Raw genomic sequence first — 115,343 nt, forward strand, 5'->3', positions numbered from 1 at the left:
AACCAGGCCGTGTCGATTGCACATGCGGCCGGATTGGCCAACCAGCTGTCCGTTGGCGCCGCCGATGGTCAATACTGTCTGCTTCATGGAGGCCTCCGTTTGCATGTCGCACAATTACTCAAATCGGGACGGCATGGAACATACCCGGACATGGCGATTTTGAATAAGATTTTTTATCTTACGGCATCCGTCGGAAAAAGAAAATGGAAAAACAGTGACGGTCAGCCGGTCAGAAAATGGGCAACCGCAGCGGCCACGCGCTCACCGTCCACAGCGCAGGAGACGATTCCACCGGCATACCCGGCGCCTTCGCCGCAGGGGAACAGCCCCGGCATCCCGATGTGCTGAAAGGTGGAAGAATCCCTTGGGATTCTGATCGGGGAGGATGTCCGTGATTCCACCCCCACCACGATCGCATCGTTGGTTATAAACCCTCTCATCTTTCGGTCAAAGGCCTTAAAACCGGCCTGCAGACGCAGCCGGAGGGAATCGGGCAGCCATTCGTGCAGGGAGGAGGCCACCACACCGGGCGGATAAGAGCATGCCGGCAGGCGGGGGGAAGAACGATTATTGACAAAATCGGCCAGCCGCTGAGCCGGTGCGACGACACCGCCACCGCCGTTTTTACAGGCGATGTGCTCCAGCGTGCGCTGATAGTTCAGGCCCGCCAGAGGCCCCGCCGGATCCCGAACAGGAATATCCCCCGGCCTGATTTCCACCACAATACCGGCATTGGCGTATGGAGAATTCCGCCTGGAGAAAGACATGCCATTGACCACCAGACCGTCACGCCGCGTGGATGCCGGCACGATAAACCCGCCGGGGCACATGCAAAAGCTGTATACCCCGCGTCCATCCACCTGCTGCACAAGGTGGTAGGCTGCTGCCGGCAGATAGTCCCCCCGTGCCTGGCCATGGTATTGAATCCGATCGATGAGGCCTTGAGGATGTTCCACCCGGACCCCCATGGCAAATGATTTGGCATCCAGCGCAATCTTTCGGGCCATCAGCATTTCGTAAACATCCCGGGCGCTGTGGCCGGAAGCCAGAACCACCGCACGCCCCTCGATGCGATGCCCGTCTGCCAGGCGCACACCTGTCGCCCGGCCGCCCGATACGGACAAGTCGACCACTTTTTGCCGGAAATGGATTTCACCGCCATGGGTTTCGATGGTGGTTCGCATGGCGGCGACAATCCCGGGAAGACGATTGGAACCGATGTGGGGATGGGCTTCGCTGAGAATGCGCGGATCGGCGCCGTGCTGGTGGAACCGATGGAGCACACGGCGGTGATCCCCCCGTTTCCTGGATCGCGTGTAGAGCTTGCCGTCGGAAAAGGTACCCGCACCTCCCTCGCCATATGCATAATTGGATTCACCGTCGAGTATTCCCCGCCGATTCAGGGCCGCCACATCCCGACGCCGCTCCTTGACGGGCTTTCCCCGCTCGACGACCACCGGCCGAAACCCCAATTCGACCAACCGTAAGGCGGCAAACAGGCCTGCCGGGCCGGCGCCCACGATGACCACCGGTGGCGCGGACCGAACATCGCGGTAGCTAAATTCCGGCAGCCCCTTCGTCGGCAGTTCCCCGGCGGCATAAACCCGGATGCCTAAATTGACACGGATCGTTCGTTTGCGTGCATCGATGGAGCGGCGGGCAATCACGAACCGGTCAGCATCAATGGGATGCCCCAGCTTTTGGGAAAGAGCGCGTTGGATCGCTTCCGGGTCGGCCGCCATCGGGGGCGGCAGGGTGAGAGAAACGTTTTCAGGCATCGGTGGTGAGCTCTTTTTTTCTCCGGCGGTTGTGCTCATAGCGCATCTGAAGCATCTCCACCATCAAGGCAAACCCCATGGGCAGGTAAATGTAGGCCTTGGGAACATGTTTATGCATACCCTCCATAAAGATGGTGACCCCGATGGTAATCAGAAAGGAAAGCGCCAGGATCTTCAAGGCGGGATGCCGTAGAATAAAATCACCGATGGGGCGGGCAAAAAAGAGGATGCCGACAAAGGAAAGCACCACTGCCGAAACGATGATCCACAGCTGCTGGGTCAGTCCCACGGCGGTAATCACCGAATCGATGGAAAAAACAATATCCAGCAGAATAATCTGGAGGATGATGGCGCCAAAGGCGCCGGCCCCCTTCTCGCCATCCCCATTCTCCTGTTCTCTGAATTCGACGGTGTGATGAATCTCGTGGACGGCTTTGTAAAGCAAGAACATCCCGCCGGCCAGCAGGATCAGGTCCCTGACCGAAAAGTCGGCGACGACGGGCCGGGTCAGGCTGGCCAGGGCCACCACCACGAACAACATGACGATCCGGGCCACCATGGCCAGGCTCAGCCCGATGATACGCGCTTTCTGGCGCTGGTTTTCGGGCAATCGGGCCACAAAGATGGCAATCACCAGGACATTGTCCACCCCCAGCACCAGTTCCAACCCGATCAGCAGGGCCAGCAGGCCCACTGCATCTGCCATCGGCCACCTCCCTTGGTATCTTGCCGCGACGGGATCGCTAAAAGGCCCGTCGGCTATCGGCTTTCCAATATTTCGAGTACGTCGGCACATTTTTGCGCCGCACGCTTCACGATCGCTTCCGCTTCCCCGACAATCCGGGTTCGGAATTCGTCATCCGTGATGTCGGTCATATTGATCATCACGTTTTTGTAGGCGCCCCATATACCGGTCTCCAGCGTCCTGGCACCGACTTCCACATCAGACCGTGATGCCGGGTTGCCATAGCGCGCCACGTCGCAAAGGGCATCCCAGGCACCGTCCCCCAGCTTCATTGTCGTCAGGGGAATGTCAATGGCTTTCTTTAGCCCGGCCTGCATCTGTTCTGCCCGTGCGGTCCGTTCGGCATCTGTCCCCCTGGGCAGGCGAAGGGCCGCCATGAAATCCTTGAACGCCGTTGTGTCCGCATCGATCATGGGGATCAATCGGGCCGCGGCATCGTGCAACGGCGGAATGCATTTTCTCATCTGTGCGTCCACCGACTCAAACTTTCTGACGCCGTAGGTGAGTTTGCCCACCATGGCCCCCAAACCGGCACCCATGGCAACCAGCAAGGCCGATACCGATCCGCCGCCCGGAGCCGACGAACGCGATGCGACCTCTTGGACAAAGTCCCTCAAACGCATGGCTGCCAGGGGTTCGTCAGGTGTCTCCGCCACGCGGTATTCAATGATCTTCTCCTTGGGATCGAAAGGGGCCACACTGTTGAGGCCCAGGCGTTCCACAGCCAGCCGGACCTTCTGGTCTTCGTCGAGAATGAACAGATTCTCTTTTTCCATGTAGTAATCCGCGGCCATCAGGATGGACGCCAGGGGGACCAGACCGACGATTTCCGAACCGGCGACCCCGACGTTCAGTGCAGCCGCTTCCTTTTTAACCTCCTCAAACAAGGTATGAATCGGAGTGACCTGGTAATCATTCAGGTTTACCGTTACCTGGGCCATGTTGTATTCGTCCACGAACCAGCCCATGCCTTTGACCGCCTTCAAGCGGCCGGGGACATCCGGCCCCCGGCCGGCTTCCCGAAGGTTCAGGGCAATGCGGTGGGCCTGGTTGCTGGTGCCCAATATATTGACGTTGTAGGCAATCAGAAAGGACCGGGCGCCGGTGGCGGTGGCCCCCCACTGGGGGACAAACGCTGCCGGTCCGAAATCGGGCGCCCATTCCGGTTCCTCCAGACGGCCGGCCAGGCCTTCGTATTCCCCTTGCCGGACCTGGGGCAGTTTTCGACGATAATCATGGACCGCTGACGCCTCGTAAAGAAAAAAGGGGACCCCCAGTGCTTCTGCGGCCAACCGGCCGAACGTTTTGGAGATCGCCACGCACTCGTCCATGCTGACATTGGCGACCGGTATGAACGGACAGACATCCATGGCGCCCATTCGGGGATGCTCTCCTTTGTGGGTGCGCATGTCGATCCGCGCCCTGGCAACCCTTGCGCTGTTGAGTGCCCCTTGAACCACGGCATCCGGATCGCCGACAAAAGTGTACACGGTCCGGTTGGTCGACTTTCCCGGATCTACATCCAGCAGGGTACAGCCCGGCGTCTCTGTGATGGCCTGTGCAATGGCATCAATGGTTTCACGGTCGTTGCCTTCGGAAAAATTGGGAACACATTCAACGATTTTTCTCATGGGTACCTCGTTTGGTTTGATGGGAATGGGGCATATTTCAGCCTTCCTCCGGCCAGCCCAACTGGTGGAAAGGATGCCGCGGCGGCCGGCAGGCATGCCGTCAATTGCACCCGGGCCGCCGACAATAAACCCTGGAAATGCATTTTTTAGGGTTAAGGTGTCAATATGTTTTTTGGCATTTTATCCGTCAGGAAACCATCGCCTTACAGGTGTGGCTGTATCACCTGCGGCGGTGCGACAGGAAGGGGGCACGGTGGCCGATGCGCTGAAAAAACGCAGACGTCAGTGCCAGTTGTTATGCATCATTCCGGAAAAACAATAGATAGTGGAAAAACCCGGGGATGAAAAATTGGGGCCCGTTTGCTGTTTTCCTGTTCAGTAGGACAATAGATACGCGGCCCCCATCTCGTGGATGGGCCGTCCTTGCCGATGGTTTTCCTTACACCATTTAATTGTTACAAACCCCATGGTTCGTAAATAGCATCCATTATCCGCCGACACGCTCGGACAAATTTCCCCTGATGCACGCACGATGATGGTGGTTCCCGGCTTCAGCGGGTGATGGCTGACAAAGCAGAGCCCCTGATCACTAAAGTTGAGCAACCGCCCTTCTGTTCGCCGCGATCGGTACCCGGTAGAAAATAAAATGACCTGGCCGTCACAGTGATGGCGGGGTGAATTCCGTTTTTCAGTCAACTGAATCATGTTCCAAACCTTCATGATCTCTTGGATACCGCCGGTCGGACAAACCATTATCACCATGATTACCGACATCATTAGGTTAGGCGAAAGAGAGGAAACGTCGTCGAAGCAGAATACGAGCAGAGGCAGGAAGAGGCTGGTGGCAGATGATTGCGGCGACTGACTGTTGGTTCCCTGTGTTCAATCTACACCGCTGCCTGATCATGGGTCAAGTCCTTTTGAAGGGGTTCAGAGAATTGACACTTGTAAAACGGAGCCCTTTTTAGTATACGTGTATCTTATACGAATATTTGCATTATATGGGAGTCTGGTCTTTTCAGGTTCAGGCACCATCAATCGCAGCCGGACCTTTTTATTCCTCTGTTTTGCAATTGTTTCAAGCCATACCAATTAGATCAGGCACTAACGAAGAAACCATGTGCCGACCGTGAAACGGGATTGCACCCCGCTTGAATCATGAATAAAACCATATCAATCGACGAGGCTCGGCAACGTAAACAGTTACCGGACAAACCATCCCGGCCCGCCGAAAAGCCGCCCCCCCTCTCCTCCCCATTTTCCTACATTATCCTGCTGGACGAAAACGATCCGCCGGCTGAACCGCAGCCACCCCCGGGGGACTGCAAAGCCACCCATCGCCATCCTCGCGGGTGACACGATCATCCTACAGAGAAGCGGCGTTACCGGTTGCAACAGGCTTCAACGGCAGGGACCGTCTTTGGTATGGGCGGCCCCAATACCGCTGCACCGTCGGAGGTGACCCGCACATCATCTTCGATTCGCACCCCCCCAAAGTCGAGAAAAGGCTCCAGGCGACGGTAGTCGATATGATCGCCAAACCGGTTTTCGGCACGCCACTGCCGAATCAATGGCGGAATGAAGTAGACGCCGGGTTCAACGGTTACCACAAAACCCGGCTCCAGGGGTTTGGCCAGCCGAAGACGATTGAGGCCAAACCGGGTGTCGCGCCGGATATTTTCCGTGTAGCCCACATGGTTTTCCCCGAGGCTTTCCATATCGTGAACATCCAGGCCCATCATGTGACCCAGGCCATGGGGGAAGAAGAGTGCATACGCCCCGGATTCAACCATCTCCGACACGTCACCGTGCATCAGCCCGAGCTTCTTAAAATCCGAAGACAGCCGTCGGGCGGCCAACAGGTGGATATCCCGGAAGGGAACACCGGGTTTCATGGCGGCCAGAGCATCCATCTGCATCCCCAGAACAACCTCGTATATATCCTTTTGCCGGCCGGTAAACCGGCCACCGACCGGAATGGTGCGGGTAGTGTCGCTGGCATACCCCATGGATGATTCTGCGCCACAGTCGCAGATTGCCAGATCGCCGGCCTTCATCTGGTTGTCGTGACAGTGGTTGTGAAGGACCTGTCCATGAATAGAAAAAATAGTGCGGAACGGCAATTTTCTCCCGGACAGACCGTAGGCAAGGCCTTCGATGGCCCCCACCACCTCACGCTCATGGCGCCCCGGCGTGGCCATCCGCATGGCAGTGGTCTGCATGGCCCCATTGATGGTAATCGCCGATTCAATCTGGGCCAGTTCCGCATCGCTTTTCACCGAACGCTGCCGGACCACTGACCGGATTAGTGATTTGGACGCTTTTTGGGCAACAACCTGTCGATTCATGCAGAAAAGATCCGACAATTGCATCATCTGGTCCATTCGGTAAGGCGGGAGAAAATGAACCGGTCGATTCTTTTTCAGGGCCGCCCCAACAATCTCATGCAATTTCGAAAAGGTGGCGGATTGATGGATCCCCAACTCCTTGCATCGTTCCGACAGGGATGGTTGCGGACCGGTCCAGATCATATCGTCCATCGACGGATCATCACCGAATACGGTTTCCGTTTCGGCGTCCACGTCGATGACGGCAGCAAGATTCGGGAGGTCGATTCCCCAGAAATACAAAAAAGAGCTGTCCTGACGGAAAAAGTAGCAGTTATCGGCGGCATTGATGGCACTTTCTCCATTTCCGAGGAACAGGATCAGCCCGGATTCAATATCCGTTTTGAGGCACTGGCGCCTGGTGGTGTAACACTCAGCAGAAAACATGAACGCGTCCTCTCTTATGAAGGTATAGGCATTGCCGGTACCAAGGATAAAACCGTCACGGCCACATGATGGTTGCGGCCATTTCTTCACTTGAACGGAATCGGCAACTATGTCAATATATATCTCAGGTCTTCAGACCTTATGACCTTTTCCTCAAGTCCCCCACTATCTCATGTGGTGGTGGTTTCTCCCGTAACGGCTGTCGGCATGATCGTTTTGACATAATACTTGATTCCAAGATAGAGTCTGATACGGGTTCAAATGGGATTTACCCTCAAGTTGGATTTTTCAAAACTTAGCGATTACCCAATATTGTCTTTACCCTTACGAGTCGCGTGCAACCTAACCATCTGCATTACAGGAGGAGGTAACAATGAGGTATCGTAGAGGATTGACAGCGGTAGGTGTCGCGTTGGCACTGATTTTAGCAGGTGCCAGTGCTTATGCAAAAACCTGTGTCTACTGCTCTGAAGGCAGCCCAGAAGGATTTACCCCGGCACTGTACACGGCCGGCACCACCTTCGACGCTTCTTCCCGAGCCATCTTCGACCGGCTGGTTCTGTTTGAACGGGGCACCACCACAATCATTCCCGGTCTGGCGGAAAAATGGGATGTTTCCGAAGATGGAAAGACCTACACTTTCTATCTGCGGAAAGGGGTTAAGTTCCACACCAAGAAAAATTTCACCCCGTCCCGAGACTTCAACGCCGACGACGTATTGTGGTCGTTTTACCGTCAGTGGGACCCCAAGCATCCGTATCACAAGGTTTCCGGCGGCAGCTACGAGTATTTCACCGGCATGGGCATGGACAAGCTCATCGACCGAATTGAAAAGAAAAACGACTACACGGTCGTCTTTCACCTGACCCGTCCGGAAGCACCCTTTATCGCCAACATGGGGATGGACTTTGCATCCATTCACAGTGCCGAATATGCCGACAAGATGATGGCCGCCGGCACCCCGGACCTTAACGACCAGGATCCGGTGGGTACCGGTCCCTTCGTTCTGGTTCAGTATCAAAAAGACTCCATCATCCGCTATATTGCTCATCCGGACTACTGGGGCGGCAGGGCCGCTATCGACAAACTGGTGTTCTCCATCACCCCGGATGCATCGGTACGCTATGCAAAACTAAAAGCCGGTGAATGCCACGTCATGCCCTACCCCAATCCGGCCGATCTGGCCCAGATGGCCAGGGACAAGGACATCAACCTGCTGGAAAAAGAAGGCCTCAACGTTGGCTACCTTGGCTTTAACACGGAAAAGAAGCCCTTTGACAACGTCGATGTCAGAAGGGCGCTGAGCCTGGCAATCAACAAGCAGGCCATTATCGATGCCGTTTTCCAGGGTGCCGGCAAGATCGCCAAAAACCCCATTCCCCCCACCATCTGGTCTTACAATGATGCGGTCAAAGACTACCCCTACGATCCGGTCAAAGCCAAGAAAATGCTGGCCGATGCAGGGTTTCCCAATGGCTTCGAAACCGACATCTGGGCCATGCCGGTACAGCGGCCTTACAACCCCAACGCCCGCCGCATGGCGGAAATCATTCAGGCCGACTGGGCCAAGGTGGGCGTGAAAGCCAAAATCGTGACCTACGAGTGGGGCGAATACCTCAAGCGCTCCAAAGAGGGTGAACACCAGACCGTACTGCTGGGCTGGACGGGCGACAACGGAGACCCGGACAATTTTCTGTCGGTTCTCCTGGGCTGTGACTCGGTGGGTTCCGCCAACCGGGCGCGCTGGTGCTACCAGCCGTTTGAGGATCTGATCCAGAAAGCCAAGATAACCGCCGATGTGGCCGAACGAACACGGCTGTATGAAGAAGCACAGGTCATTTTCAAGGACCAGGCGCCATGGGCCACCATCGCCCATTCCGTGGTCTTTGTACCGGTAAGAAAAGAGGTCAAGGACTTCAGGATCGATCCCTTTGGTGGTTTTGTATTTTACGGGGTGGACATCCAGTAACCCGCCTGACCCACTGTGCACGGGGGAAGTCTCCTTCCCCCCGTGCACGTTCACCTTTTCGGGCAAACGATTCTTCCCATGATCCGTTTTCTAACCAGACGGTTGGCAATGGTGGTTCCCGCATTTATCGGCGTGACACTGCTCACTTTTGCCCTGATCCACCTGATCCCCGGTGACCCGGTGATGCTCATGGCCGGCGAAAGGGGCATTGATCCCGAGCGCCATGCCATCCTAAAAGCGCAGCTGGGGCTGGACCAGCCCCTTCCGGTCCAGTATCTCAAATACATCAGAGGTATTTTCCACGGCAATCTGGGTAAATCCATCGTCACTAAAAAACCGGTGGTCGATGAATTCATGACCTTGTTTCCCGCCACCGTCGAGCTATCCCTGTTCGCCATGTTTTTTGCCATCCTGGTCGGGTTGCCTGCCGGGGTCATCGCCGGTGTCAAACGGGGGTCGGTGTTCGACCACACGGTTATGGGTGTATCACTCACCGGGTATTCCATGCCCATTTTCTGGTGGGGGCTGCTGCTGATCCTGTTCTTTTCCGTAAACCTGGGATGGACACCGGTATCCGGACGGATCTCGGCTCTCTTCTGGATTGACGCGGATACCGGGTTCATGCTCATCGACTCCCTGAGGTCCGACGAAAAAGGAGCCTTCATTTCGGCCCTTAGCCACCTGATCCTGCCGTCGATTGTCCTGGGTACCATTCCGCTTGCCGTCATCGCGCGCATGACCCGATCCTCGATGCTGGAAGTACTCCAGGAAGATTATGTCCGAACCGCCAGGGCCAAAGGGCTTGCGCCGTGGCGCGTAACCCTGGTCCACGCCCTGCGAAACGCCTTGATTCCGGTGATCACCGTCATCGGCCTCCAGACCGGGGTATTGCTGGCCGGCGCCATACTGACCGAAACCATCTTTGCCTGGCCCGGTGTTGGAAAATGGATCATAGAGTCCATCCGCAGGCGTGACTATCCGGCGGTCCAGGGAGGAATCCTGATGATTTCATCACTGATCATTCTGGTCAACATGCTCGTCGATATGTTGTACGGCGTCATTAATCCGCGCATCCGCCATAACCGATAGGAATTCCATGTCCGCTTCCGCCATAGCTGCCCATTCCGCCCAGGCACCGCCCCACCCGCTGAAAGAATTCTGGCAATACTTCAATGAAAACAAGGGTGCTGTGGTGGGCCTCTATTTCATCCTCTTCATCACGGTCGTCGCCCTGTGTGCCCAGTTCATCGCCCCACACAGCCCCTTCGAGCAGTATCGCGACGCCATCCTGACCCCTCCGGCATGGCAGGAGGGCGGGTCCTGGACCTACCCGCTGGGAACCGATGACGTGGGGCGTGATATCTTGTCCCGGTTAATATACGGCGCCCGTTTGAGCCTCTTCGTCGGCCTGCTGGTGGTCACGATCTCTCTGGCGGCGGGAATTCTCCTCGGTATTTGCTCAGGTTACATCGGCGGATATGCGGACACCATGGTCATGCGGCTCATGGACATCATGCTGGCCCTGCCCAGTTTACTGCTGGCCATGGCCATCGTGACGATCCTGGGTCCGAGCCTTCGAAACGCCATCCTGGCCATCGCCATCGTCGTACTGCCCCACTATGTTCGACTGACGCGGGCGTCGATGCTTTCCGAAAAGGCCAAAGACTATGTGACGGCTTCCCGCGTTTGTGGGGCCGGCCCCCTTCGGTTGATGTTTCTGGTGATCCTGCCAAACTGCATGGCCCCGCTGATTGTCCAGGCCACGTTGGGTTTTTCATCGGCCATCCTCGATGCGGCGGCATTGGGATTTTTAGGAATGGGAGCCCAACCGCCCATACCGGAATGGGGGGCCATGCTGGCCAATGCACTTCAATTTATCCAGCGGGCATGGTGGGTGGTCACCTTTCCCGGACTGGCTATCCTGTTGACCGTGTTGGCCTTCAACCTTGCCGGAGACGGGCTGCGCGATGCCCTTGATCCAAAATTGAAACGATGATGGAACTGCTTGAAATAGAAAGACTATCTGTTGATTTCGCCGGATTCAAGGCGGTTGCGGACTTCGACCTCACAATCACCGGAGGCGAGGTGGTGGGCATCGTAGGCGAATCCGGATCCGGCAAAAGCGTCAGCCAGCTGGCCATGATGGGACTGATCCCCTATCCGGGCATCATCACTGCCAGCCACATGCGCTTTGACGGCAATGACCTGTTGAACATCCATCCAAAAAAACGCCGCCAACTGGTAGGCAAGGATATCGCCATGATTTTCCAGGAGCCCATGACCAGTTTGAACCCGTGCTTCACGGTGGGCTTCCAGATCATGGAGGCACTTAAAACCCACGAGGGAGGGACCCGTGCATCCCGGCGGGACCGTACCATCGATTTACTCGACCAGGTGGGTATTCCGGCGCCGGAGGATCGCCTGGGAAACTTTCCCCATCAAATGTCCGGAGGCATGAACCAGCGGATCATGATCGCCATGGCCATCGCCTGTAACCCCCGCTTGCTGGTGGCTGATGAACCCACCACGGCATTGGATGTAACCATTCAGGCCCAGATCCTGGACCTTTTGCTGGACCTGCAGCGCAGCAAGAACATGGCGATGATCATCATCACCCACGACATGGCCGTCGTGGCCGAAACCGTTGAACGGGTGGTCGTCATGTATGCCGGCCAGGTGGTTGAAAAAAACGCCGTGGACCCATTATTCGACCATCCAAGGCATCCGTATACCGCCGCACTGCTGGATGCGCTTCCGGAAAGGAGTGTCGGACTGCACCGTCTGCCCACCATTCCCGGTGTGGTGCCCGGGCGGTTTGACCATATCAAGGGATGCATCTTTCATCCACGCTGCCGTTTCGCACAGAATCGATGCAGAACCGAATCGCCTGACCTGGTGTCCCATGGCAGTCGTGCCGTTCGCTGCCATTTCCCATTAGATCACGGAGCCCCCTCGACATGAGCAACAGTGAAGTGATTCGAACCATTGGGCTGGCACGTTACTACCAGGTTAAAACCGGTGGGCTGTTCAGCCCATCGCACGCCCTCAAAGCTCTGGATGGTGTATCTTTTTCGATCAACCGGGGAAAAACATTGGCGGTTGTGGGCGAGTCCGGGTGCGGCAAATCGACGCTTGCCCGTGTGGTTACCATGATCGAACCACCAACTGACGGACAGTTAGAAATAGGCGGGATGGATGGAACCATAAAGGACAAATCACTGCGCCGCAAGCTGAGGACACAGGTGCAGATCATCTTTCAGGATCCCTACGGATCGTTGAATCCCCGCAAGAAAGTGGGTGCTATCCTGGAAGAACCGCTCAAGATCAACACCGATCTTTCTGCTTCCCAGCGACAGGAGCAGGCATTGGCCATGATGGCAAAGGTAGGCCTGAGTCAGGAGCAGTACAGCCGGTATCCGCATATGTTCTCAGGTGGTCAGCGACAACGGATTGCCGTGGCAAGGGCGCTGATGCTCAAACCGGCCCTGGTGGTTGCCGATGAACCGGTATCAGCACTGGATGTATCGGTCCAGGCCCAGGCTCTCAATCTGCTCATGGATCTTCAGGAGGAAATGGATTTGGCCTATCTGTTCATTTCCCACGACCTTAGTGTGGTTCGCCTTATCTCCGACGACCTGATGGTCATGTACCTGGGAAGACCGGTTGAACAGGGTGAGAAGGAAACCATCTTCAACAAGCCGCTGCATCCTTATACCCGGGCGCTGATGGCCGCAACCCCCAAGGTGGAGAAAGCCGCCCGCGGAATCCGAACGCCGCTGAAAGGAGAGCTACCGTCCCCCTTGGATCCGCCAACGGGCTGTACTTTTCACAAACGCTGCCCCCACATGACCGACGTCTGCACCCAGGAACGGCCCGCCCTGCGCCTGCTTGAAAACCGGCAGGTCGCCTGCCACCATGCGGAGTCAATTGCCCGGGCAGGCAATTGACACCGGATGCCGGAGTTCTCTCTTTTTCTATTGTCGGACGGTTATTCTTATCGTGCAGCTGCCGCCGCATATACGGGCATGAGGTTTTCAAACAGGGTCGCAATATCGCCGGCTATACTTTGTTTCTTTTCTATGGCATCGCCTTTGGCCAACCGCTTCTCAATGCGCAGGTCCACGGCTGCCGACTTTCCTGCGGCCACTAAAAAGGCACTCAGGGAAACAACAGCGGTCTCTTTTTCATCCTGACCGCGCTGCACCCACTGCCCGTCTTTGGCTTCCAGTGTGCCATTGAAGCCCTGCTTGCTCAGGTCACACAAATAAAGACCATGGGAACTGCACTGCTTATTCAGCCAGGAATCATTTTCGGGCTTATCCAGCCATGCCATCAACGCATGCCAGTCTCCCGCTTCGGTGCCCGATGGGTCGGGGGCGGGCGTTAGAACCCCATAAAAGAAGTCTGCCTCTTCAACACGGGCATAAAATTTGGATTGCAGTTTTATATCGGGCTGTTTCTGACGTGTAACATCCAGCCAACTGACTTCCGGTTTGCGCAACACGGCCCAGGAGTTGAACTTGAACTGTTTGCTTTTTAACCGCAGGGCAACCGCGCCGCCGAGTTGGCCCCGACCGCGCCAGGTGGTTTTGGACACGCTGTTGCTGAAGTCGTTTTCTTCTAAACCCTCAAAATGTTTTCCACCTTTGGAAGCCGACGCCTTCGCTTTTTTGGCTTTCTGGATTTTCTGAGCGGCCTCCAGTTCCTTTTCGAAACGCATTCGTTCGATGATGCGCTGCTGCAGGTCAATGGGAGTGGATATTTCCTCGCCGTCCTCCCACCGGATATCCATGGAATCCCTGCGGATGGCAACCACCTCAAAGATCCCTTTCATATTTTCATATTTTTCACCGACTTCAAATTTGATCTCTTCTGTCATGCAGTTCTCCTTGTGGTCAAATAAATGGAGACCACCTTCGTGCCTAAGCCAACGACTTATTGGTCGTCGGACATTTCAGCAACAAGCAGTTCTCTATCGTCAAAAAAAAGCTCAATGCAACGGTCTTCATTCCCTCTGGACAGGTCAATCACCGACTCGGCGATTTTGGTGGCGTAAGGTTCTATAAAGTACATGTTGGGTGTTCGTAATGCTTCGATCACTTCATTGCAGCCCCCATCGGCGGCACGGGCAATGATCTTGGCATCGTAGTCATGTTCGCATATCAGGTCGAAGTGGTCATCACGAAGCATTGCCGAGTCCACATTTTTGGTGTCTTTTTCCACTACGGCAAACTCTTTGATGTTCAGTGCGTCTTTCTTCCGCAACTGGCAAATGCGGTATTTCTGTCTCATGGTTTCTCTCCAATGGCGTCGCATTGCAAGCATGTTGGTCGTTGCCATCTTCGCGGGGGTCCGGAAAATGCGGCCCTTCAAACAAAAAAATCGGTACAACCGATATGCGGGGCCCTAAAAGGGATCAACAAGGCAAATGGCTGTTTAAAGCCTATATGGAACCTGAGCGTTTGTCAAACGTCCTCTGCCCGGCCTGGCACCGCGGACCGGGTTCAATCCGTTGACCGGACGCGCATATCCATGCATCTCCCGGCAGCGATGGCTGTTCTTTACGGCTCCGGTTTCTATTTGACGACCTTCAGTATGTTTCCGGCCAACAGCCGTTTTTGAAGTTCCTTCAAAAGAATGTAGGAGGCCTGCCCGGGTGTGATGGTTTTGAGGTCTGCAGCGGCCAGGCATGACTTCATCAACAGATCATTGCCCGGAAGACGGAATTCGTTTCTCAGAAAAATGCCATAGGACTGGTGAAACCTGATCAATGCAGCTTCATCCATATTGGCCAGGCGGGTTTTGTCTGCAAATGTCATATCCACCGCGAGACGATCCACGGCTTTCTCCACGGTGGACGGAAATTTATCCAGGAACGTGTTCATGGGCAGAATCCTGCCATCAACCTTCAGCCGTCACAAGTAAAGGGATAAAAGTGAAAATAGCAATATCCGCCGGGGTCACCATACATCACTTCGGTTTCCATCATGCAGGATCCGATCATATTTCTGGATACTTCGGCATATTCGGCCCGTTTTTCTTCCTTTCGTTTGCATGCCAGGCAAATGGGCTGGTGGTCAAATACGGAAAGGATTCGTTGGTCAGAGGCGGACAGCTTGGCGTTGCATCGATAGCAGGCAACGGCACAGGACAATTCTTGCTCCCACGGGTCTTTCATGTTCCCCCCTTGTGATGTCGACAATTTTCAATGAATCGGCTTCATATTATGATAACGCCGGGACGGGTCTTTTTCAAGCCGCCTTCCGTTGATATGCGCCAACGGCAAAAGCCCAATGCAAGCATCAAGGGGCCTGTCGGACCGGAATTGAGGGCATAATCCGCTCCCGTCCGTCCTAATCGTTGGGCCTCTTTCTACTGCCGACCAAACACCGGGATCTACGTAAGAAACCGTCTTAATTTTGAAATTCGCACCCTTACCTTTACTGGCAAGGCCCCGTGCGCCGGCCTTTCATTTCGGTCACCATCACCCTTCCAGCCATATCCATGCTTATCCGTCCCTCGAACCGGTCGCCCTGGTAGGTGATCTTTCCTTTGCCCTTCATCTCGCCGGCCTGTCCGTTGCACGTTATGGTCCAGGAGACGGTATTGCCGACCGTCTTGATGTCGGACACCTTGCAGTTGTCCTGCCCGGAGGCGTTGCCCTGAGGGACGGCATCCGCTTTGGTGATGCACTGGGAGAAAGTCATTGGCGGCATTGTCATGCCCTGCATCTTCACCTGAGAGGTGACCTCCCACATGCCGTCATCCAAATTCAATGCGGAAGCTGCGAATGCGACGTTGCAGGTGACCAAGAGTCCCGTAAGAATAGTAACCAAAAGCCTTTTTGCCATTTTCATGATCTCCTTTTCAGCAGGTAACAGAGGATGATGAGTCCACCAACGCGATTGGAAATTATAAGGCCGGCCCAAGTTCCGACGCGCCTGAACAGGAACCGGCGCCCATGCACCTTTCAACCATGCAAAATAGACCGATCCACAGCATCGGCACTGGCGGTGCCGGTGAGAACCATGGCAGCCTTCAATTCGCCGGCGATACGCGCGATATACTGCGTCACACCTTCCTGAAGACCGCCAACGGCGGCAACGGAAAAGGGCCGGCCGATCAGGACGGCATCGGCGCCAAGGGCCAGCATTTTGAGAAGATCCCCACCCGTCCGAACCCCCCCGTCAGCCAGGATGGTGATCTGGCCCTTCACGGCGTCGGCGATCTCCGGAAGCACGTCGGCAGCTCCGGGGGTATGATCCAGCACCCGCCCCCCATGATTGGACACGACGATGGCGCGTGCACCCGCCGCCACGGCCATCTGGGCATCCGCCACCGTCATCACACCCTTTAAAATGAACGGCACCTTGACCTGCTCGATGATTTCGCCAAGCCGCTGGGGTGATTTCGGAGAGACCGGACGGCCCATCTGCTTCAGGGTAATCAGCCCGGCGGCGTCGATATCCATTCCGATAATGGTGGCTCCGGCGGCCAGGGCCTTGTCCACTTTATCGAAAAACTCGGCATCCTCCCAGGGTTTGATGAACGGAATCCCTTTTCCCCCCAGTGCCTGAATGGCCCCGTAACCGGCCTGGTGTATGAAGTCCGGCACCCCGTCTCCGACACAGCCGAGTATACCGGCCGCAGTACAGCCGCCCAGGACGGCTGATATATAGGCGTCTTCCGTAATTTGCCCCCCCATGTTAAAGGAGACGCCGCCTATGGGCGCCGCCATAAGGGGTAACGCCAGGGATTGCCCCAAAAAATCGATGCCGGTATCCGGTTCCGAGACGTCATGCACCAGGCGCATATCAAACCGCACCGCCGCCAACGATTCCAGATTGGCCGCAAAAGCACTTCCGGTTCCCAACCCGCCCATGCCCGGTACTTCACCGGCACACGCCCGGCCATCACAGACCGGGCACACCCGGCAATATCCTTTCATTCGTTCCCTGGCCGCTTTCCTGATCTCTTTCACGTTGCATTCCTTTCTTCAGCAGTACGGCCTGCCCAACGCTTTTGGCTGTTAAATTGGCCGCTTCGCTTCGTTGACAAGACGGCGATCACCATAGCCCTCATTGTTTTGAACCACAACGAAAAAATAATGATCACCTGTGACCGGATCTGTCACAACCGGGTGCTATTATCAGAACCATCGTAACGATCAACGCCTAACAGGAGGGATGCCATGAGAAAACATGAACTGACCACCAATTATCACGACTACTTCGAGTATTACGGCAATACCGAAATCGAACGAATCAGACAGCGGTCGGGCCGGACCCTGCGACGGGACTGGATCATCTTCGACAGCGTGGAAGAAGCCATGGACTTTTTCAACAGCAAGTGTGGTGAATTCGAGGGGTACTACGCCTGACCGGCAACCGACCGGGCGTTCCGGGGGCGGCAGGCAGCCTCCAAACGGATAAGGCCCCCACTCGACGAAGTCGAGCGGGGGCCGGTCATACCGGTCGTTAAGGGCGCTGCGGCGGTATAGGTTCCCAGGCACGCCCATGGCCTGGGTAAAGGACGAAATTACAACCGCCAGTAGCAGATGCCCTGTTTTTCGGCTTCGACCGGATCGAAGGCACTTTTTACGTCCACGATCACGGCCTGGCCTTCGCCGCACAACCCGGCAAGCTGCGCCAGCCCCATATCCCGGTAGGGTTGATGGGAAACCGCCACCACCAGCGCATCCACCCCTTTGAGATCATCCAGGGTTTTCAGGTCAACATCGTAATAGGCCCTGGCCTCTGCGGGGTCTGCCAACGGATCGTGGACCAGGACCTCGATACCGTAATCCGCAAGCTCATGGATGATGTCAACCACACGGGTGTTGCGCAGGTCCGGCACGTCTTCCTTGAAGGTGATGCCGAGTACGCCGACACGGGTATGGTTGATCTGTTTGCCCTCCTGGATCATCAGTTTCACGAGCCGCTCGGCCACGTATTTTCCCATACCGTCGTTGATGCGCCGTCCGGCAAGGATCATTTCGGGGTGATAGCCGATGGACTCGGCCTTGAACGTCAGGTAGTAGGGGTCGACGCCAATGCAGTGTCCGCCCACCAGACCGGGCCTGAACGGCAGAAAATTCCATTTGGTGCCTGCCGCGTCCAGCACCGCAGCGGTATCGATGCCCATGATATCGAAAATCATGGAAAGCTCGTTCATCAGGGCGATGTTCAGGTCCCGCTGCGTATTCTCGATGACCTTGGCCGCCTCGGCCACCTTGAGGGTGGGTGCCACGTGGATACCTGCTTTTACCACCCTGCCGTAAACCTTTTCCAAAAGCCGGGCCGTGGCTGCGTCGGACCCGGAAACGATTTTCATGATCTTGTCAACGGTGTGCACCTTGTCACCGGGGTTGATCCGTTCCGGAGAATACCCCACGGTAAAATCCCGGCCGAAGACCAGGCCCGATTCCCTTTCGAGGATCGGCACGCACACCTCTTCGGTGGCGCCGGGGTAAACCGTCGACTCGAAGACCACACAGCTGCCTTTGGCCAGGTGCCGGCCCGTGGATTCGGAGGCGCTGCGAAGGGGCGTCAGGTCAGGGATGCGATACGCGTCGATGGGGGTGGGAACGGCAACGATAATCAGCCGGCAGTCATTCAGGGCAGCGGGGTCATCCGTGTAGGCCACGGTAGCGGCAGCCATCTCCTCGTCGGAGACCTCCAGGGTGCGGTCCTTTCCGGAGACCAGCTCGGCAATCCGGCTGGCTTTAAAATCGTAGCCCACCACATCGAAATGGCGGCACAAATGAACGGCCAGTGGCAGCCCGACATAGCCCAGACCGACCACGCCAATCTTCTCATCCCTCTGCATCAGCGATTCAAAGGTCAACATCACCCGTTTACCCCCTCTTTAAATAGTCCTCAAAAATACCGGCAACCATCTGCATTTACATGAAAACGAGCTGAACCGGGCCAACATACACCATATCCGCCCAAGATAAAAGCACCGATGAACTCTCGTCGTCCCCTTTACTGGTCACCGATGAAAAAGGGCCTGAAATCCGTCTCCGGCCGTCTCAGGGCGCGGTCAATCTGCGCCAGCAGACGGTTGCGGCACCCGGGCAGAGTCCCTTCGAGATTGATGTAATTGGTGTAGTGGTCGCTGGTCAGCCGGGACGGGCCGTCCAGCAGCCGGACGATCGTGGCCGCCTCGCCGAGCACCCCGTGGGGCCCCAGCATGGTAAAGGCACCGCTTTGCACCATCCTGAGCATCGGTGTGTTGATTTTGGGCACGAAGGTCCGCAGGCGGATGAAATCCGGGGCGATGCGGTTGAGCACATCGGCCGTCCGGGTGGCATGCGCCAGACTCCTGGCCTCACCGCCGATACCCAGGATCACGTAGAGGCTCAGCTGGATGCCGGCGTCCATGGTCCAGCGCCCGGCCTCGATCTGCTGGCCGGCGGTGGTGCCTTTCTTGATCAGCCTCAGGATCACGTCGTCGCCGGATTCCAAGCCCACGTGAACACGGTTCAGGCCTGCATCGGCCAGCCGCTTCAAGTCATCGGGTCCTTTTTTATGAAGGTACTGGCTGGAGCCGTATACGGTAATGCGCTCCAGATGCGGGAATAAATGGTGGGCATGGGCACAGATGCGGCACAGGGCATCGGTTTCCATGGCAATGGTGTTGCCCGCAGGAAAAAAAAGCCTGCGCACACCACCGCCGTGACGTCTCCTGGCATGGTCCAGGTCGGCAATGATATCGGCCACCGGGCGCTCCCGGTAGGGGGGACCGCTTTTGTATACCATACAGAAGGTGCAACGGTTGTGCGGGCATCCGATGGTGGCCTGAACCAGCAGGGAGTTCGCTTCGCTGGGGGGGCGGTAGATGGGGCCTTCGTATTGCATGGGCAACGCCTACAGGAGTTTAAGCCGTTTTAGCAGCAGCCTGGCTTCATCAGGGTTCAAGTGCCGCCAGGAGCCTTTGGGCAGTCGTCCCAGCGTCAGGCCGGCCACTCGGATTCGGTGCAGTTGAACCACCCGGTTGCCCATTTTTTGGACCATCCTGCGGATCTGTCGATTCCTGCCTTCCATCAGGACGATCCGGAAACGACGGCCTGAAATACGTTTCACAGCAGCAGGCCGGGTCATGACGCCGGAAAGCGGCAAGCCCCGTTCCATGTCAGCCAGGGCCTGATCGGCAATGGGCCATTGCACCGTTACGTCGTATTCTTTTTCGTGATCGAAGGACGGGTGCGAGAGGCGATGGTGAATGCGGCCGTCGTTGGTCAGCAACAACAGGCCGGTGGAGTCCTTGTCCAGCCGTCCCACCGGGAAAAGCCGCTGGGGCAGGTCCACCAGGTCCGTCACCACGGGTTCGCCGCGATGCCTGCAACTGGACACCACCCCTTCAGGCTTGTTGAGCATGATATAGACGAGCTGCTCCGGGATGTCCACGGGCACCCCCCTGAGATGCACCCTGTCGGTTTCGGGGTCCACCTTGGCGCCGAGCGTGGTCACCACCCTCCCGTTGACGGTCACCTCACCGGCAAGGATGTGGGCCTCCCCTTTGCGCCGGGAGCATGCCCCGGCTGCGGAAAGAAATTTTTGCAGGCGAATCATTGGCACGGCTCTGTGTCGCGGAGGTATCTCATGACCGATAATCGGCATTGATGTTGACATAATCCAGGCTGAAGTCACAGGTGAGCATCGTGGCCGTCCCCGCCCCCAGGTTCAGATCCAGGGTGACTGAAAATTCCGGTTTTTTCAGCGCACGGGTGGCTTTTTCTTCAGCACCGGGGCCACAACCCGTCCCGTTTTCAACCATCTGTATATCGTCGAAGAAAAGGTCCAGCCTGTCCGGATCCAGCATGACGCCGGCACGTCCGGCCGCCGCGATGATGCGCCCCCAGTTGGCGTCCTCTCCGAAAAAGGCCGTCTTCACCAGGGGTGAGTGGGCGATGGTGTCGGCAACGGCCCGGGCATCGCGGTCCGAATGGGCCCCGCGAACCGTCAGATCGACCACCTTGGTCACCCCCTCGCCGTCCTTGACCATCTGCCGGGCCAGGTCCATGCACAGATCGTCCAGGAGGCGCTGAAAGGCCGCTCGATCGGCGTCTGATTCAATTTTCGCTCCGGAGCCGCCGTTGGCCATCAGAATCACCGTGTCGTTGGTGCTCGTATCGCCGTCGATGGTAATCCGGTTGAAGGACCCGTTGACGGATTGTCCCAGTGAGGCCTGAAGATCAGAGACGGCGATTTCGGCATCGGTGCAGGCAAAGCAAAGCATGGTGGCCATATCCGGGCGGATCATCCCGGCACCTTTGGCCACGGCGACGATGCGATAGGATCTGCCGCCGGCCGAGCCCTCACGGGAGGCTGTTTTCGGCCGGGTGTCGGTAGTCATGATGGCGCGGGCCAGATCGGGCACGCCATTTTCATCCAACCGGCCGGCCAGGGCGGGCACCGCCGCGTCCACCAGATCGATGGGAAAAGGGACACCAATGACGCCGGTGGAAGCCACCAGTACCTGCGCTTCGGGCAGATGCAACGCCCGCGCGACCGCAGCGGCCATGGCCCGGGCAGCGTCCTGACCCTGCGGGCCATTGGCGCAGTTGGCATTGCCCGCATTGGCGATCAATGCCCGGGCGACCCCGGATTTAACCCTCTCACGGTCCAGCGTCACCGGTGCCGCCTGGACGCGGTTTTTCGTGAACACCGCCGCCACCCGCGCCGGTCGGTCGGAGACCAGCAGGCCCAGATCGAGGTCACCGTTTTTTTTGATTCCGGCGGCCAGGCCGCAGGCAGAAAACCCCTTACAGGTCAATGGAGCCATTCCCATTCCTTTCGTTGAACCGGTCCCGCCGGTAGCCAATCATCCCCCCTTGCAAACCGCTGCCATATGACATAAAAAGCGCCTGTTTGCAAATTCATCCCGGTCCCGCAGCGCCTGTGGCCGCTGGACCCGTTCCGCCAACAAGGAGTAGCTAATGGAAGAGCCCAAACTGCGTTGTGATGGTTGCAGCACCCCCCTGACATTGAAGCGGACATGACGATCGGTAGTCTTCCGCTGCACGGGATGCGGCGCCGAGTATCCCCTTTCCAGATTCGTCCATCTCATGGACGACGCCATGGAGCAGCAGTTGGCCGACTGGCGCTGTGACAGGATATAGCCTGCGATGATAATTCTCAACAACCTATTTCCGGTTTTTGCGCTGATCGGTCTGGGCACCCTTCTGAAATACAGTCACTTTATCGGGGAAAGTTTTCTCAAGGCATCGGACCGGCTGGTCTATTTCATTTTTTTCCCGGTCCTGCTCTTCTGGAAAATCGGCTCAGCACCTCCGGTGGACAGCAGTGCCACCGACCTGATCGTCGCCGCCATCTGCGCCGTCTGCACGGTCTACCTGATCAGTGCCATCTGCCTGAAATTGTTCAAGGTGCCGAGGTTTGCGGCCGGATCCTTTTCGCAGAGCTGCTACCGGTTCAACACCTACGCCGGAATGGCCGTGTCCATGAATGCCCTGGGTGAAGCGGGGGCGTCGAGATTCGGCATCCTCATCGGGTTCATCATTCCGATCATCAACGTGCTGGCCGTATCGACCCTGATCTGGTACTCCGGCCAGACCATCAATATGCGTGAAAGGCTGCGAATCACCCTCCGTGCCCTGGTTTCCAACCCGCTGATCATCGGCTGCCTGACAGGCATGGCCTATTCCCAAACGGTCGGCGAGTTCCCGGTTTTCCTGGACAACACCTTTCGCCTGGCAGCCGTGGTGGCCCTGCCACTGGCCCTGCTCTCCGTTGGCGGAACCTTGACCCTGAAAAATCTCAAGGCCCACCTGGGGCATGCATTTTTAGGATCTGCAATTAAAATACTGGTGCTGCCGATCTCGGGATGGTTGTTTCTCAATGCCGTCGGCGCCTCGACCCTGTCTTTTCAAGTGGGGATGCTCTTTTTCGCCCTGCCCGCCTCCCCGGCCATCATCGTGCTCTCTTCACAGCTCAACAGTGACACCGAATTCGCATCCGCCGCCATCGTCCTGTCCACCCTGCTCTCTTTCTTCTCATTAAGTGCCGTGCTGATGACGTTCTGACACACAGGAGGAGTTTATCATGGACGACGCCACAGCGGAAACATTCAAACTGACCCTCGAATACGACGGTTCAGGGTTTCATGGCTGGCAGCGGCAGAAAAAAGACCGCACGGTGCAGGAAACCATCGAAAAGGCCCTGGCGGTCATGACCCGGGAAACGACCCCGCTCATCGGTTCCGGCCGCACCGATGCCGGCGTCCACGCCCTGGCCCAGACCGCCAGCTTCAGGACCAGCGCGGGCCTGAATGCCGATGTGTTTTTCAATGGCCTCAACAGCCTGCTGCCCGGGGATGTGGTGGTCCTTTCATGTGAAAAGATGCCCGATCGGTTCCACGCCCGCTTTGACGTCCGATCCAAACGCTATCGCTACCATATCCTCAACCGGCCCACGGCACCGGCCATCGGCCGGCAGTTCGTCTGGCACATCCGCAAGCCGCTGGACGCGACGGCGATGAAACAAGCGGCCGGCATCCTGCTCGGCACCCACGATTTCAAGGCCTTCGAAGGTGCAGGCAGCCCCAGGGCCCACACTGTTCGCAGCGTCACCGATTCAACCCTAAAAATTACCGGCGGCGGCAACCTGGCCTATGATATCGCGGCCAACGGGTTCCTGCGTTTCATGGTGAGAAATATCGTGGGTACGCTGGTTGAAGTGGGATTGGGCAAATTTACGATTCAGGATGTCGCCGACATCCTGAAGTCGAAAGACCGGTCACGTGCCGGGGCCACGGCACCGCCCCAGGGTCTGTTTTTAACCGAAGTGGTGTATTGAGCGCGTAATGGGTCAGTTGCGGACCGCACGCCTGACCCCGACAGGGAGAAAAGGCTTTGGGGGAAGTCCCGGCCCGCCAATGCGGCGATGCTGATGCTTGCCTGATTGCCTATCGGGTTCAGGATGTCAGGCCGGCATCCTGAAGATAGCGGTGATCCACGTGTTTGCATACATGATCGGCAAAACCGACGCCGGCTTCCTCGTATACCACGTATGCCGCGTCGATCCCTGCCTGTTTCAATTCGGCCACCTCATCCTCATAACGCACGGACGCCGTGATCTGGCCCGCATAGCCGCGATCTTTCATCTGGCCGATGGCAAATACGCTGGCCTTTGGATCCGGCAGGGTCAGCATGACCAGGTCGATACGGGTTGTGGCAGGATCGGTCCGGGCCCAGAAATCGCTGTCCGACGCATCGCCGAGCACCACCCGGCGGCCGTGCTCGAGATGGGCGGCCACGGACTCCTCGCAGAAATCGACCCCCACCACCACGTTCCCATATCTCCGGCGCATCTCGTCGTAGGCCGCCGATCCAATCCCTCCCAACCCGATAACGGCAATTTTGGCGTCCCCCGGATCCAGGGGGACTTCATCGGGCAGCCGTTCAGCGATCTGGAAGCGTTTCAGCGGATCGGCCCACCGGGCGTAGATGGCATGGGCAAATGAGTTGGCCGGGGCCGCCATGATAAACGTGCAGGAGAGGGCAATGGCCAGGATAACCAGCCAGTCGCTGCCGATCCATCCGTTGGCCACTCCGATGGCCCCCACGATGAGGCCGAATTCACTGTAATTGGCCAGGCTGAGGGAGGAGAGCAGGGAGGTGCGCGCCCGCAGTTTGAATCGGGTGAGCAGGCCGAAAAACAGGGCGGCCTTGAGGGGCATGACCAGTGCGAGCAGCAGCGCAATACCCACTGCTGCCAGCGATGGTGCACCGGAAATGCCGATGTTCAGGAAAAAGCCCACCAGAAAAAGGTCCTTGAAACTCAACAGGGCTTGCGCCAGTTCGGAGGTTTTGGGATGGCCTGCCACCAGCATGCCGAAAACCAGGGCCCCCAGGTCGCCTTTCAAGCCCACCAGTTCGAAACTTCCGTACCCGGCGGCAGGCAGAAGGATCCCGAAAAGCATCAACAATTCGCCGTGACCGCAGCGCGACATGAAACGCAGCAGCAGCGGGCGAAGCAAAAAGAGGGCCCCGATCCAGAAAGGCGCCCATATGCTCGGCGTTTTCCCGGAGGAAACGGCCAGGAAAACCACGGCGATGAGGTCCTGCATGATCAGAATGCCAATTGCCGTGACGGCATGACGCGAGGCCATCTCGCGCTTCTCCTCGAAAACCTTGACGGCAAAAACCGTGCTGGAAAAACTCAACGCAAAGGCGATGAGCAGGCACAGTTTCCAGTCCAGACCGCCCATCGCGGGCAAGCCGGCCATGCCGAGCAGTCCGATACCGAGGCCGAAAGCAGCCACGGTAATCAGCATGTGAAGGGTGGCGCCGGCCCACACCTCCGGGCTGGCCAGATTTTTGAGTTTCAGCTTCAATCCCACCGAAAAAAGGAGCAGGGTCACCCCGGCATCGGCGATGGTCTCCAGCTGGTCTCCGGCAGCGACGCCCAGGCTGTTGAGCACAAATCCGGCCACCAGGTATCCGACGAGCGGGGGCAGTCCGACACGGCTTGAAAGGGCTCCCAAAATGAAAGCGGCGACGATGAGGACAGGGTCCATAAAGTATACTCCCGGTTGAAAGCAGCGGTTAAATTAACATGTGCCAGCCCATTTGAACCACCCTGACCGAAGCCCGTTAGGCTTTTTGAATCCGTTCCCGGCTGCACCGGCCCCAAAACGGACCAGGGTATTCTCCAGTGGCGACCGGGGGCAACGCCGGATCGGTATTCATTCAGCAGTGGCCGGATCTGCCGGGACACGCTGCCTTGGCTTCCGCCAGGCCGAAAGATCCATTTCCTGCTCCGTTTTGGCCACGACGCAGGTCACGGCCAGGTCACCGGTCACGTTGCATGCGGTGCGCCCCATATCCAACAGGGCGTCGATGCCGAAAATCATGCCGTAGGCCATGGCCACCGGTGATCCCGGCGCCACCTTCAAACCGACCGATTCAAGCACCATCATCAGCATGATGGCGCCGGCCCCGGGAACGCCTGCGGTGCCGATGGAGGCCAGCAGTGAGGTGGCAATGATGGTCAACTGCTGGGAGAAGGTCAGCGGGGCGCCGATGGCAAACCCCACGAAAATGGCGCAGACCCCCTGGTAGATGGCGGTCCCGTCCATGTTAATGGTGGCGCCCAGGGGCAGCGAGAAGGAATAGACCCCCTGGGAGATGCCCATTTTGCTGCCGGCAATGTCCATGCTCACCGGCAGGGTTCCCCCGCTGCTGCGGGTCACAAAGGCCGTTACGATGGCCTCTCTGGCTTTGCTGAAAAAGACCGGTGGAGACAACTTGAATAGCAGCAGAATGCCGCCGTAAACCAAAACCATGTGACCGACAAAACCGGTGTATACCGCCAGGGTGGTCCACCCCAGGGGGCCGAAAGCCTCGGCGCCCTGTTTGCCGAAAACGTCGGCGATCAGGGCGAACACCCCGATGGGCGCGTATTGCAGGATCCAGTGCACCACCAGGTACATGATTTCGGCGCCGCCGTTGAAAAAACGGAAAACGGTTTCCCCTGATTTCCGGACCGTTTCGTCCTCGCTGTTGCGGGTGTATGCCAGGCCGATGCCGAAGAGCAGGCAGAAAAAGATCACCGGCAGTACGCTGCCCTCGGCAATGGCGCCGTATGGGTTGACCGGCACCACGTTGATCAGGGTGTCCACCAGCGAGGGGGCCGATACGTCCGCTTTGATCCCTTCGGCGGCGCCGGCGGCGATCTGCATCCCCTGGCCGGGTTGAAAAAGGTTGCCGCAGATCAGACCGAAAACAACGGCAAAGCCGGTGGTGACCGTATAGATCACCAGCGCCTTGAGCCCCACCCGGCCCAGTTGGGATGGATGGACGCTGGCGGCACCCACCGTCAGGCTAAAGAGGATTACCGGCATGACGATCATCTTGAGCAGCCGGATGAAAATCTCGCCGAAGGGGCTGACCCAGACCATGGCCGGCCCGAAAGCCAGCCCGCAGACAGCCCCCAGGATCAGACCCGCGAGGATGCGCACCAGGAGATTGCACTTGAAGTACCAGGCGAACAGTTTCATCGGGACCTCCTTGTCGGGGATAGCCGCCACGTGATCTGCAGACAGCGACGCCTTTTATTCATAGCTGTCTCCCTTCCCCTGAAACGATTGGCGTCGCTCTTCGATCATGGCTTGTTTGTCGGCAATGAACCGGTTCCTCAGGAATTGGGCCCGGGTCAACTTTTCCGGGGTGGCCGGTTCTTTCCCAGCCCAGTCCATCTGTTCAAAATATTCATACCTGAGCAGGTCCAGCGTACCGTCCGTCCGGATCTGATCCACAAACAGGTTGAGCCAGTTCAGGAAATCCGGATCACCCTGGCGGATGGCAAACGCGTAGAACTCCCGGGTCACCGGTGCAAGCAGGGCGGCCACCTGCCGGTAATGCGCGACATGGGTGTTGCGCCAGACCCGGACAAACGGAGAATCCGCCACCATGGCATCCACTTCGCCACCGACGACGGCGGCGGCTGCAGCGGCCGCCGTTGGATACCCCTTGATCATGCCGGGGGGGAACAGCTGCATGGCAAACGCTTCGTGGGTGGTGCCGGTTTTGACCCCCAGCCTGAGGTTGTCGACATCCAGCAGGTCAAAATAGGCATTCGCGCCGGGAGGAATCCTGCTGCGCCTTACCAGGGCGGCCTGACTGACCTCGAAATAAGGCCTTGAGAAACTGACCAGAAGCCCTCTTTCCACCGTTCGGGTCATGGCGGCCATGATGATGTCCGATTCACCGGCCAGCAGTTTGGGAATCTGCTGGTCATAGGTCCCGGGGCGGATGAAAGTCACCTCCACCCCGAGAAACTCGGCCAGCAGATAGGCCAGGTCGACATCGAGGCCGACGATCCGGCCATCTTTTACCATGGAAAAGGGCGGATACTCCCGATTGAGGGAAACGTTTATCACCCCTCGTTCCCGGATGCGCTGGAGTTCTCCTGCCTGGCTGAAAACCGGTACCGTCAACACGGAGATCAAAAGAATCGTCCAGTATCGTTTCATCATATCCGCCACCTCCAGTCTATGGCGCCTGCCATCGCTAAGAAAGTTCCCGCCCATGAATATCCGGCAACGCACGGTTATCTCAACGGAGCCCGCAACGGCGGTCGGTCGTTTTGCGCATCAACGATCGCCACGGGTTGGATCGCGTCCCTCGCCCTGCAACCGATCCATCGTTGAGCCGCCGGTCAGCCGCCTGAACTGGCACGTGGCCAAAAAAAGCCTAGGACCCGCTGTTCCAAGTTCGGTTAATGTCGAAGACGATCAGTTCATGGTCCGGGCGGTCCAGAAAATTGAACAGTCCCGTAATTACCGCCGGGGTCGAGACGGTGGCATCGACGACCGACTGGAAGGCCAGCACCGGGGGGAACCGGCTCAGGTCTCCGGATTGATGGGCTGCCTCCAGGCGTTCACGGACCGCGTCGGCAAGCCGGTAGACCTGGTGGCCGGCGTTGATGGCAAAAGAGTTGTACTTGTAGGCATTGTACTCCGGCTGAATGCTGTTCCAGGCCAGCTTTTCCAGCCCCAGCCAGCGACTCATCCGGGCTTGCCACACGGAAAGGGCGGCCAGACGGGATACGCCCAGGGCCGGTGAGATGAGAACCATTTTCTCTACCTCAGGAAGGCTTTCGTCGTCGAGACATGCCAGTGCGTAGGCCACTGCAAGCGCGCCTCCGGTGGAGTATCCGACCAGGAAAACGGGCCGGCCGGGGAGGCGCTCCCGCAGGTGTCGCATGGCCAGGCGAACGGATGCCGCCATATCCTCCCATGTCACGTGGAGCAAGCCGCTGGGTACAGTGCCGTGTCCGGGAAGCCGCAGACCGAGCACCCATGCCCCCTGTGCATTCAATCGTCGGCCCAAGGCCCGTAAACTGTATGGTCCGTCGGACATTCCGTGCAGCAGCAGCACACCGGCGGCAGGTTGGGCGGCAGTCAGCTCGAAGGTCCGGTTCCAGTCGGTGCCCCAGCGGACCGGGTCGGTCAGGCTGCCGCGATTATACCGGTTGAGAGGCCCCCGCGCTTCGGGTGATATGCGGGCCATTACCCGCTGTTCCATCTGCTGGAACAATCTTGTTTCCACCGCCAGATATTCCTTCAGGTCCGCTACCGGTGAATCGGCGGAATACTCGCCTTCCAGATCGATGGTGTGCCACAGGTTGACATCCGGTCGGTTTTCCAGGCTCACCACCACCACCAGGATGAGTGTTATTTGGGCTGGAAGCTGAATTTCTGCCCCCCCACGCTGGCTTCGTACATCAGCCCCCCCTTGGCGTGAACGAACACGACCATGCCTTTGTGGTAGCTCGTCGCAGCCTGGGCCCCGGTGGCCGGACCGGCGCTGGCCCCGGCCGTGGCGCCTTCAGTACCGGCCTTGGCCTGCACACCGGCAGTAATGGCAACTGCCGATACACCGGCATCGAATTCGAAATTACCGCCGGTGAAGTCGTCATAGGCCCGTTTGTCCTCAAAGAAAACCATCTGGCTGAATGCCTGCCCGCCCAGTTGAAAACCGATGGTCGCTTTGATCAGTTTGGCGGTGCCGGTGACCACCCCCCCCGCGTACACCTGTCCGGTGCCGTAGGCGCCCCCGATGACGAACCCCCCTTTGCCCACGGTGGGGAAGACTGCATAGCCGTAACAATTTTTGAAGAAGGGTTGAACAGCCGACGATTTTTTAAAGACATCGATGGTGTTCGTGAATTTGTCGGCATGGGCGGGGGTAAAAACGGAAACCCCCAGAATCAGGGCCACCGGGATAACAAACCATCTTATCGCTTTCATCATACATCCTCCTAAACTGAATTGAACTTATGGTGTTTTCGGTGAAACGCGCGCTTTGGTCATGCGGTTGCGACGCGGGGCCGCGACAATGAGAATTTTCGCCTCGGTATTGTCTCCGTCGCTCTGCAGACCCGGCAGTGCGGCCCACGGGAACCCCGTAACGAATCCAAAAAGAATCCTGCCGCCTGACGAACCTCCGTCTTTTTTACCGGTCAGAAACGAAACAGCACCCCGGCCAGGGCGGTGATCACCTCGGTGTCGTAGAAGTCAATATCGGCATCTTCCAGCAGGTAGGAACCGGAGGCAAATACGCTGAAATCCTCATGGCCCAACGGTTTCCAGCCAAAGGGGTTTTTGTAGTAATATTGAACCCCGGCAGCATAGCGGTCATCTTCCCGGGCCTTATCGTAGATGGGGTTGTCTTCATCGAAGTCCGCCCAACCGACCAGTCCGTTGACAACCAGGGTCACCGGGTCGTTGAAGAAAAAATAGGTCAGCTGAAAATCCATGCCCGAGTTGCTCATGGCGTCGCCGTCCCGGTCCTCGTTGAAATAGGTGATGCCGGACACCAGCCGGTGACGATCGCCGAAATCGAAACGGTAGTTCAAGTCCAGGTAATGGTTGTCCCCGTCCCTGCGCAGCAGGCCCCTTTCCGCCGGCGACAATCCAAGGGAAGGCGATAAACCGCTCTCTTCATTGTCGATTTCGATGCTGCGGTACGAGTATCTGAACTCGAAGCTGGATCCCAGGATGCGGTCGTAAACCAGGCGGGCGCCGGTGGAATCTCGGTCGGTCTCCTGCCGTGCGCTGTCCGTTAGATAGGGGTCTTCCCACACCTCGGTGGGGATGCCAGAAAAAAGAAAACCAATGGAAAGGATGCTCTTGTCCGGCAGTTCCTGTTTGACCGCCAGTTGCTGCCCCAGTTCCAGACGGGCGATGTCCTCGATCTGGGACCCCAGGGTGAGTTGGGTGCGCGTACTCGCAAAGGTGTAGGCCAGTTCAAAATTGAACATGCCCATGCCCGTGGTTTCCGAATCGGGTTCGTCGGTCAGGGAGTTGATGGTCTCGTCACCGACGTCCATCAGGTTATTGCCGGCCACCATGTTGCTCTCGTACTTGAGCACACCGGCACCGGCACGGATAAATCCGCTGAAGCCGGATTCGTTCGGGACCGGGTCCAGTGCGTATGCGGTGCACGCCAACATGGCCACCAATGTGATCAACAAAAATGCTCCTGCACATTTCATTCGTACCGCCTTTTAGTTTCAGTGGTAAGCAGTTGGGGAACCCGGCTCTATTGACGGACCCGTAGGGTGCCGTCCGGGCTCTGGATCAGCCGGATGCGGTCACCGACGGCAAACGCGTCGTCTTTCTCCTGGACCACCACCATGATGCGGCCGTCATCCATCTCCACCTCGATCTCCAGTGCCGCCTTGGTCGCCATGGTTCCTTCCGCAGCGCTACCGGCTGCCGAACCGGCCAGGGCGCCGCCGGTCGTTGCCAGCCGTCTGCCCCGGCCGCTGCCGATGGTGGAGCCGATAATGCCGCCGACGACCGCCCCGCCCACCGCCCCGGCACCGGTCTGCTGGCCTTGAATCATTACGTCGGAAACCTTCAGGACGGTTCCGTAATAAACCGAAAGGGCGGTTTGGGCCTGTCCGGGCGTATAGGTTCTGCTCCCCTGATGGGGCTGGCATCCCCCTGCCAAAAGACCGAAAAACGTGCAAAGAACAATAAGCATCATTCCTTTTTTCATCGCCGATCCTCCTCATCATTGTTTTGGTAAAACGGGATTGCCGTCGAAACCGGAACCGTTGGAAGAAAACGGCCGATGGCCTGCCGCTGGAGGCCATAAACAACCGATTCAGCGTTCATCGAGCGATCGTCCCATTATCGTGGAGATGAAACAGTTGAAATGGATCGTGCCGGAATTGCCGTCATCGTCATCGTCATCACCATCGTCATCGTCTGTCTCCGTATCGGCAATCGAAACGAATATGTTCCATTGGTCGTTGGCATCATTGTCAGTCAGGTTGGACGCCAAAGAAGTGAAAACGATGAAATCACCGTTTTCATTCAAACAGGCTGCCCGGCTGCCTGCGTTGCCTTCAACGCCTGAATTGTCCACGCTTATCCGTTCGATGATGCCATTGGTGCGGTCGGCCACGAATATATCGGGTGCGCCGTTGGTGTCATCAACAACCAGGTTGGCCGCTTCGGAGGTAAAGGCAATATAACGGCCGTCGGCGCTGATGGCCGGTTCACGGCTCTCCTGGTCGCCCTGGAGCCCACCCCTGCCGACGTTCACCCGAACGACGGATTCATCGCTGCGGTCATAGAGGAATATATCCCCAAAACCGTTGGTGTCGCCGGCGACCAGGTTGGACGCATCCGATGCAAAGGCGACATAACGGCCGTCGGCGCTGATGGCCGGCGAGTGGCTGCCGCCATTTCCCTGGCCACCGCTGCCGTCAACGCTCACGCGCGCAACGGTTTCACTGACGCGGTCATGGAGGAATATATCCCCAAAACCGTTGGTGTCGCCGGCGACCAGGTCGGACGCATCCGATGCAAAGGTGACATAACGGCCGTCGGCGCTGATGGCCGGCGAGTGGCTGCCGCCATTTCCCTGGCCACCGCTGCCGTCAACGCTCACGCGCGCAATGGTTTCACTGACGCGGTCATGGAGGAATATATCACTGAATCCATTGGTGTCGCCGACGACCAGATTCGTGGCTTCCGAGGCAAAGGCCACGTAGCGTCCCCCGGCACTGATGACGGGGTCACGGCTGTCGCCGTCGCCTTCCGTGCCGCGGTTGTCAACGCTTGCCCGGTCAATGGTCTCACTGACGCGGTCAAAGATAAAGATATCTTCATTCCCATTGGTGTCGCCGGCGACCAGGTTCGTGGCTTTTGAGGCAAAGGCCACGTGGCGTCCCCCGGCGCTGATGACGGGGTCACTGCTGTCGCCGTCACCTTCCGTGCCGCGATTGTCCACACTGACCCGCAAAATGGCGATGTGTTCCCAGTCATAGACGAAAATATCGTTTTTCCCATTGAAGTCGCTACCGGTCAGATTGCTTGCTCCGGATGAAAAGGCCACATCCGTGCCGGTCGCGTTGACAGCCGACAAACCGCTGCTGCCGCTGCCCTCTGAGCCAGCGGCTGTCAAATCCAGCCGTTCGATCGTCCGTGCGCCGGCCGGCAGAATATCCACAACCAGCAGGGCGGTACAGAGCATGGCGCCGATGTTTACCGCTGCAATCCAACGGGTCAGATTCATCAGGGAATGAATTTCCTTTCATCCATAAATGATTCCAGTGCCGTCACCCGGTCCAGATCTCAGGATGATCAGGGAGAGATCGTCCCCCGAATTCCGGCGCACGGTTCTATGGCCCCTGAGTGGAGGAACCGGTGTCGTAGAATCAATTCACAAGGATGCCGCGGACAAGAATCAGCCGGACGATAACGCGATCGTCCGTTTCGGCCGGATCAATTCGTATCGGATGCTTTGGTATCTCGGGGAACGGTGAAAAGGCCTGCTTCAAGCCGTGAATGCGCTTTTCAGTGTTGTTTATACCATTAAAATGTCTGTTTCACCACCCCTGCACCCGACTAACCGACAAAATCCGACTTCTCCAAAATGAGCAAAAGCCTGCCGGGTTCCGTTCAGGCTTACCGGTATCTCTGTGAGAAGAACACTCATTATCCACGCATCGGTGCTTGAACGAGCCGGTCCGCTCCGGAAAAACGGAAAGGAAACTGTTGCACGGGCACGCGGTCACTTGATCCGAACCATGAGCGGTCACTTTTTAAAATGCGATGACGCTTTTTCGAATGCCTCCGCCAGTGCTTTCCAGGCCTCTTCAGCCCCGTCTTTCATATCCCCCCAGGCGCTTTCACCGGCCAGGTCAAGCGCCTTGATTTTAGCCTTCATGTCGCCTCGCAGATTCCGGAACCGCTCGCGCTTTTCTTCAAATTTCTTGATAACCTCGGCACTTTCATGCTGGGCACCGGCCTCCAGTTTGTTGCGTTCGATATTCCACAGATAATTCAGGTGGTCATACTTTTTTTTCAATTGTTCGACAAACGCCTCTTTTTTGTCAACCATCGTTTCCTCCTTTTTTAGAATAGTGCACAGGGAATAAAAAAACCGTTTCTCACTCGAAACGATAAATCAGGAGGAACCGACAGGCAAATGATCTTTTCGCCGTTCACCAGAATTGAAATCGAATTGGCCGAAGTTGTCAAAAGCTGAATCCATTCAAACACGATGTGCAAAACCAAAATCCGGCTCAGACGGGTCTGTCCGCCATCATGGTGTGGATAGGTTCGCTTCCGATTTTTTTTAAGGCACCTATGGGTTCGAAGCGGTTGCAGTGAGCGAATAGGATTAGGACCTGAACCCGATGTCCGCGTTGTCACGGGAATTATAAAAACCGCTGGAAAAGGCTGCGAAGTTGCCGGGGGGATCAAAAACAGGGCGCACCCTTTTTATTGATGGGGCCGACGGTCGTTTCCCTGGTTTTGCGCCTGACGCCGTGACTTCATCTCGTCCACTTTGTGGTTGTAGAAGGAGATCACCTCACGACGGTTGAGCATGCCCAGCAGAATCCCATGGTCGTCGGTCCGCACCACCGGGAGGCTGTCGATATTGCGGGTGGTGAATTTTTTGAGCACGGAGTTGAGGTCCTCGTCCGGGGTGGTGACGATAATGTCGGATGTTCCCACATCCTTCATGACCACCAGCTGCTCTATTTCAGGTGAGAAAAGCACGCCCCGGATATCGTTGACGGAAAATATCCCCACCAGCCGCTGCTCCTCATCCACCACGGGGAAATAGTGCTGCTTGGTCGTGGAAAAGGTGCGCTTGAACTCCAGAAAAGGCATGTCCTGGGGGATCAGGGTCACTTTCTTAACCCGGGGCATGAGATCGTTTACCGGAATCGACTGAAGGATATCCACAAAAAAGTCGCCGGCATGGGCCGGTGAATTCACCTTGCTCTGCACCTGGCGGTCAAAGATGGTCCAGCGCCGGGAAGCCATGTAAGCAACGGAACAGACCAGCAGGCTGGGCAGCAGCAGATGATAGGAATTGGTCATCTCGCTGACGAAAATAATCGTCGAGATGGGGGTGTTGGAAACGGCGGTAAAAAAGCCGGCCATCCCCACCACCACGAAAGCACCGGGTTCGGTGACAACAGAAGGCATGATGTCGTGAAAGATTTTTCCCACGCATCCGCCCATGGCCCCACCGATAACGATGGAAGGACCAAAAACACCGCCGCTGCCCCCCGATCCGATGGAGAAAGAGGTGGTCAACACCTTGCCCAGGGCAAGCGAGAGCAAAAAAGGCACCGCCAGCTCATTGTTGATCGCCTTCTGTGCAAACCCATAGCCAAAGGCCAGGGTATGGGGCAGAAAAAAGCCGATGATGCCGGTCAACAGCCCGCCGATGGCGGGTTTGATGTGATTGGGTATCTTTTTGATGCGTTCAAAAAGATGGATCGTCCCGTAAAAGGCCTTGATGTAAAATACACCGGTGGCCACCAGAACCAGGGCAAGAATCAGATATGGCCCGAGTTCAAGGGGGTTTCGGAAATGAAAGGGGGGTGAATCGAACAACGACCCCCACCCGAACACCAGACAGAAGACACAGTAGGCGACCACCGAGGAAATGCCCGCCGGTATGATCACTTCCGATTCGAAGTCCGGGTCTCGATAGAGCACTTCGGCGGCAAACAGGGCACCGGCCAGCGGAGCCCGGAAAATACTGCCCACACCGGCGCCGATGCCGGCGGCCATCATGATCCGCCGCTCCCGGTCGGAGAGTTTCAAGGTGGTCGCCAGAAACGAACCGAATCCGGCGCCGATCTGGGCGATGGGCCCTTCCCTGCCCCCTGAGCCGCCGGTGGTCAGGGTTACGGCTGAAGCGATCGTCTTGATAATCGGCACCCGGCTGCGGATAAACCCGCCTTTGTGATGATAGGCCCGGATCGCCGCGTCGGTGCCGTGACCTTCCGCCTCCGGTGCAAATGTGTACACCAGCCATCCGCTGAAAAGCCCGCCGAGGGCAGGCAGAAACAAAAGCATCCATCGGTTGAAGGGCACCGATGTGGGCGGCAGCAGATGGTGTTCGCCCGCCGGTGCCGGAGGACGGTATCCGGCAGCCATATCCAGAAAGAAGTGAACGCCCAGCTGACACAGGTAGTGAAAAACGATGGAACCGAGCCCTGCAATGAGCCCGATGGCAATAAAATAGAACGACCAGCGGGTGGCCTGGGCCACATTCAGGCTTTTCAACCGTGCTTGGATTCGCCGGTAGGCGCTTGGTTTGGCTCCCGCTTGCGGCATGGTTTACTTGCTTTGCTCCAGGTTTTTAACGCCCTGGAAAATAATATCGAAAAGTTTTTCCACATCGGAGGCTTCCATACATGAAAAAGCGATGCGCAGATTCGATTCGCCCAGTGCGATCAATCCCACGCCATATCGATCCAGAAGGTGAACCCGAAGGTCTTCCGCATTGACGGTTTTGAGCCGAAGGCACATGAAATAACCGGAGTTGAAGGGATAGACCTCCCAGGCCGCGGCATACTTGGGGTCCCTGGAAACCGTCTGAATGCGCCCGGCCCTCCCCTTGAGGATTTCGAATTTTTCCTTTTTTTCACCGGGATTGTTCGGATCCTGCATGGAGTTGAGTAAAATGGTCTGGCTCAAATGGGATGCGTTGGAGATGGTGCCCCGAATGCATCCGGCCGTTTTTCGTTCCAGTGCGTCGAAAAGCGGCTCCGTCTCACCGCTGAACGTGCCCCCGTAAGTGATGAACCCCACCCGCAGTCCCCACACATAATTCTCCTTGGTGGCCCCGTCGAGTTTTACGGCCAGGATGCCGGGATGCGCACCGCAGAGTCTGGCGAAGATGGATTCCTTAAGGGTCTCCGGTTCATAGAACAGGCCGAAATAGGCGTCGTCGGTAACCGCCAGCACATAAGTCCCCGCGGCGGCAACGTCTGCCAGAATGTCAACGATGCGATCCGCTTCTGCCTCGGTAACGGTGTAGCCGGACGGATTCTGGGGAAAATTCAGCACCACCGTGATTTTTCGATTGTCGGCCGCTTCCTGGCGGACCGCCTGTTCGAAAGCGCCGAGATTGAACCCGCCATCGGCGGTAAACAATTCATAGTGGCGGATACGGGCATCCTTGCGCACGGAAAAGATCATGCTGTAATTGCCCCACATCATTTCCGGCAGAATGATGACATCCCCCGGACTGGTCCACACATCGGCAAACGTGGCGATGCCATGGGTAATCCCGCAGGTTACCACCGGCAGGCTGACCGATTTACCCGCCAGGGACGGATTTTTTTCAAACAATTCGGTCTGCCACCGTTTTCGCAGTGCGGGAATCCCGAAGGACGGGGCATAGGTCAGCGACTGGCTGGGTCGGATATTGTTGATCGCGGTCATCACGCTGTCAAACCGCATGGTCTGACCGCCTTCCTTGGCAATACCGATCGTGGCATTGATATCATTGGCTTTTTCCTTGGCTTCGGCACTCTGGCTCAAGATGCCCTTGGGGAAAAAAAGCCTTTTTCCAACATCGGAAAGCATGTCATAGACATGCGGTGCGGCTGCTTTGATGGTCTGATTCAGCTGTTCAGCTAATGGATTCATGGGATTTCATCCTCAACGGGTGTCATTCGGCCGCGGTTCCGACAAAAATCAAGCTGGAACGTTACGGTTCCAACGGTTTTTTGTCTGGTGCGGCAGTTGAATAGTCCGGGGCCCGGCAACCGGTATCGAAAACGAGACGATGATACGTTGACCAACATGACAAGGGGAATATCTACTTCCTGGACACGAAAAAATCAAGCAAAAAGCTCTTTAGATATCAGGAGGATGCGGTCAAGGCGGGATTCCGCCCTTTATCGGCGCGACAATGCCCGCAAACCCGACGCAAAAACCCCGCCACAACAATCCGGAGGCGGGGTCTTCGACAAATCTTCGGGAATGTCGGCAAAAAGGGCTACTTGCGAGAACGCTTGGACGCCTTCAACGGGTTGATCTTCTGCGTGTTCTCGGCCATGCTCGAGCTGACATGGGTGGCCAGGTTGCAGTTGCCGTTCTTCCACTTGGTAGCGGGCTCGGGGCAGGCGGCACAATACCATCCCGAAGCGATCTCGAGGGTACGGCTGCATCCCTTGCACTGCTCCACGATTTCATAGCACACACCACCATTGTATCCACAGCCTTTGGCTGTCATGAAGGCACATTCCATGCCTTTGCGAACCGTTGTACATTTCATTTAAGAATACCTCCCAGTTTGGTCTGAACAATAAAAAGGCCAAAAGAGAAAAGTTCCTTCGGCCTTTTCAAAATCTCGCGATTTGTATTCATATCAAACTGGCTTGTCAAGCACTTTTTTCATGAATCGCCATCATGCTGATAAACGTGAACATCACGCTGGGGGAAGGGGATGGACACACCGTTGGCGTCAAAGGCCTTCTTGATTTTTTCGGTCAGGTCGAAGTAGACCCCCCAGTAATCTTCAACCTTGACCCAGGGGCGAACCACGAAGTTCACACTGCTGTCGGCCAATTCGGAAACAGAGATTTGCGGTGCGGGGTCCTTCAGAATGCGGTCGTCCGCGGCAATGACATCGGTCATCAGCGACCGGGCCTTGTCGATATCGTCCTCATATCCGATACCCATGACCATATCCACACGGCGGGTGCCCTTGACTGTCCAGTTGACGATGTTGTCGTCGGTCAGCTTGGCATTGGGAACGATGACGGTCTTGTTATCGGCCGTTTTCAGCTGGGTCGTAAAAATCTGAATGGCCTCCACCACGCCGAACACGCCGGCCCCTTCGATCAGATCGCCCACCTTAAACGGCCGGAAGATGATCAGCAGAAAGCCGGCGGCAAAGTTGGACAACGAGCCCTGGAGTGCCAGGCCAACGGCCAGGCCGGCGGCACCCAGAATGGCAATAAAGGAGGTGGTCTGAATGCCGAGCTGCCCCAGGGCGGCGATGACGATGAACGCCAGCAGGCCGATATAGGCCATGTTGGACGTGAAGGAAATCAAGGTGGGGTCGACCTTGCCCTTGGTCATGACGCGCTCCACCAGCTTGCGCACCCCCTTGGCCACCCACCGCCCGATGATGAAAATCGCCAGGGCGGCAAGGACTTTCAGCCCGTAGACCGTCAGCAATTGATAGACTTTTTCAAGTATCTCTTCCATTTTAATATTCCTTTCCTGATTCTTTCCGGTTCCTGTCAGGTGGCGGCACGGTTACGCCAGTCGGCCGGCGTTTCCCGATGGCGTACCGTGAAAATCATTTCACATGCTTTTCACGAATGCATCCGCCTCTTTGATGGAACGGTTCATATCAGCGATCAGTGAAGACACCTCCGTCTCGATATCGGCGACCTCTTTTCTCAAAGAGCTGACCGCTTGGGCGTTCAGGTTGTGCTTCAGGTAGAGCACATAATCCCGAAGGTTGTTAAGCACCGGGTCCATAGACGCTTCCGCGCGGGCCATTGAACGCTGCAGCCGTGCAAACCGATTTCGCGTGTCCTGCAGGGAGGCGCGGCTTTTGGATTGAAGCTTCACGTTCTCGATGGTATCGATTTCCGACGCCCATTCGCTGAAAAGGTCATCGGCAATGCGCTCGACTTTGTCGATCCGGTCGCGTACGGCGTCGGCGCGCTCTTCACAGCCCTGATAATCTCCACTGAGCTTGGCGTATACGTCTTCCAGTTCATCGCCGTCAAAACCATACAAGGCCTTGATACGTTCCACGACGGACGCAAACTGTTCAGACGCCTCGGCCTGGTCTTCGCGCACCTGTTCGACATTGTCCCTCAACAGGTGGCGTTTCTCTTTGCCCATTTTCTCCCAAACTGCATAGTAAGTACTCTGACAACCGGACAAAATGAGAAGAAAAACAATGGCCGGAATCATAAACGGCGCCCATAGAGGCATAGATGAGAATACGCGATAATTGAAAACGTTCCCGCTGTCGGTCATGTGCGGCTCCAGGCAATTGGGTTGGACACGGCTCCCGAAGCCCGGCCAAACAGCGCCGGGCCGCAGGAACGATAGAGAAGAATGACCACCGGGCCTCAGTCCACCCGGGTAAACTGAACGCGTCGATTCTTTGACCGGCCGAGCCGGGTATCATTGTCGGCGACGGGTCGATCCGGCCCGTACCCCTTGGCGGAAAGACGGTCCGGTGATATCCCTTTTCCGATCAGATAATCCGCTACGGCCTGCGCCCGGCGCTGGGACAGGTCCATATTGAATGCCCGTGCGCCGGTGCTGTCGGTATGGCCTTCGACAACCACTTTCATCCGGGGATTGGCTGCCAGCCCGGCGGCAATCTCATCGAGGATCCCGTACGAAGAGGGCTGGATAGCAGCCTTGGAGACTTCAAAGTTGATATTGTTGAAGGTCCATGAAGATGCGCCGGCATCCAGAATGGTCACCGGACAGCCGGAATCGTCAACTTTCACACCGGCAGGCGTTCCCGGGCATTTGTCAAGAAAATCCGGCACGCCGTCGCCATCACTGTCCAGCGGACAGCCCGTGGAATCCACTTTTACCCCGGCTGGGGTTCCCGGGCATTTATCCAGATAATCCGGCACGCCGTCCTTGTCACTGTCCAGGGGACAGCCAACCGCATCGACCTTCACACCGGCAGGCGTTCCCGGGCACCTGTCCAGGTCGTCGGCCACACCGTCGCCGTCGCTGTCCATCATGTCACCGATAAACACCTTGTTGACAAAGTCGGCCATCTGCTGCCCCCTGGCCAGATTATCCGCATTGGTGGCAAACCCGCAGCCGCCGATTCTGGCGATCTCATCCACCAGCCACTGTCCGCCGCCGTCATCTCCCACAAGCACGGGATAGATACAGAGCGAAGCCCCGATCTTCTCTTTGATGGCGGTTGCCGATGCGACCGGGCCCATCCCCATGTCTTTGCCGTCGGTAACGATGATCAGGGCGCTGTTCCCGTCAAGCCCGTCCAAATCGTCGGCGGCCGCGTCAATGGCCCGTTCAAGAGGACTGGTGCCACCGGCTTTGGTAATGGTGGAAAGCGCTTTTTGGCTTCCAATCTTATCGAAGTCCCCCACGTCATCGATCAGCAGTGTACTTTTCGAAGAGAACTTGGGGTCATGCCCGTAGGTGCGCAGCCCGCTTTTTATTCCCGCATCTGCTGGAATGGTTTCGGCCATATTGTGCACCACCGCCGTAGCGATATCGAATTTTTTCCACTGCTGATAACCGTCATCCATGGAGGAGGAAGCATCGAGAATAACAACCACATTCTGTGTTTTCAGTGCGTGCCCGCGGGCATCGACATCAACAGGGGTAAACGGGGGAACCGCCTGGTAGGGTGTGGCGCAGGCAGTCATCAAGAATGCAATTGTCACGACAAAAAAAAGCGTTGAAAAATTGGGTTTCATGGCAATTCCTTTCCGTCTTCAGAGTATTCTTTGATAAGAACTTTTTCGGGAATGTGATCGAAAAAAGTGGAACAGAAAAATGAGTAAACTTTATTCAGGAACGATTGGACCAACGCTGACAGAGCGCCAATTTTGAGGGATCGCTTTTGATACTAAAGGATCATCCGGATCTTTGCAACAGCTTTCTTCTCAGGTTTGGCAGCAGTTAAAATAATAGCCTTTGAAAAAAAATCCAGTAGTGCAGCAAAAAAAATTGGCCCGCCGTCGTTTTTCCCACAACAAGGCAGGTCCGGATCGGGACGACCGCCCACCGGCAGCCATCTGTCCCTAAAGGGAACGATTCGCCATGAAGCCTTGCCAATCATGCCCTTTGCTCAGGTCATGCGTTTCATTGACTTTTCAAACAAATGGGCTATTGTTGAACAACATATTAAATGCAGACTGGAGCAGGAAATGGATCCAAGGCGTCATGGCGACGATCGCACCCATCCGTTAACCAGCGAAACCACTCAATAGAAAGCCCGAGTCATGATTTTAGACGAAGCACGACAAGTCCTGCAGATCGAAGCGGACGGCATCCTGAAACTGATCGACCACCTTGACCACCGGTTTGACCGGATGGTGCAGGCCATTTTAACCACCACCGGACGGGTTATCGTCAGCGGCATCGGCAAATCCGGAATTATCGGCCGGAAGATCAGCGCAACATTGAACAGTACGGGAACACGCTCACTGTTTCTCCATCCAGTGGAAGCCATGCACGGCGACCTTGGCATGGTCTGCCCGGACGACGTCTTTCTGGCCATGTCCTACAGTGGAGAAACCGATGAGCTGAACATCCTGATGCCCAGCATTCGCAACATCGGATGCACCGCCATCGCCATGACGGGAAACCCGTCGTCAACCCTGGCCAAACACAGTGACATCGTCATTGATGTGGGCGTTGAAAAAGAGGCCTGCCCCCTGGGTCTGGCGCCGACGGCCAGCACGACCGCCCTGCTGGCCATGGGAGACGCGCTGGCCGTGGTGCTGATCAACAAGAAACATTTCAAAACCAGCGACTTCAAGCGTTTCCATCCCGGCGGTGCGTTAGGCCAGCGGCTGTCCCGCCAGGTGAAGGACATCATGTTCAGCGGCGATGCCGTACCCACCGTCACCACCGCCGCATCCATGCAGGAAGCCGTGGGGGAAATGGACCGGCAAGGCCTGGGCGCCCTGATCATTGTCGACGAAAACCAACGGCTGGCGGGTATTCTCACCGACGGCGACCTGAGACGGATGATCGCCCAGAACAAACCGGTATTCGACCAAACCCTGACAGCCGTAATGACGCCGTCGCCCCTGCATGCATTTTCACAATCCCCCGCCTTCGATGCCCTCAACCTCATGGAACAGCATGAAATCACCGTTCTGCCCATCATCGACAACACCCATCGGGTAATGGGGATCCTTCACCTGCACGACATCCTCGGAAAAGGCGAATTCAAATTCAACGGGCTCGATCCCGCCAAAACAAGGTAGCCCGGAGCAGCGTCCCGAGAAGGAGCGGTTATGGATCAAGAAATCATCGAAACCGGCATTCAGGCATTGGGGGAGGCAAAAATTCCATCCCCCATGTTAAAGGAGGAGCACGGCGGAATCCACCATCTCTTTGTCTCCGATGAAGACCGGGTGATGATCAATATCAAACAGGCGGCTATCCGGGCGATGATGGCCAACGGCATCTCCCCTCCCGCCTTTGAACTGGCGGGTCCACGGCGAAAGGTGTATTTCGATGCGTCCAAACTTCGGTGCGCCATCGTCACCTGCGGCGGTTTGTGCCCGGGGCTGAACGACATCATCCGTGCCATTGTACTCGAACTGCACTACCGGTACGGCGTAAAAATCATCTACGGGGTCCGCCACGGCCTGGAGGGATTTATTCCCGAGTTCAACCACGACTTCCTTGATCTGACCCCCACCCGCGTGACCACCATCATGAACATGGGCGGCTCGATTCTTGGATCGTCGCGCGGGGCGCAGGACATTGAGCGGGTGGCGGACTGCCTGGAGGTGAACAATATCGGCATCCTGTTTATGGTGGGCGGTGACGGCACCCTCATGGCCGCTTCGAAGATTGCGGATGCCATTGCCCAGCGAGGACTTAAAATCAGTGTGGTTGGCATCCCCAAAACCATCGACAACGACATTCACCTGATCTCCCGCTCTTTTGGATTCGACACCGCCGTGGATGTCGCCCGGCTGGCCATCCAGAGCGCTCACAACGAGGCCATCGCCTACCCCAACGGCATCGGGCTGATCAAACTCATGGGCAGGCACTCGGGCTTCATTGCCGCAACGGCAGCCCTCGCCCAGCAGGATGCCAACTTCGTACTGATTCCGGAAGTGGACTTTGACCTCGACGGACCGAAAGGTTTGATGGCCGCAATAGAAAACCGGGTGACCAGCCGGGGTCATGCGGTGGTCGTGGTGGCCGAAGGGGCCGGGCAGAAATTCTTCGAGCATGTGGACGAACGTCGGGATCCGTCGGGCAACATCCGCCTCAATGACATCGGCCCCTTTCTAAAGGAGGCCATCAAGGCCCACTTCGCTGAAAAGGCCATCCCCTTGAACATCAAGTATATTGACCCCAGCTACATGATCCGCAGCCTGCCGGCCAATGCCAATGACAGCGTGTTCTGTGGATTTCTGGGCAGGGACGCGGTTCATGCGGGAATGGCGGGAAAAACCAAACTGGTGATCGGCCACTGGAACAACCATTTCGTGCATTTGCCCATGGTGGCCACGGCCGGGAGAAGAAAACAAGTCAGGCCGAGTGGCAAACTCTGGACAACCGTGCTGGAATCAACGGGGCAGCCGTCGCTGAAAAATGATCCGGCTTAGCCGTGCGGTGCAGGCAGAAAGTCGAGGAGCACACGGGCGTGGCGGCGTGACGCCCCCCTGTTGGAAAACGCCGCCTGTCTGGCCAGACGGCCCAGCCGACGGGCCTCGGCCGGGTGTGTCAACAGGTAAAGGGCGCGTTCCGCCAAGTCTTGAGGGTCTTTCACGCAGATCCCGCCGCCGAAGGTCTCGAGCAGGTTTCTGGCCTCTTCGAAATCTTCCATGGAAGGCCCGAAGAGCACCGGTTTGGCCCACACGGCGGGTTCCAGGACATTCTGTCCGCCCAGGGGCACGAGGCTTGCCCCGCAAAACACCACCGAGGCCAGGGCGTAAAGGTCGCGCAATTCACCGATGGTGTCCAGGATCACCACCGGTGCCCGCCGTCCGTCCGGCCCATATCCCAGTTCGGTCCGCATTTGACAATCGATCTCCTTTTTGCGCGCCAGCGCTGCGATCCGGGCGGACCGTTCGATATGCCGCGGTGCAATAATAAACACCAGGTCGGGAACCCGCACTGCCAGACGGGTATAAATATCGATGAGGATATCCGTTTCCGACCCGCGAACACTGCCGGCGATAAATACCGGTGTGTGGCCGTCAACGGCGTAAATCCGCTTCAAACCGTCGATGGAAAGCGCATCCGGATCATAATCCCGGGCGTCCATTTTTACATTGCCGTTGATTTGAACGCGATGGGCCGGTGCGCCCAGGCGCATGATCCGCCGGGCGTCCGCTTCGGATATCATGCTGAAGGCATCCACCTTCTCAAGAACAGGCCGTATCAGGGGCCGGATGGTCGTATAGGAACGGATCGACCGCTCGGAGATGCGTCCATTGAGAAACACGATTTTAACGCCCTTTCGATGGGCTCTCAAAATCCAATTGGGCCATATCTCCGTCTCCATGCAGACCAGCAGATCCGGGCGATACGCAGACAGAAACCGCCCGACGGCCCCCCACAGATCCACGGGTGCATAACGGACGACAGCCCGGTCGGCAAGAAGACTGCGGGCGTAACGCTGGCCGGTCCCGGTTGTGGTGGTCAACAGGATGAACAGTTCCGTGGGAGAGGCATCAAGGGCGTGAACAATGGTTTCGGCTGCCTTCACTTCGCCCACGGAAACAGCATGAATCCATATTCTTGGAGGTGCGGGCGGGATGGAGCGGCAGCCCTGCAGATCGTACCCCAGCCGCTGGGCCAGAGACCGCCTTCGTTCCGGGTCTTTCCTCCCGAGGCACCAGACGGCTGGCAGGACGATCAGGCCAAGCCCGGCCCCCAGAAGAATATAAAGGAAATGGAAAAAATTCATGGTTACCGACCAGACACGGTCTACTGCATTTCCACGACCGGTTCGGCCTCCGGGGTTCGCTGGACCTGGACGAATCGCCCCCGCTTGATCCGGAGCATCTGCAGGGTCTTATCGGCCTCTCCGTTGGGTGCGAACCTGGTACGACCGGACACCCCTTCGTAATCCGAAAGACGAAGAAGGGCCTCTTTCAGCGCCCGCCTTGAGTCGGTGGCCGTCTGCCGCATGGTCTGAAACACCATCATGGCGCTATCGTAGGCCATCGCCTCGATGATTCCCGGCCCTCGGCCAAAGGCGCTCCGAAAGGCCGCTACAAAATTCTTGACCCGCGGGGCCTGGCTTTCGGCAAAAAAACCGTCGACGATCAGTGTGCCTTTCATGTAATCGCCGGACATATCCAAAAGCGTTCGGGAATTCCATAAGTTGGTACCAAGCAGAAAAACATCACGGATATCGTAATAGGCCAGCTGCGGAATGACCAGCCCGGCTTTCTTCGGCGCATCGGGAATGAAAACGGCGTCGAAATCCAGGATGGGATGCCATTGGTCATCCCTGTCCGGAGATCGCCGTCCAAGCCCGTCAATGACGTCACGCGCCAAAGGAATACCGCTGATCCGCTCGACGGGGTCATCGATCAGCCCGGGGGCAAAGGGTTCCAGCCCGGCCATGAGGCTCAGCAGCGGCGGGCGAAGCCTTGGAACACCGTCCTCGGCCAGATCACCGGGTACGTCGTAGAAGATGCCAGCCAGTTTTTTTATGGGTTTGGCAAAATCGGTCCCGGCGGGATCATACGCCTCGACACCGTTCACCACGCCCCCGTGTTCGATCACCTGATCCCAAAACAGGTTCATGTATCGCCGGCCGTAGTTTTCCTCGGGGTAAAGGATGGCGAACCGCCTGGCCCCCAGTTCTTCCACGGCAAAGGACACCAGGGCGCGAACCTGCAGGTCCGGGGTGATAAAATGCCTCAGCACATATGTGCCGATATCCGGTATGCCCTCCCGCTGGGTAAAAACGAGGATCGGAATCCCCCTGGCCTGCGCACTGGCGGCGGCTGTTTCGGATGCGGACATAGGCCCGAGGATAGCGCCGACCTTCTGCTCATCAAGCTGGTCCACCGCCTTGACGGATGCACCGGGATCGGACCGGGAATCCTCTATAACCAGTTTGAAAGGAATGCCGTTACCCGCTTCACCCGACTGGCTCAATGCCAGTTCGATGCCGTTCAGCGCCCGCTGCCCGTATATGGCGTAAGCGCCGGAAAGGGGCAGCACGCAACCGACCGTAAAAGGGGTAAAGCGCGCGCGTTCCGTCAGGGAATGGATCATGTCAGAAGCATCCTGATAGTCGGGGTGGTCGGGAAATCGCGCCACAAAGGCCGTCAGGACATCCATTGCATCATCGTAGTTTTCATCCAGGATGAACGCCATGCTGAGCCGGTATAGCAAAAACCCCATGGTGCGCCGATCCGTCACCCCGGCAATCATCAGTTGGATATCGTCGGCGCTGAGTTGTTCCGCCGTTTTTTTAAATCGGGTCCAAACCCTGTCCGCGTCCTCACCGGAAACAGCGTTCAACGCGTGGTAATATGAGCGGGCCGCATCGAGGTGAGCACCCAGCGCCGAATAGGCATCCGCAACAATGAAAAGAAGCGGTGTCCGCTGGAGGGGAGAATCGGTGGCTCCGACAAAAGCCGTCCCGGTCCTGACCACCGCCTGGAAACGGCCACCGTCGTACAGGACTTGCAGAATTTCCAGCCGGGCATCGGAAACCAGAGCACTGTCGGGAAATTCTTGTCCCAGACGGGCGAAGACGGCCAGGGCGTCGTCGTCACGGCCGGTAAGCCTGAATATCTTTCCTATTTTCAACAAGGCCGCATCCACAAAAGGGCCGTCGTAGGCCTCGTTCAACAGCGTGTTGTATCCTTCCAGCGCTTCGGCGTAGAGGCCGTTTTCGAAGGCGCGCTCGGCATTCTGGAAAGCCGTATAGCCGGGCATTTCAGGAGCCGGTCCGGGAATGGACACCGGCAATGGTTTGGGCGCGCACCCCGCGAAAACCACGATAAAAAGCAGAATCATCGTCCGAATGATCGAAGACATTGGCCTATTCTTTCTGTAAGGTTCCCTGCTCATGGGATCCGTGATTATCCTGAACCGTGTAAACATGTGGCCGCAAAGCGACATCGCTCAATCTACACAAGCTGATTCCATTGTCAAACGATTGTTCGTTCCGCCAACGTGTTGCGCAGGATGGCGGATTGGCCGTGGTCGGTGCTTGACATCTCACGGGATAGGACATTATAGTTGGGCATTCAAAGGGTTATCAATACAGACAGGCATTCCGATTTTATCCCATAAGAAGGGCCTTTTTCATGAAAAAAGCTGAGCTGGCATTTTTTTTGATTATTTCCTGTGCGCTGGTTCTACCGGCGTGCGCCGAAATTTATAAGTATGTCGACGAAAACGGACAGAAACGCTGGACAGATGATCTGAGCCAGGTCCCGAAAGAACAACGGCCTTCCGCCCAGCGTTTCGAAAGCGTGGAAGAAACACCCCCGGAACCGGACACCGCACCGGCCGAAGAGACCCGACCGGAAGCGTCGCTTGCCATCGGGGCCGTGACGGCGGATACCCCCGCACCAGCGGATGCCTTAAGCCGGGAAGCCCTGGAAAAGGAGAAGGCGGATTTAGACGCCCGTTACCAGCAGTTGATGGAAGAAAGAAAAGAACTTGAACAGATAAAAACAGAGGCCGACAGTTTTGAAGCGCGGGCGCTCCTGAACGAAAAGATATCCGCATACAACGACAAAACGAAACAATACGAAACGCAATTGAACCGTTTCAATGAAAAAATAAAAGCGTACAACCAAGAGATTATATCAAAAACGCCACCTCAAACCGATTGATTACAACAATCTGCCATCGGCTTGCCGCTGCGTTGCCGACTGGGAAGCGATCCCCGGTGCTGGACATCGTTCTCTTTTTCAGTTGATCATCCGAATGCGGATCGTATTCTCACGTCAAACATTTCCATCCATCACAATCATCTTACCATGAGAAAATCATTCAAGGAGGGAATCCATGGCAACATCATCCACTGACTTATCCAAAGCGATTTCAGTCGGCCGTCCGCCCAATATCCAGACATTGTTTCCCCATTCAAAAGCGCTTCTGGTCAGCGGCAAAATCATTGACCTGGCCATGATCAAGAAAAAGAAGGCCATCTGCATCGCCGCCAACGGCAGAAATGCATTTGTCATTCGCGGTGCACTGAAAGCCGCCCAGCGGGCAAATTCGGCGCTGATCGTTGAGATTGCCCGTTCCGAGGGGGGCGCCAGCGCCTATTGTGCGGTGAATTACTGGAATATTGCGCGTATTGTGGATGCGGCATGCAATGAACTGGGCATTACCATTCCCGTGGCGCTGCATGCGGATCACTATGGCATTAAAAGCAGAGACGATATCCCGGCGGCCAAAACGGAAATTCCCACCATGTTTGAAGCGGGCATCACCTCCATTGCCATCGACGCATCCCATCTTCCGGATGACCAGAACCTGTTGACCAACCTTGAATTGAAGCCCTTTATCCCCGAATGGTCGGGCCTGGAAACTGAAATTGGTGAAATCAAGGGTAAATTGGGATTGTCCACCAAGGATGAGGCCCTTTTCCTGATCCAGGGACTCAATGCGCATGACATTTTCCCCAACTGGATTGCCCTGAACAACGGTACCGTTCACGGCCTCGAAGCCAGCGGCCAGGGCATCCAGGTGGACCTGACCCAAAAGATCCACCAGGCTCTGGCACCGTACCATGTGTCGGGTGCACAGCATGGCACCTCCGGCAACAGTTCGCAGCGCCTTCGGGAAATCGCCAACCGCACCAATACCACCAAGGCCAACGTCGCCACCGCCCTGCAAATGATCTCGTGGGGACTCGAAGTCAATGATGACGGCAATGCCGCTTTGGACGACCAGGGCAATTTCATCAAAGCCGGCGACCAGGGCGTCACGGACGCCATGTGGGCAGAAATGGTTGCCTATGCGGACGAGAAAGGGTGGAAGGGCGGCAACTACAAAAAACTGAACCTGCCCTTCGAAAACAAGCTCCTGGGACTTCCGCGGGAAATCCGGGAAAGAATGGAACGTCGGGTGGAATCCTTCGTTTACAACATGCTGGTCAATGTATTCAATGCCCAGGATACCGCCGACCTGGCCATCGAGACCATTCTGGAAACCAGTAGCTTTGATCCGGGGCCCAAAGCCCGGCGGATTGAAGACCCGTCGGCATGGACATCGGAACAGATCGTCCAGCGGGCTAAATCCATTGAAGGAAACGATGGGCCTGAGGGGGATTTTGACGACTGATCCGACGTTACGCCATCCGACGAGCGGTTTGCCCGGCCCCCATCGGCAGGCGGCCCATTAGGACATGGGCCGGATGGCAGCGATGGTTCGCCTGCAGAGAACGCCCAGGAAAAAGTAAGCAATGGTTTCCATGGAAAAACGAACCCGGCAATATTGCCATTTCTGCGCCTCCCCCCTTGAAAACAGGCACGTCCAGGGGAGGAGGCGCCTGTATTGTCCCGGTTGCCGAACGCCCATCTATGAAAATCCGGTGCCGGCTGCCTGCGTGGTGCTCATCGATGGCCACGATCAAATCCTGCTCGTGAAACGCCGCGTCCCGCCGAAACAGGGAATGTGGTGCCTGCCCGGCGGGTTTGTGGAGTGCGGTGAGACGCCGGAGCAGGCAGCCCTTCGTGAACTCCGGGAGGAAACCGGCCTGACCGGTCGGGTAAACACCCTTATCGGTGCCACAACCAGTCCCGGCACCCTCTATGATTCCATTTTGCTGATCGGATACCTGGTCTCCCGCTACCGGGGCACGGCCAGGGCCGGCGACGATGCCGCCGAGGTTGATTTTTTTGACACTGGCGACTTACCGCCTATCGCCTTTGAAAGCCACCTGTCATTCATTCGCCTTTATTTTTCGACACTGGCAACAGAATCCACCCCCATCTGACCCCCTCCCCACGCTCCATCACAGCCAACGGACAATTAGGGTTAAAAAAATCATCTTTTTTTCTAAAGAATGGTTGCGGCATGCCGATATGGTTATCGGAGGGACCCAAATGCAGATTCAAAGCTATCAGATTCATAACGTCTTGAAGGTCTATCGAAGGCAATTAAGCCAGGGCAAATCAAATCACCCCCAGCAGATGAATCCCCAAACCACCGATTCGGACGCGGTCACCCTTTCAGCGGAAGGTAAAAGCCAGTCCATAATTGAAAAAGTAGCCGATTCGGTGATCAAAAAAATCACCACGGTCGATCCCGGTTTCGCCTTTGGCAGCGAAGCGGCCGGGCAGACGCAAGACACAGAAAAAGAGGTGCACAGGGCGCGCAGGGAAAATTCATTTTTTTTCAACACGATCGATGGGGATAATCAAAAGGAGACCCGATCCATCCCGGTTGACGACTCGCAGGTGCTAATGAATCGACTCGATGAACTGGCCAAAATTGCCGTAAACCGAAAAGCTGAAAAAACAGTTTAAAGGAAAGGCTGCAAACCGGTGTCGATGAGAGGACGACATCCGGCAACGGCAAACACGTTTGTAGAAAACAAAGGGGGTATTGCCATGTTAGAAACAATTGGCGAATCAGCCGTCAGAATGACGACGCGAACAGACAGCAACCTGGCCGTGGAGCACAAGGACCTCGCCCTTGAAAAGGTCGAAAAGGCCGTCAAGGAGCGCCCCGTTGAAAGTTCTCAGGAAAGTTCAAAGCCAGAAGCCGATGAGAGGGAAAAAACCGATGGCTACAACATGGAGGACGGGAATATTTTCTTTGAGAAATACGATAAAAACGGAAATGTGATCGTCCGTTTGCCGCCGGAAAAAAAGCCCATCGATGAACTCGCTTAATGTGCGGCGTCCCATAAAATCAAAGCCGGCGACGCAGCCGGCTTTTAATGTTGCAGGTTTCGTTGTTTTTGACGGAACGTGAAAACCAGTGACGCGGTCAGCCGAGGCGCCCCTTGGCCTCATCCCATAGACGGTGCATTTCCTGCAGGTTAAGACTGCCGATGTCCCGCCCCGATTCCACCGCTTTTTCTTCCATATAGGTGAACCGTTTTTCAAATTTTTGAATGGATCGGGTCAGCGCGGTTTCCGGATGGATGCGGGCAAAGCGCGCAACATTTACCATCGTAAACAGAACGTCACCGAATTCCATGGCCGTTTTATCGCTGCCATCCCCGGCGACCGTGTTATTGACCTCTGTTGAGAACTCCGCCCACTCTTCCATCGTTTTATCCATCACCCCGTGGATATCATCCCAGTCAAACCCGGTTTTAGCCGCCCGTTCCGACACCATCGACGCCCTGAGCAGGGCAGGCAGGCTCTGCGGGATGGAACTCAAAACCGAAGGACTTCCGGCATCGCCCTTTTCCTTCCGCTTGATTTTCTCCCAGTTTTCACTGACCTTTTCCGGGGTACGGGCAGAGACATCGCCAAAGACATGGGGGTGCCGGCGGACCATTTTTTCAATATTTTTTTCAACCACTTCAGGGAGGCCGAATTGACCGGCCTCCGCGAACAGGTGAATGACAAAAAGAAGCTGGAACAACACATCGCCGGCCTCTTCGCAAACGGCGGCCGCATTTTTTGAAACAATAGCATCCACCAGTTCGTAAACCTCTTCGATAAGATAACGGGCCATGGTATCCGGTGTCTGTTTTTTATCCCACGGGCAGCCGTTTTCACCTCTAAGGGTTTGAATCAATTCAAAAAGACGATCGACTGGGGTCGATGGGGGTGGGGTTATCGGGTCTGCCAAGATTTTTGAAAATCCTTTATTTTAATTATAAAATTATCTTTCATATCTTTTGAGAGGACCTTTGCCATGACCTCGGATACCGTTGACACATACGGGGCGAGGGTTGCGTTTTTAATCAGCGGCGCGCCCTTGGGTAAAAAGGCAGTCAGCACAATAAACAGGACACAACTGACCAGCCCGCCCTTAAGCACTCCAAAAAGGGCACCGCACACGCGATCCACCCAGCCCAAATAGGCGATATTGAGAAGATACTTGATGACCACGGCAAGAATCCCGACAATTATCACCACGGCCGAAAAAATCGCCATGTAGCTTACAATATTCAAATAAACCGGGTTCGAAATCCAGGGAGAAATCAATCTGGCCACATGGGGATAATAGGAATAAGCGGCATAGAACCCCCCCAACACACCGACAATTGAGGAGATTTCCCTGACCAACCCTCTGAAAATGCCACGAATCAATCCATAGGTGAGGATCGTGACAATCAGGATATCAAAAGGATTCATAATCGTCCTTAGGGTGAAACGACGCCATTGCCGGGAAAAGTCAGTTACCGGTATCGTGGAAGGGCTCGACGCCCTTCACAAGCATCCCCCGACATTAAAAACATTAATAAAAACAGGTTGTTCATTAAATTTTAAGTGAGCAAGGGTACCAGAGCGGTATTTCCCAGTCAAGCATTTTCACCGGCACAGGAAAGGGGGATTTGGCGTTTGCATTCCCCCGAAAAGTCGGATATTCCAAGGCCAGCTACCCTGGATGCTGAAACGGCATGGCTGGTGGTTTGACAAATGACCGGGGTCGATTCATACTGATTGGCAATCTGAATGGCATACACGAGGGAAAACCGTACGATTCATGGACGCATGCAAGGAAAATAAGCAAACCCGCCTGACTTTTTCCGATAATGAACTGGCCCGACAGCTGTTTGGTGAGCAGGACGGCAACCTCAAGCGTCTTGCGGACCTGCTGGGGATCGTCGTTCATGCCCGGGGGAACACGGTACATCTCAAGGGGGAAGACGTGGTTGTGGATCTTTCCCGCAGAGTGCTGGAACAGCTTTACGGCCTGCTCAAGGAAAAATATCCCGTTTATCCCAATGATATTGATTATGCCCTGCGCATTCTGCGCGAGAACCACACGGCAGATCTGAAAAAGATCTTTCTGGATACGGTTTTCATAACAGCCAAAAAACGCGCCATCACCCCGAGAAACCAGAGCCAGAAAGCCTATATTGAAGCCATCCGGAATTACGACATCGTCTTTGGCATCGGTCCTGCCGGGACGGGGAAGACCTACCTTGCAATGGCCATGGCGGTATCCGCTCTCACCAAAGGGACGGTCAACCGAATCATCCTGACCCGACCCGCCGTGGAAGCCGGCGAATCACTGGGTTTTTTGCCGGGGGACCTGACGGATAAAGTCGATCCCTATCTCAGGCCGCTTTATGATGCCCTGCATGACATGATGCGATTTGAAAAAGTCGGCGCACTGATGCAAAATGGGGTCATTGAAGTTGCGCCATTGGCTTTTATGCGGGGAAGAACCCTCAACGACGCCTTTATCATCCTGGATGAAGCCCAAAACACAACGACTGAACAGATGAAGATGTTTCTGACCCGGATCGGATTTAATTCCAAGGCTGTCGTTACCGGAGATATCACCCAGATCGACCTGCCGACGGGCAAATCATCGGGGCTTGTCGAGGCCAAAGATATCTTAACGCCGATCACAGCCATCCAGTTCATCCACTTTACCCGGCAGGATGTGGTTCGCCATCGATTGGTCCAGGACATTATCAATGCCTACGAAATGCTCGAAGCCAGTCGCGGCAACGCTTAATCGCGCCCGGAAACGATCCTGCCGAAGCAGTGACAGGCGGGGCGGCCGAAGGGTCTGCCGGCACCGCCAAGTGGTCAGCCTATGATTCGTGATCGCAAAAAGAAATCCATCGATCGGTTTTTCAGCCTGAGTCCCCACATCCGTTGGGCATTGCTGGCACTCATCGTTGCCATATTCGCCACCGGTCTTTACCCGGGTCTGGTCATCAAGAAACACCGCTATGCGATCGGCGACGTCGCCAAGACCGATATCAAGGCGGAAGAAGATTTCTTCATCGAAGACAAAGCAGCCACCGAAGCCAATCGCCGGAAGGCAGTGGACGGCGTGGCCACCGTCCATGACCTCAATCCCAAGATCCTCAAAGGAACGGTCGACCGGCTTACCGAGGCCTTCGACCGGCTGCGGGCCATTTATGAGAAGGAAGCCAGCCAGTTGGAAACCAATTGGCGGACGTCGCCGGTTCCTCTGCCCACACCGGACGATGCGCCAGTGGATCCGGACGATGTCCCCGATCTGCCGCGGGTGCCGCTTAAAGAACGGATGCTGGCCCACAAGGGGCTGTTCGAAGACCTGTTCGGTGCTCCGATCAGCAACGGGGCGTTTTCCATCCTAACCGAACATGGTTTTTCTCAGGATATCGCACGGTTGTTGACCACCATCATCACCCAGGTCCTTTCCACCGGCGTGGTGGCCAACAAAGAGATTTTGTTGAGGGAGTCGGAAAAGGGCATTACCCTGCGCAACCTGGAAACCCTGACGGAAACCCACGTACTGAACCTGAAGCAGTTTTATGGACCGGACCAGGCCAAAACCATGGTCCGGGTTGTCGGCGACCCCATTTTAAAAGGGAAAAACTATGCCCTGCTCAATCTGATTGTGGATTTTTCCCAGCGGATGATCCAGCCCAACATCACCGCGAACAGCCACGAAACGGAAGCACGCAAAAAAGCGGCGGCAGAAAAGATCAAGCCGGTGCTCTACATGATTAAAAAAGGTGAAATGCTGCTGCGGGAGGGCGAACGGGTGACGGCGCTGCAGATTCGAAAACTCAATGCCGTCGAAGACCAGGCCGACGCCCACCGGGTGCCGCTTGCCGGATCAGGCGCCGTGGCCCTGCTGACCGCCATCTTGATCATTCAATACCAGGTCCGGCTCAAAGGCCGGATGGAATCCGCCAATTACGCGAATAAGGACCTCCTGTTTCTTTCTTGCATCATGGTGGCATTTATCATCGTGGTTAAAATTTCAACCACGCTGCCTGACGCCTGGTTTCTGGGCATGGCCCTGTCCCACCCGGTCTCACCGGTGGGATTCGGCATCCCCCTTGCGGCCGGTGCCATGATCGTCTGCCTGTTCATGGGCCGGGAAACCGCATTGATTTTTGCCCTGGCCCTGGCCCTGTGCGCATCCATGCTGCTCCAGGGGAGCCTGGAAACATTCATCTTCTTCATATTGAGCTGCACCATGGCGTCCTGGTGGCTTCAGGATTGTCGGGAAAGAAAAATCATCATCAAGACCGGCGCCAAGCTGGGGGTGCTCAATGCCTTTCTGGCTGTGGTCATCGATGTTTACCTGGGGACCGCTTCATGGGCCACGCTGCCATTCGATGTGACCATTGCCTTTTTGGGCGGGATCGGAGCAGGCATCATAACGGCCGGCATGGCACCGGTGGTGGAGATGGTCTTTCGCTATACCACCGACATCACCCTGCTGGAGCTGGCCAACCTGGACCAGCCCATCCTGCGCAGGCTGATGCTGGAAGCACCGGGGACCTATCACCACAGCGTTGTGGTCGGGTCGCTGGTTGAGGCGGCAGCCACCGAAATCGGTGCCAACCCCATCCTGGCCAAAGTGTGCGGCTATTATCATGACATCGGCAAATTGAAGCAGCCCCTCTATTTCATCGAAAACCAGGCCAATGGCAGGAACAAGCACGATAAGCTGGCGCCCTCCATGTCGGCGCTGATCCTGATTGCCCACGTGAAAAACGGTGTCGAAATCGCCCGTGATCACAAACTTGGCCAGTCGATTATCGATACGATCCAGCAGCACCACGGCAGCAGCCTGATCAGCTATTTTTTTGAAAAAGCGAAAACCGTCAAGGGCGCGGACGCGGTCAATATCGATGATTTCAGGTATCCGGGTCCACGCCCCCAGACCCGCGAAGCCGGTCTGGTCATGCTGGCGGACATTGTCGAAGCGGCCTCACGGACCCTGGAAAACCCGACCCCGTCGCGAATCCAGGGACTGGTTCAGAACCTGATCAACAAGGTCTTTTCCGATGGCCAGCTGGACCATTGTGAACTGACGCTCAAAGACCTTCACCTGATTGCACGGAGCTTCAACAAGATATTGAACGGCATCCATCACCATCGGATCGAATACCAGGACTCCGCCAGCATCACCTCCGGAAAGGCTAAAAATGGAAGTGTTGATCGAAAACCGGCAAAGCCGCCACAGGCTGTCCGCACAAAAAATCCAGACGACCGCCAGGCGCATTTTAAGCGCCTTGGGTTATCCTGATGAGGCCCAACTGTCCATCCTGATCGTGGATGACGACCAGATTGCAGAACTGAATCTGACCTATTTGAACCACGCCGGCCCGACCAACGTCATTTCATTTCCCATGCAGGAAGGCCAGTTTGCCGGCATCACACCGGACCTTCTGGGTGACGTGGTGATTTCCGCCGACACGGCGCATCGCGAAGCCGCTGACGCCGGCATGGCCATGGCGATACGGTTCGACCAGTTGTTGATTCATGGGATCCTTCATCTGGCCGGCTACGATCATGTCAACTCGGAAGAAGAGGCGGCGGTCATGGAACGGAAAAGCGACGAATTGATGGAACTGATTGGCAAGGAGGATTAAGCATGGCAGGTCTGGCAGTGAACATCGATCATATCGCCACATTGAGAGAAGCCCGGAAAGTGAATTATCCGGATCCGGTTGCAGCCGCCCTGCTGGCCGAACTGGCCGGTGCGGACGGGATCGTCTGCCATTTGCGAGAAGACCGCAGGCACGTCAATGACCGCGATGTGCGACTGCTCCGCAAGGTGATCCAAACCAAGCTTATCCTGGAGATGGCGGCCACATCCGAAATGGTGGGGATTGCCCTGGATGTGCGGCCTGAACTGGTCACCCTGGTTCCCGAAAACCGGGAAGAGGTCACCACCGAAGGCGGACTGGACCTGATCGTCCACAACAAGTCAATCGGCGAGACCATCGGCGCCCTGCAGAACAATGGCATTCCCGTGAGTATTTTCATCGATGCCGAGCCGGAGCAGATCAAACTGGCTCACCAGGCGGGTGCCAACATGATCGAAATCCATACCGGGGCCTATTGCGAAGCAATGGGCAACGCCAGGCGCAGACAGGCGTTTTCAAAGATCGTGGATGCGGCCAAACTGGCCAAAAAACTTAAACTGGGTGTCAATGCCGGCCATGGTCTGTGCTACAACACCATCAAGGCCTTCAGAGGCCTGACTGAAATCGATGAGTACAGCATCGGCCACAGCATCGTTTCCAGGGCTGCGCTGGTGGGATTGGACCGGGCGGTCAGGGAAATGCGCGAGTTGATTAACGGGTTGTAAGATCCGGGCAGTCCTGCGTTCTTCGTCATGCCGGAACTGATTCGGTGCCCAGAAATTCCAATAGCCCTTGAATCACACAAGACAGAATCAACATTCCAGACCGTTTGCTCTTGAAGCAAGGACATTCCGGTTCGCTGAATCCGCAGGGGTTTTCGTTTAACCATTGTAAAAAAGGTGATGCCTGCAAGAAATCCTGAAGGGGAAAGAATATGTACCTGGTCACGGCAGATGAAATGCAGCGGATGGATCGGGCCACCATCGAATCATTTGGCATTCCGGGACGCGTGCTCATGGAAAATGCCGGCCGCGGAGCAACTGCTTTTTTTCTGGATTCGGTCCACCGGCACCGCCCGGGCGCCGTCGGCGTTGCCGCCGGGCCGGGCAACAACGGCGGGGACGGCTTCGTCATGGCCCGGTATCTTCACCAGAAAGGCATTCCCGTAACGGTCTTCCTGCTGGCCAGAAGAGCGGGCGTCAAGGGTGACGCCGCCGCCAACCTGAAGCTGGTCGAGGCCATGGGCGTACCGGTGGTGGAAATGACCGACGCGTCGGCGTTCAACGCCCACGCACCGCTCATGCGCGATCAGCACATCTGGATCGATGCGATCCTGGGCACGGGCCTGCGATCGGATGTGCGCGGATATTTTCGGACGGCCATCGATTTCATCAACCGGCAGGAGCGCCCGGTGTTTTCCGTGGACATTGCCTCGGGCCTGAATGCCGATACCGGGCAGCGCTGTGGGGTCAGCATTCGGGCCACCGCCACGGCCACCTTCGGTTTTGCCAAGGTCGGCCACCTGGCCTACCCGGGACGCACACTTACCGGCCGTCTGAAGGTCATCGAAATCGGCATCCCCCCCACCGTGGCCGCCGAGGTGGGCTGCCGACAGCGCCTGATCACCCCGGGCGCCTTGAAAAAGCGGTTTCCCGTCCGACCGGCAGCGGCCCACAAAGGCCACACCGGCCATCTGCTCCTCCTGGCCGGTTCACCCGGGAAAACCGGCGCCGCCGCCATGGCCGCAACTTCAGCCATGCGCGCCGGGTCAGGTCTGGTTACGCTGGGAATCCCCCGATCATTGAACCCGGTTCTGGAAACCATGGTCACGGAATCCATGACCGTGGGATTGCCGGAAACGGCGGAAATGGCCCTGGATGAGTCCGCCTGGGAAACCGTGATGTCCCTGATCGTGGACAAACGATGCCTGGCCGTGGGACCGGGACTCGGAACCGGCAGGTCGACAGGCCGGCTGCTGAACCGATTGATCGAAGCCAGTCCGGTTCCCCTGGTCATGGACGCGGACGCCCTCAACCTGATCGCAGCGAACCCGTCGGTGTTATCCAAATGCCCGTCTCCCATGGTGCTCACCCCCCATCCAGGCGAGATGTCCCGGTTGAGCGGCCATTCAACCGCTGAGATTCAAGCTGACCGCGTCGGTCATGCACGATCTTTTGCCCGGCAACACCGGGTCCACCTGGTGCTCAAGGGAGCGGCAACGGTGGTCGCGGACCCGGACGGCACCGTTTTCGTCAACCCCACGGGCAACCCCGGCATGGCTGCCGGCGGCATGGGGGACGTGCTCACCGGCCTCATAGCCGGCCTGCTCACCCAGGGCATGGAAGCCGGCGCCGCGGCAAGAGCCGGCGTATACCTGCATGGGGCGGCGGCAGACCGGCTGGCCCGCCGGACGGCACCGACGGGTTATCTGGCCACGGAAGTCATGAACGCCCTTCCCCGGACGATGCAAGCGCTTCTCACTACAGACGCCCCCCTCTCCTGGCCCGCGCTCGACCCGCTGTTTTACGACACGGAAGCGATCTGAAAATGAACGCCACGCCACACCATCAAGACGCCCGGGGCAACCGTATATTCAATACCCATGCGCACCACCAGACCGTGGCCCTGGGTGAGGCCATCGGCCGTCGGCTGAAACACGGTCTTGTCCTTTTGCTGTTCGGGGACCTGGGCAGCGGTAAAACCGCCTTTGCCCAGGGTCTTGCCCGCGGGGCGGGCGTTCCGGAATCCTGCACCGTGACCAGCCCGACCTATACCCTCGTTAACGAGTACCCCGGCAGGCTGCCGTTTATTCATGTGGATCTTTACCGATTGCCGGAACCGGTGGATCCGGACGAGATCGGGCTGAGAGATATTTTCGAGGAAAACGGCATCGTCGCTGTGGAATGGGCCGGTCGGCTGCATCCCGCCGACCGGCCCCCCTGCCGTCTGGACCTGTTCTTCAGCGTTACCGGCGACGCCGCCCGATCGATTCGCATAATTGCATATGGACTTGACCCATCGGATCTGTTAAATGACATCGACATTTGATCATCCCTCCATAGCGGTCTGATTTTGATACCGATACGCAGGCATTGAAGGTAGGAAAGTATGGCATTGATTGTTCAAAAATTCGGCGGCACATCGGTTGCGGACACCCAGCGGATTCGAAACGTCGCCAACCGTGCGTTGAAAACCCACGCCGAGGGAAACGATGTGGTGATCATCCTGTCCGCCATGGCCGGCGTCACCGACCACCTCATCGGCCTGGCCAACGAGGCCGCCGAGATTCCAAACCGTCGTGAACTGGATGTACTGCTGGCCACGGGCGAGCAGACCACCGCGGCCCTGCTGGCCATGATGCTCAAAGACATGGGAGCCGACGCCCAGTCATTGCTGGGTCACCAGGCCGAAGTGGTCACCGACTGCGAATACGGCAACGCCCGCATCCTTGAGATCGGGACCGACCGCATCAAGCGCCTGCTGGCGAAACGAAACATCGTTGTGGTGGCGGGTTTTCAGGGCGTTGATATCAAGGGCAACATCACCACCCTGGGCCGGGGCGGATCGGACACGTCGGCAGTGGCCATCGCAGCCGCATTGAATGCCGACATTTGCGAAATCTATACGGATGTGGATGGCATCTATACAGCCGATCCGAACATTTGCCCCCGCGCGAGAAAAATCAAGGAGATCTCTTACGACGAAATGCTGAACATGGCCAGCCTAGGTGCCAAGGTTCTGCAGATCCGCTCGGTCGGTGTCGCCAAGAAATACAATATCCCCGTCCACGTCCGATCATCATTTTCCCAGGAGGAAGGCACCATGGTTGTCCAGGAAGATTCCGTCACGGAACAATTGGTTGTTTCCGGCGTAACCCATGATCTCGATCAGGCCCGCATTACCCTGAAAAAAGTACCCGACCAGCCCGGTATCGCGGCCAAAATATTCTCCCCGATTGCAGAGTCCGGCATCCTGGTGGACATGATCATCCAGAATACGCGGGCCACCGGGCAGACGGACCTCACCTTCACCGTACCCAAGGCGGATTACAAGCGGGCCATGCGGACCCAGGAACAGATTGCTGAACAAATCGGAGCGGAAGAAGTGTTCGGCGATCCTGACATCGCCAAGGTGTCGGTCATCGGCGTAGGAATGAAAAACCATTCCGGCGTCGCTTCGCTGATGTTCAATGCCCTGGCCAGGGAAAACATCAACATCATCATGATCAGCACGTCCGAGATCCGGATTTCCTGTATCATCGAGGAAAAATACACCGAACTGGCCGTCCGGGTCCTGCACACGGCCTTCGGGTTGGACAAAGAAGATTAGCAACCATCACGACCATGGCGTCGGCCCAGTTTATTCCCCGGTACCGTAGCGGCCCGATGAAGCGTTTCTCCCCGGAACAAATCCGTTTCGTGCTTCTGGTATGCGCTGCGGTGCTGGCCCTGTCATGGTGGCGGTATATCGCCGGGTAGGCCGGCGGTTGAAAGCGGACAACCTGGCGCGCCCCTTTTCCTTAACCCTGCAAAACAAGGCCGGTCAGCATTTCGAACCACCGCTTTTCCTCTGCTCGTCCCAGGCCCTCTGAATCTCTGCAGCGATAGCCCTTGCAGCGGCCCGGGGGTCGGCGGCGTCCCGTATGGGCCGTCCGACCACCAGGTAATCGGCGCCCCGCCGGATGGCCATGGCCGGGGTGACAACCCGGGACTGGTCGTCGGCCGCCACACCGCCGGCTGCCGGGCGGATGCCTGGCGTCACGGCCATGAAGCCTCCCCCGAAAGCGGCCTTGATGCCCTCAACTTCCATGCCGGAACAGACCACGCCGTCACATCCGGCATCCCTGGCCATACCCGCCTTTTTCATCACCAACCGCTGCAGGTCGGTCGAATAGCGTTGCCGGTATCCCGCCCGGGCCACGTCAGCGGGAGAGATGCTGGTCAGCACGGTCACACCGAGCACGTTCACCCGGCCCCCGGCCCCTTCCACGGCCGCCTCCAGCATGGCCTGGCTGTCACCACAGTGAACCGTTGCAAAATAAACGCCCAGTTCGGCCACCTGGGCCATGGCCCGCCTGACGGTGGTCGGGATATCGTGAAGCTTCAGGTCCAGAAACACCCGGGCGCCGCCCGCCTGATCGATCCGGCGAACCAGTTCCGGTCCCGACCGGATGAACAGTTCAAGGCCGATCTTGAACATGCCGACATCGTCGGCCAACAGGCTGACCAGTGATCGGGCCGCCTCGGGAGCAGGCACATCAAGGGGAAACACGATAACATCTTTGGCTGCCTTCATGGGGTATCCTCAAAGTGAAAGGGTCGACGCTGTCCGGTCGAAAAACAGATCCCTGAATACGCCGCTATCCGGACAACGGTTGTTCCATACCGTATAAATGACAATGATTAAAGATATTGTTCACCCAGGCCGCAAAAGCGGCCCCCGGGCAAAAAGACAAGATAAAAAAACGGGGCTTCAGCTTCCCGGGGGGCACGTTCCTGAAGTTCATCCGCGGCATGGGTCGTTGACAGGCAGCGAGGAACTGTGCCATTTTTCCCGCTCGTCTGGAAACGCGCCTTAATTTAGAAACGTCTTCATCCCCGGGAGGCCTTCAGGTGATCCGTGTGATTCAAAAAATTCCCTACGTGGTTTTGGGCCCACTGACGGTTCTCATGCTGCTGGCGCCGTTTAAACCCATGCCCCACGTGCTGGAAAAACTGATCATGCTCAAGGACGGGACCCTGTCGCGGCCCGTTGACATGTTCGACCTGCTCTATCACCTGGCACCGCTGATGCTCCTGATCGCCAAGGTGTGGATACAATTACGCAGTGGTGGAGAACGCTAGCCGTGTACGACTTCTTCAGGACCGCTGTGGATACCGGAAAATAAAATGGATAACGTCAGCATTGTTCTCGTGGAGCCCCAGGGCCCCCTCAATGTGGGTTCGGTTTGCCGCGTCATGATGAATTTCGGGTTTCACGACCTGCGCCTGGTAGCCCCCTGCCCTGGATACCGGTCACTGGACGCACGGCGGATGGCCCTCAAGGCCGAATCGATCCTGGCCCGTGCAGGGGTTTATCCCAGCCTGCAACTGGCGCTGGCCGATTGTCACCTGGCGTTCGGCACCACCCGCCGTTTTGGGAAATACCGCGAGGACTGCATCACCCCGGAACAGTCTGCCGCCCTTGCCCTTTCCCGGTCGTCCGGCAGCCGGGTGGCGCTGGTGTTCGGCCGCGAGGACAGGGGCCTTCACACCAGCGAACTTGACCTGTGCCAGTTCTTTGTCACCATTCCTACCGACAGCGCCTATCCCTCCATGAACCTGTCCCATGCGGTCGCCCTGATGCTCTACGGGCTTCACCGGGCGGCCATGGACGCCGAACAGGTTTCCGACGGCGGCCAGGTGCCCGCACCGGCCAAAGATGTGGAGAATATGTTCCAGCACATGCGCCGGACCCTGTTGGCCGCCGACTACCTGGACCCCCAGAACCCGGATCACATTTTACGGGCTTTCAGGCGCCTGTTCGGCCGCACCGGTCTCAATGACCGGGAGGTACGCATTCTTCAGGGGTTATGGAGCCGGATTGACTGGATCGAGGGGGAACGCAGAAAACTGTCCGAAAAAAAATGAAGACCGGGGCAATAAACGGATCGATCACGCCAGTTTGAAAGCCACGACCACCAGCCCCACCACAATGCTGATGATAAAGAAAAAACTCTCATTGTTGCGCATGGCGTCCGCCAGGGTTCCCCCGGTGCGTTTGACTTCGGAGTAGGCCGATAAAAAGGCCAGGCCCATGACCAGCCAGAAAACCATGACGGTCAGTATCAGCGTCTGTGTGTTCATCTTATTGCTCTCCGGAAATACCTTTTGGGTGGCGGCGTGCGAGTCCGTGTGCATTCGAAAACGACATTCCCGGACCGGCAGCGGGCGCTTCTGCCCTGCCCCTCACCCTGCCACGATGTCCCCAGCATAACGATCAGGAACACAGGCTGTCATTTTTTACAGTCCGTTATTTAAGGCCAAAGGCGGCCAATTGTCAAAATGAAAAATGAAATCGAGGGGAAGGCGCCGCCCACGACACGGCTGGCGGGGCCACGGCCCGGGAGGATATTGCCTTATCCTCCCGGATTCGCTAAAACCTGTTCATGGAAAACGCCCCCAGGCCCTTCAAGGGTAAAACCCGTCGACAGAACCTGAACGGAACCGCCGAAAAAACGGATCGTCTGGAAAAAGCCGACCCGGGCCGTAAAAAAGGGTGAGCCCCCGAGTACATTGGGGATCGTTGGGGGCTCAAGGAGTGAAAGGAGGTAAGAATGGAAGCTGAGCATGTTTTCATCTTCCGACATTATAGAGCCCCGACGTGCTGAAAAGTTACAGCACGGTGCCGGGTTAATGTATTTTTTAAACCGAAACCTTCCAGAAAAGGCACGCAAATGGCCAAACTCACACCCGCCAACATGAATCTGTTCAAACGCATCGCCGAAGACCTGCGCCTGCTGTTAATGCTGATTCGCGACTACGCGGGCGGGCGCTACCGCCGCGTCTCGCCGATTTCAGGCGTCATCTTCGTCCTGACGGTTGCCTACCTGCTGGTGCCCACGGATCTGATCAGCGATTTTATCCCCGGCCTGGGGCAACTGGATGATGCCGCATTTCTGCTGGCCTGCCTCTATTTTCTTGAAAAGGATCTTTACCGCTATCGGGACTGGAAAGACGGGAGCCCACCAGAGGAAGGGCCCACGGATTGACCGCCACCGGGTGCCGGGCGACCCGACACCCCATGAGATTGACGCGCAACTCGGAATCAGGGCATTCACATCCCTGAAAAATGGGGTCTCGCCCGTGCAGGCCGCAGGAGCACGGACATGGCCGTTTTCACCGGGAAAGCGTATTCCCCATGCGGGTATCCGGTGGGCACGATTTCATTTATTTCAGTTTTTCCAGGGCCTCTTGTGCCGCCGACTGAACTTCGTCATCGTAATCGCCGGTGACCACGGCGGTTAAAAAGGGCAGCGCCGCCCGGTTTCCCGACTCACCGATGACGTGCAGCAGGTCGCCCTTGACCATGTCGTCCACCTCGGCAAAAACCGCCACCAGCGGATCGAGAATGCCGCCGGCCAGCACCGCATCCTCCTCGGCCAGGGTTTCGAATGCCACCATGGCGCCCAATCGCACGGACCAGCGAGGGTGGATCAACAGTTCGACAAAGGCGGGGAAAATCTTTTTCCGGTGAGCCATCATCCGCGACACCTCCGCGGCGTTGCCGTCTTCGACCATGCCCTTCAGCGCCTCGACGCCCAGACTGGCAGGATCCCGGTCCAGCATCAGGGTGACCAGTTCACCGGCATCCACGGACCCGGTCCAGCGAAACTGCTCATCGAGAAGCACCGTGGGTGCGGAACTGATGCGATCTTCCCGGGCGGCATCCGGAAACAGCTCCCCGTCGACCACCGTGACCCGGACCTGTTCGTTGCAGGCGGCAAGTCCCAGCAGCGTGGATACGGTGGCGGGGCAAAAGGGACAGTGGGACGTAATGTATACCTTGATCAGCGCCGGTACGCTCAGCCTGGCCAGCCGCGCGCGCACATCCGGTGCGATGCGGTCGGCCAGCCGGTCGCCGTCACCCAAAACGGCCAAAAAGGGTTCCAGTTCCCGGTCCAGGGGCAGGGCCTGGTAGGCCACATGGCCGCCGATAAAAAAGGTGGGCCGCTGGACGGCCGCATCCTTGTCTTTTTTCAACCGAACCGCCGGCGCCAGTTCGGCCATCTGCCGGGCAAACGCCTCGAAGGAGGCATCCATCGAGTGGCCCCTGGCGGCATATCGAAGGGTGATGTCGCCGTCGAGCCCCCTTCCCCATTGCCGGATCTGCGTTTTTTCCAGGTCATTCACTGATTTCATCATGCCGGTTTCCCAAAGTTGAATTTTTCCGATAGCAGGCGACGGGTGGCAGGATTCACCGGCAGCCGGCCCAGTGCATCTTCTCCGATCCAGCACGCATCGGCCGCATCATCGCCGGCCCGGGGCACACCGCTGACATACTCGGCCGCCAGGTCAACAATCACATAGTGATATTTCACCGCCCCACGGTGGTCTTTTTCAATGGCTTCGAAAACGAGGACCGGATCGCCGGCCCGGACCACCACACCGGTCTCTTCCAGAACCTCCCGTTCGGCCGCCGCCCGAAGGGTTTCCCCCAGCCGGACGCTGCCGCCGGGGATGGCCCACGTGCCCCGGGAGGGTGAATTGCCGCGCCGGACCAGCAGTACGGCATTCCCCTTGAAAACCACCGCCCCCACCGCCGGCCGGGGTGCATCAGGGTAGATTCGGGATGGGGGGGATTGATTTTTCATAGCGTACTCGGGTTTCCTGCCACCGTGCACCATCGGTGGTATCACCATTTGCCGGCGGCTTCAATTTGAAATTGAAATCAAGGCCCGTCCGGCATCATTGACGCTACCCGCAAATTCTGATAGCTGCAGCAGCATTGCATTCACCCTACAGCAATCAGACAGGACAGGATAAACCGCTTTATGGATATGCTGCTGGAAGAAAAACACCGTGCCGTCCGCCAGTCGGTTCGCCGGTTCTGTGATCGGGAGCTTCGTCCGATTGCCTCCCGGATCGACCAGGAGGCCCGATTTCCCTGGGAGGTGGTCGAAAAAATGGCCCGGCTGGGCTATTTCGGCATCCAAGTCCCCAAAACCCTGGGCGGCGCCGACCTGGACGCCGTCAGCTATGCCATCATCGTCGAAGAAATCTCCAGGGTCAGCGGGGCCATCGGCTTGTGTGTCAGCGTACACAACAGCGTGGCCGTATACCCCATTATGACCTTCGGCACCCGGGAACAGATCGAGCGCTGGATCCCCCCTCTGGCCGGCGGGCAGAAGATCGGGGCCTTCTGCCTCACCGAACCCAACGCCGGATCCGATGCCGGCGGCATCGAAGCCACGGCCCTGGCCGACGGTGACGACTACCGGGTAAACGCCAATAAGGTCTTCGTGACCAACGGGGGCATCGCCGACGTCTGCCTTATTTTCTGCCGGACCGACCCGGCAGCAGGACGCCGTGGTATCAGCGTGGTGGTGGCCGAACGCGGGGCCACCGGTTTTGTCGTGGGAGACCTGGAAGACCTGTGCGGCATGCGGGCCAACCCGGTCTGCTCCATCCGATTAAACGACTGCCGGGTGCCGAAAGCCAATCGATTGGCCGGGGAAGGCATGGGGCTTAAAATCGGTCTGGCAGCGCTGGATACCGGCCGCATGGGAATCGGCGCCCAGGCCGTGGGAATCGCCCAGGCGGCGCTGGAGGAGGCGGTGCGTTACGCCCGGCAGCGTCATCAGTTCGGGGTCCCCATCAATCGACATCAGGCCATCCAGACCATGATCGCCGACATGGCCACCCAGGTGGACGCCGCGCGGCTGATGGTCTATCGGGCTGCCGCGCTGAAAGACAGGCGTCTGCCCTTTTCAAAAGCGGCGGCCATGGCCAAGCTGTTCGCCTCCGAAACCGCCACCCGGGTAACCGACCTGGCCGTCCAGATCCACGGCGGTTACGGATACAGCAAATCATACCCGGTGGAACGGTATTACCGGGACGCACGGGTGACCCGCATTTACGAAGGCACCTCGGAAATCCACCGCATGGTCATAGCCAAAAGCGTGATGGAGGAATGAGGACCAAAGGGTTCAAGGATTCCAGGGGCCATGGATCCAAAGGAAATGGCAGACATGCGTATAAATGGGTTTTATTTCGTATTGGTTTTCTCCCGGACCCTTGCCCCCTCGAATCCTTGAACCCTTTTGCGTTAAACTGTACGCGTGAAGTTGATCCGGATGTTAAAACCAACCGGCCTTAGGAGAATCGCATTGCACATCATCGTCAGCATCAAGTCCGTGGTCACCGAGGCGCCCAGGGGGGAAATTGTTCGCACGGCCGATAAAAGCGTCCTCAACCCCTTTGACCGGCCGGCTCTGGAGGTGGCCCTCCAGTTAAAGGAGACGCACGGGGGGTCGGTAACCGCACTCTCCATGGGGCCGCCCACCGCCGAAGCCAGCCTGCGGGAAGCCCTGGCCGCCGGTGCAGACCGTGCCGTCCTGCTGTGCGATCCCGCCCTGGCCGGGTCCGACACCCTGGCCACAGCCACCGCCCTGTCTGCCGGGGCGCAATACCTGTCGCCTTTCGACCTGATGCTTTTCGGAACACGGACAGCGGACAGCGATACCGGCCAGGTCGGCCCCCAGACCGCCGTGTTGCTGGGCCTTCCCATGGTAACCGGAACGACCCGCATCGACGGCCCCCCTGACCGTCTGATCGTGGAACGGAAAGTGGACGGGTTCGAAGAGCGCTATGAAGTGGCCACCCCGGCGACGCTCACCATCCATCCGTCGGCGGCCGTCCCCCGGGATCCGTCGCTGGGAGGGCTCGCGTCGGCGTTCGATGACATGCCCGTGGAAACGATATCCATCGCACAGATGGGTCTCGATCCGTCGCTGGTGGGCGATGCCGGATCACCCACGCGGGTGCTGTCCATCAAACCGGTCAAAAGGAAGCGCACCTGCCAATGGATCGAGGGCACACCGGTGATGCAGGCCGATGCACTGGTCCGGCAGCTGGTGGATAAGGGGCTGATCGGCTGACCGCAAACGAACGGGGATATTGCCCGGCTGATTAAAAAGGCCATCCCAGTGATGAAACGGGAATCGAAAAGGAGCCTCCAGGCGACAACCATGACCAACGCGACAACGAAAGAGATCTGGGTATTCGGCGACCTTCGCAGCCGCCCCTTGCTGGACGCGAGCCTCAAGGTGGTGAGCAAGGCCAGGGCCCTGGCCCGAAAAACTGAAGACCGGGTGGTCATGTTCATTCTGACTGCGGGCAAAACCGGTCTGTTGACCGTTTCAGAAGACGAGGCCTGCACCGTTCAGGGATCTGTGGAAGAAGACGCCTTCGCCTGGGGAGCGGATACGGTGCGCTTCCTTGAAAACGAACGCCTCTCCACGCCGACCGCGCATCTGTTTGCCGACATGCTGGGGCCCGTGTTCGCGGACCAGTCGCCCCGGCTGGTGCTGTTTCCCCTCACCGATTTCGGCCGGGACCTGGCCGCCCGCGTGGCGGCACGGGCGCGGGCCGGGCTGATTGCGGACTGCGTCGACCTCCAGGCGGACCCAAAAGGGAGGATTGTGGGTCTCTGTCCGGCCTGGGGAGGCGAAATCATGTCGGAGATTACCTACGCCCCCGGCCACGGCACCGGCTATGCCACCGTACAGTCCCACGGGGCAGCCGGTGAAAAAGAACCGGACCGGACCGGCCGGGTCGAGCATATTCAACTGGCGGATATCCCCGAGGCCAGCGGAATCCGTCTGGTTTCCAGCAAGCCTGCCCCCCTGACCGATGAAGATCTCGAGAACGCCGGCACCGTCGTGGTGGGGGGGGCCGGGCTGGGCAGCATGGAGAATTTCGGGCAGGTGCGGCAATTGGCCGCCGCCATGGCCGGCCAGGTGGCCGCCACCCGGCCGCCGGTGCTGGACCACTGGGTGGCAGAGGACCGGCTCATCGGCCAGACTGGCAAAACCGTCCGCCCGGATCTGCTGTTTTCCGTGGGGACCTCGGGTGCTGTCCAGTATACGGCCGGCATCACGGAATCCGGTACCATCGTGGCCATAAACCGGGACCCCGCCGCGCCCATTTTCAGACTGGCGGATATCGGCGTGGTGGCCGATGCACCCACATTTCTCCCCCTGCTGATCGCCCGGGTCCGGCAGGCGGTCCTGCGCCGCCTGGCCGATGACATATGCAGCGACGTCCCGGTGCCCGTCAAAGGGAGCCGATTTGGAGAAAAAATCCGGGCATTGCGCGAGGCCCAGGACTGGTCTCGGGAACACCTGGCTGAAACCACCGGCCAGACGCCGGAATTCATTGCCGGTGTGGAATCCGGCGAAATCGCCCCGCCTGTGGCGTTTATCCTCCGCCTCTCCGGTGCCTACGGCGTGGATCCGGGCACCTTTCTGAACTCTCAAGAGAAGGAACGGATCCGTGACCAGCGGACCCGGGCATACGTCAACCGGACACGCAACTATTCCTATCGGACATTGACCTCCGGTGCCGAACACGACCACCTGCGGGCCTTTATGGTGACCGTCGAGCCGCACCACGATCACAAGCCGGTGGCCTACAAGCATGAGGGTGAGGAGTTCATCTTTGTGATGGAAGGCGAATTGGAATTCACTCTGGGCAGCCGGGTGCATACATTGAAACGAGGGGAATCCATCCACTTCCACTCCAATACCCCACACAAGCTCAAGAGCCTGTCCGCGGAGGTGACGCGATGCCTGGTGATTCTTTACACGATTTAAAAGCGTGAGGGCAGAGCGACGAGACTGGCTTTAATGCACAGGGAACCATGAACGGGGAAAAAAGACCCTACATCGGCGTCGCCGTCATCGTTGTCCGCAATGGGCGGGTACTGCTGGGAAAGCGTAAAAATGCCCACGGCGCCGGCACCTGGCAGTTCCCCGGCGGCCACCTCGAGTACGGCGAATCCATCGAGGACTGCGCCCGGCGGGAACTGTTCGAAGAGACCGGCCTGGCCGTCGTCAGCATGCGGCGGGGGCCCTATACCAATGATTTTTTTGAAGACGAACAAAAGCACTACGTGACGCTTTTCGTGGTTGCCGACCGCACGACCGGCGAGGCCTGTTTAAAGGAACCGGACAAGTGCGACGGCTGGGAATGGTTCCCCTGGTCGGACCTGCCCCAACCCCATTTTCTTCCCGTCACCAACCTGCTGGCGCAAAATTTCACACCTGCCGGGTCGCCATCGCCGGCATCCTTCATAAAAAACGAGATGGCCGCCATGGCCAGCCGGGAAGCAGCGAAGGCGCTGCGCCGTTTTTTCAAAACCGGACCCGGCGGCTACGCAGAAGGGGACGTGTTCATCGGGATCAAGGTTCCCGAATTGCGAAAACTGGCCAGAACATACCGCAACGAAGACATGGCCGTGGTCCTGGATCTGCTTCGGTCTCCTGTCCACGAGCACCGCCAGTTAGCCCTGTTCCTGCTGATCCGGCACTTCCGAAAGGCCGGCTCGGAGGAACAGGCCGGCATCGTCGACCTCTACCTGTCACATACCCGCTACGTGAACAACTGGGATCTGGTGGACTGTTCCGCACATACGATCGTCGGTGCGTTCCTGCTGGACCGGGACAGGGGAATCCTCTACCGGCTGGTTCGATCCCCGCATTTATGGGAACGGCGGATTGCCATCGTGGCCACCTGGCATTTCATCCGCAACGGGCAGGTGGCCGACACCTTTAAACTGGCGGCCCTGCTGTTGACGGACACCGAGGATCTGATCCATAAATCCGTCGGATGGATGCTCCGGGAAGCGGGCAAGCACGATGAATCGGCCCTGCTGGCCTTTCTTGAGACCCATTATCGGCGAATGCCGCGAACCACCCTGCGATACGCCATCGAGCGGTTTCCTCAACCCCGTCGTCGATCATTGCTGAAAGGGATTTTTTAAATAGGGAGAAATAGCGATGAACACGTTGCACCCGGTCTCGCTTCATGGGGGCCACAGCGGCCAGTTCTGCGGTCATGCCAAAGACACCCTTGAGGAAATGGTTCAGGCCTACATCGAACAGAAATATCCCTGGGTCGGCATTACTGAACACATGCCTCCGGTCTCGGATGCGTTCGTGTATCCCGAAGAGGAAAAAGCCGGGCTGGATGCCGGGTACCTGAAGGAGCGGTTTAGCGACTACATGGCCGCCTGCCGCCACCTGCAGTCCAAATATGCAGGCGACATCCGGATCTATGTCGGATTCGAGACGGAAAGCTACAGCGGCAGCCTGGACTTTGCCAAGGCACTGGAGAACACCTTCTCACCCGATTATGTGGTCGGGTCCGTTCACCACGTCAACGACATCCCCTTTGACTACAGTCAGCACTGCTACGACAACGCGGCGGCGTCCTGCGGCGGGCTGGACGGATTGTACGCGGCCTATTTCGACCAGCAGCATGACATGATTCGGGCATTACGACCGCAGGTGGTGGGGCATCTGGATATCATTCGCCTCTATGACCCCGATTACCGCCTCCGGCTGCTCAAACCGGTGATCTGGGAGAAAATCGTCCGGAATTTAAAATTGGTCAAAGACTGGAACCTGATCCTGGATTTCAATCTTCGCCCGCTGTCAAAGGGTGCTGACGAACCCTACCTGTCTGCACCCATTCTTAAAAAAGCCTGTGAAATGGGCATCGACATTGTTCCTGGAGATGATTCCCACGGGGTGGCCGACATCGGCGCACACATGGACCGGGCCATCGAAATGCTGCGGGCGGCGGGACTGAACCGACCGTGGCGGAAACCCGTCCGGAATCCACGGTAATGCCTGCAACCCCCGATGTGGACCGGGTTTTCCGCGAAACCCGATGGCCGTGGACGAGTCCTCTTTCGCCATTGCCGTCTCGTCATGCGCCTTCAGCCGTGGGATCATGGCTCCTCTGTCGGCCCCCGTTTTGACATGGCTTCCGGGAGCGGGGAAAACCCTTTTTGATCAAATGCCAGGGACGCACGATTTTCCTCACGATTGTTTTTTCCGCCCTCAATTCCGTGAACGGGTTCTGTATTTGGCGCTGCAGTTGATAACTCGGGAAGTGCCGCCGAGGACCGCCCACTGACCGACCGCCTGTCCATTCCGCCCCGTCGTTCCGGCTGATGGCCCGATGACGGGATCCAACGCCGGTCAATGCCCGTTCTTCGGGAAATAAAGGCGGGGGCTTGGTTCTTCTGGTCTTTGTTCATACTCATCCTGTTGGTCCATTGCCTTACCCATGACGATGCCTTTTCTTGATACGCACCGTTGGTGGGTTCAGTCGCTGTTCGCTGTGATCTGTTTATCGGCGGAACGGTGGAAAACTTTATTTTCGGGGCCGTTTTTCCGGACCTTGCCGCCTTGTCGACCTCGAGGCGGTCGAAAATTGAAGGCAGCCCCCGACACCGATAATGTGCTGAAAGGAGCCTTTCGAAAATAGCGCCCGTCGGGTATGATCGTCCTTACGTGCCGCCCGGTTCAGCAGGATCGGTTTTTCTCCGGCGGCCCCTCTTGACAGCCAACCTATTATTCCCTAATGTTTGCTTGTAAGGATGCCGCACTCTGATCGAAGAAAAAGCATCGCGACACCACTTTCGAAATGCCTTTGAATAACCATCTCCCGCATTTACCTGGCATCGGGCCGGCGGGGTCGCAACGCAGGAAATGTTGCCGATGAACGACATTTTTTCTTTTGCCTCCAGCCGCAGAAATTTTCTTAAAGTGGCGGCATCAGCGGCCCTGGCAACCGTATTCACCCACCCGGTAATGGCGGCGGTCAGTCCCAGCCAAAGAGAACATCATGTTTTGTCTTTTTACAATATCCACACCGGTGAGTCAGTCAAAACCTGCTATCGCTCCAACGGGAAGTTGATCAATCGTGCAATCAAGCGCATCAGCCATATCATGCGCGACCACCGCACCGGTGAAGTCAAGCCGGTAGAGACCAAATTGCTGGATCTGCTCCATTGCATCGTGGTGGAGTTAAGCCCCTGCTCACCGATCAGTATTATCTCCGGCTACCGCTCACCGCGAACCAATGCCGCACTGAGAAGAGTCAGCCCCGGTGTGGCCAAAAACAGCCTGCATATGCAGGGCCGTGCCATCGACATCCGAATTCCCGGATATGAGACAACGACGATCCGCCGATTGGCCATCAGCCTTCATTCCGGCGGTGTCGGCTATTATTCCGAATCGGATTTTGTGCACTTGGATACCGGTCCGATCAAGGTCTGGTAGTTCAGGGTTCCGTGTTGCCCACCGAGGAAAACGGCACCATCGCCTCGTTGCTCAGGCGATGATGCGTAGTCAGGATCCGGCGGCCCGAGCGATCAAGCAAGCCAGTTTTCATTGATATTCAGGCAGCTTGACATTTTTCACCCGATCCATTATGCTCATTCTCATAGTGCGTTGCAGCACCTGCTCGTTCTGTTCTCATCACATGCCTTCGGGCAATATTTGATCTACCCGCGACTATTCTCAATCCGGCAACGCCGCTATCACCGCGAATCAAGCGGCACTCGAAACATCGAAAAAACAACCGAGTTGTTGATCCTTCGAACAGCACCTCGTTTATATCAATATATAATGATTCAAAGAGGTAAACGATCTCACACCCCTTTACATGGAGGACTCATGTTATGAAAAAGGTAGCCAACGATCTGAGATCCATCGCAAAGCAGTTGACCACCCTTGCCCAAAAAACAGAGAATATGGCGAAAGCCTTCGAAACGACAAAAACGACCCCGAAAAAACAGCCCGCACGGGTAGCGAAAAAAAAGCCCGCTGCGAAGGGAAAAGCCCTCACCCCCACAGACCAGGTGTTAACCATCATGAAACGGTTTAAAAAAGGCATTACCGTGGAGGCGTTAAGAGGGAAATCGGGTTTCACCGAAAAACAGATCAGCAATATCGTTCACCGTGCTTGTAAAAAAGGTAAGATGAAACGGATTGGAAGAGGCGTTTATTCCGTATTTGGATAGTCACGGCAGGGAATCCGCAGGGACCGCCCGTCAATTTGGACAGGGCGGTCCGATTTCTCTTGACGTTTCCTTAGGATCTTTTATGGTTGACAGTAAGGATTATGTGATCACCGACCAGTCGGTCGGATGAGTAGGGTTCGAGGGTGTGCTCACCGCAGAACGGGTGTTATGAAAAGAAAATTGGCGCACCAGGAAAGGCGCAGTTTAGGTCTGGCCAGTGAGAACGGTTGTCCGGCGGCATCGCGGAACGACCGCGCGCTATATCTCCTAAAAGCACCTGTCAGACGGCGCTCACCACGTTCAAGACCGATATGTTTAATTTTTTTAAGGAGGCTGCAGAAATGGCAAACGGTGTTGTAAAATGGTTCAGTGACAAGAAAGGGTTTGGTTTCATCGAACAGGAAGAAGGTCAGGGCGACATTTTCGTTCACTTTTCTTCCATTCAGGCTGAGGGGTTCAAGACCCTTGCGGAAGGAGATCGGGTGACCTTCGACGTGGAGCAAACCGACCGTGGTCCCGCTGCCGCCAATGTAAATAGAGTATAGCCTGAGAAAAAGACATATAATACAAAACGGCATTCCGGGATACCGGATGCCGTTTTGTTGTTGGTGATTCTTTTTTCAGGTTGGATTAAAAAACAGGCTCAAGGATTCGAGGGGTCAAGCGTTTGCGATCCAACAATCGTATCAAAAATTTAAGCCTTCTTTCCGGAAATCCTGTAAATGTTCAGACAAAATTCATGATTTTACCAAATTGTCAAATCCTTGTCGCTTTTGAGCAATCTTCTCGACTCCCTGAAATCCCTTAATCCCTCACACCACGCCCTGGTCGATCATGGCATCCACGACCTTGACGAAGCCGGCGATGTTGGCCCCGTTCATGTAGTTGCCCGGCGTGCCGTACTGCTCGGCCGCATCCAGGCAGGTCCGGTGAATGCTCTTCATGATCATCTGCAGCCGGTTGTCCACCTCTTCACGCGTCCAGGACAGGCGCATGCTGTTCTGGGTCATCTCCAGGCCCGACACCGACACGCCGCCCGCATTGGCCGCCTTGCCCGGACCGTAGAGCAGCCGGTTCTCGATAAACAGGTCGATGCCTTCGGGCACCGTGGGCATGTTGGCCCCTTCGCTGACCACGTAAACCCCGTTGTCGACCAGGTGCTGCGCGTCCACGGCGTTGATCTCGTTCTGGGTGGCCGACGGAAAGGCGCAGTCGGCCTTGTGGTTCCACAGCGGGTTGAACTCCTGGCCCGGGTCCGATTCGGTGTAGACCGCGGCCGGGTATTTTTCGACATATTCCTTCACCCGGCCCCGGCGCAGGTTCTTCAGGTTCATGATATGGGCCAGCCGTTCCCGGTCGATCCCCGCCTCGTCGAAGATGTAGCCCGACGAGTCCGAAAAGGTCACCGGCCTGGCGCCCAGGTCCAGCAGCTTTTCCATGGTGTACTGGGCCACGTTGCCCGATCCGGACACCAGGCAGGTCTTTCCCTCCAGCGTCTCGTCGCGGGTGGCCAGCATCTCGGCCGCGAAGTAGACCGAGCCGTAGCCCGTGGCCTCGGGCCGGATCAGGCTGCCGCCCCAGTTCAGGCTCTTGCCCGTGAGCACCCCGGTGAACTCGTTGCGCAGCCGCTTGTACATCCCGAACAGGTAGCCGATCTCCCGGGCCCCCACCCCGATGTCCCCGGCGGGCACGTCCGTGTCCGGGCCGATGTGGCGGAACAGTTCGGCCATGAAGCTCTGGCAAAAGCGCATCACCTCGAGGTCCGACTTGCCCTTGGGGTCGAAATCGCTGCCGCCCTTGCCGCCGCCCATGGGCAGCGTGGTCAACGCGTTCTTGAACACCTGCTCGAAGGCCAGGAACTTGAGAATGCCCAGGTTCACCGAGGGGTGAAACCGCAGGCCGCCCTTGTACGGGCCGATGGCGCTGTTCATCTCGATCCGAAAACCCCGGTTGACCTGCACCTGGCCCTGGTCATCCACCCAGGGGACCCGGAACAGGATCACCCGCTCGGGCTCCACCAGGCGCTCCAGAATCCTGGCCGCACGGTATTCGGGGTTGCGGTCCATCACCGGCTTGATCGAGGCCATTACCTCCATGACCGCCTGGTGAAACTCCCGCTGCCCCGGGTCCTTGTCTTTTACCATCTGCAGAATGTCCGGCATGTTGGGTTCCTCCCTTATGGAATACATGTTTATACGCCCCCAAAGTGTGGGGACCGAATTGCGTTCGCAATCCTTATTACGGCGCATCCCGATTCAGGGGGCGCTGCCTTTGACGATGACGCACAGGGACCGGCGGCCGTCAACTTTCAGGGTCACGGGTGCATCGAGCCGCACGTGCGCGACGAAGTTGAAATCGCTCTCACGGGGCAACCCGGTAAGCCAATCCCAGTCGATCCTGCCGTCCGCCGATTTGGAGACGGTAATGTAGTTGATCCCCAGCGTGGTGATGTTGTGAAAAAAGTGTGACCCCTGGGAAGGTTCGGCCACCAGCTTGTCCGACTCGGTTTCAATCATGGCGCCGACTCCTGAGATATCAGCCCATGCAACGGGAATCCCGAGCCACCGGTCCGCCGAGCCCCACCGCCCGGGGCCGACGAGCAGGTATTTCCGATCCGCTTTGACCATCATCGCATTCAATCTGGCGATTTCCCGGGCAACCGCCATGGTCTGGGCCGGGTCGAAACATTCAGGTTTGACAAATATGATGTCCGCCATATCCTGTTTCTCGGCATTTCCCAATGCCTTGCCCGAAACACAGAATGCGTTGTCAATTTCTTCTTTTGAAATATCCACCTGCTCCAATTCGGCCCGGGCCGTCATGGGCCGGAGCTGAAGAAAGGCAAACTGCGGTGGAAGGCGGTCCCCGGCGGTCAAATTGACAGAGAACTCCATCTCCACCGGGCAGCCCATCCCCTGTTCCCCCAGAGCAAGCATATCCTTTAGAATATCGGCTAAAGGAAACTCTCCGTATTTGAGGATATGGGCAAAGGTGAGCACCCGCTGGCCCGGTACATGGACGGTATCGCGAATGCGGTGCTCATCCGGCACGTAAGTACTGGCAAGCATCTGCATGGGCAATTCATTGTCGGCGTCGGCCAGTTCGCGGTGCCACAGGTTGGCGCCGTCGTTGGTCTCCAGATAATGGCATGATTTTTCCATTTTGAGGGCATAAAAATGGCGCTGTGCGTTCTCAAGGATATCGTCCACCGTCGAGCGCTGCGGCAGCAGTTGGGGATACGCAGGAGAAAACCGGAGTGTTTTTTCACCTTCGACCACCGCCCGTCCCAATCCCATCGCGATGGTGACGATGCCCTCCTCGGGCTTCATCCGTGCAAACGGATAGTAGTTATAGGACTGGGCGACACCTGAGATCGCCGGGTAGAAACTGTCGTCATACTGGGCGCCCACCAGTTTCTGGATGATCACGGCCATCTGCTCTTCTTCGGTCCGATGGCCAACCCGTTTTGAAAATGCCTTGGGCCCCTTGTAGTAGGTTGACGCATAGACCAGCTTGATGGCATGAATCAGATGGTGGAGACGCTGCTCCAGGTCCGGGCAGTCGTTGGTAATCATGTAGGTACGGTAAAGACCGGCATAGGCCCGGTACTGGGCGTCCTCCAGCAGGCTGGAGGATCGGATGGCCAGGGGATAGGTCACCTGGGCCAGGTAATCGCGCAATTTTTCTTCGATCCAGTCGGGAAACCGGCCATTGACGAAACTATCGCCGATCTTCTCATCTGGCAGATCCGTTTTGGACAGGTGGCGCAGCCCGTTGTCTTCCACGAAGGATTCGAAGCCATCGGTGGTGATCACCAGGGTCTGGGGGACCAGTATATCCACCTCCGGATAAGCGGCACACAGGTCAGGATTCTGGCGGAGCAGAGAGGATACAAAGGCCAGTCCCCGGGCCTTTCCACCCAGGGATCCCGTTCCGATCTTGAAAAATTCTGTATCGAAATCAGCGTCAGCCGCATCGAAATCGGCAACGATACCCTTCTGGCGGCTTTTGCGCCGGTCGGCAATGATGTCGACCAGATGGTTCCGATGGCTTTCCCCATCCGAGAAATCATCGTCGTTGATGGGGCGGACCTCCGCAGCCAGGGTCATCTCGGTGCGCGCAAACAACCAGCGCGAAAAATCATTTTGTCTGCTGTGGTAGCGGAAAGAGTCCTCCGGTATGGTATGCAGCTGCCGCTCCAATGCCTTCAAATTGGAGGCCCGCCCGATTTCCGATCCGTCGGGCAACCGGAAAACGAAATCACCGAACCCCAGACGCTCCTTGAAAAACCGGTGGACATCCTGGTGCAGGGAGTCTGAATTCTTGTCGACAAAGGCGGCGGCAATCGATCGTGCCCTGGACCCGTTCGCCGGCTCCGAACTGGTGAGCAGCAAGGGGATGTCGAACCGCCGCGACCGCACATGCTTGAGCAGATCCACTCCGGCGGCAGGGTCCAGGACGCCGTTACGGGGAAAGCGGACATCGGAGATGACCCCGAGAACATTGGATTCGAATCGCCCGTATATGTCCAGGGCTTCCTCGTAGTTTCCGGCAACCAGAATTTTCGGGCGCGCCCGCATGGTCACCAGCCGGTGTTCTTCGTTGAGCGTGCCCTCCATCACCGCCTGGGTCTGGCCGACCAGTTCGCGGTAAAGAATGGGCAGCAGCGAAGACAGGTAATAGGGAGAATCCTCCACCAGGAGAATCACCCGGATTCCTGCCGACCGGGTATCTTTTTCCACATTCATCCAGTCTTCGGTACTTTTTATCAGCGCCACCAGGATGTCTGTGTTACCGGACCAGACAAAGGTCCGGTCGATGCCCGGCGCACTGTCGGGCCCCTTGACGTCGGGGGAAGGAATCGTGTCGTGGGAAAGCAGAATAACCGGCAGCCCGGGCGCCTTTTTCTTGATCTTGTGTCCCAGCGCAGCGGCACCCATATCCGACAGCCGCGGCATGGTGATCACCATGTCAAATGGCTTGCTGTCGAGGGCGGCAATGGCCTCCTCGGCTGATGAAACCCAGGTCAGGCGCGGCGGGTGGCTGAGGTTCAGCCCCTGATACTCGTTGATGATCCGCTCGGAAAGACGGCAGTCCTCCTCCATGATCCAGGCATCGTAGGGGGTGGAAACCAAAAGGATATCGCGCACCTTGCGCGCCATCAGCTCGTGGAACAGTTTGAATCGCGAATCGGATTCGTTTAAAAACGGTTTGGTGTTCAATGCCATGGGTCCGTGACCTTCCCCCGGTGGATAGGTTGCCGATGGCGCCACCCTGACCTGTTCAGGCCCTGCGGGAAAATCGCCTGCAGTTGAAGGCGCTTTGAGATGTCAAGCACGTTGCGATCTTCATACAATACCGGAAATCCTGGCAAAAGGAAACCACCGGATCGCTCCCGGAGTAACAATGGCGCTTGTCTGCACCGGCGTTCTCTGTTAAATCGGTATCCATGATCCCCTCCGACACCAATGCGGCGGTGCGGATATGGCGCCGTATATTCTCCTCACCATTGCTTCCGCGCACCGAAAGGGAACGCCGACGGTTTTTGCGCAGCAACCTGCTTCTGCATTTCCGGCCGCCTGCGGTCAAAGAAAAGACATTGGCCTTCACCCTGTCCTGGGGGCTGGGCGGCATGGCCGCCACCCTGGTGATACTGCAGATGGCCACCGGCATGCTTTTGAAATTCATCTATGTACCCACACCGGTTGAGGCCTATGCATCGGTGCAGACCATCGTGACCCAGGTCCCCTTCGGCCGCCTGGTCCGCAACCTTCACCACTGGTGTGCCAATCTTCTCGTGGTTGTCCTGATGCTCCATATGCTGAGGGTCTTTTTCACCGGCGCCTTTCACGGTCCCAGGCGGTTTAACTGGGTCATCGGCCTGGCCCTGTTTGCCATGATGCTGGCCGCCAATCTGTCCGGCTACCTGCTTCCCTATGACCAGCTGGCTTACTGGGCCGTCACTGTATGCTCCGCCATGATCGGATATGCCCCCGGTATCGGCGGCGGGCTGCTCGACGTCCTGGGTGGTGGCAATGCATTGGGCCCCCGGACACTGACTTTTTTTTACGCCATGCATACGACCGTCATCCCGCTCCTGATGGCCGGGCTGATGGGGTTTCATTTCTGGCGGATCCGCAAGGCCGGCGGACTGGTCGTTCCACGGAAACCATCCGAAGCGGTGGACGAGGCACCAAACCGGGTTCCCACTTTCCCCAACCTGCTGTTAAGAGAAGTCTCCACGGCACTGATGGTGACGGCCTCCGTATTGGCAATCTCCATTTTTTTCGACGCCGCCCTCTCGGCACCGGCCAATCCGGGCCTGAGCCCCAACCCGGTAAGGGCTCCCTGGTATTTCGCCGGGCTGCAGGAGCTGTTGCTTCACCTTCATCCTGCCGTGGCCGTATCCGTGATTCCATTGATCGCCGGCATTTTCCTGACAGGCATTCCCTACCTGACCTACCCCCGGACCACCGAAGGAATCTGGTTCGCTTCGGCAAGGGGCAGGGCGCAGTCCCTCAGGGCGGCCTTGGCGGCCATGGTCCTCACACCGGCCCTGATCGGTTTCGACGCATTGGTGGTCAAGACCGCCCCCTGGGCTGCCGGTATGTCTCCCATGGTCCGCGACGGTGTCCTGCCCCTGGTGCTTTTCTCATTCCTAACGGGAGGAGGCGTGATGACCATGAGAAGACGATGGAAGGCCACGACGAACGAAACGGTGCAGGCCGTGTTGGTGGTCATGGTCACCGTCCTGATCGTGCTGACCGTCGTGGGGGTGTTCTTTCGCGGACCGTCCATGCGGCTGACCTGGCCCCTATGAGAAAGGACCGCCGATGATCCGTTGGAAAAAACGGGAATCCGCTGATCGCGCAAACGCCGTGGACAACCAGACCCGTCGCAGCCTGCTCAACGGGATGTGGCTGACCCTGGGCGGCCTTGCCCTGGCGGAGGTCGCCTGGCTGGTGGGGTCTTTTCTGAAACCGCTGAAGCACGGGGCGACCTCAGACCGATCCGCAGCTATCGTCGACGCCGGGCCGGCGGATCGGTACTCCCCCAGTACGGTGACCGCTTTTCCCCAGGGCCGCTTTTACCTGGCATGCCTGGAAGACGGGGGATTCATGGCGCTGTCCCGGCGCTGCACCCACCTGGGCTGCACGCTTCCCTGGGACCCGGAAAAAAAGCAGTTCGCCTGCCCCTGCCACGCATCGGCGTTCGACATCCGCGGCTGTGTCATCAAGTCCCCGGCACCGCGGCCGCTGGACCGGTTTGCCGTCTCTATCGAGAACAAGCGGGTGAAGGTGGACACCAGTAGAGCGATCCGAAGAATTGGGTTTGACGCCAGCGAGGTCGTCTATGTGCCGGCAGGCCCATAGAGAGGACCTGACAGGCCGTAAAGACGTCCCCGCCGGGCCCCCGGGCGCCGTTGAAACAGGCAGCCCCGTTTACCGGTTCAGGACTTCGACAAGCGGAACGCCGACCGATCCGGATGGCGGCTTGACGCCGAGGTAAGCCGTAATGGTGGCGGCGATGTCCGTGGGGGCCACCCGCCGCCCGACCGACTGCGCCGGCACCCGATGGCCGGCAAAAAAGATCGGGACAAACGTGTCGTATGCCCACGGCGATCCGTGTATGGCCGCGATGGATCCGATCCCCATCTTTTCGGCCTCCTCGGTGGAGTGCAGGAACCAGTATTGCTCCGGCACCATGTGGATGTTGCCGGAGCGGGTCGGATGAAAGCTGCGGCGGATCTGGTTCTGGACCGGTGATTCGGTGATACGGCCGGCCAGCAGATCGCTTCTGGAAAGGGCGTAGGCGATGCCGGGAATCCGGACCAACTCACCGGCAACGAACCGCTCCACCTCGGCCGCATCCAGTCCGGCGTCGGCAAGGGCGTCCAGGTTCAGATAGAGGTAGGGGTGGCTGTGGCCGGCAATCAGATCATCACGGCCGAATTTTTTCTGCAGGGACTTGGTCAGCGGCCCTTCGGTCTTGAACCAGTCAAAGGCAAACCGGCCGGTGGACAGTCCCAGTGCGGCCATGTATTCCGGTGCTTCGGGTGCCCCGTGGTCGCCGCTGAGCACGATCAGGGTCTGGTCCAGCCCGACGGCAGCATCGATGAATTGAAACAGCTCGGCCAGGGTCCGGTCCAGGCGCAGGATATTGTCTTCGGTTTCCAGACTGGAGGGCCCGAAGAGGTGACCGATGTAGTCGGTCGACGAAAAACTGATCTGGAGGTAATCCGGCACCCCATGGTCGTTTTGGCCTAAACGTTCGTTTCGGACCAGGGCCTTGGCAAAATCCAGGGTGAGCCGGTCGCCGAAGGGGGTCAGGGTCAGGAGCAGGTAGAAATATTTCGAATCGTCTCCCAATCGATGGGGGAAAACACGGCCCAGCGGCTTCAGGTCGGCTTCGTAGGGCCGGTCGTCCATCTGTCCGTGGACGTATGTGGCACGATCGTTCAGCAGCTCCCATGCTTTTCCCTTATACGCATCTGCCGGTTTAGCGGCATTCCATTGTTTCACCCACGCCGGATAGTCATCATAGTAGTAGGTGCTGGTGACGAATTCTCCGCTGCCCTTGGAAAACCAGAAGGCCTTACCCGCATGGCCGCCCGGCAGAATCGCCCCCCGGTCCTTGACCGACACGCTGAACGCACGGGATCGGCCGCCGGTATGGACCACCAGTTCGTCTGAAATGGTGGAGGCCAGCAGGTTGCGTGGCGACACCCCTTCGTGGGCCTTGGATTTCCTGCCGATGATGTGGTGGCGGGCGTCTTCGGTGTTGTAGACGAACTCACCGGTGTCCTGGTCGATCCAGTCATTGGCGACAATGCCGTGCCGGGAGGGATCGGCACCGGTGGCCAGGGTGGCGTGGCCCACGGCGGTTTCGGTATTGGCGTGCCGGTAATGGGCATCCGTGTACCATGTTCCCCTTTCCATCAGATAGCGAAATCCTCCCGGGGTGAGACGATCGGCATACCGGCCGGGCAGGTCCCCGCGCAGTTGGTCGATCGTGATTTGCAGAATGAGTCTGGGCATCGTTGCAGCCGAAGCGGCTGCCAAATCAAAAAGGACACCGAGCATCAGCAGGCAGAAAACGCCTGACACACTGATCATTATCTTGTTTTTCTGAACCATTTCTAAATATCCCTTTTTACCGCATCCCTATGGTGACCGGCATTCAATGGAATGGGGACAAAACAGCCGGGCAGAGCGATGTTTCCCCTCTCGGGCCTGAATGGCTATTGGAAGCCACGCCCCCCCCGGTGGGTGAGCGGGGTGAGACATGCAATACCGGCCACCAGTCAAAAGGCACCATGAATGACCCCGAACAAGATTTCCATTGCCGGGAACTGACAGTACTGGCCACAGGCGGTTCTTTATACTTGAAATCCCTTCACCGGGGATGTTCATGTTTTCATCCATACTGGATGACCCCAGGCGATGCAGGGAGATTACTGGCCGACCCCGCCGCCTTCCTTGAGCATTTCCATGACACTGTCGAGGTTGAATGTCGCCGGATCCTGACTGGGTGGAAACTCCTTGAAGGTCGCCAGATACTTGCCCACGAACGGCTGGGAAGGCACCAGGAGGAAGGTGTGTCGCATCCAGAAGTCCTCGTAGGTATTGCTATGTTCCGCCTCTTCGAAGGGATCCATGCGCAAATCGAAGAACAAAGGGGCGCGCAAGGGGTGCCACATGTGGCGCCACACATCCTGGCCTTCCGCCTCCTGCTTCATGAATACGAGTTTCCAGCGGTTGTACCGTAATCCCGTCAACTGGGCGTCATCGTTGAAATAAAGAAATTCCTTGCGCGGGCCCTTTTCTTCCTTCCCGGTCAAATGAGGAAGGAAATTATAACCGTCCAGGTGATTCTTGTACTTTTTGCCATTCGCACTGTGGCCTTTCTTGAGTTTTTCCTTGATATCCGCATCGCCGGCGGCGGCCATCAGCGTGGGGACCCAGTCCAGATGGGCCATGATTTCATTGCTCACGCTATCCGCCGAAATCTTGCCGGGCCAGCGAACAAACAGGGGAACCCGGAAGGCCCCCTCCCAGTTGGTGACCTTTTCACTGCGGAACCAGGTAACGCCCGCATCGGGCCACGAAGCGGAGTGCGGCCCGTTATCACTGGTGTAAATCACGATGGTATTGTCTGCAATTCCCATTTCATCAAGCGTGTCGAGCAGCTGCCCGACATGGTCGTCATGCTGAAGCATGCCGTCGGCATAGAAATTTAAGCCCGACTTCCCCTTCCATTCATCCGGTACGTGGGTAAACATGTGCATGCGGGAGGGGTTGAACCAGACAAAAAACGGCTTGTCCGCGTTCTTGGATCGCTTCATGAAATCCACCGCGGCATCAAGGAATTCCTGATCCACATTCGGCATACGTTTGGTCGAAAGCGGTCCGGTGTCCTCGATAACCTGCTTGCCGACACGTCCGAACCGGGGGTCCTCGGTGGGGTCATCCTTGGCTGACGCTCTGGAGTGAATGACACCCCGCGGACCAAAGCGTTTGCGGAACTCCGGATCTTTGGGATAATCGGGATGTTCCTCTTCCTCATGGGTATTGAGATGATAAAGGTTACCGAAGAATTCATCGAAACCGTGCACCGTTGGCAGGTACTCGTTGCGGTCACCGAGGTGATTCTTACCAAACTGGCCGGTCATGTACCCCTTTTCCTTGAGCAGGGTGGCGATGGTGGCATCAGAGGGTTGAAGGCCGACTTCAGCACCGGTCAGGCCAACCCGGCTCAGGCCGGTACGAAGGACCGTCTGGCCGGTAAGAAATGACGCACGCCCCGCGGTGCAGCTGTTTTCAGAGTAGTAGTCGGTAAACATCATGCCTTCATTGGCAAGGCGGTCGATGTTGGGTGTTTGGTACCCCATCAATCCCCGGCTATAGGCACTGAGATTGGGAATGCCGATATCGTCACCCATGATTACCAGGATGTTGGGTTTGTCGGCCGCGGCCGAGGAGCCGACGGCCAGGCCAAAGACGGCCAGAAAAATCAACGTTTTCAGAATGTGGTGATTCATCGTAACCTTCCTTTCGTTTGAGAGTGTGTTCATCCGGAATTACGAAAACGGGGTCGAGATCAGGGCGCGTACAAAAATTTGCCACGGGCATCGGGTTGAGATGCCGATGATAAAGTTGTGAACATAACCCGGATATCGGGCAAATTTGGCCTTTTATGGACGGACACGAGATTACAGGGATCGCCGCCGGCATACGGCCATCGCCACTTTGGAAAAGGTTCCCGCAATCGTTCCGGATCGATCGGCGGTCCAGCAAACCTATCGATCAGGCAAATCGTGACAGACAAAAAGCAAGAAAAATGTGGATCTTGATCTTGAAAATCCGACGGTGCATTTAATTCAGGCAGTTTCTGCAGGCGCTGGTGTGTGGAGAATCACCAGGGTGCTCCCGGTGATGGGTTATCCGATCGTCATGGCCGCGTCGGCATTTTTTTGTTTCTCATCGGGGTAAATACTTGTTTACAGTAAATAGTATTAATCATAATTTTACTCAGGTCAATTTTTCCCTTCGAACCCCGGCATATTTGATATTGTTTTTTTGGGCACCAGCAGATATCTTTCAACGGAGATTCCTAAGGGTGGAATTGTGATTCAGCCCATTGAATCCGCCCCGGAACATGCCGCAGGACAGCCTCAGTATTTTACAACATTGATCTCCGGATGATGGACGCCTCCGTGGCACCCCAGACCGCACCCGGTGCTATACGCCCGAAACGACAGGTTCGGGCGGTCGACGGTTGACGGATAATGGCGGCAGCCAAAGGGCGGGGCGAACCATTCGGTGTTCATCTTCTACCACGGGGAAATAGCGCATCCGGAAAAGGCCGACACCATGATCCGCTGGAAAATCATCGGCATCATCGCAACCCTGGTCATCATCTTCTCTTTCCCGATTTATGTGCTCCAGGAGAAATCCAGGCAGTCGGCGGCCCGGGACATCCGGCATCACCCGCCCACGTTCGTGGGAAGCGACGCCTGCCGGGACTGCCACCGCGGCGAGTACGACAAGTGGATGGGCTCCCACCACCAGCTGGCCATGGCCGTGGCCTCGGAGGAAACCGTCCTGGGGGATTTTGCCGATGCCGAGTTTCGCCATTTCGGGATCACGTCACGCTTTTATAAAAATGGGGCCCGCTTCATGGTGACCACCCGGGGGCCGGGGGGCGAGATGGGCGATTTCGAAATCACCCACACCTTCGGGTGGTTTCCCCTGCAGCAATACCTGATCCCTTTTCCCGGCGGCCGGCTGCAGTGTCTGCCCATCGCCTGGGATTCGCGGGAGAAGCGCTGGTACCACCTCTACCCGGATCGCCCCATGGCTTCGGATGACTGGCTCTACTGGACCAACAACGGCCAGAACTGGAACGCCATGTGCGCCGAATGCCACTCTACGGACCTGCGCAAGAACTATGACCCGGAAACGGAGAGGTACCGCACGGCCTGGTCGGAGATCAGTGTGGGCTGTGAAGCCTGCCACGGCCCGGGCTCCGACCATGTGGCCTGGGCCGAATTGCCGGAGATGGGACGGCCGGACGTGGCCGACACGGCCCTGACGGTGAGAACCAGTGGCTTGACCTCGGCCCGGCAGGTCCAGCTGTGCGCACCCTGTCACGCCCGTCGCATGTCCCTGGACGACAACATCCATGCCCACGCCGATTTTCTTGACTATGGCATTCCCCAACTGCTGAGCGAAGGCATGTACTTCCCCGACGGTCAGATCCTGGATGAAGTCTATGTTTACGGCTCCTTCATCCAGAGCAAAATGCACGCCCGGGATGTGCGCTGCAGCGACTGTCACGACGTGCACAGCATCCGGCGGATAAAGGACGGCAACGACCTGTGCCTCCAGTGTCACCGGGCGGCCATTTACGATACCCGCGATCACCATTTTCACAAAAAAGTGGGGGAACCCGGCGACCCCATCCGGGCCGAATCCGGAGAAATCCTTTTTGACGTGGGCACCGGTGCCAGCTGCGAGGGCTGTCACATGCCCGGCCGGCACTACATGGGCGTCGACTACCGACCCGACCACAGCTTTCGCATTCCCCGGCCGGATCTGAGCCTTGCGTTAGACACCCCCAATGCCTGCAACCGCTGCCATGTGGATAAAACCGTTCAGTGGTCCGTGGACGCCATGGGCAAATGGTACGGCAAGAAAATACGACCGCACTATGGCACCACCCTGGCCGCCGGAAGACAGCAGGATCCGGATGCTTTGGCCGAGCTGGTCCGTTTGGCCGGGGATCGGCTCTACCCGGACATCGTCCGCGCAACGGCCCTGTCCCTGGTCTCCGTCTATCCCGATGAGGCCGCCTCAAAAGCACTCGAACGGGCCATTTCCGACGAGTCGGCCCTCCTGCGTCACACCGCTGTCAATCGACTCGCCATCCCGGGTCTGCAGCAACGCATCGCACTTGTCGGACCGCTGCTCTACGACCCGGTGCGTGCCGTTCGCATCGAGACGGCCCGGAGCCTGGTCGCTGCAGTACAAGGTGGATACGGAACACCCCTACGCGAACCTTACGAAAAGGCCCTGGCCGAATACATCAAGGCCATGGAACGAACCGGCGATTTTGCCGCTTCCCGCCACAATCTGGGCAATCTATATGCGGACCTGGGGCAGCCGGATCAGGCCATCGGCCATTACCAGAGGGCCATCGACATCGACAGGCTCTTTTACCCGGCCAAGGTGAACCTGGCCATGCTCTACAACACGATGGGAAAAACGGATCCGGCCGAGGCCTTATTGCGTGAAGTGGTCGACGCGCACCCGGACCTCCATGACATCCAGTACTCCCTGGGCCTGCTCCTTGCTGAGAAAAAAGACTTTGACCAGGCGGTTATTTACCTGGGAGATGCCGCCGCCGGCCTGCCCCAGCGATCCCGGATCCAATATAATCTCTCGCTCCTGCTTAAACAGCTCAACCGCCATGCGGAGGCGGAGAACGCCCTCAACCGGGCCATTCTGATAGACCCGGAAAATGCGGATTACCTCTACGCCTTGGCCGTGCTGTATATGGAATCGGGCCGACTGGACGACGCCTTGAAGGTGGCGGTGACGCTTCGTAAAAACCATCCCGACCTTGCCATAAGCGTCAACTTGGTCGATCATATTAAAAAGTTGCTGGCCAAAACGAATTGAAGGTTTGATTTAAAGGGATGGTTTACTTCTCCTGGAGGAGGTATCCATGAAAAGCATCGTCATCGCCTTTTTGTGTCTCTTCGTATCGGGTGGTTTCAGTTCGTCGATGGCCGTGGACAAGCAGCGCCAGGCCTACGACAAGATGGTGGAAGAGGCCACCCGGGAGGCAGATGGATACGTACAGGAAAAGCAAAAAGTCAGTGGTTCCTCTTTTAGGAAATGTTGAGCAAAATTATTCTCCTTGGAACGCGAAGACCATCAAACAAGCCCACCGCATTCTTGGAATATTCGTCCTAATGGTGTATATAATGGCCAGGTTCGGCGACTAAGTATTCCATTCTCACCATCCCCATTCTCCTGTAACAGAATCAGCGCACGAGCCGCAGCATATCGACAAATCGTATACGGTGATAGCGCTCCTGGCTCATCCGCAGGAAATTTCACACCCTTTCAACCATCAACCCTGCAGAGAAGGCACCATGAGATTAAATACCGTTGGTCTGATTGCCAGCTTGTCGTTCTTGTTGTTCGCATGTGGAGAAAAACAGGCAACCGAAGCGCCCGCCCCACCGGCGCCAGAGGTATCCGTTGTCGAAACCAAGGCTCAGGATGTTCCCTTGTTCCTTGAATTCGTGGGGCAGACCGCCGGTTTAAGGGACATCGCCATCCGTGCCCGCGTGGAAGGGTTTCTGGAGGGGCTCCATTTTCAGGAGGGTGGCGCGGTCAAGAAAGGCGACCTGCTATACACCCTGGAGAGCCAGCCCTTCGAAGAGAAGGTCGCCACCAGAATGAGCGGGGTTGCCGAAGAGAAAACCATGCTGGCCAAAGCCAAAGGGGACCTGGATCGCATCAAACCCCTGGCCGAGATCAATGCGGTCAGCAAGAGTGACCTGGACGAGGCCGTGGCCGCCTATGAGGCGAGGACCTCTTCTCTTGAGGCGGCCAAGGCAACCCTCCGCGCAGCGAAGATCGAGTTGGGCTACACCAAAATTCACTCCCCTATCGACGGCATCATCGGCAAGTCCCAGGCCAAAGTGGGTGATTTCGTCGGCCGGGACCCCAACCCAATCATCCTGAATACGGTCTCCCAGGTGGACACCATCCTGGTAACCTTTTTCATTACCGAAACCCAGTATCTGGAGTTCGCCCGGTATCTGGCCAAGCCCGATCCGGAACGGGTGGACAACGATGACGCCAATCTGGAACTGATCCTGATCGACGGGTCGGTTTACGAGCACAAGGGAAGACCTGATTTCGTCGACCGCGAGGTGGACACCACCACCGGGGCCATGCTGGTCCAGGCATCCTTTACCAATCCTGAAAAACTGCTGCGCCCGGGCCAGTTCGTCAGGGTGCGGGCCAGGTCACGTGCCGTCAAGGACGGCATCCTGATCCCCCAACGCTGCGTCATGGAACTTCAGGGGCTGCATAACGTGTATGTCGTGAATGCAGACAATACAGCCGAGATCCGCGAAATCACGGTCGGGCCCAAAGTCGGTTCCAACTGGCTGATCACCGACGGGCTCAAGCCGGGTGAACGCGTGATTTACGAAGGTCTTCAGAAGGTCAGGGACGGAGCCGCCGTCAAACCAACCGTTGCAACCCCAACCGCAACCGACAAGCAGAAAAAGTGATTGAATATGGGTGATTTTTTTGTCAGACGGCCCATCGTGGCCATGGTGATTGCCATTTTTATGGTCATTGTCGGCGTGGTCTCCCTCGGCGGCCTGCCCACCGAGCAGTATCCCAACATCACGCCGCCCATCGTCGAGGTTCGAGCCACCTACACCGGGGCCAATGCGGTCAGCGTGGAACAGTCTGTGGCCACGCCGCTGGAGCAGCAGATCAACGGCGTGGACAACATGATCTACATGAAGTCCATCAACGCCAACGACGGCACCATGACGATCCAGGTTTCCTTCGATGTGGGCACCGATCCGGACATGAACACGGTGTTCACCCAGAACCGTGTGGCCGCGGCCACGGCCAAGCTGCCCGAAGAGGTCAAACGACTGGGCGTGACCACCGAAAAATCCATGCCCAACACTCTCATGCTGATCTCCCTGACCGCGGACGACCCCCGTTTCGATCAGCAGTTTCTGGGCAACTATTCGCTGATTAACATCAAGGACATCCTGGCCCGCATCAAGGGCATCGGCCGGGTGAACGTTCTGGGTGCCAGCGATTACTCCATGCGCATCTGGATCAAGCCCGACCGCCTGGCCCACCTGGGCATCAGTGTGCCCGAGATCGTGGACGCCATCCGGGCTCAGAGCGTGGTGGTTCCGGGCGGCAAGTTCGGCGCCGAACCGGCCCCGCCGGGCACCGAGTTCACCTATATCGTACGCCTGCCCGACCGCCTGCAGAATGCCGAGGAATTTGGCGAAATCGTCGTCCGGACCGCAGAAAACGGTTCCCAGGTCAAGCTCAAACACATCGCCCGGGTGGAACTGGGCGTGGAGACCTACAACGCCTTTACGCGCATGAACGGAAAGCCCTGCGCCATGATCGCCCTGTACCAGGCACCGGGTTCCAACGCCGTGGCCCTGGCCGAACAGGTCAAAACCACCATGGCCGACCTGGCCAGGTCTTTTCCTAAAAGCATGCGCTACGACATCTCCCTGGACACCACCACTGCGATTACGGCCGGCATCGATGAAATCATCGAAACCCTGTTTATCGCCCTGGCGCTGGTGATTCTGGTGGTATTCATCTTCATCCAGGACTGGCGGGCGACATTGATTCCCACCATCGCTATCCCCGTTTCCCTGCTGGCCACCTTCATGGCCTTTCCCATGATCGGCTTTACCATCAATGTCCTCTCCCTGCTGGGACTGGTGCTGGCCATCGGTATCGTCGTGGACGATGCCATCGTCGTCGTGGAAGCGGTCCAGGTCAAAATCGAAGAGGGGATGACGCCCAGGGAGGCCACCAGGGCAGCCATGAGGGAGGTGACCGCACCGGTCATCGCCACCACCCTGGTAATGGTGGCGATCTTCATTCCGGTGGCGGTCATGGGTGGCATCACCGGACTGCTCTATCAGCAGTTTGCCATCACCGTGGCCGTATCTGTGGTTTTTTCCTCCATCAACGCCCTGACCCTTAGCCCGGCCCTGTGCGGTATTCTGTTGCGAAAACAGCAGCCCATGCGTGGCCCGCTGGGAGCCTTTTTCAAATTGTTCAACACGGTGTTCGACAAATCCACCCATGCCTATACCGTTTTCACCCGCTTCGTCACCCGCAGGATCGCCATGGGCCTCGTCTTTATGACCCTTTTGACAGGGGGATTGGTCTTCCTTGGCAAACTCGTGCCCGGCGGTTTCATGCCCAGCGAGGATATGGGCTACCTGATGGTCAACATCCAGCTGCCCGACGCGGCCTCGATGCAGCGCACCGACGTGACAACCAAAAAGGTTGAAAAAATAATAGAACGTCACGAGGAGGTCGAATACATTACGGCCGTGGCCGGATTCAGCCTGCTCTCCAACAGCATGTCATCCAATGCCGGTTTCATCTTCGTCGCCCTCAAGGATTGGGGCCTGCGAGAGAAGACCGCCAACCAGGTGGTGGCGGCATTGAACCGGGAATTTTTCATGGGCGTCAACGAGGCCCAGGTGTTTGCCTTCGGTCCCCCGCCCATTCCCGGACTGGGCAGTGGATCCGGATTCACGATGATGATTCAGGACCGGGCCGGCAACACCCCCGCATACCTGGCCGAGCAGACGACCCGTTTCGCCCGGGCGGCAACCGCGCGGCCTGAAATTGCTTCAGTCGTCACCACCTTCCGTCCCAGCGTGCCCCAGCGTTTCATGGAGATCAACCGCGACAAGGTGCTCAAGGCCGGTGTGGCCCTCAGCGACATCTACACCACGGTCGGCGCCTTTTTAGGGGGATCATACGTCAACGACTTCAACCGCTTCGGACGGCTATACAAAGCCTACATCCAGGCCGAGCCCGAATACCGCATCAGCGAGGATCGCATCAACCTCTTTTTCGTGAAAAATAAAAACGGCGACCGGGTGCCCCTGAGCGCCTTTGTCAGCATCAAGGAGGTTGCCGGTCCGGACTTCACCAACCGCTTCAACCTGTATCGATCCATCGAACTGTCCGGCGGACCGGCCCACGGCTATACCTCCGTCCAGGCACTGGACGCCCTCGAAGCCGTAGCTGCGGAAACCCTGCCGGCGGACATGGGCTACGCCTGGAGCAACATGTCCTTCCAGGAAAAGAAAGCCTCGGGTACGGCGGCCGTTGTTTTTGCCTTCTCCATTCTGTTCGTTTTCCTGATTCTGGCGGCCCAGTATGAAAGCTGGTCGCTGCCGTTGAGCATTCTGCTGGGCACGCCGTTCGCCATTTTCGGTGCGTTTCTGGCGCTTTTCCTGGCCCGTATGACCAGCACCAGTTACGAGTTGAATATATTTGCCCAGATCGCCCTGGTGATGCTCATCGGCATGGCCGCCAAAAATGCCATCCTGATCGTTGAATTCGCCAACCTGGAATTCAACAAGGGCCTGTCACTGTTCGATGCCGCCATCAAGGCGGCCAGCCTGCGATTCCGGCCCATCCTGATGACGGCGTTCTCGTTCATCCTGGGCGTGCTGCCCCTGGTGGTGGCCACCGGCGCCGGTGCCGAAGCGCGGTTGGTCATGGGGATGGCCCTGGTGGGTGGAATGGCGCTGGCCACCCTGCTGGGGGTTTTTTTCTACCCCATGCTCTTTGTTTTCATCGGCAGGGTCGCCGGTTATGAGAAAAATCGGGAACTTTCAAAGGAACAGGGGTAAGAGACAATGCGCACAAACATAACGACCTGCAGGGGATTTGGGCCACTGGTTCTGGCGCTGTTGCTTTCGGGCTGTGCCGTGGGTCCGGAATTCAAGGAGCCCGTGGTCGACACACCCGGGGCCTATCGGACTGCGGTCATGCCCGCCGAGCCCGTCACCGACCTGAAATGGTGGCGGCTGTTCGACGACCCGCTGCTCTATTCGCTGGTAACGACGGCACTCGAAAACAACCGGGATGTCAACATCGCCGTCAGCCGTATCGAACAGGCCCGGGCGACCGTCGGATTTACCCGGGCCGACCAGTTCCCGCGCATCGACGTCGAGGCTGGTGCACAGGCCGGCAACTTCAACGGCGGGTCGCGATCGACGGAAGACACTTCAACCGTCTATCTGGCCGCCCCCTTGAACTGGGAGATCGACTTCTGGGGCAAATTCAAGCGATCCACCGAAGCGGCGCGGGCGGAACTGATGGCCAGCGAATACGGCTTCAAGGCCATTCAACTGGCCCTGATCGCCGATGTGGTCGGCAGCTATTACCAGCTGCTTGATTTTCATCAACGCCTGGCCATATCCGAGTCCACCCTCCAGTCACGGACGAAAAGCCTCGAAATCATCCAGCAGCGATTCGACAAAGGCATAATTTCCGAGCTCGATGTCAACCAGGCCCAGATCCAGAAAGAAATTGCCGCCGCGTCGGTTCCCCTTTACCAGCGAGCCATCGCCAAATCCGAAAACGGCCTCGCTATTCTTCTCGGCCGGTTGCCCGTCGAGATCAATATACGGAAAGACCTGGGCATGCAGGCGGTGCCGCCGGACATTCCGGTCGGCCTGCCATCGGACATTCTTGAAAGGCGACCGGACATTGCAAGGGCCAGGTATCTGTTGAAGGCCAGCACGGAAAAAATAGGCGTTGCCGAAGCCCTGCGGTTCCCGTCCATATCGCTCACGGGTACCCTGGGGGTGGCCAGCACCGATCTGGGTACGTTCAGCACCGACGGCAGCGTCTGGTCCGCGGGCGGCAGGCTGCTGGGGCCGGTCATCGATTTTGACAAAAACAGAAGGCGGGTTGAAATCGAAGAACAAAAAACGCAGCAGGCCCTTTTCCAATACGAGAGCACGGTGCTGACTGCGTTTCGCGAAGTGGAGGACGCCCTGGTGGAAATCGCCACCTTTCGCCGGGAACTGGCCGCCATCAATCGCCAGCAGACAGCGGCCAGGAATGCCAACGTACTGTCCAGGGAGCGCTACGACAAAGGGGTCAGCAGCTACCTCGAAGTGCTGGATACAGAGCGCACCCTGTTTAACGCCGAATTGCAGTTGTCCGACTTGCAGCAGCGGTACCGCAACGCCTATGTCAATCTTTACAAAGCTTTAGGCGGCGGCTGGATTACCAAGGCTGAGGGAGAGTAGACGTCATGACAGAGTATCAATGTGCTGGCCACCGAAAGCTATCCCCGGTTGCAGATGGGTAAGGCAATTTCAGACGCGCATCAGCCTGTCGGCATTTGAACGACCTGTTTGAAGAAAGCGGGTCCATTTGACGTGTCACCGATTGTAAGTCTCCACGGAAAATCTCAGAAGGTGTCCTCTTCCCCTTCCCGGGTTATCGGCCCTCCGGGTTTATTCACCGGGAATATAGGGCACTTCAAATCCCCACCACTGCTGTTCCGCTGAGTTCTGCTGATCCTCAGCGGTCGGGTTTCTATGGCCGTACCAGCTGAATTTCATGTGATCCCAATTCTTGTAGAGGGTGTCATGCTCCATGAATTCGGACTGCACGAGGGTACCGCTGCAACTGGCCATGAAAAACGCCAAAAAAATCAAAACGATTGCTTTTTTCATCTCTCTCCCTCCTGTTGATTTGTGTTGGATCAGACCTGCAGGTGTGAACTACAATTAAGTATTAAGCAATTGCACCCAATAGTCAAGATTGCCATTTTTTTGTCACCCCATGTGACCTAAACTGGCAATTTCATATCCCCAGCGCCGTCCATTCCACCTAACAGCCTGCAACCATTGTATTTTTTATTTTTTCCGGCATTGGCCTCAAATTTGCTGCAATCAACCATATGAGACCAGCACCCTGTCCGGGGTGAAAAGAAGTCGTATGGAGAGTGGTGATGCAGAAAAATACAAGGGTGCGAAATGTCTACCGATTCATGCTGATGGCCATGGTAATCGGTCTGTGGCTGTCCGGCTGCTCCGCCGCCACCGAACGGATGCACCCCCGGTTTCCCGATTATCGGCAAACCATGGGAACGATGCTGGTGCCGGTTCCGGAAATCGGAATAGTTGAAAAAATGCCCGACGGCAGCCGCATCTACGAAGAGGCGTCCAGCCACGAGGCCCGGCGGATAGCGCAACAGGCCATTGTGAAGCAATTGCGAAACCGTCGGTTTCGGGCGCTACCGGTTGACGCCGATTCCCTGCCGGAAGACGAAATGGCAAGCATTCGTTCCCTTTTCAGATCCGTTAATCGCTCCATTCAGTTGCACACCATCGGCCCCCAGGTCTTTCCATCCCAAAAAGCGGCCTTCGATTACCAGCTGGGTCCCGTGACAGGCATCCTGAAAACCCGCCTTGCCGATGGCCTGGTTCTGGCGATCGGCCATCAAACCGGCAGTGACCGCCCGGCCAGAAACTGGATCAGCATCGCTGTCGTCGAACCCGGAGGCCGCATTATCTGGTACGGCATCCATGGCGACCACGAACGGTTCGATCTGAAAACTGCAGAAGGAGTGAACGCGCTGGTGGCGGCCGCAATGGCCAATTTCTGGGAGCAGGGTTCATGAGGCACCGAAACCTGGCGGTATGGCTGATTGTGCCCTGGATGTGGGCAGCGATAGGATACGCCTCGGAGACATCCGTCGCGTCCGGCCCGGAATCCCGGCTGTGGCGACTGGCCGAGCAGGAACAATCGGCGCTGGAAGCGCGCGGGGTCGTCCTGTGTGATGCATCCTTATCGGAATATCTGCAAGAGGTGGTCGGTCGGCTGTGGAATCAGGTGCCCACCCGCCTGGACGCCCCCACCGTGAAGGTCATCAAGGATACGCGCATTGACGCCTATGCATATCCCAATGGCCGGTGCGTTCTCAGCACCGGCATGCTCGACGTGCTGGAAAACGAAAGCCAGCTGGCCATGATTCTATCCCATGAAATGGTTCATTATGCCCGCCAGCACACAACAGCGCTATACAATCACTTTCAACAGGCGGCCCGCCGGGGGGACCGACAGGGTAACGGTAAAGATGCCGTGGCCGTTAAACGGAGCGTACTGCATACCATCGAAGCGGCTGAACGTGAGGCCGACAGTGAAGGGTTGTCCATACTCGGGGCCGCCGGTTATTGCGAGGGGGAAGTGCTGCCGCTCATGTCCAATCTCATCAAACGCATGCCGGAGCATGGACATCCCGAGAGTGTGGGAGAGCTGGAAGATCGCGCCGCCTTTTTCAGGCAGCGCATCGGCCAGGGTCCCGGCAGGCGCCCCGCCGCCGCGTCAAGCGACACCGATCCTGATGGTTATCTTGCGGGTATCGCACCCGCACTGTTGGCCAACACGGAGGTCGCCCTTCGCCGCGGTGAGTGGCATCAGGCCGAAAGGAGCATTTCCAGATTCCTGGCCTTGAATCCTGCCAACGCCCACGCATACTACCTCAAAGGAGAAACGATGCGCCGGCAAAATGCGGGCGACAGTGGGAATCACTGTATCGGATCCTACCAGAAGGCGCTGACCATAGACCCCGATTTTTCTCCGGCCCACCGGGCGCTGGGAGAGTTGCACTACAAGGCCGGCCGGTATCAGATGGCCAAACCGCATTTCGAATCGTTTCTCAGCCTGGCCCCCCGGGACCATGCCGGGGACTACATCAGGGGGTATCTGCGTCAATGTTCAAATTAAAGGGTTATCGGGCGACAACCTGGGTCTGGGTGGGGGTGATGCTGGTGCTGACCACCGCCTGTGCCGCGCCGTGGCGTGCCGCCAGCGGCCACCTGGCCAGCCCGGAATGGTCCGTCATCCCGCCGCAGGGGTGGATGCACCTGAGCATGGCGGATTCGGAAATAATCTCTAAAAATGGCCCTTATCTTGAATTTATCATGGTCCAGATGCGGCCATTGACCCAACGGTTTCGTTTTACCAAGCAGGTATTGAACGCCGGCATGTTGCCCCACGAAGCCGCCCGGTTGATCACAGACAACCTGGAATCCGATCCGCTTATCCGCAACTTCCGGCTGCTGGCCAGCGAACCGGCAATGGTGGCCGAACGCCCCGGCTTCAAACTGATTTACAGCTATCGGGACCAACACGGCGTGGTTCTGAAAACCATCTACTATGGCGTCCTTTTACCGAACCGTTTCTTCAACATAAGGTACACGGGAGCCCAACGCCATTATTTCGATCAGGAATTGCCCGCTTTTAACGATGTACTCCACAGTCTTCGCTTTCTTTCGAGTTGAATTCACGAACACCGGCGGAAAACGGTGAGGGACACCCTGAGCGGACGGCCGCCTCAGCCACCACCAGATTTCCTCCATGCCGGCAAGTGATCAGCGCCTGAAAATCCGGCATGAAAAATTATCGAGTGACATCCGTCGGTATGATCATGTAAAATAATGTCCTTTGCCGATGCAATTGTTTTCCGGCCAACCGTTTGAAGCGAAGGTGGCTGCCCGCCGCACCGCATTTTTCCACCGGTGCCGACGTCGCCGCCGGCAGAATCTTCATCTTCGTCAGCCCTGTGAATCCAGGCTGTTTCCTGCACCGATGGGAGGAAAGGTTTTCCATCGGCAAAATTGAAAGGAACGATCCGCCATGGGAGACCAAAAACCACCTGGGGACAGGCGAAAGGCCGATCCTTACATGGACCGGCGCATCCTTGAAGACCGGCGAAAGGCATACGACATCGGCTATTTTTCCGACAGCGGCCCTGAACGACGGAAAGGACGGGACCGCCGCCGCAGGGATGAACGCCGGACCGGCTGCATCAAGGTATCCAGGTGGTCGAGCGTATGCGTTGATAACGAAACGAAAACGGATCGGATGCAGGGCTGACCCGGCACTGTTCGACCGATCCGGACCGTCGCCCACAACCAACCGCGCGATGCCGGCATCGAAAGGATTTAAATCGTGATCTGCAACGACAAGCCCCCTTTATCGGTCAGTCTGGCGGCACCGATCGTCATGCTGATGCTGGCCCTGCCGTTGAATACGGCTGCTTACGACGTCAAGGCGCCGCCCACGCCGGTATCGTCCGTGGACCTCACGCGCTATCTGGGCACCTGGTACGAAATCGCCAGCTATCCGGCCTGGTTTCAGAGGGGGTGCACCGGCTCGACGGCCCACTATTCGTTATTGCCAGATGGCCGGATCAAGGTGGTCAATCGCTGTTTTAAAAACGGTCTGGATGGCCCGCAAAAAAAATCCACCGGCAAGGCGGAGGTCGTTGAGAATTCCTCCAATGCCAGATTGAAAGTCTGGTTTTTCTGGCCCTTCAAAGGGGACTACTGGATCATCGGCCTGGATCCGGACTACCAGTGGGCGGTGGTCGGGGTCCCGTCGAGAAAATACCTGTGGATCCTTTCCCGGACACCATCGATGGATGCAGGCGTTTATCGGGGCATCATCGAGGGGTTGTATGATCAGGGATACGACCCGGCCCGGCTGCAACGGACACCGCAGCCGAAGTAACCACGGTGCGGGCAAGCCTCTGGTGAAAAAAAAGGATGCGGCGTCCGCATTGACCAACGCCACCTGAGGACAGTCGCCGACGGCGTCCTTCTCCGGATCAGGCGCCTGATGATTCCCAACCTTGTCCGGGAGGACCGCATGCCACTAAACTTCAAGGGATACCCCTTCTATGTCGGCATCAGCCTGGACCGTTTCTCTCTCGAACGGCAGAAGGTGTCCGGCAACGGAATGCTGTTTCTCTTCGACCGCAGAAGCCGAATCATCGCCCACACCAGAGAGAACCCCATCATAGCGGTACCGGAGAAACGCTGAGATTTCTCACAGGAGACGAATCCAAGGACCCGTTGACCCGGGCCATCATCACCGGTTACCAGAGGACTCCGGGCGATGCGCGCGATCATGCCCGGGAAATGCAGATCGATGGAACCGCCTATCTGGCAAGGCTGACCGCCATCAACTCGGATCTGAAGTTTGACCAGATCCTGGCGGCCATCGCCCCGGCTTCCGACTTCACCGGCCACATCCACCGGATGCAGCAGCGGATTTTTCTATTCTCCGGGCTGGTGCTGATGGTGGTGCTTACCATGGCACTGCTGACATCCCGCCAGATATCCGGTTCACTGGTTCAGCGTGAAGAGGAATCCAGAAAAATTCAGTGTTCCGATTTCTCCGAGTCGGCGCCATTGAGGCCAAGTCCCCCTGTACGGGCGGCCACTGCAAACGCACATCCGAAGTGGCAAGATTGCTGGCGGCGGCCGCCCACGCGTCGCCCAGCGGACCTTTTGCCGATTTCAGCATGCATACGGAAGCGGAGCGACGGGAGTTCGAGGTGACTGCCTGGCTGCACGACGGCGGCAAGGTCACCCCCCTGAATACGTGGTGGAGAATGCCACCAAGCTGGAGACCACCCACCAGCGCATCCACGAAATCCGCATGCATTTTGAGGTGCTGCTGCGGGATGCACAGATCGACACCTATCGCAAAGGTCTGGCGGGTGTTGGCGACGAGGCGGCTCTGAGGGCTCAACTGGAGGAAAGGCAAAAACAGATCGCCGATGATTTCGCTTTTGTGGCCGCGTGAAACATCGGCGGCGAGATCATTGCCGGCGACAAGATCGACCGCGTGGATATCGGCAGGTATCTTTCAACCTGAAAGATGAGGTTCGAATGCTGGAAGGGAAAAGGACGGGTCGGGAAGCCGGCGGGTCCGATGCCGTCGACCGGGACAGCGCCCTGGATGCCGTCGCCGTGTTGGCCGGCACCGATATCCCCTTCATCAGACCGAACTCAGCCGGGCAGCGGCTACACCGACAGGTTCTCCAACTGCCCGAGTCGCTTGGTTCGCTTTTTCGCCAGGGTTTTCAAGGCCCGTGAGACTTCAGGCAAGGCCCGGATCTTCTCGGCGGCATCGCTGTAGTAGCGAACAGCCCGATTTTCGATGGCGTCGGCCGCTGCCAGGACGGCGGAGAGGTCCATCCCCGCCGGATCCCCCGCCGCTTGCTGGTAACTGTCGCGAGCGAAATCCCGGATGGGCTCCAGGATCATCTCGGTGACGTTTTCCCGCCGGGTTCGCTGGACCAGGGAGACATTCTTTTTTCCTTCGCCGATGAACATCTCAAATAATACCCGGTAAGATGCCGCGGCCTCGGTGGCGGCGGCCTTGCGGTAAAACGTCATATCGTCCCGTTCCACCTGCTCGGCAAAGTTCAGGATTGCACCAAAATTGGTCAAGGGCATGATTTTCTCCGAAAATTAGTCAGTTCGCAGTTTGGGTTGAAGGTGTTCAGCACTTGGGCTTCTATCGTTTCATGTGCCGGGCATTGCGTTTTCAGCTGAACGTTCCGGTAAATGAATCCCGTCTTTGGGAATGATGTCTTTTACCTTCAATCTAAATCCCCTCAGCCTGTCCACCTGTCTCTCAATACCATCTTTCGATCACCACCTTCATGTCCGTATAAAACAGGAAGCTCTCCTGGCCGTGCCCCTTGATGTCGCCGAACATGGAGTTGCCGGCGCCGCCGAAGGGAAAAAAGCTCATGGGGGCGGCGATACCGATGTTGACGCCGACCATGGCCGGCTTGACCCGATATTTGAACTCCCTGGCCGCGGCACCGCTGGCGGTGTAGATGCAGGCGGCATTGGCAAATTCCCGGGTGTTGATCAGATCCACCACCGCATCCATATCCGCCGCCCGGACGATGCTCACCACCGGGCCGAAGATCTCCTCTTTGGCGATGGTCATGTCCGGCGTGACATGGTCAAAAACCGTGGGCCCCACGAAAAAACCGCCGGGGTATCCGTCCACCTGCATGTCCCGGCCATCCAGCACCAGGTCGGCACCCTCTGCAATGCCTTTTTCGATGTATCCCAGCACGCGCTCGCGGTGGGCGGCGCTGATCAGCGGCCCCATGAAGGTCTGTTCGTCCAGTCCGTCCCCCAGCCTGACGGTCCTGGAGGCAGCGGTGAATTGCGCCACCAGCCGGTCGGCAATGTCTCCCACCGGCACCAGCACGGAGCCGGAAAGGCAACGCTGGCCGGAGCACCCGTAAAAAGAGGTCAGCAGGGACGGCATTCCCTGGTCCAGATCTGCGTCGGGCATGACCGCCACGATGTTTTTAGCGCCGCCCAGGGACTGGACCCGCTTGCCCGTGACCCCGCATTGGCGATAGATGTGACGGGCCGTGGGTGTCGAACCGACAAAACTGATGCCCTGGATATCAGGGTGGTCCAGCATGGCATTCACCACGTCCCTCGATCCGTGGACCATGTTGATCACGCCTTCGGGAAACCCGACCTCGTCGACAATTTCCATGATCCGGGTCTGGGTCATGGGCACCTGTTCCGACGGCTTGAGCACAAAGGTGTTGCCGGTGACCACGGCGTAGGGCAGGAACCACCATGGCACCATGGCCGGGAAGTTGTACGGCGCAATGCAGCCGAAGACCCCCATGGGCTGGCGGTGGCCGTAGCAATCGATGTTCTTGGCGATGTCCTCGAGGGTGTACCCGCTCATGAGGGTGGTCACGCCGGTGGCGTGCTCCACATTTTCGATCATGCGGCGCACTTCTCCCCGGGCCTCGTCGATGGCCTTGCCGTGCTCGGTGGTAAGGGTTTCGGCGATCTCCTCGAAATTCTCTTCAAACGCATCCTTGAGCCGGAAAAGGTAACGCGCCCGGCTCAAGGGCGGTGTCTCCCGCCAGTGACCGAATGCCTCGCGGGCCGCTGTGACAGCCCGGTCCACATCGGCTGCCGTCCCATATGCCACGGTGGCGATTTTCTCGCCTTTTGCCGGGTTGGTTACATCCCCGAACGTGGTGGAATCGGATTCCACCCATTCTCCGTCAATGTAGTTTTTGATCAATGGCAACGACATGGTCATAAACTCCTTGAGATAGGTAAGGTTTCCTCCACAAATAGGGCCATGGTGTCGAGATCAAGGCTTTCGAAAAATTTTACCGGAGGCATCTGTCTGTCTGATATTACCGAGGGTAACATTTTTTCGTATAACGCAGATATCGTAGCCATTGGTCATTTATGGATGGGCGCTTGGTTAACAGCCTGTGGGTCTGAAGGCATTCAGTCCAACGCACAAAATCGATTTGTTTTTCCGCACGATGGTCCCAAAGCCATTCATGTCAAGATTTCATATTCCTCGATTCGGCCCTCCGGCTTCCGGCTTCCGACCTCTGTCATCGGTCATCCGCGCTCACCCTTCAGGCAGTTTTCCCACAATTTTTTCCCTGCCCGGCTTTTTTTCAGGCGTGCGAGATACCCTTCCACGTCGATGACGTGGGCCCGCATCTGTTCGGCTGCCAGGTCGGCGTCGCCATCGGCGATGGCCTCGGCGATGGCCTCGTGGGCCGCCATCACGGAGCCCATGAAGCCGGCATCGGGTTTGAGTATTTTTTTGAAATCTTCGAGCAGGGTTTCGACAAAATCCAGCATCAGGATCAGGATGGGGTTGCCGGTCTGACGGGCGATCAGCCGGTGAAAGGCGATTTCATCACGACTGACCCGATCCCAGTGTTTGCACCGGAGGTTTTCGCGCGTCGATGCGTTCAGTCGCCTGAGGGTTTCCAGATCCGATGCCGATATTCGTTCGGCGGCACGCGCCGCGGCATAGGGTTCCATGATGCGCCGGAACTCGGAAAGGTTTTCGATGGTCAGGTCTTTGAAATAGAGGTAGTTGGCCAGGTTCTGGGCCGCCACCTGTTCATCGACCGCTACGATGAACGCCCCGCCGCCGACGCCCTTGCGCACGTCGATCAGCCCCATGTGCTCCAGGGCACGCATGGACTCGCGCAGGGTCTGCTTGCTGACCTGGAACTGCTCGCCCAGCTTTTTTTCCGGCGGCAGCCGGTCACCGGGGGCCAGCCGTCCCGCCAGGATGGCGGTGCGGATCTGTCCGATAATGATTTCCGTGGTCTTGCTCTGACGGGCGGTTTCAAACATGGCGAACAGTCTTCGATCCATTAATTAATCTCTTAATATATAAATATCATAATATTTAAACTTTTTTCAAGCCTGATTTTCCAGCGTCCGCCATCGGTCGGGCAGCCATGGAAACCCATTGACATTGGATGCAATTTTGGGTTTATTGGCCCCGCGAACCCAGACGTTTCATCCGGATGCCCCCGGGCATCAGGGAAAGCGGTGCAAATCCGCTGCGGACCCGCCACTGTAAGTGGGGACGAAAGCCGCAACAGCTCACTGCCGGATCGAATCAGGCGGGAAGAGGCGGCCGGTAGGACGATCCACAAGCCAGGAAACCTGCCCGGATGACCAAACCCAACGCGCCTTCGCGGTCAAGGCTGATTGATACTGCCGGCAGTTAAAGCCTCGCCTTGATATCGCTTCAGGCGGGTTTTTTTATTCCCGGAGAAGATCCATGGGCGACCCACGTTTAAACCGGACACACCTTGAAACGGCAGGTCGGCCCTTCCGGGACAGCGGCTTTTGGAAAACGGTTCCGAAACGCGTTCACCTCGGGTCTCTCTTCATGCTCTGCCTGCTCATTTTTCTTCCGGCGGCCGGTGCGGCCAAATCAGTCACCGACCAGCTTGGACGGCAGGTCCGCGTGCCGGACCGTCCGCTCCGGATCGTTTCCATGGCACCCAGCATCACCGAAATCCTATACGCCCTCGGCCTTTCCGACCGCCTGGTGGGCGCCACCCGGTTCAGCGACTATCCGGCGGCGGCCGATGCCCTTCCCAAAATCGGCTCATACGTACGCCTTGATGTGGAAAAAATCGTCGCCCTCAGACCCGACCTGTGCATAGCCGTCAAAGACGGCAACCCCCTCTCGGTCGTGCGCAAACTGGAGTCGGTGGACATTCCCGTCTATGCCGTGGATCCGAGGAACCTGGAAGCGGTCATGGACACCCTGGTGGAATTGGGACGGCTGCTGGATGTAAACGAGCGGGCCGGGGCCATCGTTGCCGATATGGCCGACCGGATCCGGCGGGTTCAGCGGCACCTGTCCGACGTCACCCACCGGCCCGCCGTTTTCTTCCAGATCGGCATTGCGCCGATTGTCTCCGTGGGGACCCGGACCTTTATCCACGAACTGATCGTCATGGCCGGCGGGAAAAATCTGACCCGGGGAAAAACACCCTACCCGCGTTTTTCCAAGGAGCAGGTGATCGATATGCGGCCGGAAGTGATGATCATCACGTCCATGGCCCGCCGGACGGTGTTCGAACAGGTCAAGGCCGAGTGGCAGCAATGGCCGGAGTTGCCGGCGGTGAAAAACGACCGCATCTACCTGGTGGATTCCAATGTTCTGGACCGCCCCACACCCCGCCTGATTGACGGGCTGGAAATGCTGGCCGGGCTGATTCACCCGGATCGTTTCAAGGCCCCGGGGGCAGGCGCGCAGCCATGATGCCAACCGCCTTATCCCTGCCCGCCAGGATGACCCTGGTTGCCCTGGCGCTCTCCCTGCTGCTCACGGCGGTGATGGTGCTCGGCCTGGCCATGGGGTCATCGGAAAGCAATTTCCATGCGGTCTGGAGCACCCTTTTCCGGGACGGCACCGGCGACACCATGCAGGCAGCCATCATCTGGCGCATCCGCCTGCCCCGCGTCCTGCTGGCCGCCCTGGTGGGTGCGGCCCTGTCACTGGGCGGCCTCGTTTTTCAGGCACTGCTTAAAAACCCCCTTGCCGAACCCTATATCCTCGGTATTTCCGGTGGTGCCGCCATCGGGGCCATCGTCGGCATCATCCTGGGCCTGTCACGTATTCCCGGTGTCAGCACGACCGCCTTTTTAGGAAGCCTGGCCACCTTGATGCTGATCATCGCCATCTCCTCCGGGCGGGCGGTGCTGGTCAAGGACGCCCTGCTGCTCTCCGGCGTCATGGTCAATGCCTTCTGCACCGCGGTCATCATGTTCTTGCTGTCCATGACCCAGGATGCGCGGCTGCACAACATCATCTTCTGGCTGATGGGGGATCTTTCGGCATCCCAGATTCATCACGTGGGCTGGCTGGCCGCCATCCTGCTGCCCTGCTTCATGGTCATTTTCATCCAGTCCAACCGCATGAACCTGTTGCTGCTGGGCAGCGACATGGCCGCTTCCATGGGCGTCCATGTTCGTCTGGTCACCCTGCTGCTGCTGGTGGTCACCTCCCTGATGATCAGTGTTACCGTCAGCCAGTGCGGCCTCATCGGTTTTGTCGGACTGGTGATCCCTCACCTGTTGCGGCTGGCCGTCGGCCCCGACCACCGGGTTCTGGTGCCGGCCTGTATCCTCGGCGGGGGCGCCTACATGGTGGTGTGCGATCTGCTGGCCAGGATATTGCCGGCCCAGGGAGAGATGCCCGGCGGCGTCATCACGGCCATGATCGGCGCCCCCCTGTTTATCATCCTGCTCAGGCGCTCCAGACAATGAAACCGGCCATCCGTGTCCACCAGCTGGCCTGCTCCTATTATCGGACACCGGTTCTGCGGGATCTGACCTTCGCGGTGAATCCGGGTGAATGCTTCATCGTGATCGGCCCCAACGGGTCGGGAAAAACCACATTGATAAAAACGCTGGCGGGGCTGCTGCCCGTATCCGGCGGAGACATATTCGTTCAGGATCGCCCGCTGAGGCGGCACAAGAAGGCCGATTTTTCCCGGCGAGTGGCCTATGTGGCCCAGACCGGTGCCGAGGACAGCCCCTTTTCCGTGCGGGAAATGGTGCTCATGGGCCGTGCTCCGTACCTGGGCGTACTGGGGGTGGAAGGCGCTGCCGATCTGGAGATCGCCCGCCAGGCCATCGCATTCACGGGCCTGAGCCACCTGTCCGGCCGCCCCATGGCCAGCCTGAGCGGCGGCGAGCGCCAGCGGGCCCATATCGCCCGGGCCATCTGCCAGCGTCCGGAAATCATCCTTCTGGACGAACCCACCGCCGCCCTGGACCTGGCCCACCAGATCCGCATCATGGATCTGATGGCCGGTCTAAAAAATGAGCATGGCACCACGGTGGTGATGGTCTCCCACGACATCAATCTGGCGGCCATGTATGCCGACCGCCTGCTTCTGCTGGTTGAAGGACGCGCCGCGGCCTGCGGCCCGCCGGCGGAGGTCATCGACGAAAAGCGCCTGGCAGGGGCCTACGGGTGCCGCCTCCTGGTGGACCGCAGCCCGGCCGGTCCCTGGCCGCGGGTGAGCCTGGTACCGGATACGGAGGTCGGGGGCCGGAAATCCGAAGTCTGATGTCCGGCACAGAAAACGTAAAAAAGCAACATAGAGGACAAACCATGATCGACATATTCAAGAGCGGCGGCCCCGTGATGATTCCCCTGCTCCTTTGCTCGCTGGTTTCCCTGACCGTGATTATCGAACGCGCCATCTTCTGGACGGTTGTCGGCATGCGCGCCAATCAACGCCTTTTGAACCAGGTCATGGATCTGTGCCAGATCGGCGACTGGGAGGAAATTCGAAAAATTGCGGCGGGATCCAAAAGTTATGTCATCCGTATTCTGATTTCCGGCATTCTGCACCGGGAGTACTCCATGGTCAAGGCCATGGAGTCGGCTGCCGCCGATGAAATTGCCCGCATGCGCCGTTATATGGGCGTGTTGGACACCATCATCACCGTGGCCCCGCTGCTGGGAATCTTCGGCACCGTGATCGGCATTATCGCCTCGTTCGACATGCTCGGCGCAGGCGGCATCGACCATCCCGAGGCCGTCACCAGGGGCATCGCCCAGGCGTTGATCACCACGGCCTCGGGTCTGGGCATCGCCATTTTAACGGTTTTTCCGTTCAACTATTTCAATGCCCGCATCGAGCGCGCCGCACGCTTCATCGAAAAGTACGCCACCAGCCTGGAAATCGTCTACGAAAAACTCGCCGGGCAAAACGGAACGACCGTGGAGGCCGGGCATGAAGGTTGATCTGGAAGTCCACCGCAAGGCACGCATCGATATGCTGCCGCTGATCGACATCGTTTTTCTGCTGCTGGTCTTTTTTATCTATGCCATGCTCTCCATGGCCGTTCACCATGCCCTTCCCGTGGTCCTGCCCGTCTCTTCCACGGCACCTCTTGACAAACAGGTGACCCTGTCGGTGACGATCGACCATCATGGGGCTGTTTTTCTGGACCAGGAACCGGTGGAAAGGCAACACCTGGCAGAACGTCTGAGGGAAAAAACCGGGGACGCCAAAGCGCCGGCGGTGCTGCTGTTTGCCGACAACCGCATCACCTATCAGACCCTCTACGGGGTCATCGACCAGATCAAAATAGCGGGAATCGACCGCCTGTCACTCGAATGCGAAAGGCAACCGTGAATGAAGCGGATCCTTCCTGCGTTTGTTGCGGCGGTCCTCGTCCATGCGGCCCTGCTGACGGTCGATTCAAGGTGGCTGATCCGCCACGACACCCTTTCTCCGCGGACACAGGTGATCGCCATGCGATTGATGCAGCGGCCGCCGGTTGCCCAGCCGAATATTCAGCCCCTTCCGGCACCGCCGCCTCCGCTTCCGCCGATCCCCGTAAAACAGGTACTCAAAACGAAACCGGTTGTTAAAAAAACCAGGGTTGCCGCGAAACCGCCGCCCATAAAAAAAGTTGCCGTATTGCCGCCGCCCAGGCCGCCGGCCCGGATGACGGCAGTCCAACCGTCACCCGAACCACCCCCGCCGTCCGCCATGACCGAGTCGGAAACGCAGGATCGCCATGAATCCCCGACAACCGTAAAGGCGGCTGCAGCGGCCACACCCCGGGAGAAAGAGCACGTCTCCGGAGAGAAGCCTGGCACCGCGGCGACCGTGGTCAAGGCCACGCCCCGATACCATCACAATCCGCCCCCGGAGTACCCATCCCTTGCCCGAAAACGCGGTTATCAGGGCACGGTGGTCCTGGAGGTGTTCGTGGAAACAGATGGCCGCGTGGGGGATCTGCGCATCATTGAATCCAGCCGCCACAGACTGCTGGACCGTTCGGCCATGAAAGCCGTCAGGCGCTGGCAGTTCCAGCCCGGCCGCCGTGGGGACCGCATCATCGCCATGTGGGTGCGGGTGCCGGTTCAATTCAGCTTAAAGTAACCGCCATCTGAAAAAAGGCTTGAAGTGTTCAGCCAAAGCCGTAAACTGAAGAACAATTGGCGGCCGCGCATTTCCGGGGGGCGAGCCTTTACCCGGCCGAAATCCGTGAGGCTCGTGCAGGCCGCTTTCCGGTGCTGCCGCTGACAGGGAAAGGCCACATCCGGCAACCTGCCTAGTTCTCACCATTGCAGACGACATTCAGGATCGCATGATGCATTCAGACGCCGTTGAAGATTATCTCAAGGCCATTTATGGTCTCCAGGAAAGGGAAGGAGTCGCCCGGACCGGTGCACTGGCCCGTCAATTGGGAATTACCGCCGGGTCGGTAACCGAAATGATCAAACGCATGGCCCGCACGCCCCCCCCGCTGATCAGCTACCGCCAGCATCACGGGGTGACGCTCACTGCCCGCGGACGAAAGGCGGCCGTCGCCATTATCCGCCGGCACCGGCTGCTGGAGACCTTTCTCCATCAGGTCCTGGGACTCGGCTGGGAGGCCGTGCACCAGGAGGCCGAGACGCTGGAGCACCACCTGTCGGAGCGTCTGGTCGGGGCCATCGACCGGCATCTGTCGTACCCCCGGTCCGACCCCCATGGCGAACCGATACCCGACCCGTCGGGACACATGAGCGCACCGGCCGGCGTGCCGCTCACCGGACTGGAAGAAAAGACGGCCTTTCGTATGGTGCGCGTGGAGCCGTCCCTGGAAGGCATGCTCGACTATCTGGACGAACTGGGTCTGGGCCTGGGCACCACCGGCACCGTGGTGGGCAAGGCCCCCTTCGGAGGACCGGTCACCCTGCGTATCAGCGACGGCGGCAGCCATCGGGAAACGGCCATTGGCCGGGAAATCGCCGATCGCATATTTGTGGTGCCCGTTCTTTAATTTTTACTTCCTAATTTTTAATTTTGGTTGACCTAAATTTTTTCGGTATTATTTTAGTGCTCACGCAACCAACAATCCAACAGAAAGGGTTGGCCATGAAATCGTTGACACCCCTCATCCGACATCAGCATCACGGGCTGACCATCGCCCTTGCCGCAGCGGCAGCTTTGATACTCTCGGTGTCGGCGCATGCATCGGCATTCAAGGGCAAATACCCCATACGGGTCGGTGCAACAGTAGGCATGGTGGCGGATATCGTCCGCGAAGTAGCGGCCGACCACGCCGCGGTCACCCCCATCATCGGCTCCGGGGTGGACCCCCACGTATACAGCCCCACCCGCAGCGATGTGGCTGTTCTCCTCCGGTCGGACATCCTGTTTTATTCCGGGCTGCTGCTCGAGGGCCAGATGACCGACATCCTGGTCAAGGTATCCCGCAAACGGCCGGTCTATGCGGTCACCGAGCGGCTCCGGCAGGACTACCTGATCCATGACAATACCACCAACCACCATGATCCCCATGTATGGATGGATGTCAACGGATGGATCCAGGCGGTGTCGGTGGTGGCCGATGCCATGGCGGATTTCGATCCCGTCAACGCCGCGGCGTACCAGGGCAACGCGGCAGCCTACCAGGCCAGGCTCCGGCGCCTGGACGACTACGCCAGGGCGGTCATCGCCTCCATTCCAGACAACCAGCGGGTGCTGGTCACCGCCCATGACGCCTTCAATTACCTGAGTCGGGCCTACGGCATCGAGGTGATGGGCATCCAGGGGCTTTCCACCGAATCGGAGGCGGGGTTGAAGGACATCAACCGGCTGGTGGGCCTGCTGGTGGACCGACAGATCCCGGCCGTCTTCGTGGAAACCAGCGTGTCGGACAAAAATGTCAAAGCACTCATCGAAGGCGCCGCCTCGCGCGGACATCGGGTCATCATCGGCGGGGAACTCTTTTCCGACGCCATGGGCACCGCCGGCACCTATGAGGGCACCTACGAGGGCATGATCGACCACAATGTGACCGTCATCGCCCGTGCCCTGGGCGGAAACGCCCCGGCAGGCGGCATGCAGGGAAAGTTGGAAGGGCATTGAGGACTGAGGTTGGAAGATGGAAAATGAATCGGGATATGGGATGTGATTTCTGAGATGTGGGATATGGGATGGGCGATGGTTTTTCTCACGTGGCCCCTTGAATCCTTGCCCCCTCGAACCCTTCTTTAATCAGGAGCAACCATGGCTCAATCAACGCAACAATCAACGGAAACGGCGGCAGGCACGAACATCGAGAACCCCAACGCCCCCCTGTGGGTCAACGACCTCACCGTGGCCTACCACCGCAAACCGGTGCTCTGGGACATTGAACTGGCCCTGCCCGAAGGCCGGCTGATTGCCGTGGTGGGACCCAACGGCGCGGGCAAGAGCACCTTCATCAAATCGGTGCTGGGGCTGGTTCCCCGGGCCTCCGGCGCCGTGACCATCTACGGGAAATCCTACGACGCCCAGCGCCATCTGGTGGGTTACGTCCCCCAGCGGGAGAGCGTGGATTGGGATTTTCCCGTCAATGCCCTGGACGTGGTCGCCATGGGGCTCTACCGTAAAATCGGCTGGCTGCGTCCCGTGGGCCGGGGGCATCGCCAGACCGCGCTGGATGCGCTGGAGAAAGTGGGAATGGCCAACTATGCCGATCGGCAGATCAGCCAGCTTTCCGGCGGCCAGCAGCAGCGCGTCTTCCTGGCCCGGGCGTTGGCCCAGGATGCCCGGCTGTACTTCATGGACGAACCTTTTGCCGGGGTTGACGTGGCTACGGAGCGGGCCATCATCGCCCTGCTCAAGGAGTTGAAGGCAGCCGGGAAAACCTGTGTGGTGGTGCATCACGATCTGCAGACGGTTCCCACCTACTTCGACCATGTCGTCCTGCTGAACATGCGCCTGGTGGCCGCCGGTCCGGTGGCGTCCGTTTTCAATGAAACGAATCTGAAAAAGACTTACGGCGGCCGGCTGACGCTGCTGACCCAGGCCCTGAACGAATACGCCCGCGCACCCAAATTTCCTGAGGACAAAGGATAAGGCGATGAAAAAAGCTCATGTCCTGGCCCCCCGAACCACCCGCTTCGCGATGGCGGCCGCATTGCTCCTGTTTGTCCCGGCGCCCCTGCAGGCCGCTGCCGGCGAAGCGGCCGCGGACACGTTTCTGGTTGAACTGCTCCGGGTGTTCACCTTCCAGGACTACAACACCCGGGTGGTGGTGGCGGGGACGACCCTGCTGGGACTGGCCGCCGGCCTGATCGGCACCTTCCTGGTGTTAAGAAAACGCGCCCTGCTCAGCGACACCCTCAGCCATGCCACCCTGCCGGGCATCGCTCTGGCATTTATCGTCATGACCCTGCTGACGGGCGACGGAAAACAGCTGCCGGCCCTGATTGCCGGCGCGGCCCTCTTTTCGGTGATCGGCACGCTCTCCGTCATAGCCATTCAGCGGTTCTCACGGCTCAAGGATGATGCGGCCCTGGGTATCGTCCTGAGCGTCTACTTCGGCCTGGGCATCGCCCTCATGGGCATGGCCACCCGCATGGATGCGGGCAACGCGGCCGGATTGTCTTCGTTTATCTACGGCAAAACCGCCTCCATGCTCCTGTCCGATGCCCTGCTCATCGCCTTCACGGCCCTGGTGGCCGCCGTGACCTGTCTTCTCTTTTTCAAGGAGTTCTCCCTCGTCTGCTTCGATGCCGACTACGGGATGACCCAGGGATGGCCGGTGGCCCGTCTGGATTTCCTGATGATGGCGCTGGTGATCCTGGTGACGGTGATCGGCCTTCAGGCCGTGGGGCTGATCCTGGTGGTGGCCCTGCTGATCATCCCCGCCGCCTCCGCCCGGTTCTGGACGTTCCGCCTGCGCACCATGCTCTGGCTGTCCGGCGTGTTCGGTGCCATGAGCGGTTTTCTGGGCTCGGGGATTTCCGCCCTGATGGCCAACCTGCCTGCCGGCGCCGTGATCGTCCTCACCGCGTCGCTGTTCTTTGTGATCAGCCTGGTGTTCGGTTCGGCCCGAGGCCTGCTGCGTCTGGGAATTGGTCGGATCGCCCTGCGACGGAAAATCATGGACGAGAACCTGCTCAGGGACCTTCATGAATGGTCGGAATCGGTGCCCGGCGGCAAGGATAAGGGGCCGGCGGCCCACCATCTGATGGCGAGACGCGCCTGGTCGCAGGGAGCCTTGAGACACACGGTCAACCGCCTGAAGCGGCGGCGGCAGATCCGCCAGGACAGCGGGCCGGAGATCCAGCTGACCGAATCCGGCAGGGAAGCGGCACGGGAGGTTGTGCGCCGGCACCGGTTGTGGGAGACCTACCTGATCACCCATGCGGATGTGGCCCCGGGGATGGTCGACCTGAGTGCCGACCGCATCGAACACGTGCTGGAACCGGAACTGATCCGCCGCCTGGAGGCCACGCTGGCCGAAACGACGGAAAACGCACTGCCGCGCAGTCCCCATGCCCTTAACGCTGAAAAAGGAGTGCCCTGACCATGGAATGGACCTTCATCGACACATGGATCGTCGTGGTGGGCGCACTGAGCGCCGCGGCCTGTGCCCTGCTGGGCAACTACCTGGTGCTCCGGCGCATGAGCATGATGGGTGACGCCATCAGCCATGCGGTGCTGCCGGGCCTGGCGATCGCCTTTCTGGTGACCGGCACCCGGGACAGCCTGCCCATGCTCGTGGGGGCGATTCTCATCGGTGTGGTCACCACCCTGATGATCCAGGGCATCGATCGCCTCAGCGGCCTGGACCGCGGTGCGTCCATGGGAGTGGTATTCACCACCCTTTTTGCCGTGGGGCTGATCCTCATCCGCCAGGCCGCCGATCACGTGGATCTGGATCCCAGCTGCGTTCTTTACGGCGCCATCGAGCTGACGCCCCTGGATACGGCCATAATCCTGGGAGCTGAAGTCCCCCGTGCCGCCGTCACCAGCGGCATGATGCTGCTGCTCAACCTGGCCTTCGTCACCGTGTTGTTCAAGGAGTTGAAGATTACGGCCTTCGACCCGGCACTGGCCACGACCATGGGGATCAACGCCAACGTCATGCACTACGCGCTGATGACCCTGGTGGCCGCGACCACCATTGCGGCCTTCGAAAGCGTGGGCAGTATCCTCGTCATCGCCATGCTCATCGTACCCGGAGCTGCGGCCCACCTGATCACCGACCGTTTGGGTCGCATGCTGGTCATCAGCGTCGCATTCGCCGTTTTATCGGCCATCCTTGGGCACATCAGCGCCATTACCGTTCCGGTCTGGTTCGGTTTTCAGGATACCAGCACCGCGGGGATGATGGCCCTGACAACCGGCCTGCTCTTTTTGCTGGTATTTCTCTTCTCTCCGCGCTACGGCATGTTCAGCCGCATGATCAACCAGCTGCGCCTGGGTCTCAAAATCGTCAGCGACGACATTCTCGCGTTTCTGTACCGGTACCACGAACTGGCTCCGGCCGATGCGTCGCCGGTGCCCATCACCGAGGTGAAAAAGGCCTTGAAATCGGGAAAGGCCGTCCAGCTGATGGCCTGGAACCTCAAGCGCAAGGGACTGGTTCAGGGCCTGGCGACGGGATTGGCCCTGACCCCTTCGGGCAAAGACGCCGGCAGGGGGATGATCCGCTCCCACCGGTTGTGGGAGACCTACCTGTGCGACGTGATGGGCTATTGCGAAGCGGATGCGCACCGCCATGCGCACCGGTTCGAACATTTCACCGACCCGGATCTCCGGCACCGGCTCAGCGAGGTGACCGGCAATCCCGCCCGGGATCCTCACCGGCGGGTTATTCCGGAAGAGACCGGTGAAACAAAGATAAAAACCCGTTGACATTACTTCCCGGTCTGGTAAAAAAGAATTCATAAGGTGCCGTAATGGCTTAATAGGGAATCCCGTGAAAATCGGGAACGGTCCCGCCGCTGTGTTCGGGGACGAAATCCGCACATGCCACTGCCTCGCTGAGCAAGGCGGGAAGGCGCGGAAAGTAGAACGATCCGACAGTCAGAAGACCTGCCTTGAACAATCGCCATGCCCACGGAGGTTTGGGTGAATGGCAACCGTCAAGGGTTAAGAAAGCTGGGTGCAGCCCTTCATGCGAGCAGAGGCATGAAGGGCTTTTTTTATACCGGTTAATGCCGCACCCGTACCAGAAAGCAAGGGGGATTTCAGGCAGGAATCCTCCTTCGCTTTCGGTACATTAACAACTCACGCACTGGCCCCCCTTTGCGTGCAGCGCCGGGTGTCCGGTATCCGCAAGGGCCGGAAGACCCCGGGATGGTCTTGAACCCACCCGGCGCTATTCTATCTTTTTTTTCTCACCGAACGATAGTGCCTGCCGACCCGAACGAAATGGAGAGCATATGACAGCGCCCGCACGGCAGACCACCGACACCGAACCCGGGCTGGACCGGGGGTTCGTGCATGTGTACACCGGTGACGGGAAAGGCAAAACCTCCGCCGCCGTGGGCCTGGCCATCCGTGCGTTGGGATCCGGCCTGAGGGTCGCCGTCGCCCAGTTCATGAAGACCCCGGACAGCGGTGAGTGCAGAATCCTTGAAAACCTCGATGGCCGTATTCATCTGGCGCATTTCGGCAGCGGCTGTTTTATTCACGGCGTTCCTGAAAACCAGGATATTCTTCGCGCGCGACAGGGATACCGGGCCATCCGGCAGATGATCGACAGACGCCGCTTCGATCTCGTGATACTCGATGAAGCCAACATGGCCGTCTGCTGCGGCCTTCTCACCGTGGATGCCCTGCTGGACCTTATCCGCTCAAAACCGGTTGATCTG

108 protein-coding genes, 1 pseudogene and 2 riboswitches (2 of these 111 cut by a window edge) are annotated in these 115,343 nt (G+C 57.9%); of the genes and pseudogenes, 61 read left to right on the forward strand and 48 right to left on the reverse strand.

From position 1 onward, the window contains the following. From DSCA_RS07085 to DSCA_RS33145, 6 genes and pseudogenes are all read right to left on the reverse strand, one after another. Positions 1 to 87: the start of a helicase HerA-like domain-containing protein gene (locus DSCA_RS07085; protein WP_155315760.1), read on the reverse strand. It extends 1,404 nt beyond the left edge of the window; 87 of the gene's 1,491 nt are visible here — the first part of the coding sequence; the start codon lies at positions 85 to 87; its stop codon lies off the left edge, out of view. 134 nt (positions 88 to 221) lie between these two features. Next, positions 222 to 1,778: an NAD(P)/FAD-dependent oxidoreductase gene (locus tag DSCA_RS07090; RefSeq protein ID WP_155315761.1), complete on the reverse strand. Its 1,557-nt coding sequence runs from the start codon at positions 1,776 to 1,778 to the stop codon at positions 222 to 224. Next, a complete protein-coding gene (locus DSCA_RS07095; RefSeq protein ID WP_155315762.1) occupies positions 1,771 to 2,484 on the reverse strand; it encodes a TerC family protein in 714 nt (237 codons plus the stop codon). Before DSCA_RS07095 ends, DSCA_RS07090 begins: the two co-directional genes overlap by 8 nt. A 53-nt stretch (positions 2,485 to 2,537) precedes the next feature. Next, positions 2,538 to 4,154 (reverse strand): glutamate formimidoyltransferase, encoded by a 1,617-nt coding sequence (gene ftcD / locus DSCA_RS07100; protein ID WP_155315763.1) that lies wholly within the window; start codon positions 4,152 to 4,154, stop codon positions 2,538 to 2,540. 1,382 nt (positions 4,155 to 5,536) lie between these two features. Then, entirely contained in the window at positions 5,537 to 6,502 is a 966-nt protein-coding gene (locus tag DSCA_RS07105) for a M24B family metallopeptidase (protein ID WP_231716406.1), read from the reverse strand. A 123-nt stretch (positions 6,503 to 6,625) separates the two neighbouring features. Continuing rightward, positions 6,626 to 6,928 (reverse strand): annotated as a pseudogene (locus tag DSCA_RS33145) (aminopeptidase P N-terminal domain-containing protein); the annotation flags it as partial. 373 nt (positions 6,929 to 7,301) lie between these two features. On the opposite strand from DSCA_RS33145, the gene DSCA_RS07110 reads away from it, so the two are divergent. From DSCA_RS07110 to DSCA_RS07130, 5 genes are all read left to right on the forward strand, one after another. Further along, complete coding sequence (locus DSCA_RS07110) at positions 7,302 to 8,897, forward strand: ABC transporter substrate-binding protein (protein WP_155315765.1); 1,596 nt, start codon at positions 7,302 to 7,304, stop codon at positions 8,895 to 8,897. Between the two features lie 78 nt (positions 8,898 to 8,975). After that, the gene (locus DSCA_RS07115; RefSeq protein ID WP_155315766.1) at positions 8,976 to 9,986 is read left to right on the forward strand and encodes an ABC transporter permease subunit; all 1,011 of its coding nucleotides are present in this window, start codon (positions 8,976 to 8,978) and stop codon (positions 9,984 to 9,986) included. 7 nt (positions 9,987 to 9,993) lie between these two features. Beyond that, entirely contained in the window at positions 9,994 to 10,893 is a 900-nt protein-coding gene (gene dppC / locus DSCA_RS07120) for a dipeptide ABC transporter permease DppC (RefSeq protein WP_155315767.1), read from the forward strand. Beyond that, a complete protein-coding gene (locus tag DSCA_RS07125; protein WP_231716408.1) occupies positions 10,890 to 11,858 on the forward strand; it encodes an oligopeptide/dipeptide ABC transporter ATP-binding protein in 969 nt (322 codons plus the stop codon). Before dppC ends, DSCA_RS07125 begins: the two co-directional genes overlap by 4 nt. Next, positions 11,855 to 12,844, forward strand: a complete 990-nt coding sequence (locus DSCA_RS07130) for a dipeptide ABC transporter ATP-binding protein (protein WP_155315768.1) — start codon at positions 11,855 to 11,857, stop codon at positions 12,842 to 12,844. Before DSCA_RS07125 ends, DSCA_RS07130 begins: the two co-directional genes overlap by 4 nt. A 47-nt stretch (positions 12,845 to 12,891) precedes the next feature. Here the strand turns inward: DSCA_RS07130 and DSCA_RS07135 are convergent, their stop codons facing one another. From DSCA_RS07135 to DSCA_RS07160, 6 genes are all read right to left on the reverse strand, one after another. Continuing rightward, complete coding sequence (locus tag DSCA_RS07135; RefSeq protein ID WP_155315769.1) at positions 12,892 to 13,689, reverse strand: hypothetical protein; 798 nt, start codon at positions 13,687 to 13,689, stop codon at positions 12,892 to 12,894. 143 nt (positions 13,690 to 13,832) lie between these two features. Continuing rightward, positions 13,833 to 14,189 carry a hypothetical protein gene (locus DSCA_RS07140; RefSeq protein WP_155315770.1) on the reverse strand — a complete coding sequence of 119 codons (357 nt, stop codon included), beginning with the start codon at positions 14,187 to 14,189 and terminating at the stop codon, positions 13,833 to 13,835. A 284-nt stretch (positions 14,190 to 14,473) separates the two neighbouring features. After that, entirely contained in the window at positions 14,474 to 14,782 is a 309-nt protein-coding gene (locus DSCA_RS07145) for a DUF6794 domain-containing protein (protein ID WP_155315771.1), read from the reverse strand. A 23-nt stretch (positions 14,783 to 14,805) separates the two neighbouring features. Next, positions 14,806 to 15,075 (reverse strand): hypothetical protein, encoded by a 270-nt coding sequence (locus DSCA_RS07150; RefSeq protein WP_155315772.1) that lies wholly within the window; start codon positions 15,073 to 15,075, stop codon positions 14,806 to 14,808. Positions 15,076 to 15,337: 262 nt separating this feature from the next. After that, entirely contained in the window at positions 15,338 to 15,748 is a 411-nt protein-coding gene (locus tag DSCA_RS07155; protein WP_167527652.1) for a DUF3617 domain-containing protein, read from the reverse strand. A gap of 119 nt (positions 15,749 to 15,867) precedes the next feature. Beyond that, entirely contained in the window at positions 15,868 to 16,878 is a 1,011-nt protein-coding gene (locus DSCA_RS07160; protein ID WP_155315774.1) for an alpha-hydroxy-acid oxidizing protein, read from the reverse strand. A gap of 210 nt (positions 16,879 to 17,088) precedes the next feature. Here DSCA_RS07160 and DSCA_RS07165 point away from each other — a divergent pair, with 210 nt between their 5' ends. Further along, positions 17,089 to 17,277 carry a hypothetical protein gene (locus DSCA_RS07165; protein ID WP_155315775.1) on the forward strand — a complete coding sequence of 63 codons (189 nt, stop codon included), beginning with the start codon at positions 17,089 to 17,091 and terminating at the stop codon, positions 17,275 to 17,277. A 158-nt stretch (positions 17,278 to 17,435) separates the two neighbouring features. Here DSCA_RS07165 and DSCA_RS07170 read toward each other — a convergent pair whose 3' ends face one another. From DSCA_RS07170 to argJ, 4 genes are all read right to left on the reverse strand, one after another. Then, positions 17,436 to 18,746: a nucleotide sugar dehydrogenase gene (locus DSCA_RS07170; protein ID WP_155315776.1), complete on the reverse strand. Its 1,311-nt coding sequence runs from the start codon at positions 18,744 to 18,746 to the stop codon at positions 17,436 to 17,438. Positions 18,747 to 18,883: 137 nt separating this feature from the next. Beyond that, positions 18,884 to 19,759, reverse strand: coding sequence for a radical SAM protein (locus DSCA_RS07175; protein ID WP_155315777.1), 876 nt, complete (start codon positions 19,757 to 19,759; stop codon positions 18,884 to 18,886). A 9-nt stretch (positions 19,760 to 19,768) separates the two neighbouring features. Then, the gene (locus DSCA_RS07180; protein ID WP_231716409.1) at positions 19,769 to 20,473 is read right to left on the reverse strand and encodes a pseudouridine synthase; all 705 of its coding nucleotides are present in this window, start codon (positions 20,471 to 20,473) and stop codon (positions 19,769 to 19,771) included. Between the two features lie 28 nt (positions 20,474 to 20,501). Further along, on the reverse strand, positions 20,502 to 21,686 hold the full coding sequence (gene argJ / locus DSCA_RS07185) for a bifunctional glutamate N-acetyltransferase/amino-acid acetyltransferase ArgJ (protein ID WP_155315779.1): 1,185 nt from the start codon (positions 21,684 to 21,686) through the stop codon (positions 20,502 to 20,504). Between the two features lie 154 nt (positions 21,687 to 21,840). Between argJ and DSCA_RS33435 the strand changes: the two genes are divergently transcribed. The 3 genes from DSCA_RS33435 to truA are packed head-to-tail and all read left to right on the forward strand — an operon-like array spanning position 21,841 to position 23,719. Then, complete coding sequence (locus tag DSCA_RS33435) at positions 21,841 to 22,023, forward strand: dual CXXC motif small (seleno)protein (RefSeq protein WP_456236722.1); 183 nt, start codon at positions 21,841 to 21,843, stop codon at positions 22,021 to 22,023. 6 nt (positions 22,024 to 22,029) lie between these two features. After that, on the forward strand, positions 22,030 to 22,947 hold the full coding sequence (locus tag DSCA_RS07190) for an AEC family transporter (protein WP_155315780.1): 918 nt from the start codon (positions 22,030 to 22,032) through the stop codon (positions 22,945 to 22,947). Positions 22,948 to 22,966: 19 nt separating this feature from the next. Beyond that, a complete protein-coding gene (gene truA, locus DSCA_RS07195) occupies positions 22,967 to 23,719 on the forward strand; it encodes a tRNA pseudouridine(38-40) synthase TruA (protein WP_155315781.1) in 753 nt (250 codons plus the stop codon). Positions 23,720 to 23,837: 118 nt separating this feature from the next. Here truA and DSCA_RS07200 read toward each other — a convergent pair whose 3' ends face one another. From DSCA_RS07200 to DSCA_RS07275, 16 genes are all read right to left on the reverse strand, one after another. Continuing rightward, positions 23,838 to 25,442: a cation:proton antiporter family protein gene (locus tag DSCA_RS07200; protein ID WP_155315782.1), complete on the reverse strand. Its 1,605-nt coding sequence runs from the start codon at positions 25,440 to 25,442 to the stop codon at positions 23,838 to 23,840. Positions 25,443 to 25,610: 168 nt separating this feature from the next. After that, positions 25,611 to 26,924: a dicarboxylate/amino acid:cation symporter gene (locus DSCA_RS07205; protein WP_155315783.1), complete on the reverse strand. Its 1,314-nt coding sequence runs from the start codon at positions 26,922 to 26,924 to the stop codon at positions 25,611 to 25,613. A gap of 54 nt (positions 26,925 to 26,978) precedes the next feature. After that, positions 26,979 to 27,902: a transporter substrate-binding domain-containing protein gene (locus tag DSCA_RS07210; protein WP_167527653.1), complete on the reverse strand. Its 924-nt coding sequence runs from the start codon at positions 27,900 to 27,902 to the stop codon at positions 26,979 to 26,981. Between the two features lie 217 nt (positions 27,903 to 28,119). Next, complete coding sequence (locus tag DSCA_RS07215; RefSeq protein ID WP_155315785.1) at positions 28,120 to 29,082, reverse strand: alpha/beta hydrolase; 963 nt, start codon at positions 29,080 to 29,082, stop codon at positions 28,120 to 28,122. A 20-nt stretch (positions 29,083 to 29,102) separates the two neighbouring features. After that, entirely contained in the window at positions 29,103 to 29,681 is a 579-nt protein-coding gene (locus DSCA_RS07220; protein WP_231716410.1) for a lipid-binding SYLF domain-containing protein, read from the reverse strand. 209 nt (positions 29,682 to 29,890) lie between these two features. Further along, positions 29,891 to 30,904, reverse strand: coding sequence for a DUF2860 family protein (locus tag DSCA_RS07225; protein ID WP_167527654.1), 1,014 nt, complete (start codon positions 30,902 to 30,904; stop codon positions 29,891 to 29,893). A 68-nt stretch (positions 30,905 to 30,972) separates the two neighbouring features. Further along, positions 30,973 to 31,434 carry an outer membrane lipoprotein gene (locus tag DSCA_RS07230; protein WP_155315787.1) on the reverse strand — a complete coding sequence of 154 codons (462 nt, stop codon included), beginning with the start codon at positions 31,432 to 31,434 and terminating at the stop codon, positions 30,973 to 30,975. 108 nt (positions 31,435 to 31,542) lie between these two features. Continuing rightward, positions 31,543 to 32,961, reverse strand: a complete 1,419-nt coding sequence (locus tag DSCA_RS07235; RefSeq protein ID WP_155315788.1) for a TolB family protein — start codon at positions 32,959 to 32,961, stop codon at positions 31,543 to 31,545. 522 nt (positions 32,962 to 33,483) lie between these two features. Continuing rightward, complete coding sequence (locus DSCA_RS07240; RefSeq protein WP_155315789.1) at positions 33,484 to 33,789, reverse strand: sll1863 family stress response protein; 306 nt, start codon at positions 33,787 to 33,789, stop codon at positions 33,484 to 33,486. A gap of 383 nt (positions 33,790 to 34,172) precedes the next feature. After that, positions 34,173 to 36,032, reverse strand: coding sequence for a chloride channel protein (locus tag DSCA_RS07245; RefSeq protein ID WP_155315790.1), 1,860 nt, complete (start codon positions 36,030 to 36,032; stop codon positions 34,173 to 34,175). A gap of 3 nt (positions 36,033 to 36,035) precedes the next feature. Beyond that, entirely contained in the window at positions 36,036 to 37,352 is a 1,317-nt protein-coding gene (locus DSCA_RS07250; protein WP_155315791.1) for an aminotransferase class I/II-fold pyridoxal phosphate-dependent enzyme, read from the reverse strand. 352 nt (positions 37,353 to 37,704) lie between these two features. Beyond that, positions 37,705 to 37,983, reverse strand: a complete 279-nt coding sequence (locus DSCA_RS07255; protein WP_155315792.1) for a PxxKW family cysteine-rich protein — start codon at positions 37,981 to 37,983, stop codon at positions 37,705 to 37,707. 119 nt (positions 37,984 to 38,102) lie between these two features. Further along, on the reverse strand, positions 38,103 to 38,921 hold the full coding sequence (locus DSCA_RS07260; RefSeq protein ID WP_155315793.1) for a mechanosensitive ion channel family protein: 819 nt from the start codon (positions 38,919 to 38,921) through the stop codon (positions 38,103 to 38,105). 99 nt (positions 38,922 to 39,020) lie between these two features. Then, positions 39,021 to 39,665, reverse strand: a complete 645-nt coding sequence (locus tag DSCA_RS07265) for a DUF2959 family protein (protein ID WP_197904817.1) — start codon at positions 39,663 to 39,665, stop codon at positions 39,021 to 39,023. A 140-nt stretch (positions 39,666 to 39,805) separates the two neighbouring features. Beyond that, positions 39,806 to 41,149, reverse strand: a complete 1,344-nt coding sequence (locus DSCA_RS32915; protein WP_197904754.1) for an OmpA family protein — start codon at positions 41,147 to 41,149, stop codon at positions 39,806 to 39,808. 152 nt (positions 41,150 to 41,301) lie between these two features. Continuing rightward, positions 41,302 to 41,514, reverse strand: coding sequence for a hypothetical protein (locus DSCA_RS07275; protein WP_155315794.1), 213 nt, complete (start codon positions 41,512 to 41,514; stop codon positions 41,302 to 41,304). A gap of 163 nt (positions 41,515 to 41,677) precedes the next feature. Between DSCA_RS07275 and DSCA_RS07280 the strand changes: the two genes are divergently transcribed. Both DSCA_RS07280 and DSCA_RS07285 read left to right on the forward strand, forming a co-directional pair. After that, the gene (locus DSCA_RS07280; protein WP_155315795.1) at positions 41,678 to 42,670 is read left to right on the forward strand and encodes a KpsF/GutQ family sugar-phosphate isomerase; all 993 of its coding nucleotides are present in this window, start codon (positions 41,678 to 41,680) and stop codon (positions 42,668 to 42,670) included. 30 nt (positions 42,671 to 42,700) lie between these two features. After that, positions 42,701 to 44,032 (forward strand): ATP-dependent 6-phosphofructokinase, encoded by a 1,332-nt coding sequence (locus DSCA_RS07285; RefSeq protein ID WP_155315796.1) that lies wholly within the window; start codon positions 42,701 to 42,703, stop codon positions 44,030 to 44,032. Here the strand turns inward: DSCA_RS07285 and DSCA_RS07290 are convergent. Beyond that, positions 44,029 to 45,339: a 3-deoxy-D-manno-octulosonic acid transferase gene (locus tag DSCA_RS07290; protein WP_155315797.1), complete on the reverse strand. Its 1,311-nt coding sequence runs from the start codon at positions 45,337 to 45,339 to the stop codon at positions 44,029 to 44,031. The genes DSCA_RS07285 and DSCA_RS07290 overlap by 4 nt on opposite strands. Before the next feature lie 20 nt (positions 45,340 to 45,359). After that, complete coding sequence (locus tag DSCA_RS07295) at positions 45,360 to 47,435, reverse strand: penicillin-binding protein activator (protein WP_167527655.1); 2,076 nt, start codon at positions 47,433 to 47,435, stop codon at positions 45,360 to 45,362. Positions 47,436 to 47,707: 272 nt separating this feature from the next. On the opposite strand from DSCA_RS07295, the gene DSCA_RS07300 reads away from it, so the two are divergent. The 5 genes from DSCA_RS07300 to DSCA_RS07320 all read left to right on the forward strand — a co-directional run bounded on the left by DSCA_RS07300 (position 47,708) and on the right by DSCA_RS07320 (position 51,256). Next, entirely contained in the window at positions 47,708 to 48,241 is a 534-nt protein-coding gene (locus DSCA_RS07300) for a DUF4124 domain-containing protein (RefSeq protein ID WP_155315799.1), read from the forward strand. A 175-nt stretch (positions 48,242 to 48,416) separates the two neighbouring features. Next, entirely contained in the window at positions 48,417 to 49,700 is a 1,284-nt protein-coding gene (locus DSCA_RS07305; protein ID WP_155315800.1) for a class II fructose-bisphosphate aldolase, read from the forward strand. A 130-nt stretch (positions 49,701 to 49,830) separates the two neighbouring features. After that, complete coding sequence (locus DSCA_RS07310) at positions 49,831 to 50,355, forward strand: NUDIX hydrolase (protein ID WP_155315801.1); 525 nt, start codon at positions 49,831 to 49,833, stop codon at positions 50,353 to 50,355. Continuing rightward, positions 50,258 to 50,887: a DVU0524 family FlgM-associated protein gene (locus DSCA_RS07315; RefSeq protein ID WP_155315802.1), complete on the forward strand. Its 630-nt coding sequence runs from the start codon at positions 50,258 to 50,260 to the stop codon at positions 50,885 to 50,887. Before DSCA_RS07310 ends, DSCA_RS07315 begins: the two co-directional genes overlap by 98 nt. 18 nt (positions 50,888 to 50,905) lie before the next feature. Beyond that, entirely contained in the window at positions 50,906 to 51,256 is a 351-nt protein-coding gene (locus DSCA_RS07320; RefSeq protein ID WP_155315803.1) for a hypothetical protein, read from the forward strand. 97 nt (positions 51,257 to 51,353) lie between these two features. On the opposite strand, the gene mazG is transcribed toward DSCA_RS07320, so the two are convergent. Together mazG and DSCA_RS07330 are read right to left on the reverse strand one after the other, a co-directional pair. Continuing rightward, on the reverse strand, positions 51,354 to 52,169 hold the full coding sequence (gene mazG, locus DSCA_RS07325) for a nucleoside triphosphate pyrophosphohydrolase (RefSeq protein ID WP_155315804.1): 816 nt from the start codon (positions 52,167 to 52,169) through the stop codon (positions 51,354 to 51,356). Then, the gene (locus tag DSCA_RS07330; protein ID WP_155315805.1) at positions 52,154 to 52,678 is read right to left on the reverse strand and encodes a CvpA family protein; all 525 of its coding nucleotides are present in this window, start codon (positions 52,676 to 52,678) and stop codon (positions 52,154 to 52,156) included. Before DSCA_RS07330 ends, mazG begins: the two co-directional genes overlap by 16 nt. 352 nt (positions 52,679 to 53,030) lie before the next feature. On the opposite strand from DSCA_RS07330, the gene DSCA_RS07335 reads away from it, so the two are divergent. The 7 genes from DSCA_RS07335 (at position 53,031) to DSCA_RS07365 (ending at position 61,209) form a co-directional block, all read left to right on the forward strand. Further along, entirely contained in the window at positions 53,031 to 54,014 is a 984-nt protein-coding gene (locus tag DSCA_RS07335; protein ID WP_155315806.1) for a PhoH family protein, read from the forward strand. 81 nt (positions 54,015 to 54,095) lie between these two features. Then, a complete protein-coding gene (locus tag DSCA_RS07340; RefSeq protein WP_155315807.1) occupies positions 54,096 to 56,537 on the forward strand; it encodes an HD family phosphohydrolase in 2,442 nt (813 codons plus the stop codon). Beyond that, the gene (gene ybeY / locus DSCA_RS07345) at positions 56,437 to 56,883 is read left to right on the forward strand and encodes an rRNA maturation RNase YbeY (protein ID WP_155315808.1); all 447 of its coding nucleotides are present in this window, start codon (positions 56,437 to 56,439) and stop codon (positions 56,881 to 56,883) included. The genes DSCA_RS07340 and ybeY overlap by 101 nt, the downstream gene beginning before the upstream one ends. A 2-nt stretch (positions 56,884 to 56,885) precedes the next feature. Next, positions 56,886 to 57,605, forward strand: coding sequence for a pyridoxine 5'-phosphate synthase (locus DSCA_RS07350; protein WP_155315809.1), 720 nt, complete (start codon positions 56,886 to 56,888; stop codon positions 57,603 to 57,605). Between the two features lie 209 nt (positions 57,606 to 57,814). Continuing rightward, entirely contained in the window at positions 57,815 to 59,425 is a 1,611-nt protein-coding gene (locus DSCA_RS07355; RefSeq protein ID WP_155315810.1) for an NAD(P)H-hydrate dehydratase, read from the forward strand. A 2-nt stretch (positions 59,426 to 59,427) separates the two neighbouring features. Next, positions 59,428 to 59,928 carry a tRNA (adenosine(37)-N6)-threonylcarbamoyltransferase complex ATPase subunit type 1 TsaE gene (gene tsaE / locus DSCA_RS07360; RefSeq protein WP_155315811.1) on the forward strand — a complete coding sequence of 167 codons (501 nt, stop codon included), beginning with the start codon at positions 59,428 to 59,430 and terminating at the stop codon, positions 59,926 to 59,928. Positions 59,929 to 59,988: 60 nt separating this feature from the next. Further along, complete coding sequence (locus tag DSCA_RS07365) at positions 59,989 to 61,209, forward strand: aspartate kinase (RefSeq protein ID WP_155315812.1); 1,221 nt, start codon at positions 59,989 to 59,991, stop codon at positions 61,207 to 61,209. 213 nt (positions 61,210 to 61,422) lie between these two features. Here the strand turns inward: DSCA_RS07365 and pyrF are convergent, their stop codons facing one another. Continuing rightward, complete coding sequence (gene pyrF, locus DSCA_RS07370; protein ID WP_155315813.1) at positions 61,423 to 62,175, reverse strand: orotidine-5'-phosphate decarboxylase; 753 nt, start codon at positions 62,173 to 62,175, stop codon at positions 61,423 to 61,425. A gap of 326 nt (positions 62,176 to 62,501) precedes the next feature. On the opposite strand from pyrF, the gene DSCA_RS07375 reads away from it, so the two are divergent. Both DSCA_RS07375 and DSCA_RS07380 read left to right on the forward strand, forming a co-directional pair. Continuing rightward, entirely contained in the window at positions 62,502 to 62,723 is a 222-nt protein-coding gene (locus tag DSCA_RS07375) for a hypothetical protein (RefSeq protein ID WP_155315814.1), read from the forward strand. A gap of 45 nt (positions 62,724 to 62,768) precedes the next feature. Beyond that, entirely contained in the window at positions 62,769 to 63,509 is a 741-nt protein-coding gene (locus DSCA_RS07380) for an RNA methyltransferase (RefSeq protein WP_155315815.1), read from the forward strand. A 24-nt stretch (positions 63,510 to 63,533) separates the two neighbouring features. Here the strand turns inward: DSCA_RS07380 and DSCA_RS07385 are convergent, their stop codons facing one another. Then, positions 63,534 to 63,725 carry a hypothetical protein gene (locus DSCA_RS07385; RefSeq protein ID WP_155315816.1) on the reverse strand — a complete coding sequence of 64 codons (192 nt, stop codon included), beginning with the start codon at positions 63,723 to 63,725 and terminating at the stop codon, positions 63,534 to 63,536. Positions 63,726 to 64,315: 590 nt separating this feature from the next. Here DSCA_RS07385 and DSCA_RS07390 point away from each other — a divergent pair. Beyond that, complete coding sequence (locus DSCA_RS07390; RefSeq protein ID WP_155315817.1) at positions 64,316 to 64,630, forward strand: YkvA family protein; 315 nt, start codon at positions 64,316 to 64,318, stop codon at positions 64,628 to 64,630. Positions 64,631 to 64,808: 178 nt separating this feature from the next. Here the strand turns inward: DSCA_RS07390 and DSCA_RS07395 are convergent, their stop codons facing one another. Both DSCA_RS07395 and DSCA_RS07400 read right to left on the reverse strand, forming a co-directional pair. Beyond that, positions 64,809 to 65,783 carry a thioredoxin family protein gene (locus tag DSCA_RS07395; protein ID WP_155315818.1) on the reverse strand — a complete coding sequence of 325 codons (975 nt, stop codon included), beginning with the start codon at positions 65,781 to 65,783 and terminating at the stop codon, positions 64,809 to 64,811. Continuing rightward, complete coding sequence (locus DSCA_RS07400) at positions 65,780 to 66,232, reverse strand: NUDIX hydrolase (RefSeq protein ID WP_155315819.1); 453 nt, start codon at positions 66,230 to 66,232, stop codon at positions 65,780 to 65,782. Before DSCA_RS07400 ends, DSCA_RS07395 begins: the two co-directional genes overlap by 4 nt. A gap of 180 nt (positions 66,233 to 66,412) precedes the next feature. Between DSCA_RS07400 and DSCA_RS07405 the strand changes: the two genes are divergently transcribed. The 8 genes from DSCA_RS07405 (at position 66,413) to DSCA_RS07440 (ending at position 75,002) form a co-directional block, all read left to right on the forward strand. Next, positions 66,413 to 67,555, forward strand: a complete 1,143-nt coding sequence (locus tag DSCA_RS07405; protein WP_155315820.1) for an acyl-CoA dehydrogenase family protein — start codon at positions 66,413 to 66,415, stop codon at positions 67,553 to 67,555. Positions 67,556 to 67,747: 192 nt separating this feature from the next. Next, on the forward strand, positions 67,748 to 68,518 hold the full coding sequence (locus tag DSCA_RS07410) for an electron transfer flavoprotein subunit beta/FixA family protein (RefSeq protein ID WP_231716412.1): 771 nt from the start codon (positions 67,748 to 67,750) through the stop codon (positions 68,516 to 68,518). Between the two features lie 90 nt (positions 68,519 to 68,608). Continuing rightward, entirely contained in the window at positions 68,609 to 70,234 is a 1,626-nt protein-coding gene (locus DSCA_RS07415; RefSeq protein WP_155315821.1) for an FAD-binding protein, read from the forward strand. A 47-nt stretch (positions 70,235 to 70,281) separates the two neighbouring features. After that, complete coding sequence (locus DSCA_RS32185; RefSeq protein WP_155315822.1) at positions 70,282 to 71,403, forward strand: DNA alkylation repair protein; 1,122 nt, start codon at positions 70,282 to 70,284, stop codon at positions 71,401 to 71,403. Positions 71,404 to 71,419: 16 nt separating this feature from the next. Continuing rightward, positions 71,420 to 72,271: a histidinol-phosphatase gene (locus DSCA_RS07425; protein ID WP_155315823.1), complete on the forward strand. Its 852-nt coding sequence runs from the start codon at positions 71,420 to 71,422 to the stop codon at positions 72,269 to 72,271. Positions 72,272 to 73,150: 879 nt separating this feature from the next. Further along, on the forward strand, positions 73,151 to 73,714 hold the full coding sequence (locus tag DSCA_RS07430; RefSeq protein WP_155315824.1) for a YcbK family protein: 564 nt from the start codon (positions 73,151 to 73,153) through the stop codon (positions 73,712 to 73,714). Between the two features lie 401 nt (positions 73,715 to 74,115). Continuing rightward, complete coding sequence (locus DSCA_RS07435; RefSeq protein ID WP_155315825.1) at positions 74,116 to 74,457, forward strand: hypothetical protein; 342 nt, start codon at positions 74,116 to 74,118, stop codon at positions 74,455 to 74,457. Between the two features lie 341 nt (positions 74,458 to 74,798). After that, a complete protein-coding gene (locus DSCA_RS07440) occupies positions 74,799 to 75,002 on the forward strand; it encodes a cold-shock protein (protein WP_155320347.1) in 204 nt (67 codons plus the stop codon). A gap of 267 nt (positions 75,003 to 75,269) precedes the next feature. On the opposite strand, the gene gdhA is transcribed toward DSCA_RS07440, so the two are convergent. Together gdhA and DSCA_RS07450 are read right to left on the reverse strand one after the other, a co-directional pair. Continuing rightward, positions 75,270 to 76,619 (reverse strand): NADP-specific glutamate dehydrogenase, encoded by a 1,350-nt coding sequence (gene gdhA / locus DSCA_RS07445; RefSeq protein ID WP_155315826.1) that lies wholly within the window; start codon positions 76,617 to 76,619, stop codon positions 75,270 to 75,272. A gap of 93 nt (positions 76,620 to 76,712) precedes the next feature. Next, positions 76,713 to 79,685 carry a PEP/pyruvate-binding domain-containing protein gene (locus tag DSCA_RS07450; RefSeq protein ID WP_155315827.1) on the reverse strand — a complete coding sequence of 991 codons (2,973 nt, stop codon included), beginning with the start codon at positions 79,683 to 79,685 and terminating at the stop codon, positions 76,713 to 76,715. A 221-nt stretch (positions 79,686 to 79,906) separates the two neighbouring features. Between DSCA_RS07450 and DSCA_RS07455 the strand changes: the two genes are divergently transcribed. Together DSCA_RS07455 and DSCA_RS07460 are read left to right on the forward strand one after the other, a co-directional pair. Next, entirely contained in the window at positions 79,907 to 81,277 is a 1,371-nt protein-coding gene (locus DSCA_RS07455; protein WP_155315828.1) for a cytochrome b N-terminal domain-containing protein, read from the forward strand. Between the two features lie 13 nt (positions 81,278 to 81,290). Further along, positions 81,291 to 81,830: a QcrA and Rieske domain-containing protein gene (locus DSCA_RS07460; protein ID WP_155315829.1), complete on the forward strand. Its 540-nt coding sequence runs from the start codon at positions 81,291 to 81,293 to the stop codon at positions 81,828 to 81,830. Between the two features lie 69 nt (positions 81,831 to 81,899). Here the strand turns inward: DSCA_RS07460 and DSCA_RS07465 are convergent, their stop codons facing one another. Both DSCA_RS07465 and DSCA_RS07470 read right to left on the reverse strand, forming a co-directional pair. Continuing rightward, positions 81,900 to 83,495, reverse strand: a complete 1,596-nt coding sequence (locus DSCA_RS07465; RefSeq protein ID WP_197904755.1) for an alkaline phosphatase family protein — start codon at positions 83,493 to 83,495, stop codon at positions 81,900 to 81,902. Between the two features lie 416 nt (positions 83,496 to 83,911). Beyond that, entirely contained in the window at positions 83,912 to 85,498 is a 1,587-nt protein-coding gene (locus DSCA_RS07470; RefSeq protein ID WP_155315831.1) for an arylsulfatase, read from the reverse strand. A 781-nt stretch (positions 85,499 to 86,279) separates the two neighbouring features. Between DSCA_RS07470 and DSCA_RS07475 the strand changes: the two genes are divergently transcribed. The 5 genes from DSCA_RS07475 to DSCA_RS07495 all read left to right on the forward strand — a co-directional run bounded on the left by DSCA_RS07475 (position 86,280) and on the right by DSCA_RS07495 (position 94,831). Continuing rightward, the gene (locus tag DSCA_RS07475) at positions 86,280 to 88,640 is read left to right on the forward strand and encodes a tetratricopeptide repeat protein (protein WP_197904756.1); all 2,361 of its coding nucleotides are present in this window, start codon (positions 86,280 to 86,282) and stop codon (positions 88,638 to 88,640) included. A 46-nt stretch (positions 88,641 to 88,686) separates the two neighbouring features. Further along, positions 88,687 to 88,866: a hypothetical protein gene (locus DSCA_RS07480; RefSeq protein ID WP_155315832.1), complete on the forward strand. Its 180-nt coding sequence runs from the start codon at positions 88,687 to 88,689 to the stop codon at positions 88,864 to 88,866. A 253-nt stretch (positions 88,867 to 89,119) separates the two neighbouring features. Further along, positions 89,120 to 90,274: an efflux RND transporter periplasmic adaptor subunit gene (locus DSCA_RS07485; RefSeq protein ID WP_155315833.1), complete on the forward strand. Its 1,155-nt coding sequence runs from the start codon at positions 89,120 to 89,122 to the stop codon at positions 90,272 to 90,274. A gap of 6 nt (positions 90,275 to 90,280) precedes the next feature. Beyond that, the gene (locus DSCA_RS07490; protein ID WP_155315834.1) at positions 90,281 to 93,421 is read left to right on the forward strand and encodes an efflux RND transporter permease subunit; all 3,141 of its coding nucleotides are present in this window, start codon (positions 90,281 to 90,283) and stop codon (positions 93,419 to 93,421) included. 6 nt (positions 93,422 to 93,427) lie between these two features. Further along, positions 93,428 to 94,831: an efflux transporter outer membrane subunit gene (locus DSCA_RS07495; protein WP_155315835.1), complete on the forward strand. Its 1,404-nt coding sequence runs from the start codon at positions 93,428 to 93,430 to the stop codon at positions 94,829 to 94,831. Between the two features lie 210 nt (positions 94,832 to 95,041). On the opposite strand, the gene DSCA_RS07500 is transcribed toward DSCA_RS07495, so the two are convergent. Further along, positions 95,042 to 95,263: a hypothetical protein gene (locus DSCA_RS07500; RefSeq protein ID WP_155315836.1), complete on the reverse strand. Its 222-nt coding sequence runs from the start codon at positions 95,261 to 95,263 to the stop codon at positions 95,042 to 95,044. A gap of 278 nt (positions 95,264 to 95,541) precedes the next feature. On the opposite strand from DSCA_RS07500, the gene DSCA_RS07505 reads away from it, so the two are divergent. The 8 genes from DSCA_RS07505 to DSCA_RS07540 all read left to right on the forward strand — a co-directional run bounded on the left by DSCA_RS07505 (position 95,542) and on the right by DSCA_RS07540 (position 100,187). After that, positions 95,542 to 96,213, forward strand: coding sequence for a hypothetical protein (locus DSCA_RS07505; protein WP_155315837.1), 672 nt, complete (start codon positions 95,542 to 95,544; stop codon positions 96,211 to 96,213). Further along, the gene (locus DSCA_RS07510; RefSeq protein ID WP_155315838.1) at positions 96,210 to 97,319 is read left to right on the forward strand and encodes a M48 family metalloprotease; all 1,110 of its coding nucleotides are present in this window, start codon (positions 96,210 to 96,212) and stop codon (positions 97,317 to 97,319) included. The genes DSCA_RS07505 and DSCA_RS07510 overlap by 4 nt, the downstream gene beginning before the upstream one ends. Next, a complete protein-coding gene (locus DSCA_RS07515) occupies positions 97,307 to 97,876 on the forward strand; it encodes a hypothetical protein (protein WP_155315839.1) in 570 nt (189 codons plus the stop codon). The genes DSCA_RS07510 and DSCA_RS07515 overlap by 13 nt, the downstream gene beginning before the upstream one ends. 355 nt (positions 97,877 to 98,231) lie before the next feature. Continuing rightward, positions 98,232 to 98,471: a hypothetical protein gene (locus tag DSCA_RS07520; RefSeq protein WP_155315840.1), complete on the forward strand. Its 240-nt coding sequence runs from the start codon at positions 98,232 to 98,234 to the stop codon at positions 98,469 to 98,471. A gap of 75 nt (positions 98,472 to 98,546) precedes the next feature. Then, a complete protein-coding gene (locus tag DSCA_RS07525) occupies positions 98,547 to 99,107 on the forward strand; it encodes a lipocalin family protein (RefSeq protein ID WP_197904757.1) in 561 nt (186 codons plus the stop codon). A gap of 138 nt (positions 99,108 to 99,245) precedes the next feature. Next, entirely contained in the window at positions 99,246 to 99,419 is a 174-nt protein-coding gene (locus DSCA_RS07530) for a hypothetical protein (RefSeq protein WP_155315841.1), read from the forward strand. Positions 99,420 to 99,451: 32 nt separating this feature from the next. After that, a complete protein-coding gene (locus tag DSCA_RS07535; RefSeq protein WP_155315842.1) occupies positions 99,452 to 99,940 on the forward strand; it encodes a hypothetical protein in 489 nt (162 codons plus the stop codon). Between the two features lie 46 nt (positions 99,941 to 99,986). Beyond that, the gene (locus DSCA_RS07540) at positions 99,987 to 100,187 is read left to right on the forward strand and encodes a hypothetical protein (protein ID WP_155315843.1); all 201 of its coding nucleotides are present in this window, start codon (positions 99,987 to 99,989) and stop codon (positions 100,185 to 100,187) included. 221 nt (positions 100,188 to 100,408) lie between these two features. Here DSCA_RS07540 and DSCA_RS07545 read toward each other — a convergent pair whose 3' ends face one another. The 3 genes from DSCA_RS07545 to DSCA_RS07555 form a co-directional block, all read right to left on the reverse strand. Next, positions 100,409 to 100,843, reverse strand: a complete 435-nt coding sequence (locus tag DSCA_RS07545; RefSeq protein ID WP_155315844.1) for a ferritin family protein — start codon at positions 100,841 to 100,843, stop codon at positions 100,409 to 100,411. Positions 100,844 to 101,024: 181 nt separating this feature from the next. Next, positions 101,025 to 102,479 carry a CoA-acylating methylmalonate-semialdehyde dehydrogenase gene (locus DSCA_RS07550; protein ID WP_174783983.1) on the reverse strand — a complete coding sequence of 485 codons (1,455 nt, stop codon included), beginning with the start codon at positions 102,477 to 102,479 and terminating at the stop codon, positions 101,025 to 101,027. A gap of 323 nt (positions 102,480 to 102,802) precedes the next feature. Beyond that, the gene (locus tag DSCA_RS07555; protein WP_155315845.1) at positions 102,803 to 103,579 is read right to left on the reverse strand and encodes a FadR/GntR family transcriptional regulator; all 777 of its coding nucleotides are present in this window, start codon (positions 103,577 to 103,579) and stop codon (positions 102,803 to 102,805) included. A 108-nt stretch (positions 103,580 to 103,687) separates the two neighbouring features. Further along, a riboswitch (cobalamin riboswitch) is annotated at positions 103,688 to 103,898 on the forward strand. A gap of 96 nt (positions 103,899 to 103,994) precedes the next feature. Between DSCA_RS07555 and DSCA_RS07560 the strand changes: the two genes are divergently transcribed. The 12 genes from DSCA_RS07560 to cobO form a co-directional block, all read left to right on the forward strand. Further along, positions 103,995 to 104,990 (forward strand): ABC transporter substrate-binding protein, encoded by a 996-nt coding sequence (locus tag DSCA_RS07560; protein ID WP_231716413.1) that lies wholly within the window; start codon positions 103,995 to 103,997, stop codon positions 104,988 to 104,990. Beyond that, a complete protein-coding gene (locus DSCA_RS07565) occupies positions 104,987 to 105,997 on the forward strand; it encodes a FecCD family ABC transporter permease (protein ID WP_155315846.1) in 1,011 nt (336 codons plus the stop codon). The genes DSCA_RS07560 and DSCA_RS07565 overlap by 4 nt, the downstream gene beginning before the upstream one ends. Next, the gene (locus DSCA_RS07570; protein WP_155315847.1) at positions 105,994 to 106,806 is read left to right on the forward strand and encodes an ABC transporter ATP-binding protein; all 813 of its coding nucleotides are present in this window, start codon (positions 105,994 to 105,996) and stop codon (positions 106,804 to 106,806) included. Before DSCA_RS07565 ends, DSCA_RS07570 begins: the two co-directional genes overlap by 4 nt. A gap of 44 nt (positions 106,807 to 106,850) precedes the next feature. Then, positions 106,851 to 107,489, forward strand: a complete 639-nt coding sequence (locus tag DSCA_RS07575) for a MotA/TolQ/ExbB proton channel family protein (RefSeq protein ID WP_155315848.1) — start codon at positions 106,851 to 106,853, stop codon at positions 107,487 to 107,489. Beyond that, complete coding sequence (locus DSCA_RS07580) at positions 107,479 to 107,883, forward strand: ExbD/TolR family protein (RefSeq protein WP_155315849.1); 405 nt, start codon at positions 107,479 to 107,481, stop codon at positions 107,881 to 107,883. The genes DSCA_RS07575 and DSCA_RS07580 overlap by 11 nt, the downstream gene beginning before the upstream one ends. Then, complete coding sequence (locus tag DSCA_RS07585; RefSeq protein WP_155315850.1) at positions 107,884 to 108,639, forward strand: energy transducer TonB; 756 nt, start codon at positions 107,884 to 107,886, stop codon at positions 108,637 to 108,639. A gap of 208 nt (positions 108,640 to 108,847) precedes the next feature. After that, positions 108,848 to 109,525 (forward strand): metal-dependent transcriptional regulator, encoded by a 678-nt coding sequence (locus DSCA_RS07590; RefSeq protein WP_155315851.1) that lies wholly within the window; start codon positions 108,848 to 108,850, stop codon positions 109,523 to 109,525. 95 nt (positions 109,526 to 109,620) lie between these two features. Next, complete coding sequence (locus DSCA_RS07595; protein WP_155315852.1) at positions 109,621 to 110,616, forward strand: metal ABC transporter solute-binding protein, Zn/Mn family; 996 nt, start codon at positions 109,621 to 109,623, stop codon at positions 110,614 to 110,616. Between the two features lie 141 nt (positions 110,617 to 110,757). Then, positions 110,758 to 111,591 carry a metal ABC transporter ATP-binding protein gene (locus DSCA_RS07600; RefSeq protein ID WP_155315853.1) on the forward strand — a complete coding sequence of 278 codons (834 nt, stop codon included), beginning with the start codon at positions 110,758 to 110,760 and terminating at the stop codon, positions 111,589 to 111,591. A gap of 4 nt (positions 111,592 to 111,595) precedes the next feature. Next, positions 111,596 to 113,047: a metal ABC transporter permease gene (locus tag DSCA_RS07605; protein ID WP_197904758.1), complete on the forward strand. Its 1,452-nt coding sequence runs from the start codon at positions 111,596 to 111,598 to the stop codon at positions 113,045 to 113,047. 2 nt (positions 113,048 to 113,049) lie between these two features. Continuing rightward, on the forward strand, positions 113,050 to 114,381 hold the full coding sequence (locus DSCA_RS07610; RefSeq protein WP_155315854.1) for a metal ABC transporter permease: 1,332 nt from the start codon (positions 113,050 to 113,052) through the stop codon (positions 114,379 to 114,381). 17 nt (positions 114,382 to 114,398) lie between these two features. Further along, a riboswitch (cobalamin riboswitch) is annotated at positions 114,399 to 114,583 on the forward strand. A 328-nt stretch (positions 114,584 to 114,911) separates the two neighbouring features. Next, positions 114,912 to 115,343, forward strand: the 5' portion of a protein-coding gene (cobO, locus tag DSCA_RS07615; RefSeq protein WP_155315855.1) for a cob(I)yrinic acid a,c-diamide adenosyltransferase. 129 nt of this gene lie beyond the right edge of the window; only the first 432 of its 561 coding nucleotides appear in the window; its start codon is at positions 114,912 to 114,914; its stop codon lies beyond the right edge, outside the window.

Origin of the sequence: Desulfosarcina alkanivorans (assembly GCF_009688945.1) — a bacterium.
In the GTDB taxonomy this organism is placed as follows: domain Bacteria; phylum Desulfobacterota; class Desulfobacteria; order Desulfobacterales; family Desulfosarcinaceae; genus Desulfosarcina; species Desulfosarcina alkanivorans.

Bases quoted from the DNA above. Each gene is read 5' to 3' on its own strand.
- DSCA_RS07090 (WP_155315761.1), bottom strand. From the start codon at position 1,778: ATGCCTGAAAACGTTTCTCTCACCCTGCCGCCCCCGATGGCGGCCGAC.
- DSCA_RS07095 (WP_155315762.1), bottom strand. From the start codon at position 2,484: ATGGCAGATGCAGTGGGCCTGCTGGCCCTGCTGATCGGGTTGGAACTG.
- ftcD (WP_155315763.1), bottom strand. From the start codon at position 4,154: ATGAGAAAAATCGTTGAATGTGTTCCCAATTTTTCCGAAGGCAACGAC.
- DSCA_RS07105 (WP_231716406.1), bottom strand. From the start codon at position 6,502: ATGAATCGACAGGTTGTTGCCCAAAAAGCGTCCAAATCACTAATCCGG.
- DSCA_RS07110 (WP_155315765.1), top strand. From the start codon at position 7,302: ATGAGGTATCGTAGAGGATTGACAGCGGTAGGTGTCGCGTTGGCACTG.
- DSCA_RS07115 (WP_155315766.1), top strand. From the start codon at position 8,976: ATGATCCGTTTTCTAACCAGACGGTTGGCAATGGTGGTTCCCGCATTT.
- dppC (WP_155315767.1), top strand. From the start codon at position 9,994: ATGTCCGCTTCCGCCATAGCTGCCCATTCCGCCCAGGCACCGCCCCAC.
- DSCA_RS07125 (WP_231716408.1), top strand. From the start codon at position 10,890: ATGATGGAACTGCTTGAAATAGAAAGACTATCTGTTGATTTCGCCGGA.
- DSCA_RS07130 (WP_155315768.1), top strand. From the start codon at position 11,855: ATGAGCAACAGTGAAGTGATTCGAACCATTGGGCTGGCACGTTACTAC.
- DSCA_RS07135 (WP_155315769.1), bottom strand. From the start codon at position 13,689: ATGGATATCCGGTGGGAGGACGGCGAGGAAATATCCACTCCCATTGAC.
- DSCA_RS07140 (WP_155315770.1), bottom strand. From the start codon at position 14,189: ATGAGACAGAAATACCGCATTTGCCAGTTGCGGAAGAAAGACGCACTG.
- DSCA_RS07145 (WP_155315771.1), bottom strand. From the start codon at position 14,782: ATGAACACGTTCCTGGATAAATTTCCGTCCACCGTGGAGAAAGCCGTG.
- DSCA_RS07150 (WP_155315772.1), bottom strand. From the start codon at position 15,075: ATGAAAGACCCGTGGGAGCAAGAATTGTCCTGTGCCGTTGCCTGCTAT.
- DSCA_RS07155 (WP_167527652.1), bottom strand. From the start codon at position 15,748: ATGGCAAAAAGGCTTTTGGTTACTATTCTTACGGGACTCTTGGTCACC.
- DSCA_RS07165 (WP_155315775.1), top strand. From the start codon at position 17,089: ATGAGAAAACATGAACTGACCACCAATTATCACGACTACTTCGAGTAT.
- DSCA_RS07170 (WP_155315776.1), bottom strand. From the start codon at position 18,746: ATGTTGACCTTTGAATCGCTGATGCAGAGGGATGAGAAGATTGGCGTG.
- DSCA_RS07175 (WP_155315777.1), bottom strand. From the start codon at position 19,759: ATGCAATACGAAGGCCCCATCTACCGCCCCCCCAGCGAAGCGAACTCC.
- DSCA_RS07180 (WP_231716409.1), bottom strand. From the start codon at position 20,473: ATGATTCGCCTGCAAAAATTTCTTTCCGCAGCCGGGGCATGCTCCCGG.
- argJ (WP_155315779.1), bottom strand. From the start codon at position 21,686: ATGGCTCCATTGACCTGTAAGGGGTTTTCTGCCTGCGGCCTGGCCGCC.
- DSCA_RS07190 (WP_155315780.1), top strand. From the start codon at position 22,030: ATGATAATTCTCAACAACCTATTTCCGGTTTTTGCGCTGATCGGTCTG.
- truA (WP_155315781.1), top strand. From the start codon at position 22,967: ATGGACGACGCCACAGCGGAAACATTCAAACTGACCCTCGAATACGAC.
- DSCA_RS07200 (WP_155315782.1), bottom strand. From the start codon at position 25,442: ATGGACCCTGTCCTCATCGTCGCCGCTTTCATTTTGGGAGCCCTTTCA.
- DSCA_RS07205 (WP_155315783.1), bottom strand. From the start codon at position 26,924: ATGAAACTGTTCGCCTGGTACTTCAAGTGCAATCTCCTGGTGCGCATC.
- DSCA_RS07210 (WP_167527653.1), bottom strand. From the start codon at position 27,902: ATGATGAAACGATACTGGACGATTCTTTTGATCTCCGTGTTGACGGTA.
- DSCA_RS07220 (WP_231716410.1), bottom strand. From the start codon at position 29,681: ATGATGAAAGCGATAAGATGGTTTGTTATCCCGGTGGCCCTGATTCTG.
- DSCA_RS07230 (WP_155315787.1), bottom strand. From the start codon at position 31,434: ATGAAAAAAGGAATGATGCTTATTGTTCTTTGCACGTTTTTCGGTCTT.
- DSCA_RS07235 (WP_155315788.1), bottom strand. From the start codon at position 32,961: ATGAATCTGACCCGTTGGATTGCAGCGGTAAACATCGGCGCCATGCTC.
- DSCA_RS07240 (WP_155315789.1), bottom strand. From the start codon at position 33,789: ATGGTTGACAAAAAAGAGGCGTTTGTCGAACAATTGAAAAAAAAGTAT.
- DSCA_RS07245 (WP_155315790.1), bottom strand. From the start codon at position 36,032: ATGCCGCAAGCGGGAGCCAAACCAAGCGCCTACCGGCGAATCCAAGCA.
- DSCA_RS07250 (WP_155315791.1), bottom strand. From the start codon at position 37,352: ATGAATCCATTAGCTGAACAGCTGAATCAGACCATCAAAGCAGCCGCA.
- DSCA_RS07255 (WP_155315792.1), bottom strand. From the start codon at position 37,983: ATGAAATGTACAACGGTTCGCAAAGGCATGGAATGTGCCTTCATGACA.
- DSCA_RS07260 (WP_155315793.1), bottom strand. From the start codon at position 38,921: ATGGAAGAGATACTTGAAAAAGTCTATCAATTGCTGACGGTCTACGGG.
- DSCA_RS07265 (WP_197904817.1), bottom strand. From the start codon at position 39,665: ATGCCTCTATGGGCGCCGTTTATGATTCCGGCCATTGTTTTTCTTCTC.
- DSCA_RS32915 (WP_197904754.1), bottom strand. From the start codon at position 41,149: ATGAAACCCAATTTTTCAACGCTTTTTTTTGTCGTGACAATTGCATTC.
- DSCA_RS07275 (WP_155315794.1), bottom strand. From the start codon at position 41,514: ATGATTGGCAAGGCTTCATGGCGAATCGTTCCCTTTAGGGACAGATGG.
- DSCA_RS07280 (WP_155315795.1), top strand. From the start codon at position 41,678: ATGATTTTAGACGAAGCACGACAAGTCCTGCAGATCGAAGCGGACGGC.
- DSCA_RS07285 (WP_155315796.1), top strand. From the start codon at position 42,701: ATGGATCAAGAAATCATCGAAACCGGCATTCAGGCATTGGGGGAGGCA.
- DSCA_RS07290 (WP_155315797.1), bottom strand. From the start codon at position 45,339: ATGAATTTTTTCCATTTCCTTTATATTCTTCTGGGGGCCGGGCTTGGC.
- DSCA_RS07295 (WP_167527655.1), bottom strand. From the start codon at position 47,435: ATGTCTTCGATCATTCGGACGATGATTCTGCTTTTTATCGTGGTTTTC.
- DSCA_RS07300 (WP_155315799.1), top strand. From the start codon at position 47,708: ATGAAAAAAGCTGAGCTGGCATTTTTTTTGATTATTTCCTGTGCGCTG.
- DSCA_RS07305 (WP_155315800.1), top strand. From the start codon at position 48,417: ATGGCAACATCATCCACTGACTTATCCAAAGCGATTTCAGTCGGCCGT.
- DSCA_RS07310 (WP_155315801.1), top strand. From the start codon at position 49,831: ATGGAAAAACGAACCCGGCAATATTGCCATTTCTGCGCCTCCCCCCTT.
- DSCA_RS07330 (WP_155315805.1), bottom strand. From the start codon at position 52,678: ATGAATCCTTTTGATATCCTGATTGTCACGATCCTCACCTATGGATTG.
- DSCA_RS07335 (WP_155315806.1), top strand. From the start codon at position 53,031: ATGGACGCATGCAAGGAAAATAAGCAAACCCGCCTGACTTTTTCCGAT.
- DSCA_RS07340 (WP_155315807.1), top strand. From the start codon at position 54,096: ATGATTCGTGATCGCAAAAAGAAATCCATCGATCGGTTTTTCAGCCTG.
- ybeY (WP_155315808.1), top strand. From the start codon at position 56,437: ATGGAAGTGTTGATCGAAAACCGGCAAAGCCGCCACAGGCTGTCCGCA.
- DSCA_RS07350 (WP_155315809.1), top strand. From the start codon at position 56,886: ATGGCAGGTCTGGCAGTGAACATCGATCATATCGCCACATTGAGAGAA.
- DSCA_RS07355 (WP_155315810.1), top strand. From the start codon at position 57,815: ATGTACCTGGTCACGGCAGATGAAATGCAGCGGATGGATCGGGCCACC.
- tsaE (WP_155315811.1), top strand. From the start codon at position 59,428: ATGAACGCCACGCCACACCATCAAGACGCCCGGGGCAACCGTATATTC.
- DSCA_RS07365 (WP_155315812.1), top strand. From the start codon at position 59,989: ATGGCATTGATTGTTCAAAAATTCGGCGGCACATCGGTTGCGGACACC.
- pyrF (WP_155315813.1), bottom strand. From the start codon at position 62,175: ATGAAGGCAGCCAAAGATGTTATCGTGTTTCCCCTTGATGTGCCTGCT.
- DSCA_RS07380 (WP_155315815.1), top strand. From the start codon at position 62,769: ATGGATAACGTCAGCATTGTTCTCGTGGAGCCCCAGGGCCCCCTCAAT.
- DSCA_RS07385 (WP_155315816.1), bottom strand. From the start codon at position 63,725: ATGAACACACAGACGCTGATACTGACCGTCATGGTTTTCTGGCTGGTC.
- DSCA_RS07390 (WP_155315817.1), top strand. From the start codon at position 64,316: ATGGCCAAACTCACACCCGCCAACATGAATCTGTTCAAACGCATCGCC.
- DSCA_RS07395 (WP_155315818.1), bottom strand. From the start codon at position 65,783: ATGATGAAATCAGTGAATGACCTGGAAAAAACGCAGATCCGGCAATGG.
- DSCA_RS07400 (WP_155315819.1), bottom strand. From the start codon at position 66,232: ATGAAAAATCAATCCCCCCCATCCCGAATCTACCCTGATGCACCCCGG.
- DSCA_RS07405 (WP_155315820.1), top strand. From the start codon at position 66,413: ATGGATATGCTGCTGGAAGAAAAACACCGTGCCGTCCGCCAGTCGGTT.
- DSCA_RS07415 (WP_155315821.1), top strand. From the start codon at position 68,609: ATGACCAACGCGACAACGAAAGAGATCTGGGTATTCGGCGACCTTCGC.
- DSCA_RS32185 (WP_155315822.1), top strand. From the start codon at position 70,282: ATGAACGGGGAAAAAAGACCCTACATCGGCGTCGCCGTCATCGTTGTC.
- DSCA_RS07425 (WP_155315823.1), top strand. From the start codon at position 71,420: ATGAACACGTTGCACCCGGTCTCGCTTCATGGGGGCCACAGCGGCCAG.
- DSCA_RS07430 (WP_155315824.1), top strand. From the start codon at position 73,151: ATGAACGACATTTTTTCTTTTGCCTCCAGCCGCAGAAATTTTCTTAAA.
- DSCA_RS07435 (WP_155315825.1), top strand. From the start codon at position 74,116: ATGAAAAAGGTAGCCAACGATCTGAGATCCATCGCAAAGCAGTTGACC.
- DSCA_RS07440 (WP_155320347.1), top strand. From the start codon at position 74,799: ATGGCAAACGGTGTTGTAAAATGGTTCAGTGACAAGAAAGGGTTTGGT.
- gdhA (WP_155315826.1), bottom strand. From the start codon at position 76,619: ATGCCGGACATTCTGCAGATGGTAAAAGACAAGGACCCGGGGCAGCGG.
- DSCA_RS07450 (WP_155315827.1), bottom strand. From the start codon at position 79,685: ATGGCATTGAACACCAAACCGTTTTTAAACGAATCCGATTCGCGATTC.
- DSCA_RS07455 (WP_155315828.1), top strand. From the start codon at position 79,907: ATGATCCCCTCCGACACCAATGCGGCGGTGCGGATATGGCGCCGTATA.
- DSCA_RS07460 (WP_155315829.1), top strand. From the start codon at position 81,291: ATGATCCGTTGGAAAAAACGGGAATCCGCTGATCGCGCAAACGCCGTG.
- DSCA_RS07465 (WP_197904755.1), bottom strand. From the start codon at position 83,495: ATGCCCAGACTCATTCTGCAAATCACGATCGACCAACTGCGCGGGGAC.
- DSCA_RS07470 (WP_155315831.1), bottom strand. From the start codon at position 85,498: ATGAATCACCACATTCTGAAAACGTTGATTTTTCTGGCCGTCTTTGGC.
- DSCA_RS07480 (WP_155315832.1), top strand. From the start codon at position 88,687: ATGAAAAGCATCGTCATCGCCTTTTTGTGTCTCTTCGTATCGGGTGGT.
- DSCA_RS07485 (WP_155315833.1), top strand. From the start codon at position 89,120: ATGAGATTAAATACCGTTGGTCTGATTGCCAGCTTGTCGTTCTTGTTG.
- DSCA_RS07490 (WP_155315834.1), top strand. From the start codon at position 90,281: ATGGGTGATTTTTTTGTCAGACGGCCCATCGTGGCCATGGTGATTGCC.
- DSCA_RS07495 (WP_155315835.1), top strand. From the start codon at position 93,428: ATGCGCACAAACATAACGACCTGCAGGGGATTTGGGCCACTGGTTCTG.
- DSCA_RS07500 (WP_155315836.1), bottom strand. From the start codon at position 95,263: ATGAAAAAAGCAATCGTTTTGATTTTTTTGGCGTTTTTCATGGCCAGT.
- DSCA_RS07505 (WP_155315837.1), top strand. From the start codon at position 95,542: ATGCAGAAAAATACAAGGGTGCGAAATGTCTACCGATTCATGCTGATG.
- DSCA_RS07510 (WP_155315838.1), top strand. From the start codon at position 96,210: ATGAGGCACCGAAACCTGGCGGTATGGCTGATTGTGCCCTGGATGTGG.
- DSCA_RS07515 (WP_155315839.1), top strand. From the start codon at position 97,307: ATGTTCAAATTAAAGGGTTATCGGGCGACAACCTGGGTCTGGGTGGGG.
- DSCA_RS07520 (WP_155315840.1), top strand. From the start codon at position 98,232: ATGGGAGACCAAAAACCACCTGGGGACAGGCGAAAGGCCGATCCTTAC.
- DSCA_RS07530 (WP_155315841.1), top strand. From the start codon at position 99,246: ATGCCACTAAACTTCAAGGGATACCCCTTCTATGTCGGCATCAGCCTG.
- DSCA_RS07545 (WP_155315844.1), bottom strand. From the start codon at position 100,843: ATGCCCTTGACCAATTTTGGTGCAATCCTGAACTTTGCCGAGCAGGTG.
- DSCA_RS07550 (WP_174783983.1), bottom strand. From the start codon at position 102,479: ATGTCGTTGCCATTGATCAAAAACTACATTGACGGAGAATGGGTGGAA.
- DSCA_RS07555 (WP_155315845.1), bottom strand. From the start codon at position 103,579: ATGGATCGAAGACTGTTCGCCATGTTTGAAACCGCCCGTCAGAGCAAG.
- DSCA_RS07560 (WP_231716413.1), top strand. From the start codon at position 103,995: ATGGGCGACCCACGTTTAAACCGGACACACCTTGAAACGGCAGGTCGG.
- DSCA_RS07565 (WP_155315846.1), top strand. From the start codon at position 104,987: ATGATGCCAACCGCCTTATCCCTGCCCGCCAGGATGACCCTGGTTGCC.
- DSCA_RS07570 (WP_155315847.1), top strand. From the start codon at position 105,994: ATGAAACCGGCCATCCGTGTCCACCAGCTGGCCTGCTCCTATTATCGG.
- DSCA_RS07575 (WP_155315848.1), top strand. From the start codon at position 106,851: ATGATCGACATATTCAAGAGCGGCGGCCCCGTGATGATTCCCCTGCTC.
- DSCA_RS07580 (WP_155315849.1), top strand. From the start codon at position 107,479: ATGAAGGTTGATCTGGAAGTCCACCGCAAGGCACGCATCGATATGCTG.
- DSCA_RS07585 (WP_155315850.1), top strand. From the start codon at position 107,884: ATGAAGCGGATCCTTCCTGCGTTTGTTGCGGCGGTCCTCGTCCATGCG.
- DSCA_RS07590 (WP_155315851.1), top strand. From the start codon at position 108,848: ATGATGCATTCAGACGCCGTTGAAGATTATCTCAAGGCCATTTATGGT.
- DSCA_RS07595 (WP_155315852.1), top strand. From the start codon at position 109,621: ATGAAATCGTTGACACCCCTCATCCGACATCAGCATCACGGGCTGACC.
- DSCA_RS07600 (WP_155315853.1), top strand. From the start codon at position 110,758: ATGGCTCAATCAACGCAACAATCAACGGAAACGGCGGCAGGCACGAAC.
- DSCA_RS07605 (WP_197904758.1), top strand. From the start codon at position 111,596: ATGAAAAAAGCTCATGTCCTGGCCCCCCGAACCACCCGCTTCGCGATG.
- DSCA_RS07610 (WP_155315854.1), top strand. From the start codon at position 113,050: ATGGAATGGACCTTCATCGACACATGGATCGTCGTGGTGGGCGCACTG.